The following is a 113,858-nucleotide window of genomic DNA, read 5'->3' on the forward strand; positions in this document are numbered from 1 at the left end:
GACTGCTGGTCAGCAAGCTGTGTCATAGAAATCGGTGCATAAGCTCCCTCCAAATGGCTTTCAACGCGCTGTGCAGCGCATTTCCGGCCTCTGATTGCCCCACACTACGATAGCCTCGCCATGGTGCTCCCTTAAACTCTCATTTTGTCCCTGGTAGCGCGCGCCGCTTGCCGTCTGTTCTAGGTACATCAGCGAACTGCGGTCACCGAACTCGACGATGGCCGTGGGCGGCTCGGTGCGGAAGAAGCTGGCAACCACTTCCTTGGCCGGGTTGCCGTCACACTGGTAGAACACCGGGCCGTTGGCCTCGACCAGCCGGTATCGCGCCTGCAGTTCGGCGATGCGCAGGCGATAGCTGTCGGCGATGCAAGTCGGCTGGTCCGCGCTTTTCCAGCAATCATTGCGACCCTTGATCCAGCCCCGTTGCTCGGCCTTGAGCACCGGCGGATGTTCATTGCCGGCCTTCCGCTGCGCGGCCGTATAGACCTCGGCCATTTGCCGGTCTAGTGCCGAGAGCGGCTCGCTCTGGCAGATTTGTTGTTCGATGCTGCCGGCCACGGCCTGAGTGCAGTTGAAGGCAGGTCCCGCAGCTTGGGTGTGCGACAGAGGCAGGGTGAGCAGCAGGGGAAGCCAGTGCTTCATGGGAGCCACCATTAGCGATTAAAAATACTGGGCTCAGTCTAGCTCTTCTGAATAACGCGGAGGTGGCCTAGCTTTCTTCGGCGGCTCATTACTGCTATTGGCCGATTGCGGTACTTTGTGAAGGGCCACTTCACGCCCAGGCCGTTAGCTGCTCGCCGCGAGCGGCTGCTTTCGACCCAAAGCGGATTTTCACCGCTCTATTCTTTCCGGAATGCCTTCTCAGGCAGATTCACAGTTGCCGTTTTCAAGCATCGACCTGGTGCTTACCATGACACTGCTGGACCGCATCTGACTTTTCAGCCATTGACGATACTTTTGCACATATCCTTCACGCGCATCACTGCCAAAGCTTGATCCTTGTCCAGACCGACTTTGGCAAAGCCCTCACGGCAGTCAAAAACAACAATGTGCAAATACACACCCTTGGCTCAGGCAGCGCAACCACCCGGTCGCGGACCGGCGTGCGGCGCATCATGGGTCAAGCGATCACTAGATGTCTTTGCGAGCTAAACATGCTGCAACATTGGCATGCCTGCAAGTAAATCGATTATTTGCCAGCGCCGCCTTCCAGATTTGATGTTTATTAGGTTCCCGTGCGCACTGACCAACGGGTATACCGGCTGGCGGCGTAACTGCCGTCAATCAACACGCAGTAGCTTTTTGGGCGCACTCTGTAACTGGCAAACAATAATCCTGAAAGCTCCGGAGGCGTGCCATGTCACTCATGAAGGCGGCTATATTCGTCGAAAATAACCGCATCGTGCTCGATGACAAACCTATACCTAATATAGGTCCACTGGATGCTCTGGTGAAGATCACTACCACCACAATTTGTGGCACCGATGTGCACATCCTGCGTGGCGAATACCCCGTGGCTAAGGGGCTCACCATCGGTCACGAGCCCGTAGGGGTGATCGAAAAGCTGGGCTCGCAAGTCACGGGTTTTGAGGAAGGGCAGCGTGTCATTGCCGGTGCCATCACGCCCAGCGGCCACAGCAATGCTTGTCTGTGCGGCTGTGGTTCTCAGGACGGCACAGGTACGGCCCATGGTTTCAAGGCCAGCGGGGGCTGGAAGTTCGGCAATACCATCGATGGTTGCCAAGCCGAATACGTTCGAGTGCCGGACGCCATGGCCAACCTCTCTCCCATCCCGGCCAAACTCAGCGACGAGCAGGTGCTGATGTGCCCAGATATCATGTCCACCGGCTTTTCCGGCGCGGAACGCGGTGGAGTGGCAATCGGTGACACGGTCGCCGTATTCGCCCTGGGCCCGATAGGACTTTGTGCCGTCGCCGGCGCCAGGATGCTCGGCGCCACCACCATCATTGGGGTGGACACAGTTGCTGCCCGCATCAGCATGGCGCGCAAAATGGGTGCTTCTCACTTAGTCGACTTCCGGGAAGGCAATGTGGTGAATCAGATCATGGCGCTGACCGATGGCCGGGGCGTGGATGTTTCTATCGAAGCGCTTGGCACCCAGGCCACCTTTGAATGGGCGCTGCGCGTCCTTCGCCCAGGAGGTACATTGTCTAGTCTGGGCGTCTACAGCGTTGAACTGCGCATACCGCTGGATGCCTTCGCAGCTGGATTGGGCGATTACCGCATCGTGAGTACGCTTTGCCCTGGCGGAAAAGAGCGGATGCGCCGACTGATGGAAGTCGTCGCCAGCGACCGAATTGACGTTTCCACCCTGGTCACCCACCGATTCCGCCTTGATGACATCGAGGCTGCCTACGAATTGTTCGCAAACCAGCGCAACGGCGTGATGAAAGTGGCGATTACGCCCTGAGCTTCGTCGCAATTGCAGGCCGGGACGCCATCACGCCGCTAACTCAAAAGCGGCTCTTTGCTCATGCATGCTCAGGAGATTCCGATGAACGTCTACGTAGTGAGCAACATCGAGGAGAATCGCTGGTGGGTCCACATGGATCAATGGCGTGTCAGCTTCTACACCTCCGGTGAGGCTGATCGGTTTGTCGAGCGTTTGAATTCGCGGCTCAACGCACCTCACTCACTGGACTTGATCACGGGCTGTAGCGCAGAGGAAGGTCGGTCGGCAGGCAGTACACACCAACCAGCGAAGGGTGCCTGATATGTCGGGCCTCATTGTTGCCCAGCGGCTCATTCAGCCTGCACACATGTGCGAGCTGCCGCCTACTCATTCAGAACCATTGAGATCCCTGTGCAATGAGTGCCGAGTGAACGGTTTGTGCTTACCAACAGGTTTGCCGCACGATGGTAGTTGCCTGAGTGCACTAATCTCACCGCGTATTCGCATCAGGAAAGGCGCAGCACTGTTCAACGCCAACGCGCCGTTAACTTCCCTCTATGCCTTACATTCCGGAAGTTTCAAGACCCACCTGAATAATGCCGAGGGCGAGGGTGTGGTTATCAACTTCTGGATGCCGGGTGATGTACTGGGGCTCGATGCCATTGCTACCGAACACCATGTCTGCGACGCAATCGCTTTAGAAGACAGTTTAGTCTGCCCCATTCCATACCACCCGCTGCAGACTTTGGCACGCGATTTTCCCATTCTGCAACAGAGATTGAATCGCCTGATGAGCCGGGAAATCATCCGCGAACATGAGCGCGTACTGATGATATGTAACTCCTCAGCCGATCAACGGCTGGCGAGTTTTCTGCAGGGATTGTCCGTGCGCTTCGTAAGCCGTGGCTACTCCTCCCATAGGTTTATACTACGCATGTCGCGTGAGGACATAGCGTCCTATCTGGGGCTGCGCCTGGAAACGATATGCCGCTCGGTCGCTCGCTTGCGCGCCCTGCGTATAGTCACCTTGCACGGCCGCCTGGTGGAAATCCTCGACATGCAAGCGCTAATCGCGCTCGGGCTGGGCTCCCCAGGCGGGCATTCCATCGCCCCGGTGCCGGCGTGATGTTCTACCTGCTGAGCTTGGCTCACGGCAAAGTGTCACTGGGCATCGGTATGCTGGTCGGTCTTGAATGGGAACGCAATAATTCCGCAGTGAAGCCGCCGTCGCAGCAGGGTTGAAAATTTTCTGGGTTTTTGCATCTTTTTGAATCGCCCCTTGTTTCGTAGCGATCTCAAGGCCTGCTAAGCCACTTAGCCATCTTTTTGGGTCGTTAGCTGACCCCCCCGAGAGACCACTATGGGTCGATAGCGGCCTCTGGCGAGCGGCTGCTCTGGATCGAGAGCAGTGATGCACAACTGACCGTTGTCGACTTTTAGGAGCGCTTCACCGACTACAATGGTCTCCAAACGGCGCGGTGTTCTCGTACCACTTTTTGTACCAAAACAGGGTTCTAATGGGGGAATGAGGGTAATTTATGGTCCCTGCAAGCCTTTAAAATCCCCCTTTCCAATACTCCTGCTAATCCGCACATAAGTCCTTACCGGTTTTGCCGTTGGGGAGGGTGTGCCGCGAAAGTGGGCACTTAGGTAGTGACCGGGGCAGGAAGTGAGAGTTTTAGATCAATCCGTTATATAGGGCGAGTGGTCGCCTACAGGCTTTTCGCTGGCAAGGCGGCCCCTGGCGAAAGGGGCCGCCCTGCCGGCGATGAGGCGCCAGGTGTCAGGCCAGGTTCACCGTTGCCACCGGCTTGCGTGACGCCAGGCTGACCAGCACGAAGCTCGCCAGGCCGATGGCCAGGCTGTAGTAGATCGGCGAGTTGGCGTCCAGGCCGTCCTTGAACATGAAGAACAAGGCGGTGGCGAAGCCCAGCGTCATGCTGGCGATGGCGCCGGCGGTGGTCGCGCGCTTCCAGAAGATCGCCCCCATCAGCGGGATAAGCATGCCGCCCACCAGCAGGTTGTAGGCCAGGGTCAGGGCGCTGATCACGTCATTCACCGCCAGGGCGATCCCCAGCACCACCAGGCCGGTCAACAGGGTGAACAGGCGGTTGATACCCAGGCTCGACTGCTTGCCGCCGCGCAGTTTCGGCAGCAGGTCTTCGGTCAGGGTGGTGGAGGCGGCCAGCAGGCCCGCGCTGGCGGTGGACATCATCGCGGCCAGGGCGGCGGCCATCAGCAGGCCACGGATGCCTTCGGGCAGCTGACCCTTGATCATCTCGGCGAAGGCGTTGTTCGGGTTGGCCAGGTCTGGCATCAGCACGTGGGCGGCCATGCCGATCAGCGCGCAGGCCAGGCCGTACAGCACGCAGTAGACACCGGCGGTGGTGCCGGCGCGCTGGCAGACCTTCTCGTCACGGGCGGTGAATACCCGCTGCCAGATGTCCTGGCCGATCAGGATGCCGAAGAAGTAGATCAGGAAGTAGGTGATGATGGTGTCCCAGCCGATAGTGGTCCAGCTGAAGCTGGCCGCCGGCAGCTTGGCCACCAGGGCGTCCCAGCCGCCGGCCTTGTACAGGCACACCGGCAGCAGGATGAACATCAGGCCCACGGTCTTGATCACGAACTGGACGATGTCGGTCAGGGTCAGCGACCACATGCCGCCGATGGTCGAGTACACCACCACCACACCGCCGCCGAACAGCAGGGCCATCCAGAAGGGAACGTCGAGCAGTACCTGCAGCACGGTGCCCATGGCCAGGGTCGAGGTCACCGCGATCATCAGCGCGTAGGCGAGCATGATCGCCGCGCTGGCCTGGCGGGCCATCGGGTTGTAGCGGCGCTCCAGCACCTGGGTCACGGTGAAGATCTTCAGGCGCAGCAGCGGCTTGGCCAGGAACAGGTTGAGCGCGATGATCCCCAGGCCCAGGGCGGCGCACAGCCAGAAGCCGGAGATGCCGTGCACATAGCCCAGGCGCACGGTGCCGACGGTGGAGGCGCCGCCCAGCACGGTGGTGGCCATGGTGCCCATGTACAGGGTCGGGCCGAGGTTGCGCCCGGCCACCAGGTAGTCTTCGTGGGTCTTCGCGCGCCGCATGCCGTACCAGCCAAGCGCGAGCATGCCGGCGGCATAGATCAGTACAACGATGATGTCCAAGGCCATTGGGGGTCTCCCGATTATCTTTATTATGGCGAGATCGGCCGTCCGGACGGTGCAAGGCGCCCGGCGGTTCTGTCTTGTGTTGGCGGGCCTCTATGGCCCTCCCGAATGGCTCCTGCCGGGGTGTTTCACTGCTGGTGTCGTGACGTCTTCATCGCTGCAAGCCAGTTCCCACAGGAAGCCGGCTTGCCAGCGATGGGGTATCTCAGCGGCGCACCACGCCCGGCAGCACGCAGAGCATTTCGAACAGCAGGTTGGCGCCCAGCAACGAGGTGTTGCCGGTGGTGTCATAGGGTGGGGAAACCTCGACCAGGTCGCAGCCGATCAGGTCCAGGCCGTGGCAGCCGCGGATGATCTCCATCGCCTGGATGGTGGTCAAGCCGCCGATCTCCGGGGTGCCGGTGCCGGGCGCCCAGGCCGGGTCGATGCCGTCGATGTCGAACGACAGGTACACTGGGCCGCCACCGACCTTCTCGCGCACTTCGGCCATCAGCGGCGCCAGCGACTTGTGCCAGCACTCCTCGGCCTGCACCACGCGAAAGCCCTGGCGGCGGCTCCAGTTGAAATCGTCGGCGGTGTAGCCTTGGGCGCGCAGGCCGATCTGCACCACACGCTCGCAATCGAGCAGCCCCTCTTCCACGGCGCGGCGGAAGGTGGTGCCGTGGGCGATCTTCTCGCCGAACATGTGGTCGTTGACGTCGGCGTGGGCATCGATGTGGACCAGGCCGATCTTGCCGTGCTTCTTGTGCAGGGCACGCAGGATCGGCAGGGTGATGGTGTGGTCGCCGCCCAGGGTCAGCGGGATGACATTGTGCTCGACGATCTCGTCGTAGGCCTCTTCGATGATGCGCACGGCGTCGAGCAGGTTGAAGGTGTTGATCGCCACGTCACCGATGTCGGCCACCGACAGCGAGTCGAACGGGGCGGCGCCGGTGGCCATGTTGTAGGGGCGGATCATCACCGACTCGGCGCGGATCTGCCGCGGGCCGAAGCGGGTGCCGGAGCGCAGCGAGGTGCCGATGTCCAGCGGCACGCCGATGAACGCGGCGTCCAGGCCTTCGGCGCTTTGCAGGTGGGGCAGGCGAAGCATGGTGGCGATGCCGCCGAAACGCGGCATTTCGTTGCCGCCCAGTGGTTGGTGGAGAATCTTGTCCACGGTGGGCCTCATCAGTCGGTCGATTGTTCTGTTTGTTCGAACCTGTGCCGCCGCGCGCCCGGATCATCTGGTCATGCTGGCGGGCAGGGACATTTCGCCGCAGTCTGCGCAAGGTAGTGGCCGGGAAGAATCGCTACCGACAAATACTTACTTCAGGATTCTCTGAACTATCGGCCGGCAACCGGGTTAGACTCTGGCGATTTCCACCCTGCGGAGCCTGCGCCATGGCCTCATCGCTGCCCGACCTGAAACTGCTGCGCATCTTCGCCAGCGTGGTGCGCCACCAGGGGTTCGCCAACGCCCAGCGAGACCTCAACCTGTCGACCTCGGCGATCAGTACCTACATGAGCCAGCTTGAAGGCGCCCTCGGGATCGTGCTCTGTCACCGTGGCCGGGGCGGCTTCAGCCTGACCAGCAAGGGCGAGTTGTTCCATCAGGAGACCCTGCGCCTGCTGGGCGAGCTGGACGGCTTCGAGCAGTACGCCGCCGCGCTCAAGGGCGAACTGCGCGGCACCCTGAACCTGGGGGTGATCGATTCCACCGTTGGCGACAGCGCCCTGCCGCTGGCCGAGGCCATCGGCGCCTACAGCCAGGAACACCCGGCGGTGCACCTGCACCTGTCGGTGTCCAGTCCCTATGAATTGCAGCTCGGCGTGCAGGACAATCGTCTGGACCTGGCCATCGGCGCGTTTTCCTCGCGTATGAGCGGGCTCCTCTACCAGCCGTTGTACCGCGAGCAGCACTGGCTGTATTGCAGCAGCCGCCACCCGCTGTTCGCCGAACGACGCATCCCCGAACCGGTGGTCACCCAGCAGCGCATGGTCGGGCGTGGCTACTGGAGCCAGGCCGAGCTGGCCCGGCATGGCTTCAAGCACAGCGCCGCCACCGTGGAGAGCATGGAGGCACAACTGATTCTGATTCTCTCCGGCGCCTACATCGGCTACCTGCCCGAGCACTATGCCCAGGCCTGGGTCGACAAGGGCGACCTGCGGGTCCTGTCGCCGGCCACCTTCGGTTACCAGGCGCCGTTTTCCCTGATCATTCGTCGTGGCCGCAGCCGGGAACCGTTGATCCAGACGTTCCGCGACCTGCTCAAAAGCCAGCTCAACGTGGGCTGAAGCAGGCGTTGTTCAATCCGCTCGGTCAGGTCGAGCGAATTTCCTACAAAACTTGACCGCTAGCATGCTGGCCTTCTGCTAAACATCTACTTGCTTTGATGATTTTCCCACTCATCTGGATAAGCAAGGGATCGCCAACGATGCGCATGAATTTGCCCGTCACCGAGCACGAAAGAACCTTTCCCCAAGACCAGCGGCTGATCTCCACCACCGACCTGAACAGTCGCATTACCTATTGCAACGACGCATTCGTGGCCATCAGCGGCTTCACCTACGACGAACTGGTCGGCCAGCCGCACAACCTGGTGCGTCATCCCGACATGCCGCCGGCGGTCTTCGGGCATATGTGGGACACCATCAAGCAGGGCAAGCCCTGGATGGGCGTTGTCAAGAATCGCGCCAAGAACGGCGATTTCTACTGGGTCAGCGCCTACGTCACGGCGGTGTACGAGAACGGCCGCATCAGTGGCTACGAATCGGTGCGCTCGGTGCCGAGCCGGGAGCAGATCTGCCGGGCAGAAAAGTTGTACGCCCGTCTGCGCGCGGGGCGCTCACCGGTCCCGCTGGCAGCACGCCTGGGACACGGGATCGGCCACGGCTGGCCATTGATCGGCGCGGGCCTGCTCTCGGCCGCCGCCTACCTGTGGTTGCCGCCCTACGCGGCGCTGGGGGTGCTGATGGCCAGCCTGCTGGCGGCCTGGTACGTGGTCGAGCACCGGCAGAACCAGTCGATTCGTCGCACCCTCGAAGAGCACCCAAAGGCCTTCACCAGCCCGCTGGTGGCCCTGACCTACAGTGACAACCCCGGCCTGCAGGGCCAGCTCGACCTGGCCATCATCAGCGAAGAGGCGCGCCTGCAGACCGCGTTGACCCGCCTGGTGGATGCCGGTGTCGGGGTCAAGTCACGGGCCGCGCAGTCCGCCGGGCTGTCCGATGCCCAGGCGCAGATGCTCGACCGCCAGCGCAGCGAGACCGATCAGTCGGCCACCGCCATCGCGCAGATGGCGGCGACCATCCAGCAGGTGACCCATAACGTGCAGACCACCGCCCACGCCGCCAGCGACGCCGACCAGCTGGCCCAGCAGGGCAGCGACCTGGCGCAGCAGAGCCTGCGCGCCATGGGCAGCATGAACGAGGCGGTCAGCGACATCGGCCAGGCGGTCAACGCCCTGGCCGAGCAGACCCAGTCCATTGGCAGCGTGGTGGACGTGATTACCTCGATTGCCGAGCAGACCAACCTGCTGGCGCTCAATGCCGCCATCGAGGCGGCGCGGGCCGGCGAACAGGGCCGGGGCTTCGCCGTGGTGGCCGACGAGGTGCGGTCGCTGGCGCAGCGCACCCGCGCCTCGACCGAGGAGATCCACCACATCATCTCCACCCTGCGTTCCGGTGCCGACCGCGCGGTTGCCAGCGCCAGCCGCGGGCAGCAGATCTCCAGCGACAGTGTGCACAGCGTCGAGGCCGTGCAGGAGGCGTTGTCGGGAATCGCCCAGGCCATCAGCCGCATCACCGGCATGAGCCAGCAGATGGCCACGGCGTCCGAGCAGCAGAGCCATGTGGCCGAGGACATCAACCAGCAGATCGTACGCATCGCTCATTTGTGCGACGAGAGCGCGGGACAGGCCAAGCAGGGCGCCGAAATCAGCCAGGACCTGGAGCGCATGGCGGAGTACCTGCACAGCCTGGCGGAGCGGTTCAACCGCTGAAGCTGTAGCGGGTAACAGTAGAGGCGTGGGAGCGGGCTTGCCCCGCGATTGCGGTGCCGGCTTTGTCGCGGGGCAAGCCCGCTCCCACGTATGCCTCGCAGCAACCCGGGGATGGCTGCCCTGTGGCAAACTACCCGCCCCAAGGAGTTCCCCATGCCCAGACCCCGCTGCGAGCGCTGCCAGCGCCCGCTCGCCCATTGCCTTTGCGCACTGATCCCGCACCTGGACAGCCGTACCCGCGTGGTCGTGCTGCAACACCCCAGTGAAACCGCCCACGCCCTGAACACGGCACGCCTGGCTGCCCTTGGGTTGGTCAATGCCGAGCTGCGGATCGGCGAGATTTTCGATGACCTGGAGACCTTGCTGGCGACAGCGGATTATCGCCCGGTCCTGTTGTTCCCAGGTGATGAGGCAGAGGTCTTGCATGCATACGGGCAGGGTGATGATCTGCCGTTGCTGCTGATCGTACCTGACGGTACTTGGCGCAAGGCACGCAAGATGCTCTACCTGAATCCGCAGCTGGAGGGGTTGCCACGGGTGACGCTGGGCGCGGTCCTGCCTTCGCGCTACCGGTTGCGCAAGGCACCTGAGCCAGGCGCCGTATCCACTCTCGAGGCGATCGTGCAGGCGCTTAACGTGCTGGAAGCGCCTGCTGGCTTCGATGCGTTGTTGCGCCCGTTCGAGGCCTTGATCGACGGGCAGATCGCAGCCATGGGCGCCGAAACCTTCGAGCGTAATCACGGCCAGGCGTGATCAAGTGGTTGGCTGTGCCGGCCTTATCGCGGGGCAAGCCTGCTCCCACTCATATTCAGATAGCGGTCAGCGCTCGCGCAAGGCCTCGGTCCGGGCCTTCATCACCGGCTTCAACAGATAGTCCAGCACGCTCTTCTGCCCGGTGATGATGTCCACCGTGGCGACCATCCCCGGGATGATCAGCAGCGGCTTGTTGTCGCCACCCAGGTGGTTCTTGTCGGTGCGCACCTGGATCAGGTAGAACGCATTGCCCTTGTCGTCGGTGACGGTGTCCGCGCCGATCAGTTCCAGCTTGGCCTTGAGCCCGCCGTAGATGGTGTAGTCGTAGGCGCTGAACTTGACCATCGCGGTCTGCCCCGGGTGCAGGAACGCCACATCTTGTGGCCGCACCTTGGCCTCGATCAGCAGGTTGTCCTCAATCGGCACGATCTCCACCAGGTCGCTGCCCGGCTGCACTACGCCGCCGATGGTGTTGACCTTGAGCAGCTTGACGATGCCGCGCACCGGCGACACCACGGTGGTGCGGTTGACCCGGTCGTCGATGGCGATGCTGGTGGCGGTGATCTTCGACAGTTCGGTGCGCTTGTCGTTGAGCTCCTTGGCGGCGTCGGAGCGAAAGCTTGCGTCCGATTCCTGGATCTTGCTGCGGATCTCTGCGATTGCCGCTTCGGCGCGGGGGATGGCCAGGTTGGTCGCGTTCAGCTGGCCGCGCGCCTCGACGCTGCGCTGCTTGAGGCGCAGGATCTCCACCGGGGAGATGGCGCCTTTGCTCACCAGCGGCGAGGACATGTCCAGCTCCTGCTGCAACAAGCCCACCGCCGAGCGGTACTGGTCGACCTTGGAACGGAACTCGGCCAGCTCCTGGGTCTTCTGCCGCAGCTGTTCATTGAGGGTCTGCTTCTCGCTGGTCAGGCGGCGCTGGCGTGATTCGTACAGCGCGGCCTCGTCCTCGGCCACCTGCGGGGCCTTGGCGCGGACTTCGCTCGACAGCACGAAGGGGCGGCCTTCGGATTCGGCCGACAGGCGTTCCACCTGCGCGCTGAGGGCGTAACGGTCGGCCTCGCTTTCACCCTTGTTCGACTTGAAGCGCGTGTCATCCAGGCGCAGGAGGGTGGCGCCCTTGTCGACCATCTGCCCCTCGCGCACGAAGATCTCGGTGACGATGCCGCCTTCGAGGTTCTGCACCACCTGCACCTTGCTCGACGGGATCGCCTTGCCTTCGCCGACGGTGACTTCGTCGAGCACCGCGAAGTTGGCCCAGACCAGCGCCACCAGCAGCAGGATCGCCGCCAGCCACACGGTCAGGCGCGACAGGCTGGGGGACTCCTGCAGGGTGGCGCCGGCCAACTCTGGCATATAGTCGCGTTCGGCGCGGCTGTCGCCGCCCTGGAGGTAGCTGCGCACGCTGTGGCTGATGGGCATGTTCTACCTCCGATGCAGGCCGGGGCCCGCTCCCACAGGGATTCAACAGTGTTGGTTCACAGCGCCGCGCCGATACGGCCCTTGCGCAGCGCGTCGATGACCGCATCCTTCGGCCCGTCGGCAACGATCTTGCCGTTGTCCAGCACCAGCAACCGGTCCACCAGGCTGAGCATCGAGGTGCGGTGGGTGACCAGCAGCAGGGTCTTGCCGGGCACCCAGTTCAGCAGGCGCTGGCGCAGTTGCTCCTCGCTGCTGTTGTCCATGTGGCTGGTGGGCTCGTCGAGAATCAGGATCGGCGGCTCCAGCAGCAGCGCCCGGGCCAGCAGCACGGCCTGGCGCTGGCCGCCGGAGAGCAGCTGGCCGCGCTCGCCCACCGGGCGGTCGAAGCCTTGCGGGTGCTGGCGGGCCAGCTCGCTGACGCCGGTCAGTTCGGCCACCTCGAGCATGCGCGCATCGCTGACGTGCCGTGCGCCGAGGGTAAGATTGTCGCGCAGGCTGCCGGCCAGCAGCGGCAGGTCGTGGGCCACGTAGCCGAGCTGGCTGCGCAGGTCGCTGATATCCAGTTGGCGCAGGTCGAGGTTGTCCAGCAGCACCTGGCCTTCGTCGGGGTGATGGAAGCCCATCAACAGCCGGGCAAGGGTGCTCTTGCCCGAGCCGCTGCGGCCGATGATACCGATGCGTTCGCCCGGCTTGAGAGTGGCGCTCACGTCGTTGAGGGCTGGCGCCGTTTGCCCGGCATAGCGGAAGGTGGCGTGGTTGATGGTGATGCCACCTTGCAGCGCGGTGTGTTCCAGCGCCTGGTGCTCGGCCTCGCGCTCCTGGGGCAGGCTCATCAGGGCGTCGGTGCTGCGCATGGTCAGCTGGGCCTGCTGGTAGCGGGTGATCAGCCCGGCAATCTGGCCAAGCGGGGCGAGCACCCGGCTGCCGAGCATGTAGCTGGCCACCAGCGCGCCGACACTGAGGTTGCCGGCGATGATGCTGTACACCCCGGCGACGATCGTCGCCATGCCGCAGAACTGCTGGATGAACAGCGTGCCGTTGCTGGCCAGCGACGACAGGTTGCGGGCATGGGCGTCGAGGCGGGCGATGGCGCCGTTGGTATGTTCCCACTGGTACTGGCGTTCGCTTTCGGCGCCGCAGGCTTTCAGGGTTTCCAGGCCGCCGAGGGTCTCGATCAGCAGCGCCTGGCGCACCGCGCCGAGGCTCAGGCTTTTTTGCACGGTGTCGCGCAGGCGTACCTGGATGAACAGCGCCAGGCCTACCGCCAGTGGGAAGGCGATCAGCGGGATCACCACCAGCCAGCCCCCGAGCAGGCCGATCACCAGCAGCATCAGGGCCACGAACGGCAGGTCGATGATGCTGGTCAGGGTCACTGCGGTAAGGAATTCGCGCAGCCCCTGGAAGTCATGGATGCTCTGGGCGAAGCCGCCGATGGTGGCCGGGCGCGCCTTCATGCTCATGCCGGTGATGCGTTCGAACAAGGTGGCGGAGAGAATCAGGTCGGTCTTCTTGCCGGCCTGGTCCAGCAGGTGGGCGCGAACCATGCGCAGCACCAGTTCGAAGGCGGTACCGATGAACAGGCCGGCGACCAGCACCCAAAGGGTGGACAGCGCCTGGTTGGGGACCACGCGGTCGTAGGTCTGCATGACGAACAGCGGCACCATCAGGCCCAGCAGGTTGATCAGCAGGCTGGCCAGCAGGGCATCACTGTACAGCCAGCGGGAGTGGCGCAGGGTGTCGCGGAACCAGGCGTTGACCCGCGGGATGAGCGGCGCGCGCACGTCCTCCAGGGTATGCCGTGGGCGGGCGAACAGGGCCTGGCCGCTGTAGGCCTCGGCCAGGGCTTCGCGCTCGACCCACTGCTCACCGCCTTCGGCCTCGCATGGCAGCAGCAATGCCCGGCCGTTTTCACCCCAGCGTTGCAGCACGGCGCTGCGGCCGTCATTGAGGATCAGCAGCACCGGCAGGTTGAGCGGGGAGATGGCGTCCAGGGCACGCTGCAGTACACGAGCCTGAAGCCCGGCGCGCGCGGCGGCGCGGGGCAGCAGGCCCAGCCCCAGGCGCTGCTCTGCCAATGGCAGGCCGCTGCACAGGCTGGCACGGCTGGCCATGCAGCCATGCAGCTTGCACAGGATCAGCAGGCCATCGAGCAACGGATCATCAACATCCAGGCGCGGTTGCGCGCTTTGCATACTGGTCACGATGGCCTACTCCTGCCGCGGTGGACGGGAAATGGGCGCTGGCGAAAAATCCCTTGTCTCGTCAGAACCTAACGCATGTCAGGCAATTTCGCCTCGTTGCGCACTTCGGTCTTGGCGATGGCTTCCGGCGGCAGCGAGATACGCTGCTTGCTCAGCAGCTCGCCCATGGTCGCCAGTACCCGGTACATGGAGAACTCTTCGGTATAGCGCACCTCGGTGTAGCGACGGTTGGCGTTGTACAGCTCGTTCTCGCTGTCGAGCACGTCGAGCAGGGTGCGCTGGCCCAGGCCGAACTGGTCCTGGTAGGCGGCACGCACGCGCTGGGTGGTCTCGGCGTACTCGCGGGCGCTCGGGGTCTGCTTGCGGGCATTGTTCATCGCGTTCCAGGCCAGGCTGAGGTTTTCGTTCAACTCGCGCAGGGCATTGTTGCGGATGTCCATCGCCTGGTTGATCTTGTGCGCGTCCGACTGCAGGCGGGCCTTGTCGCTGCCACCGCGGAACAGGTTGTAGCTGAGCTCGACGCCGGCCTGCCAGTCATTGTTGTCATGCCCTTTCTGGCCGCCGAGGTTGTTGTTGGCACCGGTGGCCAGCACCGCGTCCAGGCGTGGGTAGAAGGGCGACTTGGCCACTTCGTACTGCTGCTCGGCGGAGCGTACGTCAGCCTGCGCCGACTTGAGGTAGGGGTTGTTCTCCAGCATGCCCTGGCGGGCATTGAGCAGGTCGCCCGGCACTTCGCCCTTGATCGTGACGGGTGTTTCCAGTTCATCGGGCAGGCGCCCGACTACGCTGTAGAAGTTGGCCTCGGCGTCGGCCAGGTCGACCTCGGCGGTGTCCAGGTTGTTTTCGGCCAGGGCGCGACGGGCGCGGGACTGGTCGAGGTCGGCGGTGCTGCCCACGCCGCGTTCGCTGCGCAGGCCGATCTGGTCGTTGACCCGCAGGTGGGCCTGCAGGTTGTTCTTGGCCAGGGTTACCAGTTCACGGCGCTTGAGTACCTCGAGGTAGACCTCGATGGCACGCAGGGCGATGCTCTCGGCGGTGGCCTGGGTGTAGTAGGCGCGCGAGGTGGCCACCGCTTCGGTGCGGGCGACCTCGTTGGAGGTATTGAAGCCGTCGAACAGCATCTGCCGCAGACGCAACTCGGATTGGGTGTAGTTGAGCGTTTCCTTGTTGTGGTTACGTGTGCCGTCCGGGTTGAAGCCGCGGGTGTTGGTATTGTCCGAACGTTGCCGGCCGTAGCCCGCGACCAGATCGACGGTTGGGTAGTACCCCCCGCGGGCGAACTTCACATCCTCGTCGGCCGACAGCCTGCTGTTGCGGCTGGCGCTGATCTCGGGATGCTGGTCCACGGCGTTCTGGACAGCCTCGGTAATCGACATCGCCTGACTGTTGGCACACGCCATGGCCAACAAAATCGCACTGGTGATGGGGGTTAAAGCGCGCATGGGGTACATCTCCCTGGTCTCGAATAATGTCCTGCTATTCGCCAAAAAAATGACGAAAAATTAGAATCAAACCGTTTCAGGTTTGTAACAACAGAGCTAAGAACATTTGTCGGGCGAGCTAAGAAGATTTTTTCATAAGATATATGCGAAAAAAAACTTATGCGGTCTAAGGAATCCGGGACATTGTTTCATTCAGGTGGTTACGGGAATTGGCTGGGACAGGCGATTTTCGGGCCTTGGTGAAAGTTCCAGATTTTTTGCAGCTAAGGAGACAGGGGAGGAAGGCGAAAGCGGAATTTGGCGACAAAAAAATGGCACTTAATAATGGCCATTCGCCCTATCCACTATCGCGGCAGTCGTCACAGGGAGCGTGGTTTCTCACGAACGTGACAGCAGCGGTTCCAACAACCATGGCACTTGGACCGTTGCGTACTTTACCCGGCACGCCTTGATCTGCGAAAAGCCCATCGGCAGGGGAGGCGTACGCTCATGGCTAAATTAGTCGGTGTGGTCGGCAAGGTAGTCGGCCAGGTATTCGCGGTGGGCGATGACGGTCATCGCCGTCTTTTGGTGGAAGGGGATCGCCTGTTCGCCGGCGAGCAACTGGAGACCGGGAGTGAGGGCGCGGTGGCGGTGCGCTTGCAAAACGGTGCCGAACTGACCCTGGGCCGTGGCAGCAGCCTGGAGATGACCCCCGACCTGCTGGCCGATCGCGCTCCTCATGTACTGGCGCCGGACGCGCAGCCTAGCAACGCCCAGCTCAGTGACGTCGAGCAACTGCAAAAAGCCATTGCCGCAGGCGCTGACCCCACGCAGGAAGCTGAAGCGACCGCGGCGGGCGGCAACCCTGGCGGCGTGTCGGGTGCGCTCGGTGGCGGCCACAGTTTCGTGATACTGACCGAGGTGGCCGGTCGGGTGGATCCCACCATTGGTTTCCCTACGGCGGGCTTCAACGGCTTCCCTTTGCTGGCCAATCTCGAGCTTGGTGGGCTCGATGGCAATGACGCGGTGCCCCTGCCGGCCAGCGCGCCCCCCGCTGACAATCCGGTCAGCCTCACCGGCCTGGATGTCAGCCCCGCCGAGTTGATCCTGGACGAGGCGAACCTGCCCCAGGGCTCGGCCAGCAACCCTGCGGCCTTGGCCCAGTCGGGCAGCTTCACGGTGGTTGCCGCCGATGGCGTGTTCAACCTCAGTGTCGGTGGCATCAATGTGGTCACCGCAGGCGTGGTGACCGGCGTCGGCCAGTCCATCGTCACCGGGCTCGGCAATGTGCTGACCATCACCGGCTACAACCCGGCCACGGGCGTGGTGAGCTACAGCTACACCCTGACCGGCGCGGAACATCATCCGGACGGTGCCGGGACCAATACGTTGGGCGAGCAGTTCCCGGTGCTGGTCAGCGATACCGATGGCGATGTGGCCAGCGGCACGCTGGACGTTATCGTCCGTGACGACGTGCCACGCGCCGTGAACGACAGCAATGCCAGCACCGCTACCGAGCAGCATCTGGAACTCAGCGGCAATGTGCTGACCAACGATATCCAGGGCGCGGACCGCATTCCCAGCGGCCCGGTGGTGGCCGGTACCTTCGTCGGCACCTACGGCACCCTGGTGCTGGCGGCGGATGGTTCCTACACCTACACCCTCAATACCAACGATCCGGACTTCAAGAACCTGCACGGTGGCGGCAGTGGGGTGGAGAACTTTACCTACACCCTGAAAGACGCCGACGGCGACACCAGCACGGCGACCCTGACCCTCAACGTCAGCAACCTCAATGACCCGGTGACCCTCGGCGGCCTGGACGTCAATGGCGGCGAGCTGACCGTCTACGAGAAGAACCTGGCTGACGGCAGTGCACCCAATCCCGGTGCGCTGACGCAGAGCGGCACCTTCACGGTAGCGGCGCCCGATGGCCTGCAGACCTTGAGCGTCGGCGGCATCACCGTGGTCAGTGGCGGCGTGGCGGCAAGTTTCCCGCAGTCGATCACCACGGCGCTGGGCAACACCCTGACCATCACCGGTTTCAACCCGGCCACGGGTGTGATCAGCTACAGCTACACCTTGCTGGACAACGAGAACCACGCCAGCGGCGACGGCGCCAACAGCCTGTCCGAGCACTTCTCCGTCACCGCCACGGACACCGATGGCAGCACCGCCACTGGCTCGCTGGACGTGAACATCATCGACGACCTGCCCAAGGCCAATCCCGATGCGGCCAGTGTTGTCGAAGGCGGCACGGTCAGCGGCAACGTGCTCGACAACGATACGTCCGGCGCGGACGTACGGGGCGATGGTCGTTACGTGGTGGGTGTGCGAGCCGGCTCCGATACCTCGACATCGGCCAATGGCCAATTGGGCGATCCGGTCCAGGGCCAGTACGGTTACCTGACCCTCGATGCCCAAGGCAACGCCACCTACCACGCCAACCCCAACGCCGTCGCTCCGGCGGGCGCCACGGATGTCTTCGTCTATACCGTGCGTGACAGTGACGGTGACGAAAGCACTACCACCATTACCATCGACGTGCGCGATTGCTCGCTGGTCGCCGGCCCTGACAGCGAGGTCACGGTCTACGAGAAAGCACTTGATCTGAACAAGGATGGCAACGACCTGGCCGGTGGCAATGTTACCGGCAGTGAACCGGGCTCCACCGGCGAGACGGCCAGCGGTTCGTTGGCCAGTTCCGTCAGCGGTGGCGTGGGCGGGCTGACCTTCACCCTGGTCGGCAACGCCAGCGGCCAGTATGGCCAGATCCAACTGAATTCGGACGGCACCTACACCTACACCTTGACCTCCGCGCCGAACTCGCCGAATCACGTCAACGACGGCCCGAATGTGTTGACGGAATCCTTCACCTACCAGGTCAAGGATTCGCTCGGCAACACCACCACCAGCACCATCGTGATCAACATCGTCGACGACGTGCCCAAGGCTCACAGCGACTTTGCCAATGTCTACGAAGGCGGCACTGTCAGCGGCAATGTGCTGGTCAACGATGTGACCGGCGCCGATGTGCGGGCCGACGGGCAGTATGTGGTTGGCGTGCGCGCAGGCAGCGACACCTCGACCTCGGCCACCGGCCAGCTGGGCAGCAACGTGGCGGGGCAATATGGCTACCTGACGCTCGACGCCCAGGGCAATGCCACCTATCACGCCAATCCCAATTCGGTGGCGCCGGCCGGTGCCACGGACGTGTTCGTCTACACCATCCGCGATGCCGATGGCGACGAAAGCACCACCACGATCACCATCAACGTGCACGACAACTCCCTGGTCGCCTGCCCGGATGACACGGCCAAGGTCTACGAGAAAGCCCTGGACCTGACCAAGGACGGCAACGACCTGGCAGCGGGCAATGTCACCGGCAGCGATCCGCAGTCCAGTGCGGAAACCACCAGTGGTTCGCTGGCAGGCTCGGTCAGCGGCGGTATCGGTGGGTTGACCTTCACCCTGGTCGGCAATGCCACCGGCCAGTATGGCCAGATCCAGTTGAACAGTGATGGTTCCTACACCTACACCCTGACCTCGGCGGCGAACTCGCCCAATCACGTCAACGATGGCCCGAACGTGGTCACCGAGAGCTTCACCTACCAGGTCAAGGATTCGCTCGGCAACACCACCACCAGCACCATTGTGGTCAGCATCGTCGACGACGTGCCCAAGGCCCATAGCGATTTCGTCAATGTCTACGAAGGCGGCACGGTCAGCGGCAATGTGCTGGTCAACGACGTGGTTGGTGCCGATGTGCGTGCCGATGGGCAGTATGTGGTCGGCGTGCGTGCCGGAAGCGACACCTCGACCTCGGCCATTGGCCAGCTGGGCAGCAACGTGGCAGGGCAATATGGCTACCTGACGCTCGACGCCCAGGGCAATGCCACCTACCACGCCAATCCCAATGCGGTGGCGCCAGCCGGTGCCACGGACGTGTTCGTCTACACCATCCGCGATGCCGATGGCGATGAAAGCACCACCACCCTCACCATCGATGTGCACGACATTTCGCTGGTGGCCTGCCCGGACGAGACGGCCAAGGTCTACGAGAAAGCCCTGGACCTGACCAAGGATGGCAACGACCTGGCTGCGGGCAACGTCACCGGTAGCGACCCGCACGCCACCACGGAAACCACCAGCGGTTCGCTGGCAGGCTCGGTCAGCGGCGGTATCGGTGCCTTGACCTTCACCCTGGTCGGCAATGCCACCGGCCAGTATGGCCAGATCCAGCTTAACGCGGATGGTTCCTACACCTACACCCTGACCTCGGCGGCGAATTCGCCCAACCACATCAACGATGGCCCGAACGTGGTTACGGAGAGCTTCACCTACCAGGTGAGCGACTCGCTCGGCAATACCACTACCAGCACCATCGTGGTCAGTATCGTCGACGACGTGCCCAAGGCCCATTGCGACGTGGCCTCGGTCAAGGAGGGGGCCAGCGTCAGCGGCAACGTGCTGGACAATGATGTGGTCGGTGCCGATGTGCGTGCCGATGGGCAGTACGTGGTCGGTGTGCGCGCCGGCTCCGACACCTCGACCTCGGCGGTTGGCCATGTCGGCGACGCCATCGTTGGCCAGTACGGCTACCTGACCCTGGACAGCCAGGGCAACGCGACCTACCACGCCAATCCCGACAGCGTGCCGGCCGCCGGCGCGACCGACAGCTTCGTCTACACCATCCGTGACGCCGACGGCGACGAGAGCACCACGACCATTCGCATCAATGTGCAGGACAGCAAGCTGGTGGCGTGCGAGGACAACGACGTCACCGTGTATGAAAAAGCCCTGGACCTGCACAAGGACGGCAATGACTTGGCCGCCGGCACCGTCACCGGCAGCGAGCCGGGCTCCACTGGCGAGACGGCCTCTGGCAGCCTGGTCGGTTCGGTCCAGGGCGGCGTCGGCGCACTGACCTACAGCCTGGTCGGCAATGCTGTGGGCCAGTACGGGCAGATCCAGCTCAATGCCGACGGTTCCTACACCTATACCCTGACCTCGGCGCCGAAGACCCCGGGTGGTGCCAACGACGGCGCCAACACCGTCAACGAGTACTTCACCTACAAGGCTACCGACGCCTTGGGCAACAGCGTCACCAGCACCATCGCCATCAACATCGTCGACGATATGCCGACGGTCCAGTGCGCGGTACGCAGCATCACGCCCGGCCAGGTGGACTCCAACATCCTGCTGGTGGTGGATGTGTCCAGCAGCATGGCGGCAAGCTCCGGCGTGCCGGGGCTGACCCGTCTGGAACTGGCCAAGCAGGCGATCAATGCCTTGCTCGACAAGTATGACGAGATGGGCGACATCAAGGTGCAGATCGTCACCTTCGGCACCGGCGCGCAGGTGCAGACTCCGGTATGGGTCACGATCGGCGAGGCCAAGAACCTGATCGCCGGGCTCAGCCCAGGTGGCTCGACCTACTACGATTCGGCGGCGACCAAGGCCCAGGAAGCCTTCGCCACCACCGGCAAACTGGTAGGCGCGCAGAACATCAGCTACTTCTTCTCCGACGGTGAGCCCACCAATGGTCATGCCATGACCGCGCCACGGGAAGCCGCCTGGGAGTCCTTCCTCGACAGCACCGGCATCAAGTCCTACGCCATCGGCATGGGCAGTGGGGTCAACGAGGGCAATCTCAATCCGCTGGCCTACGACGGCAGCAGCCATACCGATACCAATTCGGTAGTGGTCACCGACCTCAGCCAGCTAGGCGCGGTGCTCTCCGGCACGGTGCAGGGCGCGCCGATTACCGGCAGCCTCATGAGCGGCGGCGATTTCGGGGCTGATGGCGGCTTCATCAAGGCGCTGCTGGTCGATGGCACCACCTATACCTACGATCCGAAGGCCAATGCTGGGCAGGGCGGATACGCAGCCAGTGGCGGCGCGGACAAAGCCACCTTCGACACCGTGAGCAACAGCCTGAACATCAAGACTAGCCTGGGCGGCACCCTGGTGGTGAACATGGACAGCGGCGAGTTCACCTACACGCCAGCGAAGGACAACGGCAGCGGCCAGGTGGAGAAGTTCGGCTTTACCGCCAGCGACAACGACGGCGATACCCGCAGTGCCAGCCTGACAATCAACATCAACAGCAATGGCGCGCCGGTCGCTGGTGCCGACCACATCATCACCAATATCAAGGGCGCCACCCTGACGGTGCCGGCAGAGGCGCTGCTGGCCAATGACCGCGACCCGGACCACGACACCCTGAGTGCCGCGCCGACCACCTTCAATACCAACTTCGCCGACAAGGGCGCGGGCTTCACGGCGGGCACCCAGGCACAGACCATCAAGTTCGATGCCACCGCCAACAAGGCCGAGAACCAGCTGCGCGACCTGGCCCGCAGCGAGTTCACCAGCCTCAACGGCAGCATGACCGCTGCCCTGGTGGTGGCTGGTTACCTGGGCTCGATCAGCACCGCCAATGCCAACGACGAGGACACCCTGACGGTGACCCTGCGCAAGGGAGAAACCCTCACCCTCGACCATGACCGGCCCGCGGGCAACCTGCTGATGGAGTGGAAGGATGCCGGCGGCAGCTACCAGTCCATCGTCGACGGCGGCAGCTTCACGGCCACCCATGACGGGGTGTACAGCATCCATGTGATCAATACCGAGAACGCCGCTGGCAACAGCAAGGCTGCCGAGAACTACAAGCTTAGCCTGGTGGTGGACTACAGCAATGCCAGCAACGAGGACTATCACGGCAGCTACACCGTCAGCGACAACCATGGCGGCTACGGCAGCGGAGCGGTGGATATCACTTACCAGGCCGGCAACACCCTTACCGGCACCGGCGGTGACGATGTACTGCTGGCCGGGGCCGGCGATACCACCCTCAACGGTGGCGCCGGCAACGATGTGCTGGTGGCGGGGGCGGGCAACAACAGCCTGTACGGTGGTGATGGCGACGACCTGCTGATCGGTGGTCCTGGCAACGACCTGCTCGACGGAGGAGCCGGCAATGACACTGCCAGCTACGCCAAGGCCACCGCCGGCGTGACCGTGGATCTTGGCCATGTCGGGCAGCAGAACACCGTCGGTGCCGGGCTGGACACCCTCAGCGGTATCGAGAATCTGATCGGCTCGGACTACAACGACACCCTGACCGGCAATGACGGTGACAACCTGCTCAACGGCGGCGTGGGCAACGATGTGCTCAAGGGCGGTGCGGGCAACGACATCCTGATTGGCGGGCCGGGCAACGACACGCTCACCGGCGGCAGTGGCAATGACAGCTTTGTCTGGCAGAAGGGCGAGACCGGGCACGACACCGTGACCGACTTCACCCCTGGCAGTGATCGTCTGGATCTGTCGCAACTGCTACAGGGCGAGAACGCCACCAGTGCGTCGCTGGACGACTACCTGCACTTCAAGATCAGTGGCACCGGCACCAATGTGGTGTCGACCATCGAGGTCAGCAGCGTCGCCGGCGCGGCGCCGACCCAGACCATCGACCTGGCTGGGGTGGACCTGGCGCAGCATTATGGCGTTTCGGCCGGGGCAGGGGGGCTGATCGCGGCCGGGCATGACACCGCGACCATCATCAACGGCATGCTCAATGACCACTCGTTGAAGGTGGATACGGTGTAAGCCAGCAGCGCATCGCGGGGCAAGTCCGCCCCGCGATGGCGTCACTGTGGCCGGTGCAAGGTCTTCTGCTTGAGGATCCAGGCACTGACCAGTACCGCGCTGGTCAGCATGAACGCCCGCGCCCAGAACAACGGCACCAGGTAGCAGGACAGCCCGATGCTCGCCCACATCAGGCCGATCGCATACACCTTGCCCTTGAGCGGGATCCCCTCACCGCTGAGGTAGTCGCGTATCCAAGGTCCGAGTTTCGGGTGGTTCACCAGCCAGTGGTGAAAACGCGGCGAGCTGCGGGCGAAGCAGGCCGCCGCCAGCAGCAGGAACGGGGTGGTGGGCAATACCGGCAGGAAGATCCCCGCCACCCCCAGCGCGACGCTGAGCCAGCCGACGGCCAGCAGCAGGTAGCGCACCACCTTGGTCAGTGGTGGCGTGGCTTGAGCAGGGCGGGCTTCTCTTCGGGGGCGTGCAGCAGCAGGAACAACGCGCTCAGTGCCTCGGGGATCTGCACGATCATGTCGTCCTGCAGGTTGGCGTTGCCGGCAATGTCGGCAAACTCGGGTTGTTCGTCGAACAGGCCCGAGCCGACCATGATCGGCAGCAGCATTTCGCTGACTTCTTCCTCGGCGTTCTCGAACCAGGCCTCTTCACGCAGGAATACGCCCTCCATGAAGCCGATGCACCAGCCGCGCAGGTCGGAGTCGTCCGGCTCTTCGGTCAGGTCAAGCTCACAAGGCAGGTCGAATTCCTCGTCGCTGGCCAACTGGCGGGCGATGTGCCCCTTGAGCGCGACCAGGGTGGCCTCGATCTCGGTGCGTTGGGCATCGCTGGCGTAATGGGGTTCTTCGGCGAACAGCGCATCGATCCATTCGCGTTCTGGAACTTCTTCAGAGCAGATCGACAGCGCGGTCAGGTAGCCGTGGGCGGCGACGTAGTCCAGCGCTTCTTCGTGCAGCTCATCGGCGTCGAGGAAGGCTTGCAGGCGGGTCAGTTGCTCGGCGAAGGACATTACAGGGCTACCTTGGGGAATAAACGATGCTGAATTCTAGCACCTTGCGGCGCTCGCGGGGCAAAGGGAACGTCCGTCACCGGGGCATGCCGGGGGGCGCGGCAGTCGGGTATACTCCGCGGTTTTTCGTGCCAGGTGGCGTTTTGCGGCCATCCGGCAAAAACCGCTTACGCATTCGGTGTGTGCGCGGCGGATTTATCGTCCAGCCTGAGTCCAGGATGGTACGGCGATTTTGGAGTGGCAAATGCTCGAACAGGCTCAGCGCGTCCTCAAGGATGTCTTCGGTTACGACAGTTTCCGCGGGCGCCAGGCAGCGATCATCGAATGTGTGGCGGGCGGCGGCGACGCACTGGTACTGATGCCCACCGGTGGCGGCAAGTCCCTGTGTTTCCAGGTGCCCGGCTTGCTGCGCCCCGGCTTGACGGTGGTGGTGTCGCCGCTGATCGCGCTGATGGACGACCAGGTCGCCACCCTCGACGAGCTGGGCGTGGCCGCCGCTGCGCTGAACTCCACGCTCAGCGCCGAGCAGCAGCGCGACCTGGCCGGGCGCCTGCGTCGCGGTGAGGTGAAAATGCTGTACCTGGCCCCCGAGCGCCTGGTGCAGCCGCGCATGCTGGACTTCCTGCGTGGCCTGGACATTTCCCTGTTCGCCATCGACGAGGCCCACTGCGTCTCGCAATGGGGCCACGACTTCCGCCCGGAATACCTGCAACTGGGCCAGCTTGCCGAGCTGTTCCCCCATGTGCCGCGCATCGCCCTGACCGCCACCGCCGACATGCGTACCCGCGAGGAGATCGTCCAGCGCCTGCACCTGCAGGGCGCCGAGCGTTTCCTGTCGAGCTTCGACCGACCGAACATCTTCTACCGCATCGTGCCCAAGGAGGCGCCGCGCAAGCAGTTGATGGCGTTCCTCGGCGAGCGGCGCGGCAACGCCGGTATCGTCTATTGCCTGTCGCGCAAGAAGGTCGACGAGACCGCGGCCTTCCTCTGCGAGCAGGGCTTCCCGGCGTTGCCGTACCACGCCGGCCTGGCTGCGGAGACCCGCGCCGCCAACCAGCACCGCTTCCTCAACGAGGAAGGGCTGATCATGGTCGCGACCATCGCCTTCGGCATGGGTATCGACAAGCCCAACGTGCGTTTCGTTGCCCACCTCGACCTGCCCAAGTCGCTCGAGGCCTATTACCAGGAGACCGGCCGTGCCGGCCGTGACGGCCTGCCGTCGGACGCCTGGATGGCCTACGGCCTGCAGGACATGGTGATGCTCAAGCAGATGCTGCAGAACTCCGAGGGCGACGAGCGCCACAAGCGCATCGAGCAGCACAAGCTCGACGCCATGCTGGCCCTGTGCGAGGAAACCCGTTGCCGCCGCCAGTCGTTGCTGGCCTATTTCGACGAGGTGCTGGAACAGCCCTGCGGGCACTGCGACAACTGCGTCGACAATGTGCAGACCTGGGACGCCACCGAGCCTGCGCGCCAGGCCTTGTCGGCGGTGTTCCGCACCGGCCAGCGCTATGGTGTCGGCCATCTGGTCGATGTGCTGTTGGGCAAGGACACCGAGAAAGTGCGCAGTTTCGGCCACGAGAAGCTGTCGGTGTTCGGCGTCGGCAAGGCGCTGGCCGAGGCCGAATGGCGCTCGCTGTTCCGCCAGTTGGTGGCGCGTGGCCTGGTGGACATCGACCTGGAAGGCTACGGCGGCCTGCGCCTGTCCGACAGCTGCCGACCGCTGTTGCGCGGTGAGGTGAACCTGCAACTGCGCCGCGACCTCAAGCCGCAGACCGCGGCCAAGGCGTCCGGCGGCAGTGGCGGCAGCCCGGCCAGCCAGCTGGTGCGCGCCGAGGAACGCGAATTGTGGGAGGCGTTGCGCACCTTGCGGCGCAAGCTGGCCGAAGAGCACAGCGTGCCGCCTTATGTCATCTTCCCCGACTCCACCTTGCTGGAGATGCTGCGCAGCATGCCTACCAGCCTCGGCGACATGGCCCAGGTCAGTGGTGTCGGTGCGCGCAAGCTGGAGCGCTACGGCCAGGCCTTCCTTGAGGTGCTCAATGGCGCCGGTGGCACCGATGAAGCGCCGAAGGTGGTGCTCGACCTACGCCACGAACTGGTCAGCCTGGCCCGCGCCGGCATGACACCGGCACAGATCGCCGGGCAACTCAACTGCACTGAGAAGAACGTCTACAGCTTGCTGGCCGAGGCCATCGGCCGCCAGGAGCTGAGCCTGGAGCAGGCACTGGACCTGCCCGAAGAGCTGATGATGGAAGTGCAGGACGCCTTCCTCGACGGCGAGGGCGAGCTGCCTGCGGTGTCCGCTGTGGCACCGCTGTTCGGCCAGCGGGTGCCGGAAGGTGTGCTGCACTGCGTGCGGGCGGCGCTTGCCGTGGAGTTCGGTGTGTGATTGCCGGCATTTGTGCTATTTGCTGACCTTTGTCATACCCTTACATGATTATCAGTCATTTCCGTGGCGTCGAACCTTGCCTGATCGGTCGGGCCATGGTTAGCTGGCTAATAATTAGTTCTATTCATTGAGTTACTTATGCCCCTGACCGACAACCAACACCGCTTCGGCATGCAGCTGGCCCAGATGTCCCGAGGCTGGCGCGCCGAGCTGGATCGCCGCCTGGCCGGGCTCAACCTGTCGCAAGCCCGTTGGCTGGTGCTGCTGCACTTGGCCAGGTTCGAGGAGGCGCCGACCCAGCGCGAGCTGGCCCAGAGCGTCGGCGTCGAGGGCCCGACCTTGGCGCGCCTGCTCGACAGCCTGGAAAGCCAGGGCTTGGTGCGCCGCCAGGCGGTGATGGAAGACCGTCGGGCCAAGAAGATCCTGCTGTGCCCGCCGGCCAAGCCGCTGATCGACCAGATCGAGACCATCGCCAATGCGTTGCGGCTCGAGTTGTTCACCGGGGTCGATGAGGCCGACCTGGAAGTGTGCATGCGCGTGCATGCGAAGATTCTCGATAATCTCGAAAAGTCCTGAGCTTGACGTAGATCGCGGGGCAAGCCCGCTCCCACAAGATTCTGCTTGGCTTGTGGGTGCGGCTTGCCCCGCGATCATTTCTAGAAGGTATGCCCCAGGTTCAGGTACACCGCCTTCTCATGCGCATCGTTGGCGCCATAGCTCAGGTTCAACGGCCCCAGCGGCGTTTCCAGCCCCAGGAAGATACTCGCTGCATTGATGTAGCCGCTGTCGAACTCGTTGTCGTTGTTCCACGCCCGCCCGCGCTCCAGCGACCCGCCCAGGTACAGCGGGAAGTCCAGGGGCAGGTAGGCCCGTGGCGTCAGGCGGCGGTAGTAGACCATGCGCAGCAGGCTCATGTTCTGCCCGGAGATCGAGTCCTGGCGAAAGCCCGATAGCTGGCGTGCCCCGCCGAACACGAAGCTTGAGGTGACCACCTCGGCATCGTCCAGGGTGCGCCCGTAGCGCCCGCCCAGCACCAGGGTGTTCGGCCCGCTGCTGATGGCCTTGTCCAGGTTGAACAGCCACTGCCGGTAGTTCTGGTCCGAATCCAGCGACTTGTCATACTTGCGCACGGTTAGGCCGATGTCTTCGCCGCTGTGCGGGAAGTAGACGTTGTCGAAGGTGTCGAAGGAGTACTTGAGCTCGTAGAAACCCTCGTTGAAGCTGACCTTGGGCAAGTCCTGGTCGCCAATGCGCACCTCGGCGTTGCCCCAGGCCTTGCCCACGCCCAGGCGCACCTCGCCGTAGGTGCCGATCTGCCGCCCGACATTGAGCCCGAAGCCGTAACGTTCTAGGCGGTACTCGGCCACCGGGTCGTTGTCCAGGATGGCCTCCACATTCTGCGAGCCCAGGGCCAGATAGGGGGCGATGAAGTAACGCGAGCCCACGTCCAGCGGCTGGTAGAACTCGCTGTACAGCTCCTGGTCGTCGCCGATCTGGGCCCGGGTCAGCCATTCGCCGCCGAGCCGGTTGATGCCGTTGACCCGGTAGCTGGCACCAAGGTTGAAGGCGCTGTCGCCGCGCAGGTCGTCCGACAGGTTCAGGCCCAGGCGCAGGTAATCGGTACCGCCACGCCGGCCGCGGGCGCTGATCACCAGGGTATGTTCATCGCCCTTGTGCGCGACGCGGTATTGCACCTGGTCGAAGTAGTCCAGCCCGTAGAGGGTGCCCATGTCGGTCTGCAGGCGGCCGAGGTCCAGCTGCTCGCCGATGGGTTGGCGGATGTAGTAGCGGATCACGTCGTCGCTGACCTTGGAGTCGTTCTCCACCTTGATGGCCGTGATGGTCGGCGTGCGTTGTTTCGGCGAGCGCGCCACCGCCAGGTTGCTGTCGCCCTCGGGCTGGCGCAGCGCCGCCAGGCGCGGATCGAGGGCGCGGGTGGCGCGGTAGCCGGCATCGATCATGTCCTGGGCGCGGCCGAAGTCGGTGACGCCGAACGCGGACAGCGGCGGCTGGACGAGAATGTCTTCGCGGCGCAGGCTGGCCAGTTGCTCCTCGGAGTTGCGCCGGGTCATCAGGGTGATCGACTGGTTGAGCACATCCACCACCGTGGCCAATTGCTTGCGGTTGCGCAGCGGGGTGCCGATGTCGACGACGATGGCCATGTCCACGCCCATCTCGCGCACCACGTCCAGCGGGATGTTGTCGGTCATGCCGCCGTCCACCAGCAGCCGGCCGTCCAGTTCCACCGGGGCGAACACTGCCGGGATCGACATGCTGGCGCGGATCACCTGCGGCAGGTGGCCGCGGCGGAAGATCACCTTCTCGCCACTGGTGATGTCGGTGGCCACGGCGCGAAACGGGATCGGCAGCTTGTCGAAGTCGCGCACGTCGGCGGCATGGGCCAGCTTGCTTTCCAGCAGCAGGGCGAGGTTCTGACCCTGGATTACGCCCAGCGGCAGGCCCAGGCTGCCGTCGTCGCGAAAGCTCAGCTTCTGCTTGACCAGGAAGTCACGGTCGTCCTGCTTGCGTCGGAACGGCACGTCCTTGCGCGGCGGGGCGTCGGACAATGCCTGTTGCCAGTCCAGGGTGGTGGCCAGTTTTTCCAGTTCGGCGATGCTGTAGCCCGAGGCGTACAGCCCGCCGACCACCGCGCCCATGCTGGTGCCGGCGATGGCGTCGATGCGCACGCCCTGTTCTTCCAGGGCCTTGAGTACGCCGATATGGGCCAGGCCGCGGGCGGCGCCGCCCGACAGCACCAGGCCGATTTTCGGCCGCGCCGTTTCGGCGGCATGCAAGGTGATGGAAGTGAGCATCAGCAGGAGGCAGAACAGCAGGCGGCGCATCGTGAGTCTCAAACCAGAGGGTAAAGACCGCTAGTATAAGCGGCCCTTCCTACGGAGTTCCCCGACATGGCAGACAGCAAGCCACAAATTGTCATTACCTATTGCACCCAGTGCCAGTGGCTGCTGCGCGCCGCCTGGCTGGCGCAGGAGTTGCTCAGCACCTTCGCTGACGACCTCGGCCAGGTCGCCCTGGAGCCTGGTACCGGCGGGGTGTTCCGCATCACCTGCGACGGCGTGCAGATCTGGGAGCGCAAGGCCGACGGCGGCTTCCCCGAGGCCAAGGCGCTCAAGCAGCGGGTGCGTGACCAGATCGATCCGCAGCGCGACCTGGGTCACAACGATCGCTGATCAGGCGCTTTCGGCCACGGTCTGCCGGGTGGGTTGCTCGGCGGCCAGGCGGCTGGACAGGACGATGGCGAAGATGATCAAGGCACCACCGGCGAGCATGCGCAGGGTTGGCTGTTCGGCGAACACCACCCAGGCCACGGCGATGCCATAGACCGGCTCCATGCCGAACACCACCGCGGCGGTGCGCGCCTTGATCACCGCGAGGCTAGCGACGAACAGGCTGTGGGCGACGCCGGTGCAGAAGATGCCAAGCAGGGCGATCCACAGCCAGTCCATGGGCGCCACGGCAGTCAGGCCCGGCGCGGCGAATGGCAGCAGGCACAGGCTCACCACCAGGTTCTGCCATAGCGCCGCCTGCACGGCGGGCAGGCGCCCGGAACCGGCACGGTTGGTCAGCGACAGCAGCGAGAACAGTAGGCCTGAGAGCAACGCCCAGAGCAGCCCGCCGGTGGCCTCGCTGGCCAGGTCGAAGGCGGGGGTGACCAGCACCAGGCCGATGCTCACCAGCAGTACCAGCACAGCCTCGTTGCGGCGGATGCGTTCGCGGAACAACAAGCCTTCAAGGATCACCGTGAAGGCTGGGAAGCTGGCGAAGCCGAGGGTGGCGATGGCCACGCCGCCGACCTTGACCGCGATGAAGAAGCTCACCCAATGCCCGGCCAGCAGCACACCCCCCAGCAGCAGGCGGCGCAGGTCCTGGCCGCGCAGTGGTTGCCAGGCCTGGCGCGCCAGGCCGGCGAACAGGCCCAGGGCCAGGACGGCGAACATGGCTCGGCCGAAGACGATGATCGTAGGACTGGCACTGGCGGCCAGTTTGCCGAAGACGCCGGTCAGGCCGAAGAACAGCGCGCCGATATGCAGGGCGCCGAGGGCGGTGCGGTGGTTCATGGTGGTCCTTTGAGTACGGTGAGCGTTGCGTGCTGGCTCCATCGCGGGGCAAGCCCATTCCCACAGATGATGCTGAAGGCTTGGAGCGGGCTTGACCCGCGATGAGGTCGATACAGGCAGCAGTGTATGTTCGATCCTCAGGCAGATCTGTCGCCCACCTCGCGCCCGTTGTCGCCAGACTCGCGCCGCAACGCCAGCGGCGTGCAGCCGAACGCCCGCAGCACCGCCGCGCTGAATGCGCTCTGCGAGCCATACCCCACGCGCGCGGCGATCTCGCCCACCGGCAACACCGTCTCACGCAACAGCCGGCGCGCCATCGTCAGCCGCCGTTGGCGGATGTAGTCCATCGGCGTCATGCCGCACTCGCTGGCAAACCGCGCATGCAGCCGCGCACTGGACAGCCCGGCCAGCCGCGCCAGGTCGGCGACCTGCAGCGGGTAGGCGGCGTGCTGCTCGATATGGCGGTCGAAGGCGGCATAGGGCAGGCGCCTGCTGGCCAGTACCGGGGCGCAGGCCTGTGGATTGAGGCTCGCCAATAGCAACACCGCGCCCTGGCGGGCAATCAGCGGGTCGTCCACGGGGCTGGTTGCCAGCCAGTCCACCAGTTGCTGCTGTCGGCTGTCCAGGCTCAGTGGGCCGGGGCGGTCGAGCAGGCGGCGGCTGTCGTCGGCGTGCTCGCCGAGATGATCGCCGAGCCAGTGTCCGCCCGGTACGTCCAGCACCAGGCAATCGCTGCCCTCGCGGCTCCCGCAAGTGTGGTGGGCACCGGCGGGAACCACCATCAGGTCCTGGCGAGCGACCCGGCCGCCGCGTCCATCCACCTCGAAATCCAGGCGCCCGCCGAGGCCGAACACCAACTGTGGATGGTCGTGGCTGTGGGCGATCAAGTCGTGGCGGTAATGGCGCAACGAGAGCAAGGGGCCGGCGGTCATGGTGAGTCCTCACGAGGCAGGCGAAGATTGTACACCGGCAGGCGAGGGCAGGATGGTCATGTACCTGCCACCAATCTGTCACCTGCGCCTGCCAGTCTCCAGCAAACAGCGCCGGAGCCTGCCCATGAGCCACGCCGAACCCCTTCGCCCGTCACGCAAGCAGCGTGTGCGCACCCTATGGATTTCCGATGTACACCTGGGCACCCGCGACTGCCAGGCCGAACACCTCGCGCACTTCCTCAAGGGCTACCAGGCCGAGCGCATCTACTTGGTCGGCGATATCATCGATGGCTGGAAACTGCGCAGCGGCATCTACTGGCCCCAAGCCCACACCAATGTCATCCGCCGCCTGCTGACCCTGAGCAAGCGCGGCACCGAGGTGATCTACGTTACCGGCAACCATGACGAATTCCTGCGGCGGTACTCGAAACTGATCCTGGGCAACATCCAGCTGGTGGACGAGGCCGAACACCTCACCGTCGACGGTCGGCGCCTGCTGGTGATCCACGGCGACCAGTTCGACGTGATCACCCGCTACCACCGCTGGCTGGCTTTTCTGGGCGACCGGGCCTACGAGTTCACCCTGGTGCTCAACCGTTGGCTCAACCACTGGCGCGCCCGTTACGGCTATGGCTACTGGTCGCTGTCGGCGTACCTCAAGCACAAGGTCAAGGGCGCGGTGAACTTCATCAGCGACTTCGAGGACGGCATCGCCCACGAGTGCACCCGGCGTGGCTTCCACGGTGTGGTATGCGGGCATATCCACCATGCCGAGATCCGCCAGGTGGGCGAGGTGGATTACCTCAACTGCGGCGACTGGGTGGAGTCGTGCACGGCGCTGATCGAACACTGGGACGGGCGGATCGAGCTGTATCGGTTTGCCGAGGCACAGGCGCGTGAGGCGGCGTTGCGCTTGGCGGAGCTAGGCGAGCCGGCCTAGGCTCGTCGGCGCTGCATGGCACCGGCTTCGCCTGTGATCGCGAACCGGTAGTGAGGTCAGGCGGTGGCTGGCAGGGCGGCCTTGTAGATCGACTGCCTGGGCTGGGCGAACAAGCGCTCCAGTATCGGCTCGAAGAACGCCAGCGGCAGGCTTTCATAGTCCGGATCGAACGCTGCCGCGTCATAGCGGGCGCAGAACTCGAGGGTCCGCTGGTAATGCGGGTGATCGCGGTATTGCTCGCGCAGGTGACGGTCCATGCCCAGGTGGTGGAAGAAGTAGTAGCCCTGAAAGATCCCGTGTTTCTCGATCATCCACAGGTTCTCGTCGCTGACGAACGGCTTGAGGATCGCCGCGGCGATATCCGGGTGGTTGTAGCTGCCCAGGGTGTCGCCGATGTCGTGCAGCAGTGCACAGACGACGTACTCTTCATCGCGGCCGTCGCGGTGGGCGCGGCTGGCGGTCTGAAGGGAATGGCTCAGGCGGTCGATGGGGAAGCCGCCGAAGTCGCCGTCGAGCAGGCGCAGGTGGGCGAGAATGCGTTGGGGCAACTGATGGGAGTAGGCGCGAAAGTCGTCGGCGATGATCGCCCAATCCTGGGCGGTGCCATCGCGCATGTGGCTGAAATTGGCTTGCTTGCTCATCACCGCGTGCCGCTCGTGTCGGGGAACATACCGCAGTGTTGGCCAGGATCCGGGCTTTGGCAGTGGCCCGCCGGGACGCGAACCTGGCCTTGCGGGCCGATTCAGAGGCTCAGGCGGCCCAGCAGGATGTCGCGGAACATGGCGAAGTCGCCGACCAGGCTGTACCAGGGGTGGCTGAAGGTGGCGGGGCGGTTCTTCTCGAAGAAGAAATGCCCGGCCCAGGCGAAGCCGTAGCCGGCCAGTGGCACGGCCAGCAGCAACAGCCATTTGCCGCTGCCGATGCTGTAGGCGAGCAGGGCGATCACCAGGCTGGTGCCGACGAAATGCAGGCGGCGGCAGGTGGGGTTGCTGTGCTCGCCCAGGTAATAGGGGTAGAACTCGGCAAAACTGCGGAACTGCGCTGTGCGGGTCATGGCGGGCTTCCGGATCTGCGGGTCTTGCTGACAGGATACACGGCGTGGAGCCTGAATCGAGTCTAGAGTCACTGGGTGCCGTGGCCAGTGACAATAGGCGCCAATTGAGTATCCTTTCGATTCACCGCAGGAGCGGTCAGCACAAGAGCCTGTCATGAGTGAGAGAACCACGTCAGCCAGCTGGGCATCAGGGATCGTCAAGGCACTCGAGCTGGAAGGGCTCGATTGTCCGGCCATGTTCAAGCAGCTCGGGCTCGACTTCGCCGCACTGGATGACCCCGACGCGCGCTTCACCCAGGATTCGATGACCCGCCTGTGGCAGCTGGCGGTCGAGCTGTCGGGCAACGAGGCCATTGGCCTTAACATGGCCAGGGTGGTGCGGCCGGCCTCGTTCCATGTGGTGGGTTACGCGCTGATGTCCAGCCGCACCCTGGCCGAGGGCTTCGAGCGCCTGGTGCGCTACCAGCGCATCATCGCGGAGAGTTCGGACCTGAGCTTTCGCCTCGAGCCCGACGGCTATGCCCTGGTGCTGACCGTGCACGGCGACCACCTGCCGCCGACCCGGCACAGCGCCGAAGCCTCGCTGGCCTGCGCCCTGGCGTTGTGCACCTGGCTCAGCGGGCGGCCGATCCAGCCGCGGCGGGTACTGATTCAGGGCGCACTGCCGAAAAATGTCGAGCCGTACAAGGTGGCTTTCCACGCACCGCTGCAATTTGGCGCGCCCCATGATGCGCTGGTGTTCGCCCGCGCCGACATGGAGGCGCCGTTGCCGACCGCCAACGAGGCGATGGCGGTGCTGCACGACCGTTTCGCCGGTGAGTACCTGGCGCGTTTCTCGGAAAGCCGGGTGACCCACCGCGTGCGCCAGGTACTGTGCCGCATCCTGCCCCAGGGCGAGCCCAAGCGCGAAACCGTGGCCCAGGCCCTGCACCTTTCGCAACGCACCTTGCAGCGGCGCCTGCAGGACGAGGGCACCAGCTTCCAGACCCTGCTCGACGACACCCGCCGCGAACTGGCCGAGCAGTACCTGGCGCAGCCAGGCACCACGTTGCTGGAAACCGCCTACCTGCTGGGTTTCGCTGACCCGAGCAACTTCTACCGGGCGTTCCGCCGCTGGTTCGACAGCACGCCGAGCGAGTACCGCACGCGCCTGTCGGTCAGTGACGCCAGAACGCCGGCATGCACAACACCAGCACCGTGATGATCTCCAGGCGACCGAGCAGCATGCCGCCGGCAAGGATCCATTTCGCGGCATCTGGCAGCGTCGCGTAGTTGCCGGCCGGGCCGATCACTTCGCCCAGCCCCGGGCCGACACCCGACACGGTGCCGGCGGCGCCGGTCAGCGCGGTCATCCAGTCCACGCCCAGCAGCGACAGCAGCAGGGCGATGATGCAGATGGTGATGGCGAAGAAGAACGAGAAGGTCAGGATCGAGCGCACGATCTCTTCGTCGAGGCGGTGGCCGTTGTATTTCTGCTTGATCACCGCGCGCGGATGGATCAGCTGGTTGAGGTTGGCCTTGAGCAGGATGTAGGCGACCTGGAAGCGGAAGATCTTGATACCGCCGGCCGTCGAGCCGGAGCAGCCGCCGACGAAGCCCAGGTAGAAGAACAGCATCAGCGAGAAGTTGCCCCACAGGCTGTAGTCGCCCAGGGCAAAGCCGGTGGTGGTGACCACCGAAGTAACGTTCAGCGCCACGTGGCGCAGGGCATCGAGCCAGTGCAGCTCGGTGGTGGCCCAGTACCAGGTGCCAAGCACCAGCCAGGTGGTCACCAGCATGGCCAGCAGGCCCTGCACCTGCTGGTCCTTGATCAGCGCCCGGCGGTGGCCGCGCAGGGTGGCCACGTACAGGGTGAAGGGCACGCTGCCCATGATCATGACCACCACCGCGACCCAGTGCACCGCAGGGATATCCCATTTGGCCAGGGACTGGTCGGAGGTGGAGAACCCGCCGGTGGAGATCGCCGACATGGCGTGGTTGATCGCATCGAACAGGCCCATCCCCGCCCACCAGAAGGCCAGGCTGCCGAGCACGGTGATGCCGACGTACACCGCCACGATCGACTTGGCGACCATGTGCGAGCGCGGCATGACCTTCTCCGAACGGTCGGAGGACTCGGTCTGGAACAGGCGCATGCCGCCGATGCGCAGCAACGGCAGGATCGCCACGGCCATGCCGATGAAGCCGATGCCGCCCAGCCAGTGCAGCATCGAGCGCCACATCAGGATGCCCGGCGACATGCTGTCCAGGCCGCTGAGCACGGTGGCGCCGGTGGCGGTGATGCCGGACATGCTCTCGAAGAAGGCGTCGGTGTAGCTGATGTGCTGGGTCAGCAGGAAGGGCAGGGCGGCGAACACGCAGACCACCAGCCAGCTGCTGACGGTCAGCAGGTACATGTCGCGGGGGCGCAGGTGCACGTGCTCGGGGCGGCCGGGGATGACCAGGCCCAGGCCCGCGAGGAAGGTGATCAGGCTCGACCAGAGAAACGACGGCATGTCGCCGGTGCGCTCGAAGACCACCAGGGTCGCCATGGGCACCACCATGCTCACCGCCAGGGTGATCAGGAAGATGCCGATGATGAAACCAATGATCCTTAAGGTCGGCAACGCCATGTGATCTGCTCTGACTCGCTACGGAAAGGGCGCCATTCTACCTGTGGGCCGGGTCTTGTAAACGCCGATTGGTGGCCTCCACGGAGCAGGCTTGCCCCGCGATGGCCGGATCGCGGGGCAAGCCCGCTCCCACGATCCCCCTCGATGGTGCAGAATGGCCGCACTTTCAATCTGCCAGGAGGGTAGCCCATGGAGGCTCTCGACGCATTGCTCAACCGTGTTTCCGTGCCACGCCTGACTGACCCGGCGCCCAATGCCGCCCAGCGCGAGGCGCTGTTCCAGGCCGCATTGCGTGCGCCAGATCATGGCCAACTGCGACCCTGGCGTTTCCTGACCATCGAAGGCCAGGGCCGGGAAAAGCTCGGCGAGCTGTTCGCCGAAGCCGTGCAAGCCAAGGGTGAAGCCACCCAGGCGGCGCTGGACAAGGCCCGGGCGATGCCGCTGCGCGCGCCGTTGCTGATCGTGGTGATCGCCCGGCTGCAGGACCACTTCAAGGTGCCTAAGATCGAGCAGCGCCTGGCCGCCGGCTGCGCCGCCCATGGCATCCTGATCGCCGCCCATGCCCAGGGTATCGGCGCGGTATGGCGCACCGGCGACATGGCCTTCGACGCCGATGTGCACAAGGGGCTGGGGCTTGCCGAGAACGAAGAGCTGATCGGTTACCTGTATGTCGGCACGCCAATGGCCGAGCCACGCACCGCGCCGATCCTGGAAACTGCCGAGTACGTCAGCGCCTGGGGCGAGTGATTGAGTGGGGCCGCTTTGCGGCCCCAGGATCTGTCAGCCAGCGCTGACCTCACGCGGCAGCTCCAGCGTAACCACGAACCCACCCTGCGGATGGTTCGCAAACTTCAGGCTGCCACCATGGCGCTCCGCCGCCTTGCGTGCAATCGCCAGCCCCAGCCCATGTCCCGGCGCCTCTTGCCCCGGTGCCCGGAAGAATGGCTCCCCCAACTGCTCCAGATGTTCCGCCGCCACCCCCGGGCCGTGGTCGCGCACGCTCAACACGATGCGTTCCTGTTCGCGGCTGGCGCGCAGCTCGATTGGCTGTCCGGCCGGATTGAAGCGCAGCGCATTGCGCAGCAGGTTGTCCACCGCCCGTTCGATCAGCGTCGGCCAGCCATGCAGGGTCAGGCCCGGCTGCATCTCCAGGCGTACCTCCTGATCTGGCGCTGACAGCTGGGCGTCCTTGCGCACGCCGCCCAGCAAGGCATTGAGGTCCACCGGCTCGGCATGCGCCTGCTCGGCATCGACCCGGGCCAACACGAGGATTTCGCTGATCAGATCTTCCAGACGATCGCATTCGCGGGTCAGGCGCGGCCACAAGGCCTGCCGCTGTTCGGGTTCGGCGCGCTCGGCCAGCGCCAGGGCGATGCGCAGCCGCGCCAGTGGCGAGCGCAGTTCGTGGGACACATCGCGCAGCAGCTGGCGCTGGCTGCCGATCAGGCTCTGCAGGCGGGCGCCCATCTTGTTGAAGTCGTTGGCCAGCACGCCGAACTCGTCGCGGCGCACGGCCAGTCGCGCCAGGCTGTTCTGCTGGTAGCTGGTCTGTCCCAGGTCGTGCACGGCGCCGCGCAGGCGGCTGAGCGGGCGGGTAATCGACAGGGTTACCAGCAGGCTGAACAGGGTCAGCACCACCAAGGCTATGCCCAAGGCGCTGAGCGGCCAGATCAGGCTTTCGCGGTGCCAGGCGGCCAGCTCCGGGTGGGGGATACGGTAGATCAGCAGGTAGGTCTCACCGCTGCCGGGGCTGGTGTATTCCTCGGTCAGGCGGCGCCACGGCAGACGACGTTCGTCGTTGTGCTGGCGTGCCTCGAAGGCGGCGGCGCGGCGCGGGAAGGTGCCGGGGACCACGGCATCGCCGCTGTCGTCGAGCACCTGCACGTCGATCTTGTAGCGCTGCTTGCGCCGTTCCAGGAAGCGTTGCGACGACTCCAGGCCTTCCTGTTCGTAGTGCTGGGCCCAGTGGCTGGCCAGGTTGTTCAGACCCGGGTGGCGACTGAGGATCCAGGTGTCCTGGTTGAGCATGTGCCCGAGCAGGATCGACAGCCCGGCGACCAGGGCGATGGCCAGCCAGAAGCTGGCCAGGATGCGCCAGAACAGTGAACGCAAGACAAGCACCTCCAGGAAATGGCGAAAGCCCGGCCCGCTGGGAAGCGGGCCGGGCATCGGGCTGACAGCTTACTGGGCCTTGCCGGTTTTTTCAGCCTTCCAGGCCTGGAACTCCTGCCACTCGGCCTTGCGCGCGGCGCGCTCCTTCTGCAGGTCGTCGAATTTCTTCTGCTGGTCGGGCTTGAGCAAGGCGCGGATCTGGCCTTCGGTCTTGTCGTGGCTGGCCTTGAGCTCGTCCTTCAGGGCTTTCTGCTCGGCCGCCGGCAGCTTGGCTATGTAGCGTTCGTTGATGTCGCGGCGCTGCTTCATCTGCTCGCCCATCAGCTTGCCGATCTGCTGGCGCTGGTCGCGGCTCAGGTCCAGCTGGGCGAAAGGCGCGTCACCGCGATGATGCGGGCCATCGTGGCGCGGGCCGCCTTCGGGCATGGCCATGGCCACGGTCGGCAGGGCGGCGGCGAACATCAGGGCGATAAGGGTCTTGCGCATGGTGTCTCTCCTTTCAGGGGCCGGTGGTTACCGGATGAGCCCAGTCTAGGGAGATCAAGGTCAAGGGCGGTCAGGCGAAGGTAAAGGCTGGGTAAAGATGGCAGGGCCGCGAAGCGGCCCCGGTTTTCCTACAGACTGTAGTAATAGCCGCGGCTGCGCAGGGCGACGATGCGCGGGCGGCCATCCGGGTGCGGCCCGATCTTCTTGCGCAGGTTGCTGACATGCATGTCCAGGCTGCGGTCATAAAGCGTGAGCTTGCGGCCCAGGCCGATCTGCGCCAGTTCCTGCTTGTCCAGCGGCTCGCCGGGTTGGCGCAGCAAGGCTTCGAGGATGCGGCTTTCCGACAGCGTGAGGGTCATCTCGCGCTGGTCGATGCTGACCACGCCGCGTACCGGGCTGAAGATCAGGTCGCCGATCTCCACCTGGCTGCTGGGCGCGCTGGGGTGGCTGCGGCGCAACACTGCGCGCAGGCGGGCGGTGAGCTCGCGGGGGTCGCAGGGCTTGGCCAGGTAGTCGTCGGCGCCCAGCTCCAGGCCAAGGATGCGGTCCAGCGGCTCGCCGCGGGCCGAAAGCATCAGCACCGGCAGGTCGGTGTGTTCGCTGCGCAGCTGTTTGAGCAGTTCCAGGCCGCTGCCATCGGGCAGCATGACATCCAGCACCACCGCCGCCGGGGCGTGGGTGGCCAAGGCCTGGCGCGCACTCTGGCCATCGTGGCAGGCGCGCACCGCAAACCCTTCCTGGGTCAGCCAGCTGCCGAGCAGCTCGCACAGTTCCTGGTCATCATCAATCAGTAACAGCTCGCTCATTTCTCACTCAATTCAACCATTGCCGGCGTCTTCTGTGTCCGCCGCTGGCTAAGATACCGCAGACTGCGGACAACAGTGCAACGGCCGAGCCGATCAAGAACCATTGCTGCTGGTCGGTCAGCGGGCTTTGCGGGGCGCTGGCGCCTGCCTGCAGTTCCTTGATCGTCAGCTTCAGTCGCTGGTTGTCCTGGCGCAGGCGGGCGAGCTGGGCGCTTTCACGCTCGCTGTCCTGGTTCTGCAGTTGCTGGGTCAGCGCCGTGCGCTGTTTCTCGCTCTCTTCCAGGCGCTGCTGCAAGTCGGTGATCCGCGCCCCGGCTTCCAGCGACAGCGGCTGTTCGGCCGCGGCGAAAGGGGACAGCAGCAACAGGCAAAGCAGCAGGGACATCGGACCTTGACGCATTGGAACTCCTGATTCGTATCGATTCAGGAGGTTGTCGGCCAGTCGTCGGATTTTATGAATAGTGCCGCGCGGGGTGTAGCTGGGAGCGGCTTCGTGGGCGCGGGCTTGCCCCTGCGAAGCCCGTCCCGGTTAAAGCCTGTTACGGCAGGACTTGCTTGAACGGCTTGACCACGACCTTGGCGTACACGCCCGCGGCGATGTACGGATCGGCGTCGGCCCAGGCCTGGGCGGCGGCCAGCGATTCGAACTCGGCGACGATCAGGCTGCCGCTGAAGCCGGCGGCGCCCGGGTCGTTGCTGTCGATGGCCGGGTGCGGGCCGGCGAGCACCACACGGCCTTCGGCCTTGAGCTGCTGCAGGCGTTCGATATGCGCGGGGCGGGCGGCCAGGCGGTTTTCCAGGGAGTTTTCGACGTCGCTGGCGATGATGGCGTAGAGCATGTCAGTCCTTGGGTTTGGAGGTGGAGGGATCGGCATCGTGCAGGTGGCGCGACAGGTAGACACCCTGGGCCACCAGGAACAGCACGGTCATGCCCAGGCTGCCGAATACCTTGAAGTCGACCCAGATGTCCTGGAAGGTGAAGGCGACGAACAGGTTGGCGGCGCCGCATACGAGGAAGAAGGCGATCCACGCCACGTTCAGGCGGTTCCACACTGTTTCTGGAAGTGTCAGGGCATGGCCCATGATGCGTTTGATCAGCACCCGGTCACCGATGAAGTGGCTGCCGGCGAACGCCAGGGCGAACAGCCAGTTGACCACGGGCGCCTTCCACTTTAGGAAGGTCTCGCTGTGGAAGGCCAGGGTCAGGCCACCGAACACCAGGCAGGCGACCAGGGTCAGCAACTGCCCCTTCTCCAGCTTGCCGTGGCGCAGGAACAGCGCGCCGTAGACCACCACGGAGCTGACGATCAGCATGGCGGTGGCGCTGTAGATCCCGCCGAACTCGAAGCCGTGGCCGGCGAATTCGACCGGGCGCGGGTCAAGCTTGTAGACGATGAAGAACAGCAGCAGCGGGATGAAATCGATGAATTGTTTCACAGTGGCAGCCAGAAGCGGGATGTGACGGCATAATAACAAACATCGATTCCTGCGAAAGCGCTCCTCCATGAATGTTGATCTGCACTGTCACAGCACGGCCTCCGACGGCGCCCTGTCGCCCACGGCACTGGTCGCCCGGGCCCATGAGCACGGGGTGCGCACGCTCTCGCTCACCGACCATGACACCCTTGAGGGCCTGCCGGAGGCGCGCCAGGCCTGCCTGGACAACGGCATGCAGTGGGTCAGCGGCGTGGAACTGTCGTGCACCTGGGGCGGCGCCACCATTCATGTGCTGGGTTACGACTTCCCCCTCGACGCACCGCCGTTGCTCGATGCCATCGCCAACCTGCACCGTGGTCGTTGGCTGCGCGCCGAGGAAATCGACCGCAAGCTGGCGGCCAAGGGCATGCCCGGCGCGCTGGACGGCGCGCGGGCGGTGCAGCAGGAACTGGGCGACAGCGGCAACGCCCCGGCGCGCCCGCATTTCGCTGAGTTCATGGTCCGCGCCGGTTTCGTCAAGGACCGCGGCGAGGCGTTCCGCAAGTGGCTGGGCGCCGGCAAGCTGGGTGACGTCAAGCTGCACTGGCCGACGCTTGCGGAAACTGTTGCGACGCTGCGTGAGTCGAATGCGTGGGTGAGCCTGGCCCATCCCATGCACTATGAACTGACCCGCAGCAAGCGCAGACGGCTGATTGCCGACTATATTCAGGCTGGAGGGCAGGCACTGGAAGTGGTCAACGGGATGATGCCGCCCGAGCAGGTGGGGACGATGTCGATCCTCACCCGTGAGTTCGGCCTGCTGGCAAGCGCCGGCAGCGACTTCCACGGCCCTGGCACCTGGGGCGAGATCGGTGCCTACCGGCCATTGCCTGAGGACCTGCCACCCCTGTGGCGCCGATTCCGACATGAACAGCCTATGGCGGTATGAACAGGACGACTACGTGAGCCAATTTTTCCAGATTCATCCGGAGAACCCGCAGCCGCGCCTGATCAAGCAGGCCGTCGAGATCATCCGCAAGGGTGGGGTGGTGGTCTACCCGACCGACTCGGCCTATGCGCTGGGATGCCAGATTGGCAACAAGGCCGCGATCGAGCGGGTGCGCAAGTTGCGTGGTCTGGACAAGACCCACAACTTCACCCTGATGTGCTGCGACATGTCGCAGTTGGGGCTTTACGCCAAGGTCGATACGGGTACGTTTCGCCTGCTCAAGGCCCACGTGCCCGGGCCCTATACCTTCATCCTCAATGGCACCCGCGAGGTACCGCGCCTGCTGCTGCACGAGAAACGCCGGACCATCGGCCTGCGCGTGCCCAGGCATGAAATAACCTTGGCCTTGCTCGCAGAGCTTGGCGAGCCTTTGATGAGCGTCAGCCTGATCCTGCCCGGCGACGACGAGCCGATGGTCGATCCCTACGAGATCCGCGAGCGACTGGAGCATCACGTCGACTTGGTGATAGACGGCGGTTTCGGCGACCTCAAGGCCTCTACCATCATCGACTTGTCCGGCGACGAGCCGGAGCTGATTCGCGAAGGCTGCGGGGATCCGACGCCGTTCCTGGTCAACGCGTGAGCCAGGTACAAGCACCCGAGGCGCCGGCCACGGAGGCGCAGACGCCGTTCCAGCTGCAACTGGCCCTGGTCTACGGCGAAGCCCTGACCGAGATGCCGGTCGACCTGTACATCCCGCCGGACGCCCTGGAAGTCTTCCTCGAAGCCTTCGAAGGCCCGCTGGATCTGTTGCTGTACCTGATCCGCAAGCAGAACGTGGACATTCTCGACATCCCCGTGGCGGAGATCACCCGCCAGTACATGAGTTATGTCGAGCTGATGAAGAGCGTGCGCCTGGAGCTGGCGGCCGAGTACCTGGTGATGGCCGCCATGCTCGCCGAGATCAAGTCGCGCATGCTGCTGCCGCGCTCCGGCGAAGTCGAGGAGGAGGAGGGCGATCCGCGCGCCGAACTGATTCGCCGGCTGCAGGAGTACGAGCGATTCAAGGCCGCCGCCGAAGGTATCGACGAGTTGCCCAGGGTCGGGCGCGAAATCGTCGTGCCGCGCCTGGAGGCTCCGCAGGCCAAGGTGCGCAAGTTGTTGCCGGAGGTGGCGCTGGAAGAGATCCTGTTGTCCATGGCCGAGGTCATGCGCCGCAACGACCTGTTCGAGAGCCACCAGATCACCCGCGAGGTGCTGTCGACCCGCGAACGCATGAGCGAAGTGCTCGAGCGCCTCAAGGGCGGCGCCTTCGTGCCCTTCGTCGAGCTGTTCACCCGCGAGGAGGGGAAGCTTGGCGTGGTGGTGACCTTCATGGCGATTCTCGAGCTGGTGAAGGAATCCTTGATCGAACTGGTGCAGAATGAGCCCTTCGCCCCGATCCATGTCCGTGCCCCGGCAGAATGACCTGACAACTACCGATGAACCTGAACGAACCCCGTGAACTGGCGTCGCTGATCGAGGCCTTCCTGCTTGCCTCGGGCAAGCCGCAATCCCTCGAGCGCCTGTACGAGCTGTTCGAGGAGGCCGAGCGCCCGGCCCCCGCCGTTTTCAAGAAGGCCCTGGAGGTGCTGGGCAAGTCCTGCACTGGCCGCGCCTTCGAACTCAAGGAAGTGGCCACCGGCTACCGCCTGCAGATCCGCGAGGACTACGCACCCTGGGTCGGCCGCCTCTGGGAGGAGCGTCCGCAGCGCTATTCCCGCGCGCTGCTGGAAACCATGGCGCTGATCGCTTATCGCCAGCCCATCACCCGTGGCGAGATCGAGGACGTGCGGGGCGTGGCGGTCAACAGCAACATCATCAAGACGCTCATGGAGCGCGAGTGGATCCGCATCGTCGGCTACCGCGAGGTGCCCGGGCGACCGGCGATGTTCGCCACCACCAAGGCATTCCTCGATCATTTCAATCTCAAGAGCCTCGATGAGCTGCCGGCGTTGGCCGAGCTGCGCGAGCTGGAGCTGGAGGTGGAGCCCGAGGTCGATCCGGACGAGGCGCCGGTGCCCGCTCACCTGCAAGCCCTGGCCGATGCCAGCCTGGGCGAGGAGGGCGAGGAAATCGAGCCGAAGGAGGAGACCAGCTTCCGCTCGCTGCTGGTGGAGCTGGATGCGATGGAAGAAGGGCTCAAGATCGATTTCGATGATTTGCGCGATGAGGCTTCCATCGAGCCCGAGGACGAACCAAAGGTCTGACAGCCCGACTCTGTGGACGCCAGCTTGCGCCTTTGGGCGGAATCTGCTGGGCGATCGGCAAAAACCTTCTACCCTGCAGTGCGTTCCCTTGCTGAACCGCGTATGATGCGCGCCCGCTTTCACTACTACACCGGGAGGTGCCCAGATGAGTGACAAAGACCTGCAAGACCAACAACCTACCCCGCCGTCCGGCGAAAAGCTGCAGAAAGTACTTGCGCGTATCGGCGTCGGTTCTCGCCGTGACGTCGAGGCCTGGATCGGCCAGGGCCGCATCAAGGTCAACGGCGTCGAGGCCACCCTCGGCCTGCGCGTCGACCTGCACGACGCCATCACCGTCGACGGCAAGCTGATCAAGCGCGTCGAGGCCGCCGAGGCGACCCGCCGCGTGATCATGTACAACAAGCCCGACGGCGAGATCTGCACCCGTGACGACCCGGAAGGCCGCCCGACCGTGTTCGACCGCCTGCCGCGGCCGAAAGAGGGCCGCTGGATCAACATCGGTCGCCTGGACATCAACACCACCGGCCTGCTGCTGTTCACCACCGACGGTGAGTTGGCCAACCGCCTGATGCACCCGTCCTATGAGATGGACCGCGAGTACGCAGTGCGTGTGCGCGGCGAAGTCGACGACGACATGGTCGACCGGCTCAAGGCCGGCGTGGTGCTCGAAGATGGCCCGGCCAAGTTCACCGATATCCAGAAGGCGCCAGGTGGCGAAGGCTTCAACCACTGGTACCACTGCGTGGTGATGGAAGGTCGCAACCGTGAGGTGCGTCGCCTGTGGGAATCCCAGGGCGTGGTGGTCAGCCGCCTGAAGCGCGTGCGTTTCGGCCCGGTGTTCCTCAACTCCGACCTGCCGATGGGCCGCTGGCGCGAAATGAGCCAGGGCGAGATCGACATTCTCGCCGCGGAAGTCGGCCTGCAGCCGGTGGCACTGCCGGAAATGAAACTCAAGGCCAAGGACAAGCTCGAGCGCCTGCAGCGCAAGTCGACCCGTCCGCTGGGGCGTGGCGAGCGCGTGCGTACCCTGCGCCCGGCCGCCGAAGGCCAAGCCGAGCGTCCGGCACGTGCGCCGCGTGAAGACGCAGCGCCGCGCAAGGGCAACCGCGGCAGCACGGTGGCCGAGCGTCCGAGCGAGATGCGCAAGCGTCCGTCTCGCCCTGAAGGTGACAAGCCGGCAGGCCGTGGTCGCGGCAAGCCGCGTGGCTGATTCGGTCCGGTAGCGAGAGAGCCAGCCTTCGGGCTGGCTTTTTTGTGCCTGCGGTAAATGGCCCATCGCGGGGCAAGCCCGCTCCCACGAATAGTGTGCGCATCGTGGGAGCGGGCTTGCCCCGCGATGGGGCGCAAAGCGGCCCCAAGTACCTGAACGGACAGAAGATTTCCCGACCGGTGGCAAATTTTCAAACCGCCTTGTAAAGAAAACTATACGATTCTGGGCGTTTTCCCCGGCTTACCTGTGCTTTTCTGTTCTTCGTCACAAAATCTTTCCAAAGCCTGCACGCCAGAGCCTCCCCAGCCCCCTCCACCCCCTTCCCAAACCCCCGCCCAAGCGCTGAGATAGCGCCATTGCCGTGTGCAGAGCCAGGCAGGATCGCCAGGCACTTAAAACAACAAAATGGAGGCGCCATGCACGCCGATCACTCCGCCTTTTCAGGCCTTCACCCCAGGACCGCTGCGTTTTTTCCACAGGAAACGATGCAACGCGTTGACGCCTGCGCGTTTGCAGGGGTATACAATGCGCCGCGTTTTACCTGTGACTCCCTTGCGTACCGCGCACGCTTGCTGACACCCGGTTGATCCGCCCCTGGCCAGCAAGGCCACGAGCGACTTCCCGTCACAAGTATCCAAGGTAACCACCTTGCCCATTCCGCTGCGCCACGAGTGCGGTGGGTCCGATTCCGTCACAGATAAAAACAAGCAGGTGACTTCGTTCATGAGTGGACATAACTCACAGTCCGGCGAACTCAAGCGTGGCTTGAAGAACCGCCATATCCAATTGATCGCCCTGGGCGGCGCCATCGGCACCGGGTTGTTCCTGGGCTCGGCCGGCGTGATGAAGTCCGCCGGTCCGTCGATGATCCTCGGCTATGCGATCTGCGGCTTCATCGCCTTCATGATCATGCGCCAGCTCGGCGAGATGATCGTCGAAGAGCCGGTGGCCGGCTCCTTCAGCCATTTCGCGCACAAGTACTGGGGCGGTTTCGCCGGCTTCCTGTCGGGCTGGAACTGCTGGGTGCTGTATATCCTGGTGGGCATGTCGGAACTGTCGGCGGTGGGCAAGTACGTCCACTACTGGTGGCCGGAGATTCCGACCTGGGTAACCGCGGCGGCGTTCTTCCTGCTGATCAACGCGATCAACCTGATGAACGTGAAGTTCTTCGGCGAAGCCGAGTTCTGGTTCGCCATCATCAAGGTGGTGGCCATCGTCAGCATGATCGGCCTGGGTGCCTACCTGCTGACCAGCGGCAGCGGCGGTCCTGAAGCCTCGGTGACCAACCTGTGGGCCCATGGTGGTTTCTTCCCGCACGGTGTCAGCGGGCTGGTGATGGCGCTGGCGTTCATCATGTTCTCCTTTGGTGGCCTGGAGATGCTCGGCTTCACCGCCGCCGAGGCCGACAAGCCGAAGACCGTGATCCCCAAGGCGATCAACCAGGTCATCTATCGCATCCTGATCTTCTATGTCGGCGCCCTGGTGGTGCTGCTGTCGCTGACCCCATGGGACAACCTGGTGGCGAGCATCGACGCCTCCGGCGGCAGCTATGGCAGCAGCCCGTTCGTCCAGGTGTTCTCGTTGCTGGGCAGCGACGTGGCGGCCCACCTGCTGAACTTCGTGGTCCTGACCGCGGCGCTGTCGGTGTACAACAGCGGCACCTACTGCAACGCCCGCATGCTGCTGGGCATGGCTGAGCAAGGTGATGCGCCAGCGGCGCTGGCCAAGGTTGACCGCCGTGGCGTGCCGGTACGTTCGATCCTGGTCTCGGCAGCCGTGACCCTGATTGCGGTGCTGCTCAACTACCTGATGCCGCAGAATGCCCTGGAGCTGCTGATGTCGCTGGTGGTGGCGACCTTGGTGATCAACTGGGCGATGATCAGCTACTCGCACCTGAAGTTCCGCCAGCATCTCGACCGCACCGGCCAGAAGCCGCTGTTCAAAGCGCTGTGGTACCCGTACGGCAACTACCTGGTGCTGGCGTTCGTGGTGCTGATCCTGGGCATCATGCTGCAGATTCCGGGTATCCAGGTGTCTGTGTACGCGATGCCGGTGTGGCTGGTGGTGATGTATGTGGCCTACCAGCTGAAGAGCAAGCGTGGCTCCCAGGCCAATGGCGCTGCTGGCAGCATCGCCAAGTAAGCGCTGAGGCGCACCAACAAAAAACCCGATGCCGAGTAACCGGCATCGGGTTTTTTGTTGCCTGTGCCGGCCTCAGATCTGTTCGAGCAACCAGCCACGAAACGCTCGCAGCGATGGCAGTGCCTCGTTCCTGGGCGGATAGATCAGGTAGTAGCTGCGCTGGCTGGCGAAGGGCTCACCCGGGCTGAACAGCTCGCCACTGGCCAGTTCGTCCGCCACCAGTATGCGCGGCACCAGGCCGATGCCGATCCCGGCGCGCACGGCCTGGATCAGGTGCGAGGTCAGCTCGAAGCTTGGCCCCAGGCGCATGGCGCGGTGGGGCAGGGCATGGTGGGAAAACCACTCGCCCCAGGCATGGGGGTTGTTGGCGACGTTGAGCAGTACTTCCTCGCTGATCCTTTGCGGGTTCCATTGGTCGTCCGCCATGGCTTGCGGCGGCAGGATCACCACCAGTTCCTCGGCATGCAGGCGATGGCAGATCAGCCCGGGCAAGTCATGGCTGGCAACGCCGATGGCCGCGTCGATCTCGCTGGTGTCGAAGTTGATGGCTTCGATACGTGAATGAATGTGCACCAGCATGCCGGGGTGGGCGCTGTAGAAGGCATGCAGGCGCGGCAGCAGCCATTTCGAGCCGAAGGTCGGCAGCGTCGCCAGGCGCAGGGTGCCGACGCCGGACTGATAGGCCAGTGCCTGCAGGGTGGCGCTGCGGATGCGGCCGAGGGCCTCGCTGAGTTCGCGCTGGTAGAGGCGCCCGACGTCGGTCAATTGCACCTGGCGGCCCTCGCGACGGAACAGTGTCAGCCCCAGTTGTTGCTCCAGTGCCTGCACCTGGCGGCTCACCGCGCTCTGGGTCAGCGACAGTTCGGCGGCGGCGCGGGTATAGCTTTCATGCCGCGCGGCGGCCTCGAAGGCCAGCAGGAGCGACATCGAAGGGGTGAGGTGGCGGTAATTCATTCATAAAGCTCATCGATAGCGGCAGGAATATCCGTTTGCCCCTGGCGCGAAACTACAGGAACATTGACGCATTCGAAATCCTCCCATGATCCATTCATGCCGGAGCGACAAGATTTCCGTGAATTAGCCGATATCAAAGAGGCATCCTTCGATGATCGCCCAGCTGCCGCCCCGCGCGCCCGCCGCCCAATACCCCGAATTCCTAGAAGCCCTGAGAAGCAGCGGCTTCCGTGGCCAGATCAGCGCCGACTACGGCACCCGCACCGTGCTGGCCACCGACAACTCGATCTACCAGCGCCTGCCCCAGGCGGCGGTGTTCCCGCTGGACGCCGACGACGTGGCGCGGGTCGCCACGCTGATGGCCGAGCCGCGTTTTCGTGACATCAAGCTGACCCCGCGTGGCGGTGGTACCGGCACCAACGGCCAGTCGCTGACCGACGGCATCGTCGTCGACCTGTCGCGGCATATGAACACCATTCTCGAAATCAACGTCGAGCAGCGCTGGGTGCGGGTGCAGGCGGGCGTGGTCAAGGACCAGCTCAATGCCGCGCTCAAGCCCCACGGGCTGTTCTTCGCGCCAGAGCTGTCCACCTCCAACCGCGCCACCGTCGGCGGCATGATCAACACCGACGCCAGTGGCCAGGGCAGCTGCACCTACGGCAAGACCCGCGACCACGTGCTCGAATTGCACAGCGTGCTGCTCGGCGGTGAGCGCCTGCACAGCCTGCCGATCGACGACGCTACGCTGGAACAGGCCTGCGCCGCGCCCGGCCGGGTCGGCGAGGTGTACCGCATGGCCCGCGAGATCCAGCAAACCCAGGGCGAACTGATCGAGAGCACCTTCCCCAAGCTCAATCGCTGCCTGACCGGCTACGACCTGGCGCACCTGCGCGACGATCAGGGCCGCTTCAACCTCAACAGCGTGCTGTGCGGGGCCGAGGGCTCGCTGGGCTATGTGGTCGAGGCCAAGCTCAATGTGTTGCCGATCCCCAAATACGCGGTGCTGGTCAACGTGCGCTACACCAGTTTCATGGACGCCCTGCGCGACGCCAATGCGCTGATGGCGCACAAGCCACTGTCGATCGAGACCGTCGACTCCAAGGTGCTGATGCTGGCGATGAAGGACATCGTCTGGCACAGCGTCGCCGAATACTTCCCGGCCGACCCCGAGCGCCCCACCCTGGGCATCAACCTGGTGGAGTTCTGCGGTGACGAGCCGGACGAGGTCAATGCCCGGGTCCAGGCCTTCGTCGCGCACCTGCAGGCCGACAAGGGTGTCGAGCGCCTGGGCCACACCCTGGCCGAAGGCGCCGAAGCGGTGAGCCGCGTCTATGTGATGCGCAAGCGCTCGGTGGGGCTGCTGGGCAACGTCGAGGGTGAAGTGCGTCCGCAGCCGTTCGTCGAGGACACCGCGGTTCCGCCGGAGCAACTGGCCGATTACATTGCCGACTTCCGTGCATTGCTCGATGGCTACGGCCTGGCCTACGGCATGTTCGGCCATGTCGATGCCGGTGTGCTGCACGTGCGCCCGGCGCTGGACATGAAAGACCCGGCCCAGGCCGCGTTGGTCAAGCCGATCTCCGATGCCGTGGCGGCGCTGACCAAGCGCTATGGCGGCCTGCTGTGGGGCGAGCACGGCAAGGGCCTGCGCTCAGAGTATGTGCCGGAGTACTTCGGCGAGCTGTACCCGGCCCTGCAGCGACTCAAGGGCGCGTTCGACCCGCATAACCAGCTCAACCCCGGCAAGATCTGCACCCCCCCGGACAGCGCCGAAGGCCTGACCCCGGTGGATGGCGTGACCCTTCGCGGCGACCTCGACCGCAGCATCGATGAGCGCGTGTGGCAGAGCTTCGGCAGCGCAGTGCACTGCAACGGCAACGGCGCCTGCTACAACTATGACCCCAACGACGCCATGTGCCCGTCGTGGAAAGCCACCCGCGAACGCCAGCACTCGCCCAAGGGCCGTGCCTCGCTGATCCGCGAGTGGCTGCGCCTGCAGGGCGAGGCGAACATCGATGTGCTCGCCGCCGCCCAGCGCAAGGCCTCCTGGCTCAAAGGGTTGCCGGCGCGGCTGCGCAACAGCCGTGCGCGCCGCCAGGGCCAGGAAGACTTCTCCCACGAGGTGTACGACGCCATGGCCGGCTGCCTGGCGTGCAAGTCCTGCGCGGGGCAGTGCCCGATCAAGGTCAACGTGCCGGACTTCCGCTCACGCTTCCTCGAGCTGTACCACGGCCGCTACCAGCGTCCGCTGCGCGACTACCTGATCGGCTCGCTGGAGTTCACCATCCCGTACCTGGCTCATGCGCCGGGCCTGTACAACGCGGTGATGGGCTCGAATTGGGTGAGCAGGCTGCTGGCGGACAAGGTCGGCATGGTCGATAGCCCGCTGATCAGTCGTTTCAACTTCCAGGCTACTCTGACCCGTTGCCGGGTTCAGGTCGCCAGCGTGCCCGCGCTGCGTGAGCTGACCCCGGCCCAGCGCGAGCGCAGTATCGTGCTGGTGCAGGACGCCTTTACCCGCTATTTCGAGACGCCATTGCTGGCCTCGTTCATCGAGCTGGCCCATCGCCTGGGGCACAAGGTGTTCCTCGCACCCTATAGCGCCAACGGCAAGCCGCTGCACGTGCAGGGTTTCCTCGGTGCCTTCGCCAAGGCGGCGGTCCGCAACGCCACCCAGCTCAAGGCGTTGGCCGACTGCGGCGTGCCGCTGGTGGGGTTGGACCCAGCGATGACTCTGGTCTATCGCCAGGAGTACCAGAAGGTCGATGGCGTGGAGTGCCCGTCGGTACTGCTGCCCCAGGAGTGGCTGATGAACGTGCTGCCCGAGCAGGCGCCGTTCAGGGCTGACAGCTTCCGCCTGATGGCCCACTGCACCGAGAAGACCAATGTGCCGGCCAGTACCAAGCAGTGGGAGCAGGTTTTCGCCCGCCTGGGATTGAAGCTGGTCACCGAGGCCACCGGCTGCTGCGGCATGTCCGGTACCTATGGGCACGAGGCGCGTAACCAGGAAGCCTCGAAGACCATCTTCGAGCAATCCTGGGCAACCAAGCTGGACAAGGCGGGGGAGGCACTGGCGACCGGCTATTCGTGCCGTAGCCAGGTCAAGCGCATGACCGAGAAGCAGCTGCGCCACCCGCTGGAAGTGGTGCTGCAGTACGCCCAGCGCTGACCCGTCGGACCCTCGCGGGGCAAGCGCGTGGGAGCGGGCTTGCCCCGCGAGGCTTTCAGGCCTCGCGCAATCGACGTGCCTGGCGATACAGGTACAAGCTCAACACCAGCCCGCATCCCGCTGCCGCGGCCGCGAACAGGAAAATCGAGGCAAAGCCGAAGCCTGCCGCCACGGCGCCCACCAAGGGTCCGGTGATGCCCAGCGACAGGTCGATGAACAGCGAGTAGGCCCCCACCGCCGCGCCACGGTTGGCCGCCGATACCTGGTTGACCGCCTCCACCCCCAGCGCCGGAAATACCAGCGAGAACCCGAAGCCGCTCAACGCTGCACCCGCCAGGGCCAGTCCGGGCGTCGGCGCCAGCCAGAGCATCAGCAATCCCAGGGTTTCTACCGACAGGCAGGCGATAGCCACGCGAAAGCCGCCGATGCGGTTGATCAGGTTGCCGAACAACAGCCGCGCACAGATGAAGCTGGCACCGAACAGGCTCAGGGTCAGCGCGGCGTCGGGCCAGCCGCGGCTGGCGTAGTACAAGGTGATGAAGGTGGCGATGGTGCCGAAACCGATCGAGCCCAAGGCCAGCCCCGAGCCATGCGGGAAAACCTTGCCCAGCACGCGCAGGAATGGCAGCCGCACCCCTGCCACCACCGGCGCGGCGCGCTTGGGCCAGGCCAGCAGTAGGCCAAGGATGCCGAGCAGGATGATGCTCGCGCCCATGCTCCACAGCCCCAGGTGCTTGACCATCAGTACCCCAAGCGGTGCGCCGATGGCCAATGCGCCATAGCTGGCGATGCCGTTCCAGGAGATCACCTTGGCGGTATTTTCCGAACCGACCCGGCCGATCCCCCAGCCGATCGAGCCTGAGCCCACCAGGCTCTCGGCGCTGCCCAGCACCAGGCGGCCGATGAACAGGCAGATCAGGCTGAGCCAGGGCAGGTGGGTGAGGAAGCTGCAGGCCAGCATGAACACGCCGCTCAGGCCACAGCCGAACAGGCCGTACATGACCGCCTTCTTGCTGCCGAGGTTGTCGATGATGCGGCTGGCGGTGGGGCGGCTAAGCAGGGTGGCCAGGTACTGCACGCTGATCACCAGGCCCGCGACCACGGCGCTGAAACCCAGTTCGTTGTGCACGTAGCCAGGCAGCACGGCCAGGGGGATGCCGATGTTCAGGTAGCCGATGAAGGTGAACAGGACGATGGCGATCACCTGGGCGGTGATCCTTGGTGAGGAGAGGTGAGTCTCGGGCATGTGGGTTCCAATCATGGTGAAGCTGAGGCTTCACCATGATAGCCATCTCGACCCAGGCTGGATATGAAGCTTGGATCGGGAAGGTGATGAGGCGGCCGCGGTCGTCAAGACCGAGCCACAGTTACCACCAGAGTCTGAACTGGGTCAGGTTGGATAGGTGTCCAAGTAGGTCACCCAGAAGTCGGCGCTTGCGTAGTTGAGCCTCAGTTGAGGGAGCACCACCGCCCCGCAGGATCTACAGGTATCCATTCGAGTAAACATATGGATTGAGTAGATACTGTTCGATGAGTGATTTTCTTTGAGGATGGTTGCAATCAGGCGTTCCGAATCCAGGTAGCGGTCATACGGCCTAACCGATACGCTACCTGAATGTCGCACAACTGGAAGGCTGACGATGTCTGGATCAGGTGTGCGGTTATGCATCAACGCGCCGGCATCGATATAGGTGGTATCGCCTACGCTGTGGCTGTTTGCGCCGGGCGCATAGGGTTTGAGATGTAATCCTTCCGCTCGCTTGCCGCCAGCTAATGCGTAATAGACGAATTTTTCTCCATCGTTGGTGACAATCGAAGCAAACGCCAGGTTGCTGTTGTTCATCTGTCTGGCAATCATTTCAGCAACATCACGTTGGGCAATGTTGTTGACCGTCAATGGTACCCAAAGGTGCTCCCTCCCTTGAATCGGCAGCAGCTCATTCAGCGTTTCGACGGTGCTTTTTTTTTCGGCGCTATTGCGTTGGGCGATGGACTTCCAGTCTGAAATCAGACTTCTTGTTTCGTCTATCAGACCTAGTTGAGCGCGCTCCCCCGAGAGGATGTTTTCTGCGTAGTGAAGCATTTCATTGCGTTGATTGTTGTCAATGCACCATTGCGCATACGCCCGGTAGTTTCGGTTGGAGCGGGAGGCTGCAAGCCACGCCTGCAACCCTGGCTCACGTTTCTCCACGAGGGTGCTGAACAGCAGCTTGGCAATATTGTCTCGATCGGTTGAACTACCGGGCCGCTCGGCGACGAATCGGTACTGATTGGACAGGCGCAAGTACTCATCGATTTCACTGGCGTCGGTCACCGGGGTAAATATGAGTGTTCCCGGGCCTTGACGAGTTTTATAGAATTTACCGTTGTCTACTTCCACGTAGATGTTTTTTTGCGCGTTCCACTCCATATTGAGCCCGCGTAAGCGTCGTCTATCCATGATCTGCGCTGATACTTGTTCCAGCTCTACGACTGGAACGTGGGGGTTGATTGCCTTGGCCTGCGTGCCACTGATCGCGTGTGATAGGCCGAAGTTACGCTCGCTGGACATGCGGCCGTTGATCTGGGGTAGGTAAGTCGGTGTGTTGGGCAGCCCCAGGCTGCTGCATTGCTCCGCGCTCAGTGCAAGCAGTTTCTTTTCCCTTGTGAACTGGACAGGCCGTGTTCCCTTGATGGGCGCATGGTCCCATTTGCAAAACTTTCCTTCGTGAACCAGCAGATCCAGCGAGGTGGCCGAACTCAGGTCCGTGGCCGCCATGTTTCGGCGCTCAAGATGAAACTCCCTCGCTTCGAATGCCTGGCTGATTTCCTGCCCGCGTGTCAGTGGGGGCTGATTGGGAAGCGTGCGTTCGACGGGAAGGCTGATCAACTTGGTGAATGGCGTGCAAGAGGCCTCCTCCAGATCGCGCCTGAGACGACAGGTCACCTCCGAGACGGATATGGCCTCCAGGTCGCTGACGGGTGTATTGGATAGTTGCGTCAGGCAAGGTTCGGGCAGGTTGGCATCGAGGTGGTAGTCGTGACCATCAATCTGGATGTCGTAGTGCCCTGCACCCTTGTAACGAACCCGCAGACGACATGCTTCAGCAATAGCCAGGCTTATCTTGCCGTCTTCGGACATGACGCCTGCGATACGTGTCGGATAATGCCCTGGACTAATCGAGCCCAGGCTTTTCAAGGGCGTCAATGAAGGTGCTTGTGCCGTTCCTTCGACGATAAGCCTAGGTCCGTAGGGCAGGTTGTCGTGTGGATCAAGCAGTTTGTAACTTGGTTTTTCTGGGGTGCCTAGATCCTGCACGAGGCAGTTTTCGGTATTTCCCACCTGCATCAGGTCGTTCGCTGAGTAAGGATGCGCCCTCTCACTCAAGGCGTTCAGGGCAATGCTGTATGCACCCTCTTGCGTCATGTGCACCAGTCGAGCGGTTCCTCGCAGGTCGTGCAGCCAACGTAGAGCAGGCTTTTCCCAGGACTTTACGGATAGCCAGCGTGCAAGTCGGCCCATATCTCTAAATACGAGAGCCGGGCTTTGCTGGGCCAAGTGGCTGACCAGCTCCACGATAGCGCTGCTCATTGCTTCGCAACTGGCTCGCAAGCTGAGGCGACCGGCTGTACGTATGACTGTCGCGCTCGAGGCAATGAACTTGCCTGCCGGTATCAGGACGCCTATCGAATCCGTTACGCACCCTGCGATGACACCTGCCGAGTGATCACCTTCCGCCAGATCGGAAATGCAGCCATAAAAAGGCAGGATCGCACGCGCGAGGAATTCAGCGATCTTCTTCTCCAGCGCGATCATCTCTTCCCATGGGGTGGTGTGAGTGTGATCTGCCTTGAACTGCGCCAGCGTCGATGCGTAGAGGTGCGCTGTCGCAGTAGTGGCCAGTGCCTGGAAAAAGTCGGCCTCACTGGCCTGCTGCGCATAGACCCGTCTCGATGCTGCAATCAGTTTGCCCTTGCGTGGCGTCTGGAGCTGATTCGCCAGGCGCGAGGGAGTTCCGTTGAGATAGGCGTCACTGTCCAGGGGGTGCAACGGGGTCGCGCGGGCCTGGAGTTCGCGGTCGTGGTTCCCCCAGTGCTTGTCCATCGTCTCGACAATATTGCCGCTAAAACCGGTGTTCGGCTCAACCCTGTAACTGAATTGTTGGTTGCAAGGGCGAAGTGCACCGGCACTGGGGGTGAGCTCGAAGAAATACTCTTTACTGGCGTCGTGACTATCGAAATCTTCTCGGTGGTCGCCAGGCTGGCAACGGATGAACAGGCCTTGGATTCCTGTTTGCTCCTCGCTGTCCGACGGTGTGTTGAACGCTACCCGGCTCACTTCACAGGTGGAGGTATAAAGCTGTGTGCGCAAGGCTTGCGGCAGTTCCATGAACAGGCGCTTGATCAGGCGTGCATGAGCTTGCTGCCAGTCGGCCTTGAACGATGCGAAGGCCTGCTCATACAGCGTTGGAACTGTGCTTTTCCCCGCCCGATAGAGATCGCCGGACATGACTAACTGGGTCAGGTTTTCGATGATTGGCCGCGGGCTTGGTGCGCCGACATCGTCCACGAAACCGGGAGTGGTGATGGTGTGGTGCCAGGTGTAAACGGTCGCTTTGACCAAGCCCCGGGCACTCAGGTAGTGCCATGTTCCATCGGTTTCGATCGGTTTGTCCCAATATTGCCTGTCAACACCGGCCTGGCTTAATTGTTCCTCGGCCAGCGTTTTGCGGTCCGGTGGCGTCATGGCGAGCTGGCTTGCATCGTCAGCAAAGGACTTTTGTGCGTCAGCGGTGAACTCCAGCGCACGCTGAATCTGATGTGCCGTTGCTTGCCCGATGTCCTCAACCGTCAAGTCTGCAAGCGCGCCATGGGCCTTCGCATAGCGTAATGCCGGTAGGGCCAGGGCGTTGCTCCAGTGGCGCTGTACCTGTTTATCATCAGAGGCACTCAAGTCGCTGGCCAATGTGACAACTTTGTCAAATGAGGCTCTGCAACTGGCGCCGGGCATCATCGCTTCAAGCAGCCTGGCACCGTGAATCAGCGCAACGCTTTGCAGAGAACGGCCATAGTAGAGCCAGTCGGGTGTGCCGGTAACCAGCAGTTCGGGAGCGATTTCGCGAAGCAGCAGGTATTCGAGCAGCTCCAGTGCGGCCGGGGAAATGCCAGGATTGCGCTCAGTGATAGCGTTGCTGATTTTTTTACGCAATTGCAGGTGGTTGTACTCGGATACCCAGTGGCCCTGGAATTCTTCGGCCATCGAGCGATTCGACTGCGTCCGTGGCCCCAAAAAGTGATCGATGATTGCTCGGCTTGCCAGTGCTTGTGTCGCACGCGGGGATGCGGACTCTCCAACAGAGGCACCATACCAACCTGCAAGGCCGAGTAGGGGGCGGAAAACGTCTGCAAACTGCAGTGACCGCATCATCAGTTGCCAGGCTTGCGGGGCAGGCATCAGCAAATGTCGCTTGCCTTGCTTGCGCTCGCAGAGCAGTTCAAAGCCTGCGTTCGTGAACAATTCGTCGATGGAGCAGTCGTCAGACCAGTCGTTGAAGGCGAGTGGCGTACTCATCAGGGCTCGACTGTCAGGCAAAGGTTCGAGCGGGGAGGGGGCAAGCGTTGTTGGTGTAAGGGGCAACAGCAAGGAGGCTAATCGAAGGCAGCCTGTGCGACTGAGTGATGGGTGCACCTGCTTCAGTTTGTTTGCAAAGGAAAACGCCTGCATACCCCGGGCGCGTTGAGCATTTTCAAGGGTGAGCTTCACCCAGGCTTCAGTATTTTCGTGTACTGCATGAAGTGCCACTTTCCTGAGAAGTCGGACCCCCAGATCCTGAGTATGGGCCTTGCTCCATTCAACCGGTGGGCTGTTATCGTGAGAACGATCTTCATCCACCCAGGTCGGTATCTGTGAGGCAGCAGCAAGCGCCTTGATACGAAGCTTCATCATGGGCTGGGTGAGGTGCATGTTTCGGGAAAGTATCAGTGCTTTATCTTCGTACTCTGCTGTGGTGGGCAGTAATTCCTCAAGCGTCGTGACCAGGGATGCCAAGGCTGACAGGGCCGGGCTCAATTGGTATGCCGTAAGGCCCTGCAACAGGTTTTCAGCAGGGCATTGCGCAAGCCAATCGCTGGCAAGGTCTCGGCGCTGACCCCGCTTGAACTGCAGCATCCACATCTGCAATGAACTGGGCACGCCGGCCAGCAGTTCGCCCAGTTCGAAAAATGCCTCCTTGCCTAGCCGGGCAGCCTCTGTACTCGGCATGTTTTCACCAAACAACAAGTTATCCAGCTGCTTTCTCGCGGTATCCGTTTTAATCGAGGCTTCATTAAGCCATGCGAGGCGGGCAAAAAAATGGTGGATGTGGCGGGGTGTCAGGGTTTCTGGTGCAACGCTCAATACTGCGGCAACCAATGCGTAGGTCTTCGTGTTGCCGTACAGATCCATAAGATTGGTAAAGAAGAAGCGTGGGTCTTCAGGGAACTGCGTGTTGTTGTCCAGCAGGAATCTGAGAGTGAGGTGAACTGCCCTGATAGGATCGTGCGCCTCACGTGGCGCGCTCAGGGGAATGTCCAAGTTGTCGGCGACCAGGACAGGAGTAGATGCCTGGATGTCGTTATCCATGTCTTCATCAGTCGAGTGCCAGCTTGTTACATGTGTTCGGATTCTTTCCAGCAGTTGCGATGGGGTGATCTGCGTGGCGTCGGGGCCTGGCGCTGGTTCATTGCCGGTGGTCGGTATCCGGTTCTGGGATATTGAGTGGCTGGGTGTGGCGCCAATACGCTGAGCGGTGGGAGATGCGTCACAGAGGGGGTGGAGAGTGGGTTGGGAGTCAGTTGACATGTGGCCTCCTGTAGGGAGGGCAACAGTCTGTGGATTCAACCAAGGACAGGGTGGTACAGGGTTATCGCATTCTGAGGGGAATCTGGACGGTGTGAAAACGTGATGACGGGGATAGCCCGCAGGTCAGCCGTTTTCACACAGTCGGAGGGGGATGCGCGGCTATTCCTGGTCGGCGCTGGATTGATCGTCACTGTCCTGCTCGACGACGGGCGTCGGTTCGGCGTGGGCGGCAACGGATTGCTCTTCGGGGTTCAGGCTTGGGAAGGGAAGATTCGGGATTTCATGCATCTCGTCGTTCCTCGCAAGTGTGAGTGAAAAGGCAGCGCTTGGCGCATGTGAGGCTTCGAAAAGCTGGGGCAGGATACAGCAGTCTGGATGACAGTTTGGGATTTTTCCCGGACGCTGGTCGGTTTTAGCGGGCGGCTATCGGACAGGGGGAAGCAGGAGGGGCGCGGGAGCGGTTTGTCCCGCGATAGTGCTATCGCGGAGCAAGCCGCTCCCGCGCCCCTGCGGCCAGGTTTCAGCGACAGACGTCGGCGATGGCCGCTGCCAGCTGCTCCAGGCGCTTGGCATCTGCACCGGCGATGTTCGCCCGGCCGGTACCGACCATGTACACGCTGTGCCGCTCACGCAGCAGGCGCACTTGCTCGGGGTTCAGGCCGGTGTAGGAGAACATCCCGCGTTGCGCGGCGATGTGCGCGAAGCGCTCGGCCAGGCCATGGGGCTCCAGCGCTTTCACCAGGCCGACGCGAAGCTCGGCGATGCGCTGGCGCATGGCGTTCACTTCTTCGATCCACAACGCCTTGAGTGCCGGGTCCCCGAGGATCTCGGCGACCACCGCCGCGCCATGGTCTGGCGGCGTCGACCACAGGTTGCGCGCAATGAACGCCAGTTGGCTGCGCACATCCTGCAGTTTCTCGGCGTCGTGGCTGCACACCAGCAGGGCGCCGGTGCGCTCACGGTACAGACCAAAGTTTTTCGAGCAGGAGCTGGTGATCAGCAGTTCCGGCAGTTCCGGCAGTTCGGCGGCGAACAGGCGCACTGCCCAGGCGTCCTCCTCCAGACCGTCACCGAAGCCCTGGTAGGCAAAGTCGATCAATGGCAGCAGGTTGCGCCGCTTGACGATGTCGAGCACCGCGCGCCAGTCGTCCTGGCCCAGGTCGAAGCCGGTGGGGTTGTGGCAGCAGGCGTGCAGCAACACCACGTCGCCTTGCGGTGCCCGCTCAAGTGCGGCGAGCATGGCGTCGACGTTCAGGCGGTTGTCCGCGCCCACGTAGGGGTAGTGCGACACCTTGAGCCCGGCCCCGGCGAAGATCGTCTCGTGGATCGGCCAGGTCGGGTCGCTCAGCCAGATACCGCGGCCCGGCAGGCAGTGGGCGATAAACTCCGCCGCCAGGCGCAGGGCACCTGTGCCGCCAGGGGTCTGGGTGGCGCCGGCGCGCTGGCTTTTGAGCAGCGTGGAATCACTGCCCAGCACCAGCTCGCTGACCAGGCGCGTGAACGCTGCATCACCATGGCCGCCGACATAGCTCTTGGTGGCCTGCCGCTCGACCAGGCGCTGCTCGGCCTGCTTGACCGCAGCCGGAATCGGCGTGAGCCCTTGGGCGTCCTTGAATACGCCGACCCCCAGGTCGAACTTGGCCGGGTTGCCGTCGCGGGCGTAGGCCTCCATCAGCCCCAGGATCGGGTCGCCAGGGATCCGACCGATGGCCGAGAAGTGCATCACTTGCGCCCTTCAGCAGTTTTGGCGACCTCGTCGGTGCGCGCGCACATGATGAAGTCGTTGCGGTGCAGGCCTTTGATCGAGTGGCTCCACCAGGTCACGGTGACCTTGCCCCACTCGGTCAGCAGGCCAGGGTGGTGGCCTTCGGCTTCGGCGATTTCGCCGATGGCGTTGGTGAAGGCCAGGGCGTGCTTGAAGTTCTTGAACAGGAATACGCGCTCGAGCTCCATGTGGCCGTCGCGGGTTTCGATGTTCCAGTCCGGAATCAGTCGGATCAGCTCCGCCAGTTCCTCGTCGGTGACTTTCGGCGCATCGGCGCGGCAGGCTTCGCAGTGGGCTTGGTTCAAGGCATTCATGGGTGATTTCCGGTTTGAGTTGTTATCGACAAGGGCGCTCAGGCAGCGGCCTTGGGTGGAAACTTCGGTGCGTGCAGGCCCAGCTGCATGGCCTGGTGGACCATGGCCATGATGTCTTCGTGGGCCAGGTCGAACAGACGCTTCATGTTCGGCAGGACGAAGTACAGGGGCTGCAGGATATCGATGCGATAGGGCGTGCGCATGGCTTCGATCGGGTCGAAGGCCTGGTGCTCCGGTTCGCTGGACAGACTATAGACCGTCTCTTTCGGCGAGGAGAGGATGCCGCCGCCGTAGATCTTGCGGCCTTGCGCGGTCTCCATCAGGCCGAATTCGATGGTCATCCAGTACAGGCGTGCCAGGTAGACGCGCTGTTCCTTGGTCGCCGCCAGGCCGAGCTTGCCATAGGTGTGGGTGAATTCGGCGAAGAACGGGTTGGTCAGCAGTGGGCAGTGGCCGAAGATCTCGTGGAAGATGTCGGGCTCCTGCAGGTAGTCCAGCTCTTCCGGGGTGCGGATGAAGGTGGCGACCGGGAAGCGTTTGCTGGCCAGCAGTTCGAAGAAGGTCTGGAAGGGGATCAGCGCGGGGACGCGGGCGACCTGCCAGCCGGTGGTGGCGCCAAGCACCTTGTTGACTTCGCCCAGCTGCGGGATGCGGTCATGGGGCAGCTTGAGCTGGTCGATGCCGTCCAGGTATTCCTGGCATGCCCGGCCTTCGATCACTTTCAGCTGACGGGTGATCAGGGTGTTCCACACCGCATGCTCTTGCTGCGGGTAGTCGATAAAGCCATGCGCATCGGGCTCGCGTGCCACGTATTGCGTCTGTTTCATGTGGCTCTCCTGGTGAGGGCGTTCTTGTTATATGTACAGGACATACCTTAGGAATATCCCTACAAACGACGTTTTGCACCGGGGTGAGGGCCGACCCTGCGTATCCGTTTATCTTCTGTTCGTAACGATAATTTTACAAAATCAGCGTCATCCCGGAAAATCACGGACATCGAGCTGGGCGGACTGCTATTTTTGTCAGCTTATCTTTACGACTTTTCCGTGGTGCGAGCAAAAACTCGGCCGCTTAGAGAACCTTTATGCGCATCAAAGTGCATTGCCAGAACCGCATCGGCATATTGCGGGACATCCTCAACCTGCTGGTGGAGTACGGGATCAACGTGTTGCGCGGCGAAGTGGGAGGTGACCATGGCAACGCCATCTACCTGCACTGCCCGAACCTGATCAACCTGCAGTTCCAGGCCCTGCGGCCCAAGTTCGAGTCGATCGCCGGGGTGTTCGGGGTCAAGCGCGTCGGCCTGATGCCCAGCGAGCGCCGGCACATGGAGCTCAATGCGCTGCTGGGGGCGCTGGACTTCCCGGTGCTGTCGATCGACATGGGTGGCAGCATCGTTGCCGCCAACCGCGGCGCGGCGCAGCTGCTCGGCGTACGGGTGGACGAAGTACCGGGCATTCCGCTGTCGCGCTATGTCGAGGACTTCGACCTGCCGGAGCTGATACGGGCCAACAAATCGCGAATCAACGGCCTGCGGATCAAGGTCAAGGGCGATGTGTTCCTGGCCGATATCGCACCGCTGCAGTCCGAGCATGACGACAGTGAAGCCCTGGCCGGCGCGGTAATCACCCTGCACCGCGCGGACCGTATCGGTGAGCGCATCTACAACGTGCGCAAGCAGGAGTTGCGTGGGTTCGACAGCATCTTCCAGAGCTCACGGGTAATGGCCGCCGTGGTACGCGAGGCTCGGCGCATGGCGCCGTTGGATGCACCGCTGCTGATCGAGGGCGAGACCGGTACCGGCAAGGAACTGCTGGCGCGGGCCTGTCACCTGGCCAGCCCACGTGGCCAGGCGCCGCTGATGGCGCTCAACTGCGCCGGCCTGCCCGAGTCGATGGCCGAGACCGAGCTGTTCGGCTATGGGCCGGGAGCGTTCGAGGGGGCGCGGGCCGAGGGCAAGCTGGGGCTGCTGGAGCTGACGGCCGGCGGCACCTTGTTCCTCGATGGGGTGGGGGAGATGAGCCCGCGCTTGCAGGTCAAGTTGCTGCGCTTCCTGCAGGATGGCTGTTTCCGCCGGGTCGGCAGCGACGAAGAGGTCTACCTGGATGTGCGGGTGATCTGCGCGACCCAGGTCGACCTGTCCGAACTGTGCGCACGCGGCGAGTTTCGCCAGGACCTCTACCACCGCCTCAACGTGCTGTCGCTGCACATCCCGCCGCTGCGCGAATGCATGGATGGCCTGGAAGGGCTGGTGCAGCACTTCCTCGACCAGGCCAGCCGACAGATCGGCTGCCCGCTGCCGCGCCTGGCGCCGCCTGCAATGGAAAAACTCGGCCAGTATCATTGGCCGGGCAATGTGCGCCAGTTGGAGAACGTGTTGTTCCAGGCGGTGTCGCTGTGCGAAGGCGGGGTAGTGAAGAGCGAACATATCCGCTTGCCGGATTATGGCGCGCGCCAACCGTTGGGCGAGTTTTCCCTGGATGGCGATCTTTCGCAGATTGTCGGGCGGTTTGAAAGGGCGGTATTGGAAAGTTTGATGAGTGAATTCCCAAGTAGTCGGGCGCTGGGAAAAAGATTGGGCGTTTCCCATACGACCATTGCCAACAAGTTGCGGGATTATTCGTTGAACAAGTCGGTGGAATAATCTGGAAGTTTATCGAGGCTGAAATTGATCGCAGGGCAAGCCCGCTCCCACGAATGCAAAGGTGGTGGGAGCGAGCTTGCCTCGCGCTAAGCCTATGGCCTCAGCCGTTGGAGCAACCGTTGCCCATCACGCGGTATTCGAGAATGTGCTTCTGGCCCTGGGAGTCCTCATAGGTCATGCGCGCAGGCACCACTTCGCAGACGTTCGGCACTTCGCTCATGGAGATGACGCGGGCGATGTCCAGGTGCTGCGAATAACTGTACTGTTCAACCGGAATCTGCTCGACATCTTTTGCTTCGCCGGCCAGTGCCGCGCCGCAAAAACCGCCAAGTACCAATACCAGTAAAGCTTTCATTTTCAATTTACCTGTCTAAGGTCGTGAGGGGGCGCGCGGCGCTTGTGGCGCCGCGAGTGCAACTAAGTTTCAACTATCAGGATGAGGTGCGGATTAACGTTGCCTTCGTGGGGGCTGTTTCCAAGTTAATCGCGTTGCCGTTGCTGGCGAGGTGAATTCTAGGAGGGTGGCCAGGGCTGAAACAGAGCGGGTTTTGATAAAGTCTTTTGACAGAATCTGTAACAATCCCTGGCAAAGCGCTGCCTTTTCCCGCCTGCGATGGCTGCATGCCATGCATTAGAGCGGTCGCTGCACATTCATGGATTGACGGTCCGTCGCGTTACTACCAACGTCGAATGGTCTTTGTCGCTCTGGTACAGTTACAAACGCTTCCATACAAAAACAACTATTACACCGAGGTAACACAGATGAGTGCGGCTCCACTGTATCCCGTTCGTCCCGAGGTTGCGGCCAGTACCCTGACCGACGAGGCCACCTACAAGGCCATGTACCAGCAATCGGTGATCAACCCGGACGGCTTCTGGCGTGAGCAGGCCCAGCGTCTGGACTGGATCAAGCCCTTCACCAAGGTCAAGCAGACCTCCTTCGACGACCACCATGTCGATATCAAATGGTTTGCCGACGGCACTCTCAACGTTTCCTACAACTGCCTGGACCGCCACCTCGAAGAGCGCGGCGACCAGTTGGCGATCATCTGGGAAGGCGACGACCCTTCCGAGCATCGCAACATTACCTACCGTGAGCTCCACGAGCAGGTCTGCAAGTTCGCCAACGCCCTGCGTGGCCAGGACGTGCACCGCGGTGACGTGGTCACCATTTATATGCCGATGATCCCCGAGGCCGTGGTCGCCATGCTGGCCTGCGCGCGCATTGGCGCGATCCACTCGGTGGTGTTCGGCGGTTTCTCGCCCGAGGCGCTGGCCGGCCGCATCATCGACTGCAAGTCCAAGGTGGTGATCACCGCCGACGAAGGCCTGCGTGGTGGCCGCCGTACCCCGCTCAAGGCCAACGTCGACCTGGCCTTGACCAACCCTGAAACCAGCAGCGTGCAAAAGATCATCGTGTGCAAGCGCACCGGTGGCGACATCGCCTGGCACCAGCACCGCGACATCTGGTACGAAGACCTGATGAAGGTCGCCTCCAGCCACTGTGCGCCGAAAGAAATGGGTGCCGAAGAGGCGTTGTTCATCCTCTATACCTCCGGCTCCACCGGCAAGCCCAAGGGTGTGCTGCACACCACCGGCGGCTACCTGGTGTATGCCGCGCTGACCCACGAGCGCGTGTTCGACTACCGTCCGGGCGAAGTGTACTGGTGCACCGCCGACGTGGGTTGGGTCACCGGCCACAGCTACATCGTCTATGGCCCGCTGGCCAATGGTGCGACCACGTTGCTGTTCGAAGGCGTGCCGAACTACCCGGACATCACCCGCGTGTCGAAGATCGTCGACAAGCACAAGGTCAACATCCTCTACACCGCGCCGACCGCCATCCGCGCCATGATGGCCGAGGGCGAGGCGGCGGTCGCCGGCGCCGATGGCTCCAGCCTGCGCCTGCTGGGTTCGGTGGGCGAGCCGATCAACCCTGAAGCCTGGAATTGGTACTACAAGACTGTCGGCAAGGAGCGTTGCCCGATCGTCGACACCTGGTGGCAGACCGAGACCGGCGGCATTCTCATCAGTCCGTTGCCGGGCGCCACGGGGCTCAAACCGGGTTCGGCAACCCGTCCGTTCTTCGGCGTGGTACCGGCGCTGGTGGACAATCTGGGCAACCTGATCGACGGCGCCGCCGAGGGCAACCTGGTGATCCTCGATTCCTGGCCGGGCCAGTCGCGTTCGCTGTACGGCGACCACGACCGTTTCGTCGACACCTACTTCAAGACCTTCCGCGGCATGTACTTCACCGGTGACGGCGCCCGTCGCGACGAGGATGGCTACTACTGGATCACCGGTCGCGTGGATGACGTGCTCAACGTTTCCGGGCACCGCATGGGCACCGCCGAGATCGAGAGCGCGATGGTGGCGCATCCGAAGGTCGCCGAGGCGGCGGTGGTGGGCGTGCCGCACGATATCAAGGGGCAGGGCATCTATGTCTACGTCACCCTGAACGCCGGCGAGGAGTCGAACGAGCAGTTGCGCCTCGAGCTGAAGAACTGGGTGCGCAAGGAGATCGGCCCGATCGCTTCGCCGGACGTGATCCAGTGGGCGCCTGGGCTGCCGAAGACCCGCTCGGGCAAGATCATGCGCCGCATCCTGCGCAAGATCGCCACTGGCGAGTACGACGCGCTGGGCGATATCTCCACCCTGGCCGATCCAGGGGTGGTGCAGCACCTGATCGACACCCATAAGGCGATGAGCCTGGCTTCGGCCTGAGCGTCGCGGGGCTGCCTTGCAGCCCCGGTGATCCTGAAACCATGACAAAGCCCCGCCGGCACCCGGCGGGGTTTTTGCTTTACTGATGCAAACTGTTACTCCGACATTCATCGGTAACCGTCGCTGTCACCGATTTCGCCCAAATGCGGGGCTTGTGGAAACATCTGCGTGCCAAATGAGTGCATTCTGCGGGCATTTCGTGCAGGGTCGCACGCTGCGCTTGCCGGAATACAAGGCTTTGCCAATAATGGGCCCGCTTATTGCTTTGGGTATAGGTTATTTCTCTTTTGCTCTTGCATATCTCGCAGGAGCTGTCAATATCGCCCGCCGCGGTTCCTGGCGCTTCTGTAATTAGTTGTCGCTTTGAAGAAATATCGACCACCGGGCTGTCGCTAGAATGCCACTCACTCGCTCGTGGTCTGCGACCTTGGTCGAAACCTGCGCGGCTCGCGTTGTACCCATTCGCATATCGGGCAGCCGTTACAACTGCCTTGTATTGCCCCGTACCGATGGAGTTACCTGATGAAGAAGCTCGCACTGCTTGGCGCCCTGGCGCTTTCCGTGTTTTCCCTGGTATCGCAGGCCGATGAGAAGCCGTTGAAGATCGGTATCGAGGCCGCCTACCCTCCCTTCGCCTTCAAGCAGCCCGATGGCAGCCTCGCCGGCTTCGACTACGACATCGGCAACGCCCTGTGCGAACAAATGAAAGCCAAGTGCACCTGGGTCGAGCAGGAGTTCGACGGCCTGATCCCGGCACTGAAAGTGCGCAAGATCGACGCCATCCTGTCGTCCATGTCGATCACCGACGACCGCAAGAAGTCGGTCGACTTCACCAAGCGCTACTACCTGACCCCGGCGCGCCTGGTGATGAAGGAAGGCACCGCCGTCAGCGACAGCCTGGCTGAGCTCAAGGGCAAGAAGATCGGCGTGCAGCGCGGTTCGATCCACGACCGTTTCGCCAAGGAAGTCCTGGCTCCGCAAGGCGCCACCGTGGTGCCCTACGGCACCCAGAACGAAATCTACCTGGACGTCGCCGCCGGCCGCCTGGACGGCACCGTGGCCGACGCCACCCTGCTCGAGGACGGCTTCCTGAAGACCGATGCCGGCAAGGGCTTTGCCTTCGTCGGTCCGGCCTTCACTGACACCAAGTACTTCGGTGATGGCGTCGGTATCGCCGTGCGCAAGGGCGACACCGCCAACGCCGAGCGCATCAACGCCGCCATCGACGCGATCCGCGCCAACGGCAAGTACAAAGAGATCGAGAAGAAGTACTTCAACTTCGACATCTACGGTCCAGACTCGAAGTAACCATCGAGTTTCACCTGTGCAATGGTGCAAACAGCAGAATCTCTGAGGTTTGCACCATTTTTCATTCCCAAGCCCTGAGGAATCCGAATCATGTTGAAAGGCTATGGGGCAGTCATCCTCGACGGGGCGTGGCTGACGCTGCAGCTCGCCTTGTCGTCGATGGCCCTGGCCATCGTCCTCGGCCTGATCGGCGTGGCGCTGCGTTTGTCGCCGGTGCGCTGGTTGGCCTGGCTGGGGGACCTGTACTCCACGGTGATCCGTGGCATCCCTGACCTGGTCCTGATCCTGCTGATCTTCTATGGCGGCCAGGACATCCTCAACCGGGTGGCGCCGCTGCTCGGCTATGACGACTATATTGACCTCAATCCCCTGGTCGCCGGCATCGGCACGCTGGGCTTCATCTTTGGCGCGTACCTGTCGGAAACCTTCCGCGGTGCCTTCCTCGGTATCCCCAAGGGCCAGGCAGAGGCGGGCGCCGCCTACGGCATGAGCGGTGTCCAGGTGTTCTTCCGCATCATGGTGCCGCAGATGATCCGCCTGGCGATCCCGGGCTTCACCAACAACTGGCTGGTGCTGACCAAGGCGACCGCGCTGATTTCGGTGGTCGGCCTGCAAGACATGATGTTCAAGGCCAAGCAGGCGGCGGACGCCACCCGCGAACCCTTCACCTTCTTCCTCGCGGTGGCGGCGTTGTACCTGGTACTGACCAGTGTCTCGCTGCTGGCGCTGAAGTATCTCGAGAAGCGCTACTCGGTGGGCGTCAAGGCGGCTGAACTATGATCTTCGACTACAACGTCATCTGGGAAGCCATGCCGCTGTACCTGGGCGGTCTGCTGACCACCCTCAAGCTGCTGTCGCTGTCGCTCCTGTTCGGCTTGCTGGCGGCCATCCCGCTGGGCCTGATGCGCGTCTCGAAACAGCCGCTGGTGAACATGAGCGCCTGGCTGTACACCTACGTGATCCGCGGCACGCCGATGCTGGTGCAGCTGTTCCTGATCTACTACGGCCTGGCCCAGTTCGAGGCGGTGCGCGAGAGCATCTTCTGGCCTTGGCTGTCCAGCGCGACGTTCTGCGCCTGCCTGGCCTTCGCCGTGAACACCAGCGCCTACACCGCCGAGATCATTGCCGGCAGCCTCAAGGCCACGCCCCATGGCGAGATCGAGGCGGCCAAGGCCATCGGCATGTCGCGCATGAAGATGTACCGCCGCATCCTGCTGCCGTCGGCGCTGCGCCGGGCGCTGCCGCAGTACAGCAACGAAGTGATCATGATGCTGCAGACCACCAGCCTGGCGTCGATCGTCACCCTGATCGACATCACCGGTGCCGCGCGCACGGTCAACGCCCAGTACTACCTGCCTTTCGAGGCCTACATCACGGCGGGCGTGTTCTACCTGTGCCTGACCTTCATCCTCGTGCGCCTGTTCAAGATGGCCGAACGCCGCTGGCTCGGTTACCTGGCGCCGCGCAAGCACTGACCGCTCTGTGAGATCCGACAGTATGTACAAACTCCAAATCCAAGACCTGCACAAGCGCTACGGCAGCCATGAGGTGCTCAAGGGCGTCTCCCTCGAAGCCAAGGCAGGCGACGTGATCAGCATCATCGGCTCCAGCGGTTCGGGTAAATCGACCTTCCTGCGCTGCATCAACCTGCTGGAGCAGCCGCACGCGGGCAAGATCCTGCTCAACAACGAAGAGCTCAAGCTGGTTGCCGGCAAGGACGGCGCGCTCAAGGCCGCCGATCCGAAACAGCTGCAGCGCATGCGTTCGCGCCTGTCGATGGTGTTCCAGCACTTCAACCTGTGGTCGCACATGACTGCGCTGGAAAACGTCATCGAGGCGCCGGTGCACGTGCTGGGCGTCAACAAGAAGGAAGCGCTGGAGAAGGCCGAGCACTACCTGGCCAAGGTCGGTGTGTCCCACCGCAAGGACGCTTTCCCCGGGCACATGTCCGGTGGCGAGCAGCAGCGTGTGGCCATTGCCCGCGCCCTGGCCATGGAGCCGGAGGTGATGCTGTTCGACGAGCCGACTTCGGCGCTGGATCCGGAGCTGGTGGGCGATGTGCTCAAGGTCATGCAATCGCTGGCCCAGGAAGGCCGCACCATGGTCGTGGTCACCCATGAGATGGGCTTTGCCCGTGAGGTTTCCAACCAGCTGGTGTTCCTGCACAAGGGCCTGGTGGAAGAGCGGGGCTGCCCGCGTGAAGTGCTGGTCAATCCGCAGTCGGAGCGCCTCAAGCAGTTCCTTTCCGGCAGCCTGAAGTAAAGGCTGCACTTTTGCACCATGATGGGGCATGCTGCGCAACGCACGCAGCATGCCCCGGCGCCACAAGCGCGACCCTCCTTTTCAGGTTTCGGACCACGCCCTATGACCACCCAGCGAATCGGATTTCTCATCTGGCCCAGCACCAAGCCGCTGACCCTGGCGCTGGCCGAAGAGGTGTTGCAGGTTGCCCAGCGGGTGCATCCGGACGTGGTCTACACAATGTCCTACCTGCAGGCCGAGGCCGGGCAGGAGGGCGCCTGGCGCCTGCCGGGCGAAGCGTGGGCCGGCCGCCTGGAGGGCTATCACAAGCTGTTCCTGCTGGCTGATGAACCGCCGGTGGCGATCGGTTCGGCATTGTCCGCCGCGCTCAAACAGTTGGCGCGCAGCGGTTGCATGATCGGCGGCTTGTCGGCCGGGGTTTATCCGCTGGCGGCGCTGGGCCTGCTCGACGGCTACCGCGCTGCGGTGCATTGGCGCTGGCAGGATGATTTTGCCGAGCGCTTCCCCAAGGTGATCGCCACCAGCCATCTGTTCGACTGGGATCGTGATCGCCTGACTGCCTGCGGCGGCATGGCGGTGACCGACCTGCTGCTGGCGGTGCTCGCCCGGGACCATGGGGCGGAACTGGCCGGCGCGGTGTCGGAAGAGCTGGTGGTCGAGCGCATTCGCGAAGGTGGCGAGCGCCAGCGTATTCCACTGCAGAACCGCCTGGGCTCCAGCCATCCCAAGCTCACCCAGGCGGTGCTGCTGATGGAGGCCAACATCGAAGAGCCGCTGACCACCGACGAAATCGCCCAGCACGTGTGCGTTTCCCGCCGCCAGCTGGAGCGTATCTTCAAGCAGTACCTTAATCGCGTGCCTAGCCAGTACTACCTGGAGCTGCGCCTGAACAAGGCGCGGCAGATGCTGATGCAGACCAGCAAGTCGATCATCCAGATCGGCTTGTCCTGCGGCTTCTCTTCCGGGCCACATTTCTCCAGCGCGTACCGCAATTTCTTCGGCGCCACACCGCGCGAAGACCGTAATCAGCGACGTAACAGCAGCCCGTTCGAGCTGAGTTCGGCACCGGCCGAGCGCGGCTGAAGATCTCCCTTCCAGCGAAGGCACTAGCGTGGGCAAGCCCGCTCCTGCGCAGTGTATTGCTGGTGGGAACGGGCTTGCCCCGCGATGCGGTTTGTACATGTGAACACCCGTTCACCCAATTCTCACCGAGCATCTCCCCGCCACCCTCTGCTGCCGTTACACTGCGCGATTGCGACACTGTTTGTCGCATTGCCGAAAACCGCGTGAAAACTCGGTTTGGCGCTGTAACAAGTTGTCGCCTGGCAGCAAGGACAGGCGCCGATCAGTCCTTACAATCCCTTCATCGCTCGCCACTTCCAGGCCAGCGTTCCTCTTCAGGAGACTCAGATGTCCGTTGAGCAAGCCCCGGTGCAACGTGCCGATTTCGACCAGGTCATGGTCCCCAACTACTCCCCGGCGGCCTTCATTCCTGTGCGAGGCGAGGGCTCCCGAGTATGGGACCAGTCCGGGCGCGAGCTGATCGACTTTGCTGGCGGCATCGCAGTCAACGCCCTGGGTCACTGCCATCCGGCGCTGGTCAAGGCGCTGACCGAGCAGGCCAATACCCTCTGGCATGTCTCCAACGTGTTCACCAACGAGCCGGCTCTGCGCCTGGCGCACAAGCTGGTGGACGCGACCTTTGCCGAGCGCGCGTTCTTCTGCAACTCCGGCGCCGAAGCCAACGAGGCCGCCTTCAAGCTTGCCCGCCGTGTCGCTCATGACCGCTTCGGTCCCGAGAAGCACGAAATCATCGCCACTGTGAACAGCTTCCACGGTCGCACCCTGTTCACCGTCAGCGTCGGTGGCCAGCCCAAGTACTCCGACGGCTTCGGGCCGAAGATCACCGGCATCAGCCATGTGCCGTACAACGACCTGGAAGCGTTGAAGGCGCAGATTTCCGACAAGACCTGCGCCGTGGTCATCGAGCCGATCCAGGGCGAGAGTGGTGTGGTGCCGGCCGACAAGGCCTACCTGGAAGGCGCGCGCAGGCTGTGCGACGAACACAACGCGCTGTTGATCTTTGATGAAGTGCAGACCGGCGTCGGCCGCACCGGCTCGCTGTATGCCTATCAGCACTACGGCGTCACCCCGGATATTCTGACCAGTGCCAAGAGCCTGGGCGGTGGCTTCCCGATCGGTGCCATGCTGACCACCAGCGACCTGGCCAAGCACCTGGCCGTAGGCACCCACGGCACCACCTACGGCGGCAACCCGCTGGCCTGTGCCGTCGCCTGCGCCGTGCTCGATGTGGTCAACACCCCGGAAACCCTGGCGGGTATCAAGGCCAAGCACGAACGCTTCAAGACCCGCCTGGAGAAGATCGGCCAGGAAACCGGCCTGTTCACCCTGGTGCGCGGCGTCGGCCTGCTGATCGGCTGCGTGCTCAGTGACGCCTGGAAGGGCAAGGCCAAGGACATCCTCAACGCCGCCGAGAAGGAAGGCGTGATGGTCCTGCAGGCAGGTCCCGATGTCGTGCGCTTCGCCCCGAGCCTGGTGGTCGAGGACAGCGATATCGATGAAGGCCTGGAGCGCTTCGAGCGCGCTGTGCGCAAACTGACCCAGGGCTGATCCTGCGGTGCTGCTGTCGCCGGCCTCGAGCGAGGCCGGCGATACCTGATTCCAGTGCGGGCACCTGCTTGCAGGTAGTGGCGCGTGCCCGCCGTTTTTTCGTGCCGAGGTGATCGGCCCGCTTTCCCGAAAGGAGTGACACCATGCTGGTGATGCGCCCCGCGCAAATGGCTGATCTGAACGAAGTGCAGCGCATGGCTGCCGACAGCCCCATTGGTGTCACCTCGCTGCCGGACGACGCTGGGCGTCTGGGCGACAAGATCGCCGCGTCGGAAACCTCTTTCGCCGCCGAGGTCAGCTTCAACGGTGAGGAGAGCTACTTCTTCGTGCTCGAGGACAGCGCCACCGGCAAGCTGGTCGGCTGCTCGGCCATCGTCGCCTCGGCCGGCTACTCCGAGCCGTTCTACAGCTTCCGCAACGAGACCTTCGTACACGCCTCCCGCGAGCTGAAGATCCACAACAAGATCCACGTCCTGTCGCTGTGCCACGACCTCACCGGCAACAGCCTGCTGACCAGCTTCTACGTGGTGCCGGAGCTGGTGACCAGCGCCTTCGCCGAGCTCAACTCGCGTGGCCGCCTGCTGTTCATGGCCTCGCACCCGGAGCGCTTCGCCGAGTCAGTGGTGACCGAGATCGTCGGTTACAGTGACGAACAGGGCGAGTCACCGTTCTGGGACGCCATCGGCCGCAACTTCTTCGACCTCAACTACGCCGACGCCGAGCGCCTGTGTGGCCTGAAGAGCCGCACCTTCCTCGCCGAACTGATGCCGCACTATCCGATCTACGTGCCGCTGCTGGCCGACGAGGCACAGGAGGCCATGGGCCAGGTGCACCCGCGGGCGCAGATCACCTTCGACATCCTCATGCGCGAAGGCTTCGAGACCGAGCACTACATCGACATCTTCGACGGCGGCCCGACCCTGCACGCCCGCGCCTCGGGCATCCGCTCCATCGCCCAGAGCCGGGTGGTGCCGGTCAAGCTCGACGAGTCGCCGGTCAAGGGCGGCCGTCCGTACCTGGTGTGCAACGGCCAGTTGCAGGATTACCGCGCCGTGCTGCTGGAACTGGACTGGGTTCCGGGCAAGCCGGTCAACCTCAGCGGCGAAGCCGCCGAGGCCCTGGGTGTCGGCGAGGGCGCCAGCGTGCGCCTGGTCGCGGTCTGAAACGCCGCAACAGAGAGTTTCGCGGCAGGCACAGACCGCCGCACAAGGAGATTGCATGATCGTTCGTCCTGTACGCAGCAGCGATTTACCCGCGCTGATCGAGTTGGCCCGCAGCACCGGCACCACCGGGCTGACCACGCTGCCCGCCAACGAGGAGCGCCTCGGCCAGCGCGTCGGCTGGGCCGAGAAGAGCTTTCGCGGCGAAGCCGAGCGCGGCGACACCGACTACTTGTTCGTGCTGGAGAACGACGAGGGCCTGGTGGTCGGCATCAGCGCCATCGCCGGCGCCGTCGGCCTGCGCGAGCCCTGGTACAACTACCGGGTCGGCCTGACCGTCAGTGCCTCCCAGGAATTGAACATCTACCGCGAGATCCCCACGCTGTTCCTGGCCAACGATCTGACCGGCAACTCCGAGTTGTGTTCGCTGTTCCTGCGCAGCGATTACCGCAGCGGGCTCAATGGGCGTCTGCTGTCCAAGGCGCGCATGCTGTTCATCGCCGAGTTCCCGCAGCTGTTCGGCAACAAGATCATCGCCGAGATGCGCGGCATGTCCGACGAGGCGGGTCGTTCGCCATTCTGGGAAAGCCTGGGCCGGCACTTCTTCAAGATGGAGTTCAGCCAGGCCGACTACCTCACCGGCGTGGGCAACAAGTCGTTCATCGCCGAGCTGATGCCCAAATTCCCGCTGTACACCTGCTTCCTCTCGGAAGCGGCGCGCAACGTCATCGGCCGCGTGCACGCCGATACCGAGCCGGCGTTGGCCATGCTCAAGCGCGAAGGTTTCAACTACCAGGGCTACGTCGACATCTTCGATGCGGGCCCTGCCATCGAATGCGAGACCTCGAAGATTCGCGCCGTGCGTGACAGCGAGACCCTGGTGCTGGCCGTTGGTACGCCAGGCGACGACGCCACCCCTTTCATCATCCACAACCGCAAGCGCGAAGACTGCCGCATCACGGCCGCGCCGGCGCGCCTGGCCGCAGGCACCCTGGTGGTCGATCCGCAGACCGCCAAGCGCCTGCGCCTGGGCGCCGGCGACAACGTGCGCGCCGTGCCACTGTCCGCCGGTCGGGAGGCCCAGTAAATGAATACGCATTACATTGCCGGCCAATGGCTGGCTGGCCAGGGCGAAGCCCTGCAGTCGCTCAACCCCGTCACCCAGGCGGTGATCTGGCAAGGGCAGGGCGCCGATGCTGCACAGGTAGAGAATGCCGTGCAGGCTGCCCGCCAGGCATTCCCCGGCTGGGCATCGCTGAGCCTGGATGCGCGTATTGGCGTGCTGGAGGCCTTCGCCGAGAAGCTCAAGGCCAATGCCGAGGCGCTGTCGCGCTGCATTGGCGAGGAAACCGGCAAGCCACTGTGGGAATCGGCCACCGAAGTCACCAGCATGGTCAACAAGGTCGCCATCTCGGTACAGAGCTACCGCGAGCGTACTGGCGAGAAGAGCGGTCCGCTGGCCGACGCCACTGCCGTGCTGCGCCACAAGCCCCATGGCGTGGTGGCGGTATTCGGCCCGTACAACTTCCCCGGCCACCTGCCCAACGGCCATATCGTTCCGGCGCTGCTGGCCGGCAACTGCGTGGTGTTCAAACCCAGTGAGCTGACCCCCAAGGTTGCCGAGCTGACGGTCCAGTGCTGGATCGAGGCCGGGTTGCCGGCTGGTGTGCTCAACCTGGTCCAGGGCGCCCGTGACACCGGCGTGGCGCTGGCCGCCAACCCGGGTATCGACGGCTTGTTCTTCACCGGTTCCAGCCGTACCGGCAACCTGCTGCACCAGCAGTTCGCCGGCCGCCCGGACAAGATCCTGGCCCTGGAGATGGGCGGCAACAACCCGCTGGTGGTTGACGAGGTCAAGGACCTGGATGCCGCGGTGTACACCATCATCCAGTCGGCCTTCATCTCCGCCGGACAGCGTTGCACCTGTGCCCGCCGCCTGCTGGTGCCGCAGGGCGCTTGGGGTGATGCGCTGATCCGGCGTCTGGTCGAGGTGAGTCGCAGCATCAGTGTCGGTGCATTCGACCAGCAGCCCGCGCCCTTTATGGGGTCGGTGATTTCGCTGCAGGCGGCCCGCGCTCTGCTGGCGGCCCAGGCCGAACTGCTCGGCAAGGGCGCCGTGGCGTTGCTGGAGATGACCCAGCCGCAGGCTGACGCCGCCTTGCTCACCCCCGGCATCATCGACGTCACTGCGGTGGCCGGGCGCCCGGACGAGGAGTTCTTCGGCCCATTGTTGCAGGTGATCCGCTACACCGATTTCGATGCGGCAATCGAGGAAGCCAACGATACCCAGTACGGCCTGGCCGCTGGCCTGTTATCGGATTCCAACGCCCGCTACCAGCACTTCTGGCTGCGCAGTCGCGCCGGCATCGTCAACTGGAACAAGCAACTGACCGGCGCCGCCAGCAGCGCGCCGTTCGGTGGCGTCGGTGCCAGCGGCAACCACCGCGCCAGCGCCTACTACGCGGCGGACTACTGCGCCTACCCCGTGGCTTCGCTGGAGACCGCGAATCTCGTACTGCCGGCGACCCTGACGCCGGGCGTCACCCTATAACAACAGGTCTCGGAGCCTTGCCGATGAAATCCTTTGAAGTGAATTTTGATGGCCTGGTGGGGCCGACCCACAACTACGGCGGCCTGTCCTACGGCAACGTGGCCTCGCAGAGCAACAGCCAGCAGGGTTCCAGCCCGCGTGAGGCGGCGCGCCAGGGCCTGGCGAAAATGAAGGCGCTGATGGAAATGGGCTTCAAGCAGGGCGTGCTGGCCCCGCAGGAGCGCCCGGACGTGGCCGCATTGCGTCGCCTCGGTTTCACCGGCAACGACGCCGAAGTGATCCAGCGTGCCGCCAAGGAGGCCATGCCGCTGCTGGTTGCCAGCTGTTCGGCGTCTAGCATGTGGGTGGCCAACGCCGCCACTGTCAGCCCTAGTGCCGACACTGCGGACGGTCGTGTGCACTTCACCGCCGCCAACCTGAACTGCAAGTACCATCGCAGCATCGAGCACCCGACTACCAGCCGGGTGCTCGGCGCCATGTTCAACGATGACAAGCACTTCGCTCACCACCAGGCCTTGCCGGCCGTGGCGCAGTTCGGTGACGAAGGCGCGGCGAACCATACGCGTTTCTGCCGTGCCTATGGCGAAGCAGGTGTCGAGTTCTTCGTCTACGGCCGTAGCGCCTTCGACAACCGCTACCCAGCACCGCAGAAGTACCCGGCGCGCCAGACTCTGGAGGCTTCCCAGGCTGTCGCCCGCCTGCATGGGTTGAGCGCTGACGGCGTGGTCTACGCTCAACAGAACCCGGCAGTGATCGACCAGGGCGTGTTCCACAACGACGTGATCTCGGTAGGCAACGGCGAGGTGCTGTTCTACCACGAGGACGCCTTCCTCGAGACCGATGCGGTGCTTGGCCAACTGCAGGCTAAACTGGCCAGCAAGGGTGGCCGATTCCAGGGTATCTGCGTGCCGCGCGCGGCGGTGACGGTCGAGGACGCGGTGCGTTCCTACCTGTTCAACAGCCAGTTGCTAAGCCGCGAAGACGGCTCGATGCTGCTGGTGGTGCCGGAAGAGTGCCGCAACAACGATCGCGTCTGGGCGTATCTGGGGCAACTGACCAGCCAGGGCGGCCCGGTGACGGAGGTCAAGGTGTTCGACCTCAAGCAGAGCATGCAGAACGGCGGTGGTCCGGCTTGCCTGCGGCTGCGCGTGGCGTTGAAGGAAAACGAACTGGCGGCGGTCAACCAAGGCGTTATCATGACCGCCCCGCTGTACGACACCCTGGTGCAATGGGTCGACAAGCACTACCGCGATCGCCTCGGCGAGGCGGACCTGGCCGACCCGCAGTTGCTGGTGGAATGCCGCACGGCACTGGATGAACTGACCCAGATCCTCAAGCTGGGTTCGGTCTATCCGTTCCAACGCCAACCTTGAAGAGAGAAATTGCAATGTCCGACGCCCTGCGCCTGATCCTGGAAGATGAAGACGGCACCCAGCTGGAAACCTCGTGCACCCGTTTTGCCGTGGTCTGGCAAGGCAAGGAAGTGTGGATCCAGCAGGACGGCCGCGGCCAGCTGCTGATCGGCGTCGATGTCGAGGAAGACGACACCGAGTACGCCAACCTGCTGCTGCGCCCGATGGCCACCAACCTGGTCAGCCTGCAACTGGAAATGGAACCGGCCGATGTCGCCGGTGACGACGACCACGTCCATGGCCCGGACTGCGGCCACCACCACTAAGGAAGCGCCTATGCTCGCCCTTGGCAAACTGCTTGAGCTGACCCTGACCGATCACGAACCGGCCGAGAAGACCCAAGTGACCACCCGGGGCGTGCGTTTGCGCTGGCTGGGGGAGGGTGCGCTGGAAGTGCGCCCGCCCGAAGGTGAGGATTGCGGGCTCGACCTGCTGCTGTCGGCCGGTATCCATGGCAACGAGACAGCGCCGATCGAGTTGCTCGAAAGGCTGCTGCACGGTGTAGCCAACGGCAAGATCAAGCCGCGTGCGCGGGTGCTGTTCCTGTTCGGCAACCCAGCGGCGATCCGCAAGGGTGAGCGCTTCATCGAGCAGGACATCAACCGCCTGTTCAATGGCCGCCACGAACTTTCCAGTGGCTTCGAGGCGCTGCGCGCCGCCGAACTCGAACAGTTCGCCCGGGTGTTCTTCAGCAAGTCCGAGCGCACCCGCCTGCACTACGACCTGCATACCGCCATTCGTGGGTCCAAGATCGAGCAGTTCGCGCTGTACCCCTACAAGGAGGGGCGCCTGCACTCTCGTCGAGAGCTGGCGCGTCTGGCAGCGGCCGGCATGCAGGCGGTACTGCTGCAGAGCAAGTCGTCGATCACCTTCAGCGCCTTCACCTATGAGCAGCTCGATGCCGAAGCCTTTACCCTGGAGCTCGGCAAGGCACGGCCGTTCGGGCAGAACGAGGAGGTCAATCTCGACAGGCTCGAAGCGCGTCTGATCCAGCTCATCGAAAATACCGAACCGGTAACCGAGCAGTCCCTGGATGGCCTCAAGCTGTTCAGTGTCGCCCGCGAGATCATCAAGCACAGCGACAGTTTCCGCCTGCACCTGCCGGCGGACATCGAGAACTTCTCCGAGCTGAAAAAGGGCGATCTGCTGGCTGAGGACCTGGCCGAGATGCGTTGGGTGGTGGAGGAGGAGGGCGCACGGATCATCTTCCCCAACCCCAAGGTAAAGAACGGGCTGCGCGCCGGCATTCTGATCGTCCCGGATTCGGGGCAACGCCTGGCCTGATTCCCTTAGGCGCGGGGCAAGCCCGCGCCTGCGATTTTGGATCCCTTCGGTGATGAAATTCTTTTAATTCACCAACCTGTTAATTTTCCCTGTCCCGGGACCGTAATTGGCTTGCCAGTAGCGAAACGCTGGCGATAGCATCGCGGTCATGCCGTTTTCAATTGCTTTAGCCCTGCAAGCCGTCCAATCGACGGTTTCTATCGCATAAACACACTGCACCGAGACTGCAGGACCGATATAATGCGGCCCTTTGCCGTCGTTTCGTCGATTCGACGTGTGGCCGCCGTTTCCGTGGAAGAACCTATGAAAAGCGCAGAAATCCGTGAAGCCTTCCTCCGCTTCTTCGAAGAGCAGGGACATACTCGCGTTGCCTCCAGCTCCCTGATCCCGGGCAATGACCCGACCCTGCTGTTCACCAACGCCGGCATGAACCAGTTCAAGGACTGCTTCCTCGGCCAGGAAAAGCGCGCCTACACCCGCGCCGTGAGCAGCCAGAAGTGCGTGCGCGCCGGTGGCAAGCACAACGACCTGGAAAACGTCGGCTACACCGCCCGCCACCATACGTTCTTCGAGATGCTGGGCAACTTCAGCTTCGGCGACTATTTCAAGCGCGACGCGATCACCTTCGCCTGGACCTTCCTGACCTCGGACAAGTGGCTGAACCTGCCCAAGGAAAAGCTGTGGGTCACCGTCTACGCCAGCGACGACGAAGCCTACGACATCTGGACCAAGGAAGTCGGCGTCCCCGCCGAGCGCATGGTGCGCATCGGCGACAACAAGGGCGCTCCATACGCCTCCGACAATTTCTGGACCATGGGTGATACCGGCCCGTGCGGCCCGTGTACCGAGATCTTCTACGACCACGGCGCTGATATCTGGGGCGGCCCACCCGGCTCGCCGGAAGAAGACGGCGACCGCTACATCGAGATCTGGAACAACGTCTTCATGCAGTTCAACCGCACCGCCGACGGCGTCCTGCACCCGCTGCCCGCCCCGTCGGTGGACACCGGCATGGGCCTGGAGCGCATCAGTGCGGTGATGCAGCACGTGCACTCGAACTACGAGATCGACCTGTTCCAGAGCCTGCTGGCCGCCGCCGCCGAAGCCATCGGCTGCAGCAACGATGACCAGCCATCGCTGAAAGTGGTCGCCGACCATATCCGTTCCTGCGGCTTCCTGATTGCCGACGGTGTGTTGCCTTCCAACGAAGGCCGTGGCTACGTGCTGCGCCGCATCATTCGCCGCGCCTGCCGCCACGGCAACAAGCTGGGCGCCAAGGGCAGCTTCTTCCACAAGATCGTCGCCGCCCTGGTCGCCGAGATGGGCGAAGCCTTCGCTGAGCTGAAGAGCCAGCAGGCACACATCGAGCGCGTGCTCAAGACCGAGGAAGAGCAGTTCGCCAAGACCCTCGAGCAGGGCCTGCGCATCCTCGAGCAGGACCTGGCCCAGCTGCAGGGTAAGGTCGTCCCGGGCGACGTGGTGTTCAAGCTGTACGACACCTACGGCTTCCCCATGGACCTGACCGCCGACATCGCCCGCGAGCGCGAGCTGACCATCGACGAAGCCGGCTTCGAGCGTGAAATGGAAGCCCAGCGCGAGCGTGCCCGTTCCGCCAGCGCCTTCGGCATGGACTACAACAGCCTGGTCAAGGTCGACACCGCCACCGACTTCCTCGGCTACGACACCACCGAAGGGCAGGGCAAGATCATCGCCCTGTACAAGGATGGCCAGTCGGTCGACCAGTTGGGCGAAGGCGAGGAGGGCGTGGTCGTGCTCGACCGCACGCCTTTCTATGCCGAGTCCGGCGGCCAGGTCGGCGACAGCGGCTACCTGCAGGCCGGCGCCGCGCGCTTCGACGTGCGCGATACCACCAAGACCGGTGGTGCCTTCCTGCACCACGGCGTGGTCGCCAGCGGTGCACTGGTCATCGGCTCGCCGGTCGAGGCCAAGGTCGATGCCGAGGTGCAGCACGCCACCTCGCTGAACCACTCGGCCACTCACCTGTTGCACGAAGCGTTGCGCCAGGTGCTGGGCGATCACGTGCAGCAGAAGGGCTCGCTGGTCGACAGCCAGCGCCTGCGTTTCGACTTCAGCCACTTCGAGGCGGTCAAGCCAGAGCAGATCAAGGCCCTGGAAGACATCGTCAACCGCGAAGTGCGCAGGAACACTCCGGTCGAGACCGAGCTGACCGATATCGAAACCGCCAAGGCCAAAGGGGCTATGGCGCTGTTCGGTGAGAAATATGGCGACACCGTGCGCGTGCTGAGCATGGGTGGTAATTTCTCCGTCGAGCTGTGCGGCGGCATCCATGCCAAGCGCACTGGCGACATCAGCCTGTTCAAGATCATCAGCGAAGGCGGCGTGGCCTCTGGCGTGCGCCGTATCGAAGCGGTCACCGGCGCCGCCGCGCTGGCCTACCTGAACGCTGCTGAAGAGCAGGTCAAGGAAGCCGCGCAGCTGGTCAAGGGCAACCGCGACAACCTGATCGACAAGCTGTCGGCTGTGCTCGAGCGCAACCGCCAGCTGGAAAAGCAGCTCGAGCAGCTGCAGGCCAAGGCCGCCAGCGCCGCCGGGGACGATCTCTCCAATGCGGCCGTTGAGGTCAAGGGTGCCAAGGTCCTCGCCGCCCGCCTGGATGGGCAGGATGGCAAGGCCCTGCTGGCGCTCGTCGATCAGCTGAAGAACAAGCTCGGCCATGCAGTGATCCTGCTGGGCAGCGAGCATGAGGGCAAGGTCGTGCTGGTGGCTGGCGTGACCAAGGACCTCTCCAGCCAACTCAAGGCTGGCGATCTGATGAAACAAGCCGCTGCGGCGGTCGGTGGCAAGGGCGGTGGTCGCCCTGACATGGCCCAGGGTGGTGGCGTCGACGTCGCCGCGCTGGACAAGGCCCTGGCCCTGGCAGTGCCGTTCGCCGAGCAGGGACTTTGAGATGAGGCGGCCGGCGGTCTAGTCGCCGGCCGTTTCATGTTGGATTGTTTTTTGGGGCCCTTTAGGGCTGAGGCACCTTTGAAATGGCGTTGATCGTACAGAAATTTGGCGGTACCTCTGTCGGTTCCATCGAGCGGATCGAGCAGGTTGCCGACAAGGTCAAGAAATTCCGCGAGCAAGGCACCGACCTGGTGGTCGTGCTGTCGGCGATGAGCGGGGAAACCAATCGCCTGATCGACCTGGCGAAGCAGATCACCGACAAGCCCGAACCCCGCGAGCTGGACGTGATCGTCTCGACCGGCGAGCAGGTCACCATCGCCCTGTTGTCCATGGCCCTGATGAAGCGCGGCGTGCCGGCGGTGTCCTACACCGGCAACCAGGTGCGCATCCTCACCGACAGCGCCCACAACAAGGCGCGCATCCTGCAGATCGACGACCAGAAGATCCGCGCCGACCTCAAGGCCGGCCGTGTCGTGGTGGTCGCCGGCTTCCAGGGTGTCGATGAGCACGGCAACATCACCACCCTCGGTCGTGGCGGTTCCGACACCACCGGCGTGGCCCTGGCGGCGGCCCTGAAGGCCGACGAGTGCCAGATCTACACCGATGTCGACGGCGTCTACACCACCGACCCGCGTGTCGTGCCCCAGGCCCAACGCCTGGAGAAGATCACCTTCGAGGAGATGCTGGAAATGGCCAGCCTCGGCTCCAAGGTGCTGCAGATCCGCTCGGTGGAGTTCGCCGGCAAGTACAACGTCCCGCTGCGCGTGCTGCACAGCTTCAAGGAGGGTCCGGGTACCCTCATTACCATCGATGAAGAGGAATCCATGGAACAGCCGATCATTTCCGGTATCGCCTTCAACCGTGATGAGGCCAAGCTGACCATTCGTGGCGTCCCGGACACCCCAGGCGTTGCCTTCAAGATCCTCGGCCCGATCAGCGCCGCGAACATCGAAGTCGATATGATCGTGCAGAACGTTTCGCACGATAACACCACCGACTTCACCTTCACCGTGCACCGCAACGAGTACGAGAAGGCGCTGAGCGTGCTGGAGAACACCGCCCGCGAAATTGGCGCGCGTGAAGTGATCGGCGACACCAAGATCGCCAAGGTGTCCATCGTCGGCGTCGGCATGCGCTCCCATGCGGGTGTCGCCAGCCGCATGTTCGAAGCCCTGGCCAAGGAGAGCATCAACATCCAGATGATCTCCACCTCCGAGATCAAGGTCTCGGTGGTGATCGAAGAGAAGTACCTGGAGCTGGCTGTACGCGCGCTGCATACCGCGTTCGAGCTTGATGCTCCCGCCCGACAGGGTGAGTAAGACGCTGCCTGGAGGGGCGCGGCTTGCCGCGCCCTTCGCGTTTCTGGCCGCTGCTGGTGTCCCTGTCCAGGCGCCTGTGGTGGTCGATTCGGGTCTGCGCCGTCGTCCCCGGCCAGGCCCTGCTTATCAAAGACTGTTGTCCCTGAAGATTCATGTGAGGAGAAAACTATGCTGATTCTGACTCGTCGGTGCGCCGAGAGCCTGATCATTGGTGACGGTGAGATCACCGTGACGGTCCTGGGTGTCAAAGGCAACCAGGTGCGTATCGGCGTGAGCGCGCCGAAAGAAGTGGCCGTTCACCGCGAGGAAATCTACCTGCGGATCAAGAAAGAGAAGGACGAGGAGCCAAGCCTTTAATTCTTTTGAAGTTTTTTTCAAAAAAAGGGTTGCAAACGAGGAAGGGTGTGTTTAATATTCGCCTCGTGTTGCGGTGAGGTGGCCGAGTGGCCGAAGGCGCTCCCCTGCTAAGGGAGTATACCTCATAAGGGTATCGGGGGTTCGAATCCCCCCTTCACCGCCATTATTCGCTCGGGTCGCTATAAACGAGTAAAAACGTTTGAACGACCCAGGCAGCAAGACACGGACTCATAGCTCAGCTGGATAGAGTACTCGGCTACGAACCGAGCGGTCGCAGGTTCGAATCCTGCTGAGTCCGCCACTTTTGAAGTGGCTTTGTTTGCAAGGCTGCTTTGAAATACCAGTGGTAACCTGGTCTAAAACTACCCCACGGACTCATAGCTCAGCTGGATAGAGTACTCGGCTACGAACCGAGCGGTCGCAGGTTCGAATCCTGCTGAGTCCGCCACTTTTGAAGTGGTTTTGCTTGCAAAGGCACTTCAACAAGCCAGTGGTAACCTGGCCTAAAACTACCAACCACGGACTCATAGCTCAGCTGGATAGAGTACTCGGCTACGAACCGAGCGGTCGCAGGTTCGAATCCTGCTGAGTCCGCCACTTCTGAAGTGGCCTTGCTTGCAAGGCCACCTCGAACAACCAGTGGTAATCTGGTCTAAAACTACCCCACGGACTCATAGCTCAGCTGGATAGAGTACTCGGCTACGAACCGAGCGGTCGCAGGTTCGAATCCTGCTGAGTCCGCCATACATCAAGAAGCCCGCTCATTTGAGCGGGCTTTTTGTTTTTCCGTATGCGCTGAATTGTCGCAGATGTCCATCTAAGCTACTGCTATAGGCGATCCGTGCAGGTATCTGCAGCTGTAGATCGGGTCGACACAAAACGAATGTGCTTTTAACGCCAGACCAACCGTCGCACTGATGGCTTCGAGCGTTGTCACAGCTTTGGCGCGCAAACGATTGTTCTAGCCAAAAATTTAAGCGATCCGACAGCTTGCACAGTGTATGATTGCGCCCGTCAGCCCCGCCGGGGCTTGTGGAATACCACCATGGACTTACCCAGTAGTTACTCGCTAACACGCTTCATACAGACAGATCTGACCGATTGATTCTCCCGGCGTGCTCCGCTGCTGGGAGTGGAGTTCGCCTATGACCGAAATCGAAGTAAAGAAAACCCAAGACAGCCTGCAGGATCGCCTGGCCCAGGTGATCGAACTGTTGCAGCGCCAGCGGGTGGTCGAGGACCTGACGCACCGTCAGGAAGGTCATCACCATGACCTGGTGGAAAACCTGGTCCACCGCCAGAACCTGGTTGAGCTGCAGCGCAGGCTCGACGACCTGCACCCCGCCGACATCGCCTACATCCTCGAAGCCCTGCCACTGGACGATCGCCTGACGGTCTGGCAGCTGGTGCGCTCCGACCGTGACGGCGACATCCTGCTTGAAGTCTCCGATGCCGTGCGCCAGACCCTGATCGCCGACATGGACGATCACGAGTTGCTGGCGGCCGCCAAGGAGATGGACGCCGACGAACTCGCCGACCTGGCTCCGGAATTGCCCCGCGACGTCGTTCATGAGCTCATGGAGAGCCTCGATGCCCAGCAGCGCGAGCGTGTGCGCTCGGCCCTGAGCTACGACGAGGAGCAGGTCGGTGCATTGATGGACTTCGAGATGGTCACTATCCGCGAAGATGTCAGCCTCGAAGTGGTATTGCGCTACCTGCGCCGGCTCAAAGAGCTGCCAGGGCACACCGACAAGCTGTTCGTGGTCGATTACGACGGTATTCTCAAGGGCGTGCTGCCCATCAAGCGGTTGTTGGTCAACGACCCGGATAAGAAAGTCGCGGAGGTCATGGCCAATGACCCGGTGACCTTTCACCCCGAGGAAGATGCCTACGACGCGGCTCAGGCCTTTGAGCGATACGACCTGGTATCCGCTCCGGTGGTGGACAAGAAAGAGCGCTTGATCGGCCGCCTGACCATCGATGAAATGGTCGACCTGATCCGTGAGGAAAGTGAGAGCGAAGTGCTCAACATGGCCGGTCTGCGCGAAGAGGAAGACATCTTCGCCTCGGTCTGGCGCTCGCTGCGCAACCGTTGGGCGTGGCTGGCCATCAACCTGATCACCGCGTTTGTAGCGTCTCGGGTGATCGGCCTGTTCGAAGGCTCCATCGAGAAGCTGGTGGCCCTGGCGGCATTGATGCCGATCGTGGCCGGTATCGGCGGTAACTCCGGCAACCAGACCATCACCATGATCGTTCGCGCCATGGCGCTGGACCAGGTGTCACCAGGCAACACCAGCCGCCTGATGCGCAAGGAGCTGGCGGTATCGTTGATCAATGGCCTGGTCTGGGGCGGTGTGATCGGGGTGGTGGCGTTCTGGCTGTACGGCAGCTGGTCGCTGGGGTTGGTCATGACCGCCGCGATGACCTTGAACCTGTTGCTGGCAGCGCTGATGGGGGTATTGATCCCGATGACGCTGACGCGCCTGGGTCGAGATCCGGCAATGGGGTCGAGCGTGATGATCACTGCAGTGACCGACAGTGGTGGATTCTTCATCTTCCTCGGCCTGGCAACGCTGTTCCTGATGTAGGTCGACGGAACGCCAGAAACAAGAAAGCCAGCTTACGCTGGCTTTTTTGTGTGCGCTTGGCAGGATCAGGACGCGTCGGCGGCCATTTCCACATCGTGGGCGATGAGGGCGACCAGCGCATTCTGCTGGCGGTGGGACAGCTGGCGGAAGCGTTGCAACAGTTCGCGTTCGTGAAGGCTGAGCTCTGGGCTGTCCAGGCGCATGCTCAGCTCGTCACCCAGAGCGCCTTCCTGGATAAGGCTCTGCTCCAGGCGGGCGATGATCTCGGAGTTCATGCTGCGGTGATGGTTGCGCGCTACCTCGGCAATGCGCTCACGCATCCCGTCTGGCAGGCGGACGACAAACTTGTCAGCGGTGCGGCTGGAGTAGATAGCCTGTTTCATTGGGCGCATATAAATTGACCGGTTGTTCTGGTTCAGGGGAGCGGTTCTCAAATTGGCCGCACGGTGGAAGTACGACCGCGGCGACGACAAAATGTTCAACCGTGATGTGATTTTGGTTCTTCATCTTGCCTCATGATCGCCGTTTCCTTGGCGTCAATTCTGTGACAAATAGTGATCTCGATAAAGGCTTTTTGCCAGTACCAATTATCAGAAATGAGCACTGGTTTGAAAAGTTTCACATTCATCGAATTGCATGGGTGTCAGACAAATGCCGTCAAAATCTGGTAAAAGACAGCAAAGGTTCAGGGAAAATCATTAAATGCGCTGGTTTCCCATACATTGAGCATAGTGGCTATGCAATATGACGCAAGCGGTGGGGCGGCCTCAAGGGGACGCCTGATATTCCTCATGGGACCGTCTGGTTCAGGAAAAGATTCCCTGCTTGAGGCGGCCCGTGAGCGATTGTTCGTCCAGGGGGTCGAAATCGCCCGGCGGGTCATCACGCGTTCGGCCGAAGCCAAGGGCGAAGCGGCGCATGGCGTGAGCGCCGAACGTTTCGAGGCCATGCGCGAAGCGGGGGCCTTTGCGTTGGACTGGCAGGCCAATGGCTTGCGCTACGGCATCCCTGTGCAGCTGGATGCATGGCTGGCTGCGGGGCGCTCGGTACTGGTCAACGGTTCGCGGGCGTACCTGCCAATCGCCCGGCAGTGTTATCCCGATCTGGTGGCTGTGGGGCTGGTCGTTTCGCCGCAGGTGCTGCGCCAGCGCTTGCTGGCCCGGGGAAGAGAAAGCACCGAGCAGATCGAGCAACGCCTGGCCCGCAATTCCAGGCTGCAGGCCTACGATCCCGGCGTGCATGTCGTGGACAATTCCGGGCCTTTGGACGGTGCGGTCGAGGCCTTGGTCGATCTGTTGCGCGCCGAGGGCATTATCGCCGACACGCAGGGGAAAAGACCAAGTGCATAATGCCCGATTGATACATGACAAATGCGCACATGCTGGTTAACATGCTCGCCGTCCCTGCCGCGCAGCGTCTGTTGTCGGCCTCTGTGTCTCAGTAGCTCAATTGGATAGAGCATCCCCCTCCTAAGGGGAAGGTTGCAGGTTCAAATCCTGCCTGGGACGCCATCTCTTTCCAATTCTCCTTTGTTTACCTTGCCTGGATGCCTTCCCGGGGCTGTCGAGTCGTTTGTCTGTGGCTCAGGGCGAGGTGTGCAGCCAGCCCGAAGATTAGCCCCCAGAATGCGGCGCCAAGGCCGAGCAAGCTCATCCCAGAGGCGGTGACCAGGAAGGTGATCAGCGCCGGTTCCCGTTGTTTTTCGTCACTCATGGCGCCCACCAGGCCGTTGGCGATGGCGCCGAACAGTGCCAGGCCGGCGAGGGCGGCTATCAGTTCCCTCGGCAGGGCGGAGAACACCGAGGCCAAGGTGGCGCCGAAGCTGCCCATCAGCAGATAGAAGGCACCGCAGGCCATGCCGGCCATATAGCGCTTGTCCGGGTTCTCGTGGGCTTCGCGACCGGTGCAGATGGCCGCTGTGATCGCCGCCAGGTTGACGCCGTGACAGCCGAATGGTGCCAGCAGCAGCGAACCCAGGGCGGTGACCGAGACGATCGGGCGTGCCGGTACCTGGTAGCCGGAGGTGCGCAGCACGGCGATACCGGGCACCGATTGGCCGGTGAGCGACACCAGCGCCAAGGGCAGGCCGATATTGACAATGGCCTGCCAGCTCCACTGCGGGCTGGTCCAGGTGGGGACGGTCATTTCCAGCACCAGCGCCTGGGTGTCCAACTGCCCCAGGCCGGCGGCGAGGCCGCAGCCGACGATCAGCACCGAAAGAATCGCGTAGCGCGGCGACAGGCGCTTGAACAGCAGGTAGCTCGCCAGCATCGACAGCACCAGCACGGGCTGCAGGCGGATCGAGCTGAACAGCTCGGCGCCGAAGCGGAACAGGATTCCGGCCAGCATCGCCGCGGCGATGGCCTTTGGCAGGCGATTCATCAGCTTGTCGAAGGCGCCGCTCAGGGCGATCACCGCGATCAGCAGCGAGGCGACGATATAGGCGCCCACCGCTTGAGCCAGTGACACGCTCGGCAGCATCGATACCAGCAGCGCCGCGCCGGGCGTGGACCAGGCGGTGATCACCGGTACTCGCAGTTTCCAGCTCAGCAGCAGGCCGGTCAGGCCGCTGCCGATGGAAATGGCCCAGATCCAAGATGCGGTCGCTTCATTGCCCAGGCCGGCTTGGTCGGCGGCCTGGAACACGATGATCAAGGGGCCGGCGTAGGAGATGATCACGGCGATCAGGCCGGCGACCAGGGCGGAGAGGGAAAAATCCTTTCTGAGATTATCCATGGCGAGTCCAGGTGAGTTTATTGATTCGATTGATTCGATTCAAATTGAATCTATACGGTAACGTGGCCTAAATTCAAGTGGGGCAGCTCTCACGCGGGTGCTGTTCACAACTTGAATCGCTCGGAGGATCGACTCAAGTCGGTCTGTGTGTTCAAATTTCAATCATTTAAGCCCGGTAGCCGTCTCATGTGGGTTCCACGGATCAGCGAAAGTAATCAGCCTGTCTACCTGACCATCGCCGATGCGCTGGCGCACGATATCGCCAGTGGCGTGCTGCGACGTGGCGAGCGCTTGCCGACGCTACGCGAACTGGCGCAGGCACTGGACGTTACGCCAGGCACCATCAGCCGCGCCTACACCGAGGCGTCGCGGCGCGGCCTGACCCAGGGCGAAGTGGGCCGCGGCACCTACGTTCTTGACCGGATCGCCGACACGGGCGAGGCCCCTGCCGTTACCCGCGCGACCTCCGCCGCAGCGCCCATTGCCCGCAGCGAAGTGCTCGACCTGTCGATCATCAAGCCCTACGGCGAAACCCTGCAGTACTGGTTGCGCAATGCGCTGACCGAACTGGCCAATACCACGCGGCTGGAGCAGGTGCTGGACTACGCCCCCGACGGCGGCCATCCGGCGCATCGCGAGGCGGGCGCGCAATGGTTGCGGCAGTGGTTGCCGGGTGCGCAGTGGCAGCAGGTGGTCATCACCAGCGGCGCCCAGCACGGGCTGATGGTGGCGATCAGCGCCTTGACCGCGGCGGGCGATCTGGTGCTGTGCGAGTCGCTGTGCTACCCGGGTATCATCTCCGTGGCTCACGGCCTGGGACGCCGCCTGCATGGTGTGCCGATGGACGAGCAGGGCATCCTCCCCGAGGCGTTGCGCGAGATCTGCCAGCGCGAGCGGCCAGCCATGCTGGTGTGCGTGGCAACCTGCCAGAATCCGACCACGGCAATCATGTCCAACGAGCGCCGTGCCCAGATCGCGGCGCTGGCGGAGGAGTTCGACTTCCTGTTGCTGGACGACGACATCTACGGCTTCCTCGCCACCGACCCACAGGCCCGGCCGCTGGCGACTTTTGCGCCGGAGCGTTCGATCTACCTCACCAGCCTGTCCAAGTCCGTCATGCCGGCGTTGCGCATCGGCTACCTGTACAGCCCGCCGAAACTGCTGTCGCGGCTGACTGCCATGGTACGCAGCACGGTATGGATGCCTTCGCCGTTGACCGCGCAACTGGCCAGCCATGTGATCGGCGAAGGGCTGGACAACCAACTGATCCGCATGCACCGCGCCGAGGCTGCGGCACGCCAAGCCATCGCCCGTGAAGTCTTCACCGATGCGTCGTTGCAAAGCCAGCCGCACAGCTACCACCTTTGGCTCAACTTGCCTGAGCCATGGCGCAGCGACGAGTTCGCGATGCTGGCGAGAGCCAATGGCGTGGCGGTCATGAGCGCCAGCCAGTTCCAGGTGGAGCGCACGGGCGATCCGCGTGGCGTGCGGGTCGTGCTGATGTCGCCGACCAGCCGGGAGGAGTTGCGCTTCGCCCTGACCCAGTTGGCCAGCCTGCTCGAGTCAGGGGATCCGAAACGCTTCTACTGAACCGGGGACAAAGCCCGGCTCAAAGCTGGGTGGTGTAGCGTCGCTCGGTATCATCGTCATTTGTCGAGGTCAGGACGCTTTGCGGCTGGGTGGTGGCCTGTTCTCGCTGCGCCTGCTGTTCGAGCCTGGCCTGGGTTTTGCGCTCGACCTCGTCCTGCAAGCGTTGGGCGATCAGCTGGTCGACCCTCACTTTCTGCTCGGGCGGCAGCGTGCCATACTTCTCAGGAGTCAGGCCCAGCTCCTGCAGCATCTTTTCCTTGATCTTCTCCGCCGGTGACTTGGCCATGTAATCGCGAAACTCCTGTAGGGCGCTGGAGCCTTCCTGTTTGCCCACGCTGGCCTGTTCACGCTTGGCCGCGTCAGGATTTTGCAGCATGACCATCAGCTTGGCGAAGGCCTCCTTGCGATTGTCTTCGGCGTGCTGCTGCGAGGTGCTGGCCTGATTGTTCTGTTGCGCCGAGGTTTTCGCGCTGGCTATCAGCGGCTGGAGGGTGGGCAGCTGTGCCGCAGGCTGCTCGAGAACACTGCGTTGCTGTTGCTGCACGGTCTGCCACCCCAGGCCGTTCGTTGTGATAAGCATGTTTCCTCCATGAGCGAATGTTAGAGAGGCGACAACAGGGGCAAAAGCTGTGCCAGCAATGGTGGCGCGACATAATAAGGCGAAAGGGCTATTCCGGCAGCCTCTCGCTCAGAATATGCTTGCCCGGCAGAGGAACGGAATTGCCGCTAGCGGCAAAAAATAGCAAGTGTCGGCAGCACCGGTTACGGGGCGCAGTTGCTGGGCAACAGGGAGAGCGTCCATGAATCAGGCAGCAAAGCCGATACCGGCCGGCTTCACCGAGCAGCAATTGCACACCTTGTTCGAGCTGATCAGCGACGGCATCTGGGACTGGGATGCCAACAGCGGCTACGTCTACCGCAGCCCAGGCTGGTACGCGATGCTGGGTTACCCCAGCCACTCGCTGGACAACTCTGTGCTGACCTGGGAAAGCGTGATACACCCGCAGGACTATCCGCGGGTGATGGCGCATTTCGAGGCCTACATCACCCAGCGCAACGAGCGCTACCGTATCGAGTACCGGTGCCGTTGCCTCGATGGTAGTTACCTGTGGGTCGAGGACAGCGGCCATATCATCGCCCGCAACGCGGATGGCTCGGTGGCGCGCATGCTCGGGGCTCATCGCAATATCGACGCAGGCAAGCGCCTGGTGGAGGAGCTCGAGCAGCGCAACCAATCGCTGGAGAGCCAGGTGGCCGAGCGTACCCGTGAGCTGTCATGGGTCAACCAGCAGTTGCAGCGGCAACTGGATGAGAACCGCGAACTGGCCGAGCGCGATGCGTTGACCCGTACCGCCAACCGCTATCGCCTGGAGAAGACGCTTCAGCAGGAGTGCGAGCGCGCCCGGCGCTTCCGTGAGCCACTGGCACTGATCGCCATGGACCTGGACGATTTCAAGCCGATCAACGACCTGCACGGTCATGCCCGCGGCGATGCCGCGCTGATCGAGGTCACCGAGCGCATCCGTCAGTGCCTGGGTGGCCGGGGGTTGCTGGCCCGCTGGGGAGGTGATGAGTTTGCCGTGGTGTTGCCGCGCACAACGCTGGAACACGCCTGTGAGGTGGCGTCGGCGATCCGCGCGGCGATGGCGGCGATCGAGCCCATCGGCACGTGTCAGCTGACCATGAGCTATGGCGTGGTGCAGTGGCGTGAGGGTGATGATGCCGGCGGATTGCTGGCACGGGCGGACCAGGCGCTGTATCGGGCCAAGGCGGATGGCAAGAACACCGTAGCCGAGTGATGGCTGAAAAAAGACCCGCGTCGCCTGGGGCGCAGCGGGCCAAATCGGCTAGTGCCGCTTCAGTGTCTTCAATCAGATGTGCAGTGCGTGCCCCAAGGCGCGCAGCGCCGCTTCCTGCACCGCCTCGCCCAGTGTCGGGTGGGCATGTATGGTCCCGGCGATGTCTTCCAGGCGCGCGCCCATCTCCAGGGACTGGGCGAAGGCGCTGGACAGTTCGGAAACCGCCACGCCCACCGCTTGCCAGCCGAGGATCAGATGGTTGTCACGGCGAGCCACCACGCGCACGAAGCCGCTCTTCGACTCCAGGCTCATGGCCCGGCCGTTGGCGGCGAAGGGGAACTGCGCGACGATGCAATCCACACCTTGCTGCCCGGCCTGCTCCGGGGTCTTGCCGACCACCACCACTTCCGGGTCGGTGAAGCACACCGCGGCGATTGCGGCTGGCTCGAAGCGTCGTGCCTTGCCGGCGATGATCTCGGCGACCATCTCGCCCTGGGCCATGGCCCGGTGCGCCAGCATCGGCTCGCCGGCCACGTCGCCGATGGCCCAGACGTTGCGCATGCTGGTCTGGCAGCGCTCATCAATGGCGATTGCGGCGCCGTTCATTTTCAAGTCCAGGCTTTCCAGGCCGAAGCCTTTGCTGCGTGGACGGCGGCCCACGGCCACCAGCACCTGGTCAGCTTCCAGGCGCAGTTGCCCACCCTGGCCGTCGCTGGCCAGCAGGCAGCCGTCGGCATAGCCTTCGACACTGTGGCCCAGGTACAGGGCGATGCCGAGTTTCTTGATCGAGTCGGCCACCGGCGCGGTGAGTTCCGCGTCGTAGGTCGGCAGGATGCGTTCGCGGGCTTCCACCACGCTGACCTTGGCGCCGAGCTTGCGGTAGGCGATGCCCAGCTCCAGGCCGATGTAGCCGCCGCCGACCACTACCAGGTGCTCGGGCATGGCCTTGGGCGCCAGGGCTTCGGTAGAGGAAACGATCGGCCCGCCGAGCGGCAGCATCGGCAGTTCGACACTGCTGGAGCCGGTGGCCAGCAGCAGGTGTTCGCACTGGATGCGCTGGCCGTCGACTTCGACGCTCTTGCCATCGAGGATCTTCGCCCAACCATGGATCACCTTCACACCGTGCTTTTTCAGCAGCGCGGCGACGCCGCTGGTGAGGCGGTCGACGATGCTGTCCTTCCACTCGACGCTGCGGCTGATGTCCAGGCGCGGCGAGGACACGCTGATGCCCAGCGGCGAAGGTTCGGTGTAGCGGCTGGCCTGGTGGAACTGCTCGGCCACATGAATCAGCGCCTTGGACGGAATGCAGCCGATGTTCAGGCAGGTGCCGCCCAGGGCCTGGCCTTCGACCAGCACGGTGGGGATGCCCAATTGCCCGGCGCGGATGGCGGCCACGTAGCCGCCGGGGCCGCCACCGATGATCAGCAGGGTGGTGTTGATGAGCTCTTGCATGATCACTCCACGAACAGGCAGGCGGGTTGTTCCAGCAGGCCGCGCACGGCCTGGATGAACAGGGCGGCATCCATGCCGTCGACCACGCGATGGTCGAACGAGCTGGACAGGTTCATCATCTTGCGCACGACGATCTGGCCGTCGATCACCACCGGCCGTTCGACCATGCGGTTGACGCCGACGATCGCGACTTCCGGGGTGTTGACCACCGGTGTGCTGACGATGCCGCCAAGGGCGCCGAGGCTGGTCAGGGTGATGGTCGAGCCGGACAGCTCTTCACGGCTGGCCTTGTTGTTGCGCGCCGCGTGAGCGACACGGGCGATCTCGCTGGCGTTGCTCCACAGGCTGCCGGCTTCGGCGTGGCGCAGCACGGGCACCATCAGGCCGTTGTCACCCTGGGTGGCGATGCCGACGTGCACCGCGCCGTGGCGGGTGATGACCTGGGCTTCGTCGTCGTAGGTGGCGTTGATCTGCGGGAAGTCGCGCAAGGCGACGACCATGGCGCGCACCAGGAACGGCAGCAGGGTCAGCTTGCCGCGGCTGTCGCCATGCTTGGCGTTGAGCTGCTGGCGCAGGGCCTCGAGGGCGGTGACGTCGATTTCCTCGACGTAGCTGAAGTGGGCGACACGACGCTTGGCGTCCTGCATGCGCTGGGCGATCTTGCGGCGCAGGCCGATCACCGGCACCTGCTCGCTGTCGGTGCGTTTGCCGTAGCCTCCGGGTGCCTGCCCGGCACTGCTCTGCGGCTTGCTGATGAAGGCGTCGAGGTCTTCGTGCAGGATGCGCCCGGCCGGGCCGCTACCGTGCACGTAGCGCAGCTCGATACCGGCATCCAGGGCGCGCTTGCGTACCGCCGGGGAGGCCAGCGGCTTGTCGTGGGCCTCGCGCGGCACGATGGGCGCGGTTGCGTGGGTTGCGGCAACCTGCGGCTGGGGCTCGACGCGTGGCTCGGGGCGGGCCGCGACCTGCACCGCTGCCGGTGCCGGTTCGGCCGGCTTGGCCTGGGGCGTGTCGACATGGTTGCCGCTGCCTTCGACCTCGATGCGGATCAGCTCGCTGCCGACCGCCATCACCTCACCGGGCTGGCCGCCCAGGGCCAGCACCTTGCCGCTGACCGGCGAAGGGATTTCCACGGTGGCCTTGTCGGTCATGACATCGGCCACCACTTGATCTTCGGCGATCATGTCGCCGACCTTGACGAACCATTCCACCAACTCGACTTGCGCGATGCCTTCGCCAATGTCCGGCATCTTGATGACGTGCGTGCCCATTCAGACCTCCATGACCCGTTTCAGTGCCGCGCCTACCCGCGAAGGGCCGGGGAAGTAGGCCCATTCCTGTGCGTGGGGGTAGGGGGTATCCCAGCCGGTGACGCGCTCGATCGGCGCTTCGAGGTGATGGAAGCAGTGCTCCTGGACCAGCGATACCAGTTCTGCGCCGAAGCCGCAGGTGCGGGTGGCTTCGTGCACGACCACGCAGCGGCCGGTTTTCTTCACCGACTCGACGATGGTCTCCAGGTCCAGCGGCCACAGGCTGCGCAGGTCGATGACCTCGGCGTCGACGCCGCTCTCTTCGGCGGCCACTTGCGACACATACACGGTGGTGCCGTAGGTCAGCACGGTGACGTCGTTGCCTGGACGGGTGATTACCGCCTTGTCCAGCGGCACGCTGTAGTAACCATCCGGCACAGCGCTGTGCGGGTGCTTGGACCACGGCGTCACCGGACGGTCGTGGTGGCCGTCGAACGGGCCGTTGTACAGGCGCTTGGGCTCCAGGAAAATCACCGGATCGTCGCACTCGATCGAGGCGATCAGCAGGCCCTTGGCGTCGTAGGGGTTCGATGGCATGACGGTGCGCAGGCCGCAGACCTGGGTGAACATCGCCTCGGGGCTCTGGCTGTGGGTCTGGCCGCCGTAGATGCCGCCACCGCAAGGCATGCGCAGGGTCAGCGGGGAGATGAATTCACCGGCCGAGCGATAGCGCAGGCGGGCCATCTCCGAGACGATCTGGTCGGAGGCTGGGTAGAAGTAGTCGGCGAACTGGATCTCGACCACCGGGCGCAGGCCATAGGCGCCCATGCCCACGGCGGTGCCGACGATACCGCTTTCGGAGATCGGTGCGTCGAACACGCGGGACTTGCCGTACTTGGTCTGCAGGCCCTCTGTGCAGCGGAACACGCCGCCGAAGTAGCCAACGTCCTGGCCATAGACCACCACGTTGTCATCGCGCTCAAGCATGACATCCATGGCCGAGCGCAGGGCCTGGATCATGGTCATGGTGGTGGTGGACATGGCGTTTTCCAGATGGATGCTGTTGTTGTGATCGTTCATCTCAGACCCCCAGTTCCTGGCGCTGACGGCGCAAGTGGTCGGGCATTTCCTTGTACACGTCCTCGAACATCGACGCGGCGCTGGGGATATGGCCGTTGCTCAGGGTGCCGAACTGCTCGGCGTCCTTCTGCGCCTTGATCACCTCGGCCTCGAGCTCGGCGGTGACCGCCTGGTGCTCTTCCTCGGACCAGTGGCCAAGCTTGATCAGGTGCTGCTTGAGGCGGGCGATCGGGTCGCCCAGCGGGAAGTGGCTCCAGTCGTCGGCCGGGCGGTACTTGGACGGGTCGTCCGAAGTCGAGTGCGGGCCGGCGCGGTAGGTGACCCACTCGATCAGCGTCGGGCCCAGGCCGCGGCGGGCGCGTTCGGCGGCCCAGCGCGAAGCGGCGTAGACCGCGATGAAGTCGTTGCCGTCCACTCGCAGCGAAGCGATGCCGCAACCCACGCCACGGCCGGCGAAGGTGGTCGACTCGCCCCCGGCGATGGCCTGGAAGGTCGAGATCGCCCACTGGTTGTTGACCACGTTGAGGATCACCGGGGCGCGGTAGACGTGGGCGAAGGTGAGCGCAGTGTGGAAGTCGGACTCGGCGGTGGCGCCGTCACCGATCCACGCCGAGGCGATCTTGGTATCGCCCTTGATCGCCGAGGCCATGGCCCAGCCGACCGCCTGGACGAACTGAGTGGCCAGGTTGCCGCTGATAGTGAAGAAGCCGGCCTCGCGCACCGAATACATGATCGGCAGCTGGCGGCCCTTGAGCGGGTCACGGGTGTTGGACAGCAGCTGGCAGATCATGTCGACCAGCGACACGTCGCGGGCCATCAGGATGCTCTGCTGGCGATAGGTGGGGAAGCACATGTCGGTGCGGTTCAGGGCCAGGGCCTGGCCGCTGCCGATGGCTTCCTCGCCCAGGCTCTGCATGTAGAAGGACATCTTCTTCTGACGCTGGGCAACCACCATGCGGCTGTCGAAGATGCGCGTCTTGAGCATGGCGTGCATGCCCTGGCGCAGCACCTGCGGCTCGATGCCCTCGGCCCACGGGCCAACGGCGTCGCCATGCTCGTTGAGCACGCGCACGAGGCTGTAGGAAAGGTCCGCGGTGTCGGCGGCTTCCACATCAATAGGGGGTTTACGGACTTGACCTGCGTCGTTCAGGCGCAGGTAGGAGAAATCGGTCTGGCAGCCTGGCCGGCCTGTAGGCTCGGGCACATGCAGACGCAGGGGGGCGTACTCGTTCATGCTTTTTACGCTCGCTCGAATGTTGTTTTTGTGAGCTTTGAAGCGGCCGCCGCTGACTGCCGGCTCGTGACTGGCAGGTCAGCGTCTTTTTACATCATAGGGGGACGGCAGGAGAATTTTTCTCTCAAGTTCATTGCCTTTGTCCGGCGGCGCAGATAAACATTCCGTACAAACACAAAAACCAGGTCAATTTCTCTCATGCGTAAACTGGATCGAACGGATATCGGCATCCTCAACAGCCTGCAGGAAAACGCCCGCATCACCAACGCGGAGCTGGCGCGCTCGGTCAACCTGTCGCCCACACCGTGCTTCAACCGGGTCAAGGCCATGGAGGAGCTGGGGGTGATCCGCCAGCAGGTCACGCTGCTGTCGCCCGAGGCGCTGGGGCTGGATGTGAACGTGTTCATCCACGTCAGCCTGGAAAAGCAGGTGGAGCAGTCGCTGCATCGCTTCGAGGAAGAAATTGCCGAGCGCCCAGAGGTGATGGAGTGCTACCTGATGACCGGCGACCCGGATTATCTGCTGCGGGTCCTGCTGCCAAGTATCCAGGCACTGGAGCGCTTTCTCGATTACCTGACCCGCTTGCCCGGGGTGGCGAACATTCGCTCCAGCTTTGCCTTGAAGCAGGTGCGCTACAAGACCGCGTTGCCGCTGCCGGCCAATGGCATGACGTTGCGCGAGCAATGATCCGGGCGCGGTGCCTGGGGTGCTTGATATTTTAAACACCCCCGGCCTATGTTGTGTGCGTCGCCATTCCCGGCATGCGAACACAACAAGAAGGACAGCGTCATGACGACCGAAGGCCCGCGCAACCAGGCAGTGCTCCTGGAGGGCATCGATGAAATCGAGTGCGTCACCCCCGACCTCAATGGCGTGCCCCGCGGCAAGGTGATGACCGCCGAGGGCTTCCTAGAGGGACGTCGTCTGCAGATGGCCCGTGGTGTGCTGCTGCAGTGCATCATGGGCGGTTACCCGGCGGCAAAATACTATGGCAGCGACGATGGCGACCTCGCGTTGGTGGCCGAACCCTCGCAGATCCACCGCCTGCCCTGGAGCGACGAACCTCGGGCATTGGCGATCTGCGATGCGGTGGAGCTCGATGGCACTCCTTCGGGGTTGTCCAGCCGTGGCCAGCTCAAGGCGGTGATCGCCCGGTATGCCCAGCGCGGGCTGGCACCGGTGGTGGCGACCGAGCTGGAGTTCTTCGTGTTCGCCGCCAACAGTGACCCGAACCAGCCGTTCCAGCCGCCGCTGGGTAAGGACGGACGCCGGGAAATGGGCCACTCGGCCTTCAGTGTCAGCTCCAACAACGGTCTGCGGCCGTTCTTCAACGAGGTGTACCGCTGCATGGCGGCGCTGGGCCTGCCACGCGACACCTTCATGCACGAGATGGGCGTCAGCCAGTTCGAGATCAACCTGCTGCACGGCGATCCGTTGCTGCTGGCCGACCAGACCTTCCTGTTCAAGCACCTGCTCAAGGAGGTCGCGCTCAAACATGGCCTGACCGTGGTGTGCATGGCCAAGCCACTGGCGCACACGCCCGGCAGTTCGATGCATATTCACCAGAGCCTGGTGGAGGTCGGCAGTGGGCGCAATGTGTTCAGCGACGAGCAGGGCAGGGCGACCGACACCTTCCACCATTTCATCGGTGGCCTGCAGGCCTGTCTGGCCGACTTCACCGCGCTGTTCGCGCCGAACGTCAATTCCTACCAGCGCCTGTGCCACCCCTATGCGTCACCGAACAACGCCTGCTGGTCCGAGGACAACCGTGCCGCAGGCCTGCGTATCCCGGCCAGCTCGCCTGTGGCGCGGCGGGTGGAGAACCGCCTGCCGGGCGCCGATGCCAACCCCTACCTGGCCATTGCCGCGAGCCTTGCCGCTGGCCTGCACGGTATTGAGCGGCAGATCGCGCCGACGCCGGCCATCCAGGGCGAGTTCGAGGTGCCGGAACACCTCAGCCTCCCTTGCACCCTGCATGCCGCGCTTGAGCGGCTCAAGCGCAGCGACCTGGCGCGGGAACTGTTCGGCAGGGAGTTTATCGAAGGCTACATCGCCACCAAGACCCTGGAGCTGAGCGATTTCTTCGATGAAATCACCCCCTGGGAGCGCCGCGTGCTGGCCGCGCAGGCCTGAGCGCGACACGACCGCTACCGAATGCGCCCCCACGGCTCTTTTTGCTGCCTGGGGGCCTGTGCCAAGATGGATTTGCTTTTATGCTTGCCTGCAACCCAACGCCACCTGGTCAAGGAGCTTGACGGGACGTATGCGAAATATCTGGAAGCCGTTTCAGTCGCTGTACTTCGCCGCCTTGATGATGCTGATCGGCTCGGGCCTGCTGAGTACCTACCTGGCCTTGCGCCTGGCCGCCGATCATGTCGACAGCCTGTGGATCGGTGCGCTGATGGCGGCCAACTACTTTGGCCTGGCGGTGGGGGGCAAGGTAGGGCACCGATTGATCGGCCGGGTCGGGCATATCCGTGCCTATGCCACCTGTGCCGGCATCGTCGGCGCCGCGGTGCTCGGGCATGGACTGACCAACTGGCTGCCGGCCTGGGTCGGGCTGCGCATGATCGTCGGCCTGGGCATGATGTGCCAGTACATGGTTATCGAGAGCTGGCTCAACGAACAGGCCGACGCCAAGCACCGTGGCGCGGTGTTCAGCGGCTACATGATTGCCTCCTACCTGGGGCTGGTACTCGGCCAGTTGATCCTGGTGGTGCACCCGCAACTGGGGCCGGAACTGCTGATGCTGGTGGCTATGTGCTTTGCCTTGTGCCTGGTGCCGGTGGCGATGACCCGGCGCATTCACCCCGCGCCGTTGCGCCCGGCACCGATGGAGCCGAAGTTCTTCATCAAGCGCGTGCCGCAATCGCTGTCCACGGTACTCGGTTCGGGCCTGATCGTCGGCTCTTTCTATGGCCTGGCGCCGCTGTATGCGTCCAGCCAGGGGCTGAGCACCGAGCAGATCGGCCTGTTCATGGGCTGCTGCATCTTTGCCGGGCTGCTGGTGCAGTGGCCGCTGGGCTGGCTTTCCGACCGCTATGACCGCGCCGTACTGATCCGCAGCGTGGCCATCGGCCTGGCCCTGGCTGCCGCGCCGCTGGCGATCCTGCCGGGGGTTCCGCTCGAGCTGCTGTTCGCCATGGGCTTTGTCATTTCGCTGTTGCAGTTCTGCCTGTATCCCTTGGCGGTGGCGTTCTCCAATGACCACGTGGAGAGTGAGCGGCGGGTCTCGCTGACCGCGATGCTGCTGGTCACTTATGGTGTGGGCGCCTGTATCGGACCGTTGGCGGCCGGGGTGTTGATGAAGCTGCTGGGCGCGCAGATGCTCTACGCCTTCTTCGTGTTCTTCGCGTTGGTGCTGGTGTGGCGCATTCGGCCCAAGGCAGTCACTGGGCTGCACCAGGTCCAGGATGCGCCGCTGGGGCACGTGGCGATGCCAGCGGCGGGCTCGCCCTTGTCGGCGGCCCTCGACCCGCGGGTGGATGAGCAGACGGTGCAGGATGTGATGCAGGCGCCGGTGGCGGCGGAAGATACCGAGGAGGATGCCGGTGCGCAGGCGCAAGGCGAGGTGGGCAAATCGATGTCCTAGGCGGCCTGCCCGGGCACCAACGAAAACGCCACCCGAGGGGTGGCGTTTTTCATGGGCTGGCGACGATCAATAGTCGTCCTTGTCGAACCGCCGCGCTTCACGCTGCAACTGATAGACGAAGCTCTCGATCTTGCGCTGGGCCTGGCCGTTGAGGTTGTGGAAGCGCACCCCGGCGAAGGTGGTGTTGATGCGCTCTTCGAAGTGCAGGTGGCGCAGTTCGACCAGGGTGTCGGTCAACCCCAGTGGGGTGCCGGCCTTGAAGCGCTCATAGACCTGGCCTAGTTGCAGGCGGTCCTCGACGTTGCCGTCGAAGCGCAGTTTGCAGCCGGTGGCCGAGATATCCAGCAGTTTGCCGCGCAACGCGCCATTGCCCTTGAGGTGGGTGCCGTCGAGGGTCACGTCGACCAGTTGCGACAGCTTCAGCGCGGCGCGGAAGGCATTGCGGCGTTGGTGATAGGTCACTTCCTCGGGCAGCGGGCCACGGTAGCAGCGGTGGCCGTCGATCTCGGTGATGGTCAGCGGTATGTTGCTTTCCCAGGCGATGCGCACGCCGTCGTGGAAGCCTTCGACGCGGAAGGGTTCGCCGCTCTCGATGTACTTCTCGCCGTCGCGAGGGATCATTTCATCCAGTGCCAGGACACCGCTTTCCCGGTCGACATGCACCACATAGCTCTGGAACCGCTGGCTGCGCTCATGGAAGCTGATGATCAGTGGGTCGTGGCTATCCAGCAGCTGGCGCAAGTTGGCCGCGATCTCCAAAGGGGTGGTCAGCACCTTTGGGGGCTGGGGAGCATCGGATTCATTGAACACGGGTTATCAATCTCCAGGCAAAACGGCACACGCAAGTTACGGCATTTTGCCAGTATGTTCCGTGCCTTGATATAACTAAGATAGAACTAATCACACTTGGCTGAGTGCGCGGGGCTTGGCCATTGGCGAGGTACCGCCACGGCTGTCGTAGAGCGACGGAGAATCGCCACCCTGAAGGATTCTGATCTGGTTGGCCGTGGTCTGCTGCTGTACCTGGATGATCCGGCCGTTGGTCTCGTTGACCTGCTGGCAGGCATCCATCAGCTCGCCCAGGGCATCGAGCCGGCTCATGATGGCCTCGCCATTGCTCGACTGCGCGGCCAGCGCCTGCGCACCTGCGCGATCGGCGCTCAGGCCTAGCTCCAGCAGCAGCTGGCTGCGGCGCTTGCCCTGCTGCTCGAGCAAGATGATCAACGACTGTTTACGGGCCAGGATGTGCTCCAGGGCCAGCATATCCCGGCCGTGCAGGGCTATCGCTTCGTTTTGCAGGAGTTCGAGCAGTTCCTGCGTTGGCGCGATGTCGTTTTCGATCAGTTGCAGCAGGGTGATGTCGTGCATGGCTAACTCTTGGCGGGTTGCGTCCTTGAAGTCAGCGCGCCTGAAGGTCAGCGCTGGGCTTCGAAATCAAGCAGTTTGCTGGCGACACGGTCGGCATCGACCTTGTAGCTGCCATCTGCGATCGCTTGCTTCAACTCGGCCACGCGGGCGCTGTTGACGGTTGGCTGGTCGCGCAGCTTGTCGCTGATCTTCTGCAATTGCTGGGCCTCTGGGCTCAGGTGTACGGCTTCTCCGCTGGCATTGGCCTGCTTTGGCGCTTCACTGGCCGCGCCGGCTTTATCGGCGGTGCCCGGTGCGGCATTGCCGCGAACGCCGCCCGTGACGGACGGAGAATTGTTTAGACGACTGAAGTCGATGACCATGTTCAAAACCCCTGGGAATTAGGACGCATGCCTTGCTTTCGGCCTACCCGAGCAAAACTTTAGGCGTGAATGCATCACCGCCTTTCGACACGCGTGCGCAACCCGATGTGTGACACAGTTTAGGGGGCGCGGTTCCACATCGCCAGCGTTCTGTCAGTATGCCGACGCGGGGTGTTGCTACATGGCCACCTCGACCTGGCCGGGCCCGGTAACCCGAGCCTTGACCACGCGCTTGGAGTTCAGGTTGCGCACGCGGATCTGCGTCTGTAGGCCGCCCTTGTCCAATGCCTCGCCCGGCATGCGCACGCTGAGGCTGCCGCTGCGGGCGATGATCACCACGTGGTCGCCCTTGCGCACCACTTCGGCCTGCTCCAGATGCTGTTGCGTCAACACCTGGTCGAGCACCGTCGGGCGCAGCAGCTTCATGCCCAGTGCCTGGTCCAGTTGGATCAGGTAGCCGGGCCCCAGCGTGCCCACATCGCGCTCGCGCATGGCCACATCGCCTTCGCCGACCACGCTTTCGCGCTTGAGCGGACGGGTCATGACCACCACGTCGCGCAGCAGGCGCACCTGGGCCGGGACGAACACGGTCCAGGGCGCCGCGCCATCGCAACGCACCCGTACCGTGACCCGTCCCAGGGGCGTCGAACTTTCCAGCGAGGCATCCAGTTGCTGGCTGCACAGCGGCATGCGCAGGCGCGGGTCCAGGGTGTTGACCTGGATCTCGTAGCGCCCCGGCGTCTGGGTGGTCGCCAGATAATCCTCTACGGTGAATTCAAGAAACCCTTGAGTGACACCGATAAGCTGTTCAGGCAAGGTAAAAGAGTCCGCCAGCGTACGTATGCCGGGTGCCAGCAGGCACAGGGCGGCCAGTGAGCCGGTCAACAGGCGCGTCAGTCGTCGGAAATTTGTCGTTTTCGTGTACATGGCGTTCAAAAAAGCAAAGCCCGTGCCGATTTGGTACACAGGCAATCGTTGAAGGAGTCCGGCATGGCTGGAGTGATGGATTCGGTCAACCAGCGCACGCAACTGGTGGGGCAGAACCGCCTGGAGTTGTTGTTGTTTCGCCTCAATGGCGATCAGCTCTACGGCATCAATGTGTTCAAGGTGCGCGAGGTACTGCAGTGCCCGGACCTGACCTTGCTGCCCAGGTCTCATCCGGTGGTGCGCGGCGTGGCCAACATTCGGGGGGCGACCATCCCGATCCTGGACCTGTCGATGGCCACGGGCCTTCCGCAGTTGAAGGAAGAGACGCGCAACAGTTTCGTGATCATCACCGAGTACAACACCAAGACCCAGGGTTTTCTGGTGCACTCGGTCGAACGCATCGTCAACATGAACTGGGAAGAGATCCATCCGCCACCCAAGGGCACCGGGCGAGATCATTACCTGACCGCCGTGACTCGGGTCGACAATCGTATGGTCGAGATCATCGATGTGGAGAAGGTCCTGGCCGAGGTGGCGCCATCGTCCGAGTCTGTGTCGGATGGTGTGATCGATGCCGAGGTGCAGGACAAGGCGGTGATGCTGCGAGTGCTGACCGTCGATGACTCGTCGGTGGCGCGCAAGCAGGTAAGCCGTTGCCTGCAGACCGTGGGGGTCGAGGTGGTGGCGCTCAATGATGGTCGTCAGGCCCTGGATTACCTGCGCAAGCTGGTCGACGAGGGCAAGCGGCCAGAGGACGAGTTCCTCATGATGATCTCGGATATTGAAATGCCGGAAATGGACGGCTATACCCTCACGGCGGAGATTCGCAGCGATCCGCGCATGCAAAAGTTGCACATCTGCCTGCATACTTCGTTGTCCGGGGTATTCAACCAGGCGATGGTCAAGAAGGTCGGCGCCGATGACTTCCTGGCCAAGTTCAAGCCGGATGACCTCGCCCAGCGCGTGGTCGATCGGATCAAGGCGAGCCATTGAAAACGGCCAGGGTTTGTCCCTGGCGCTAGCGATTTATAAAGAGGCGGCAGCATTGTCTACGGGTAATTTGGATTTCGAACAGTTCCGGGTCTTCCTGGAGAAAGCCTGTGGCATCCTGCTGGGCGAGAATAAGCAGTACCTGGTCTCCAGCCGTCTCAACAAGCTGATGGAGCAACAGGGCATCAAGTCGCTGGGCGAGCTGGTGCAACGCATCCAGACCCAGCCGCGCAGTGGTCTGCGCGAGCAGGTGGTCGATGCCATGACCACCAACGAGACGCTGTGGTTTCGCGATACCTACCCGTTCGAGGTGCTCAAGAGCAAGGTCATCCCGGAGTTCATCAAGAACAACCCGGGCCAGCGCCTGCGCATCTGGTCGGCGGCCTGTTCCTCCGGGCAGGAGCCGTACTCGCTGTCGATGGCCATCGACGAGTTCGAGCGGACCAACCTTGGCCAGTTGAAGATGGGCGCGCAGATCGTCGCCACCGACCTGTCCGGCGCCATGCTCACCAACTGCAAGACCGGTGAGTACGACAGCCTGGCCATCGCCCGTGGCCTGTCGCAGGAGCGCCTTCAGCGCTACTTCGACACCAAGGGGCCGGGGCGCTGGGCAATCAAGGCGCCGATCCGCAGCCGCGTCGAGTTCCGCTCCTACAACCTGCTCGACAGCTATGCGCCGCTGGGCAAGTTCGACATCGTGTTCTGCCGCAACGTGCTGATCTACTTCTCGGCCCAGGTCAAGAAGGACATCCTCATGCGTATTCACGGCACGCTCAAGCCTGGGGGGTACCTGTTCCTTGGGGCGTCCGAGGCGCTCAACGGGCTGCCCGACCATTACCAGATGGTTCAGTGCAGCCCGGGCATCATCTACCAGGCCAAGTGAGGCTCATCAAAAAGGCCGGTATCGCGAGATACCGGCCTTTTTGATGGTGCGAAAAGCGCTGCCTGCTGCGCGCGGCAAGGCGGGGTTCGACCCGTAGGCGCGGATTGACCTGCCAGCCGTAGCCGCCAATCAGGTTCAGCCTCAGCAGGTTGCTATCGTAGTCCGACTTGGCGCGGGTGCCGGCGATCTCGCGCTTCGTCGTTGAAGCCATAGGTTTGCGCGGGGTGCGAATGCTGCCGGAGTGATGGCTAATAGATACATGGCTTTGACGTCAATTTTTTGTTTTGCCGCTTTTGCCGCCTGGCAATTGCCGCTCGCTGCGCGTCAAGCGGAAGCACTTTGCCGCTTTTCTGGCATAGCCATCTGCCGGATGCCCGGCATCTCCACTGTTTCCAGGGGTTGCAGTGGTTGGCACAGCCCTTGCTAAAGCCTAAGCCAACGAAACTCTGGTCAACCTCTGAAGGTTTCCCCGATATGAGCATCAGCTTCGACAAGGCGCTCGGCATCCACGAAAAGGCACTGGGCTTCCGCGCCCAGCGCGCCGAGGTGCTGGCCAACAACATCGCCAACGCCGATACGCCCAACTACAAGGCGCGCGACATGGACTTCTCGTCCGTGCTCGCCGCCGAGTCCGACAAGCAGCAGAACGGCCGCATTGCCCTGGACCGCACCAATAATCGCCATATCGAGGCCGAAGGCCTGGCGATGATGGATGACACCCTGAAGTACCGCACCCCGATGCAGCCATCGATCGACCAGAACACCGTCGATGCGCAGATCGAGCAATCGAACTACACGGAAAACGCCGTTGGCTTCCAGGCCAGCTTCACCCTGCTCAACAGTAAATTCAAAGGGCTGGTATCGGCCCTGCGTGGAGAGTGACCATGTCCCTTGCCAGTGTCTTCAACATCGCCGGTAGCGGCATGAGTGCGCAGAACACGCGCCTGAACACCGTTGCCTCGAACATCGCCAACGCCGAGACGGTGTCTTCGAGCATCGACCAGACCTACCGTGCCCGTCATCCGGTGTTCGCCACCACCTTCCAGCAGGCCCAAGGCGGCGCCGGCCAGTCGCTGTTCGAAGACCAGGGCGAGGCGGGGCAGGGCGTGCAGGTCAAGGGCATCATCGAGGATCAGAGCAACCTCGAGGCCCGCTACGAGCCGAACCACCCGGCGGCGAACAAGGACGGCTATGTCTACTACCCGAACGTCAACGTGGTCGAGGAGATGGCTGACATGATCTCCGCCAGCCGTGCGTTCCAGACCAACGCCGAGCTGATGAACACCGCCAAGAACATGATGCAGAAAGTGCTGACCCTGGGTCAGTAAGCAGGGAGCCGAAATGACTACCACCAATACTGATACCAAGGTCGGCAGTAGCTTTCTAGAGTCGCTGCAAAGACCTGCCAACAAGAACAACGCCAATACCGGGCAGGCCGGTAGCGCGTTGGGTAAAGATGCGTTCCTGCAGTTGCTGGTGACGCAGATGAAGAACCAGAACCCGCTCGATCCTCAGGACAACGGCGAGTTCGTCGCGCAGCTGGCGCAGTTCAGCAGCCTCGAAGGCATCCAGTCGTTGAAGGAGTCGGTCGACGGCATCCTCACTGGCATCGGTTCGTCCCAGGCATTGCAGGCCACCTCGCTGGTCGGCCGTTCGGTGATCGTGGCGAGCGACAAGGCGGTGGTCGATACCACCAAGAGCTTCAATGGTCAGGTCGTGGTGCCGTCGAACATTACCGAAGGCGAGGTCACCATCAAGGACAAGGACGGCAAGGTGGTCAAAACCATCGAGCTTGGGGCGCAGAAGGCCGGCACCGCCGACTTCATCTGGGATGGCACCAATGACAAGGGTGAGAAGGTCGATCCGGGTACCTACACCTTCAGTGCCGAGACCAAGGTCGACGGCAAGGCCAAGACGCTGGCCACGCTGCTGCCAGCCAAGGTCAACAGTGTCAGCTTCCAGAACGGCAGCGAGATGATGCTCGACCTGGCTGGCATCGGCAAAGTCGGCATCTCCAAAGTCACCACCATCGGAATTTAACGCCGCAGAATCGGCACAAGGAGCGAGTACATGTCTTTCAATATCGGCCTTAGCGGTCTCTATGCGGCGAACAAGGCACTGAACGTTACCGGCAACAACATTGCCAACGTTGCCACCAGCGGTTTCAAGGCGTCGCGCGCCGAGTTCGGCGACCAGTATTCGCAGTCCATCCGCGGCACCGCCGGCGGCAAGACCCAGGTGGGCAGCGGCGTGAAGACCATGGCGGTCTCGCAGATGTTCAACCCGGGCAACATCAACGGCACCGGTCAGGCGCTGGACATGGCCATCGATGGCAACGGCTTCTTCGCCCTGAACGACAACGGTTCGCGTATCTACACCCGCTCCGGTGCCTTCTACAGCGACAAGGAAGGCTATGTGGTCAATGCCAATGGCGCCAACCTGCAAGGCTACCCGGTGGATGAGAACGGCAAGGTCATCCAGGGCTCGCTGACCAACCTGAAGATTGACACCTCGAACCTGTCGCCGAAACCGACCGGCCGCATTTCCGAAACCGTCAACCTGAACTCCAGCGACGCCGCGCCTTCGGTTACGCCATTCGACCCGACCAATGTCAAAAGCTACAACTACACCTTCAATACCCCGGTCTACGACAGCCAGGGTAACGAGCACCAGATGAACCAGTACTTCGTCAAGGATGCCGGCACCAACTCCTGGACCATGCACACCACTATCGATGGTCGCAACCCCGCCGACCCGACCCTGCCCACGCCGCTGGTCAACAAGCTGCCGTTCACCTCGGGTGGCAAGCTCGATACTGCGGCCATGACGGCCGGTGCGGTCACCGGTGGCCTAACCATCGCCGCCGACAAGACCTTCCAGCTGACCGGCTGGGTGCCGGCCGAGAAGAACGCCGCAGGTGCCTGGGTCGGCAATGGCGCCACCGCGCGTACCGGTGGTGTGACCCTGGACATGCTGGCCACCACTCAGTTCAACGCGGCCTCGGCCACCACCGCCAAGGACCAGGACGGTTATGCCACCGGTGAGCTGGCCGGCCTGACCGTGGACCAGAGCGGCAACATGTTCGCCAACTTCACCAATGGCCAGAACAAGGTCATCGGCCAGGTGGTGATCGCCAACTTCGCCAACCTGCAGGGCCTGACTCCGGTCGGCGCCACTGCCTGGAAAGAGTCCTACGCTTCGGGCGTGCCGATCATCGGCGGGCCGGACACCGGCACCCTGGGCCGTATCGCCGGCAGCTCCCTGGAAGACTCCAACGTCGACCTGACCGGTGAGCTGGTCAACCTGATCAAGGCGCAGAGCAACTACCAGGCCAACGCCAAGACCATTTCCACCGAAAGCACCATCATGCAGACCATCATCCAGATGACCTGATGATCGTGGCGTGAAAAAGCCCCTGCCCGCAGGGGCTTTTTCACATCTGGCAGTGCGGAGAGTGAAGTCATGAAGAAGTTGTCGGTGTTCGTGGTCGTGGCCGGTACGTTGCTGGTGGCGCTGTCGCTGGGGGCCGCGCCGGCGCCCTGGTATCAGTGGCAAAGCCTGGCGACCGGGCGCTACATGTGCTCGGCTAACGATCCGGGCGAGGGCTGGAGGCGTCATTCCGGTCCCTACCGTAACGGCGCCTGTCGTGACGACTGACGTGGGTTTGCCGCCTGCGGCAAGTATTCGCCGATAAACTGACGCCAACCGCCATAGGATGCCCTGAAAGCCCCGTGTTACGGGGCTTTGTAATGTTGGTTCGATAATTGCTTTGCCCTTGCCAACGACAGCGCGGCAAGGTTCGCGTAGAGGAGATGCTGTGGACAAGATGCTTTATGTGGCCATGACCGGTGCCAGCCAGAACGCGCTGGCGCAAAAGGCCCATGCCAACAACCTGGCGAACGTTTCCACCAATGGCTTCCAGCGCGACCTGGAGCAGGCCCGTTCGATGCCGGTGTTTGGCGACAGCTTTCCGGCACGTGCCTTTGCCATGACCGAGCGTCCGGCTACCGACTTCAGTGAAGGTGCGCTGGTCGAGACCGGTCGCGAACTGGACGTGGCGGTTGCCGGCAAGGGCTTCATCGCCGTGCAGGCGCCCGATGGCAGCGAAGCCTATGTGCGCACTGGTAGCCTGAACATTGACGCCCTGGGCGTGCTGCGTGCCGGCAACGGCATGCCTGTCATCGGCAATGGTGGCCCGATCGCGATTCCGCCCGAGCAGAAGGTCGAGGTCGGCGACGACGGCACCATCAGCATCCGCGCCATGGGCGAGGATCCGCGAGTGATGGCCGAGGTCGACCGGATCAAGCTGGTCAACCCGGATATCAAGGGTATGACCAAGGGGCTGGATGGCATGATCCACACCGCCAGCGGCCAGCCAGCCGACGCCGACGTCAACGTCCGCCTGGTCTCGGGCTTCCTGGAATCGAGCAACGTCAACGCCGTCGAGGAAATGACCTCGGTGCTGGCGCTGTCGCGTCAGTTCGAACTGCACATCAAGATGATGAACGCGGCCAAGGAAGGCGATGAAGCCATGGCTCGGGTTTTGCAAATCGGCTAACTACATTTGAACGGGTGCCGTAAAACAGGCGCACGAGGAGAACACTAAATGCTTCCGGCTCTTTGGGTCGCTAAAACCGGCCTGTCCGCCCAGGACACCAACCTCGCGGTCATCTCCAACAACCTGGCCAACGTCTCGACCACCGGCTTCAAGCGTGATCGCGCCGAGTTCCAGGATCTTTTGTACCAGATCAAACGCCAGCCTGGTGCGCAGTCGACCCAGGACAGCGAGCTGCCTTCGGGCCTGCAGGTCGGTACTGGTGTGCGCATCGTCGGCACCCAGAAGAGCTTCACCGCCGGCAGCCTGCAGACTACCGAGAACCCGCTGGACATGGCGGTCGACGGTCGCGGTTTCTTCCAGATCCTGCAACCTGACGGCACCGTTTCGTACACCCGTGACGGTACCTTCCACCTGAACTCCGATGGCCAGATCGTCACCGCCAACGGCTTCGCCCTGGAGCCGGCCATCGTCGTGCCGCCAGATGCGCAGACCTTCACCGTCGGCCGTGACGGCACCGTCTCGATCACCACCGCCGGCAACCCGGCCGCGCAGGTCATCGGCAACATCCAGACCGCCGACTTCATCAACCCGGCCGGCCTGCAGGCCATCGGCGGCAACCTGTTCCTGGAGACCGCCGCCAGCGGCGCGCCGCAAATCGGCACGCCGGGCCTCAACGGCTTCGGCACCACCCAGCAACAGACCCTGGAAGCCTCCAACGTCAGTACCGTCGAAGAGCTGGTGAACATGATCACCACCCAGCGCGCCTACGAGATGAACTCCAAGGTCATCTCCGCCGCCGACAAGATGCTGTCGTTCGTCACCCAGCAGCTGTAAGCCGTAGCGGCCCGCCGGGTGCGGGCCGCTGACCATCCGCTCGCTGTTGCAGCGCCTGTTTTGCCTAGAGGTAAGAGTCATGAAACGTCTGTTGTCCGTGTTCGCCCTGGGGGGGGCGGTATCGTTGGCCGGTTGCGTCGCGCCGCCGCCCAAGCCCAACGATCCGTACTACGCGCCGGTCCTGCCGCGCACCCCGTTGCCGGCGGCGGCCAACAACGGTTCGATCTACCAGGCCGGTTTCGAGCAGGGCCTGTACACCGACCGCAAGGCGTTCCGGGTTGGCGACATCATCACCATCACCCTCAACGAGCGTACCTCGGCGAGCAAGAATGCTGGCTCGCAGATCCAGAAGAACAGCAAGGCCAACCTCGGCCTGACTTCGCTGTTCGGTACCGTGCCCAACACCAACAATCCGCTGGGCAGCGGCGACCTTACCCTCGAGGCCGGTTACAGCGGTGACCGCTCCACCAAGGGTGACAGCAAGGCGACCCAGGGCAATACCCTGACCGGTTCGATCACTGTCACCGTGGCCGAAGTGCTGCCCAACGGCATCATCGCGGTGCGTGGCGAGAAGTGGATGACCCTGAATACCGGCGAGGAGCTGGTACGCATCGCCGGCCTGGTGCGGGCCGACGATATCGCCACCGACAACACCGTGCCGTCCACCCGTGTGGCCGACGCGCGCATCACCTATTCGGGCACCGGCTCGTTCGCCGATGCCAGCCAGCCTGGTTGGCTGGACCGTTTCTTCATCAGCCCGCTCTGGCCTTTCTGAGTACGGATGACCATGTTCAACGCTAGGCGGTTGATTGCCGCGACTCTGCTTCTGTCCTGTGCCTTCGGTGCCCACGCCGAGCGCCTGAAGGATATCGCCAGCATTTCCGGCGTGCGTGCCAACCAGCTGATCGGCTACGGTCTGGTGGTGGGCCTGAACGGTACCGGTGACCAGACCACCCAGACTCCGTTCACCCTGCAGACCTTCAACAACATGTTGTCGCAGTTCGGCATCAAGGTGCCACCAGGCTCGGGCAACGTGCAGTTGAAGAACGTTGCCGCGGTATCGGTGCATGCCGATCTGCCGGCCTTCGCCAAGCCCGGCCAGGTAGTCGACATCACCGTGTCGTCGATCGGCAACTCCAAGAGCCTGCGCGGCGGTAGCCTTTTGATGACGCCGCTCAAGGGTATCGACGGCAACGTCTACGCCATCGCTCAGGGCAACCTCGTGGTCGGTGGTTTCGACGCTGAAGGCCGCGATGGCTCGAAGATCACCGTCAACGTCCCGTCCGCCGGTCGCATTCCAGGCGGTGCTTCGGTCGAGCGTGCGGTGCCAAGTGGTTTCAACCAGGGCAACAGCCTCACGCTGAACCTCAACCGTCCGGACTTCACCACCGCCAAGCGCATCGTCGACAAGGTCAACGAACTGCTTGGGCCAGGCGTGGCGCAGGCGCTCGATGGTGGCTCGGTGCGGGTCACCGCGCCGATGGACCCCAGCCAGCGCGTGGATTACCTGTCCATTCTCGAGAACCTCGAGATCGACCCGGGCCAGGCCGTGGCCAAGGTGATCATCAACTCGCGTACCGGCACCATCGTCATCGGCCAGAACGTCAAGGTCTCGCCAGCGGCGGTGACCCACGGCAGCCTGACCGTGACCATCACCGAAGACCCGATCGTCAGCCAGCCGGGGCCGTTCTCCAATGGCCAGACCGCCGTGGTGCCGCGGTCGCGGGTCAATGCCGAGCAGGAGGCCAAGCCGATGTTCAAGTTCGGCCCGGGTACCACGCTGGATGAGATTGTGCGGGCGGTGAACCAGGTTGGCGCGGCGCCGGGTGACCTGATGGCGATCCTCGAAGCCCTGAAGCAGGCCGGCGCGTTGCAGGCCGACCTGATCGTGATCTGAGGACGCCACGGATGACCCCGAAAAGCCTAATTTCCGGCGCGGCCGACAGCGGTGCCTTTACTGACCTCAATCGCCTGAGTTCGCTCAAGCATGGCGATCGCGACAGTGAGGGCAACATCCGCAAGGTCGCCCAAGAGTTCGAATCGTTGTTCGTCAGTGAGATGCTCAAGGCGTCGCGCAAGGCCACTGATGTGATGGCCGACGAAGACAGCCCGATGAACAGCGACACGGTCAAGCAGTACCGTGACATGTACGACCAGCAACTGGCGGTGAGCATGTCCCGCCAGGGTGGCGGTATCGGCCTGCAGGATGTGCTGGTGCGTCAGTTGAGCAAGAACAAGGTTGGCGTCAACACCAGCCCGTTCCCACGAACCGACGTTGCTGCCCCGGCATTGTGGGGTAGCCGCATGGTCAACCCGGCGCGCGTCGAGCAGCCTGTGGCAGGGCGCAATGATGTGGCGGCGCTTAACTCGCGACGCCTGGCGTTGCCGGGCAAGCTGACCGACCGTTTGTTGGCAGGCATCGTGCCGCCCGCCGCCGTTGCCGGCGCAAACGGCAGCGATGCGGCTGTGTCCGGCCGCAATGGCCCTTCGCTCGCCGGTGTTGCCCGTGGCGACTGGCAGCCGGCGCAGAGCTTCGCCGCGCCGCGCGAGGGCATGCGCATTCTCGGCCGGGCCGTGGCCCAGCCGCCGCTGGCACCGAACAAGGCGTTCAGCAACAGCGATGCCTTTGTCGCCACCATGCTGCCGATGGCCGAGCAGGCGGCCAAGCGCATCGGCATCGATCCGCGCTACCTGGTGGCCCAGGCGGCGCTGGAGACCGGTTGGGGCAAGTCGGTCATGCGCAATCCCGACGGCAGCAGCAGCCACAACCTGTTCGGCATCAAGGCCACCGGCAACTGGCAGGGTGGCGAGGCACGGGCGATCACCAGCGAGTTCCGTGGTGGGCAATTCGTCAAGGAAACGGCGGCGTTCCGTTCCTACGACTCTTACCAGGACAGCTTCCATGACCTGGTCAGCCTGTTGCAGAACAACAACCGCTATAAAGATGCCGTCGGTGCCGCCGATAACCCGGAACAGTTTGCAAGAGAGCTGCAGAAAGCTGGCTACGCCACCGATCCGGACTATGCCCGCAAGATCATCAGCATCGCCCGGCAACTGCAGCCGACCCAGGAATACGCCATGGCTGGCACTCACACGAATCTATAAGGATTGAAGCATGTCTCTGATCTCGATCGGGCTCTCCGGCCTGAATGCCAGCCAGACGGCGTTGGCCATTACCGGCAACAACATCGCCAACGCGGCGGTCTCCGGCTATTCGCGGCAGCAGGTCATCCAGGGTACGGGCGCCTCGCACAATATCGGCGTCGGCTTCGTCGGTACCGGCACGACGTTGCAGGATGTGCGTCGCATCTACAACGCCTACCTGGACAATCAACTGCAGACCGCCACCTCGCTCAACACCGACGCGGCGGCGTTCCAGGATCAGATCACAGGTATCGATAAACTGCTGGCCGAGAGCAGCACCGGCATCAGCTCGGTGCTGACCGCCTTCTTCTCGGCGCTGCAGACCGCTTCGGCCAAGCCCAGTGACGTCGCCTCGCGCCAGCTGCTGCTGACCCAGGCGCAGACCCTGAGCAATCGCTTCAACGCCATCTCCAGCGAGATGAACAAACAGAACGACAGCATCAACAGCCAGCTCGACACGCTGTCGGGCCAGGTCAACAAGCTGACGTCGAGCATCGCCGACCTCAACAAGCAGATCACCCAG

Annotated in this window: 97 protein-coding genes, 6 tRNA genes and 1 pseudogene (1 of these 104 cut by a window edge); 64 read left to right on the forward strand and 40 right to left on the reverse strand. The window is 63.4% G+C overall.

Translation table 11 applies throughout. From position 1 onward, the window contains the following. Nucleotides 1–60: 60 nt before the first annotated feature. Nucleotides 61–642 (reverse strand): MliC family protein, encoded by a 582-nt coding sequence (locus DFS21_RS15635; RefSeq protein ID WP_111532635.1) that lies wholly within the window; start codon nt 640–642, stop codon nt 61–63. A 715-nt stretch (nt 643–1,357) separates the two neighbouring features. Here DFS21_RS15635 and DFS21_RS15640 point away from each other — a divergent pair. The 3 genes from DFS21_RS15640 to DFS21_RS15650 all read left to right on the forward strand — a co-directional run bounded on the left by DFS21_RS15640 (nt 1,358) and on the right by DFS21_RS15650 (nt 3,539). Continuing rightward, complete coding sequence (locus tag DFS21_RS15640) at nt 1,358–2,431, forward strand: NAD(P)-dependent alcohol dehydrogenase (RefSeq protein ID WP_111532636.1); 1,074 nt, start codon at nt 1,358–1,360, stop codon at nt 2,429–2,431. 84 nt (nt 2,432–2,515) lie between these two features. Beyond that, nucleotides 2,516–2,734, forward strand: a complete 219-nt coding sequence (locus DFS21_RS15645; RefSeq protein WP_111532637.1) for a hypothetical protein — start codon at nt 2,516–2,518, stop codon at nt 2,732–2,734. Nucleotides 2,735–2,780: 46 nt separating this feature from the next. Further along, nucleotides 2,781–3,539: a cyclic nucleotide-binding domain-containing protein gene (locus DFS21_RS15650; RefSeq protein ID WP_371926861.1), complete on the forward strand. Its 759-nt coding sequence runs from the start codon at nt 2,781–2,783 to the stop codon at nt 3,537–3,539. 657 nt (nt 3,540–4,196) lie between these two features. Here DFS21_RS15650 and DFS21_RS15655 read toward each other — a convergent pair. Then, nucleotides 4,197–5,576 carry a sodium:solute symporter gene (locus DFS21_RS15655; protein WP_046854592.1) on the reverse strand — a complete coding sequence of 460 codons (1,380 nt, stop codon included), beginning with the start codon at nt 5,574–5,576 and terminating at the stop codon, nt 4,197–4,199. A 202-nt stretch (nt 5,577–5,778) separates the two neighbouring features. After that, nucleotides 5,779–6,729: an agmatinase gene (gene speB / locus DFS21_RS15660; RefSeq protein ID WP_110701047.1), complete on the reverse strand. Its 951-nt coding sequence runs from the start codon at nt 6,727–6,729 to the stop codon at nt 5,779–5,781. Nucleotides 6,730–6,953: 224 nt separating this feature from the next. Between speB and DFS21_RS15665 the strand changes: the two genes are divergently transcribed. The 4 genes and pseudogenes from DFS21_RS15665 to DFS21_RS15675 all read left to right on the forward strand — a co-directional run bounded on the left by DFS21_RS15665 (nt 6,954) and on the right by DFS21_RS15675 (nt 10,306). Continuing rightward, nucleotides 6,954–7,847, forward strand: coding sequence for a LysR family transcriptional regulator (locus tag DFS21_RS15665; RefSeq protein ID WP_102684298.1), 894 nt, complete (start codon nt 6,954–6,956; stop codon nt 7,845–7,847). 146 nt (nt 7,848–7,993) lie between these two features. Then, nucleotides 7,994–8,269 (forward strand): annotated as a pseudogene (locus DFS21_RS27310) (PAS domain-containing protein); the annotation flags it as partial. A 255-nt stretch (nt 8,270–8,524) separates the two neighbouring features. Continuing rightward, complete coding sequence (locus tag DFS21_RS15670; protein WP_371041529.1) at nt 8,525–9,553, forward strand: methyl-accepting chemotaxis protein; 1,029 nt, start codon at nt 8,525–8,527, stop codon at nt 9,551–9,553. 153 nt (nt 9,554–9,706) lie between these two features. Continuing rightward, on the forward strand, nt 9,707–10,306 hold the full coding sequence (locus DFS21_RS15675) for a tRNA-uridine aminocarboxypropyltransferase (RefSeq protein WP_110701041.1): 600 nt from the start codon (nt 9,707–9,709) through the stop codon (nt 10,304–10,306). A gap of 66 nt (nt 10,307–10,372) precedes the next feature. Here the strand turns inward: DFS21_RS15675 and DFS21_RS15680 are convergent, their stop codons facing one another. The 3 genes from DFS21_RS15680 to DFS21_RS15690 form a co-directional block, all read right to left on the reverse strand. Next, entirely contained in the window at nt 10,373–11,728 is a 1,356-nt protein-coding gene (locus DFS21_RS15680; protein ID WP_046854598.1) for an HlyD family type I secretion periplasmic adaptor subunit, read from the reverse strand. A gap of 56 nt (nt 11,729–11,784) precedes the next feature. Continuing rightward, nucleotides 11,785–13,920 (reverse strand): type I secretion system permease/ATPase, encoded by a 2,136-nt coding sequence (locus tag DFS21_RS15685; RefSeq protein WP_110701039.1) that lies wholly within the window; start codon nt 13,918–13,920, stop codon nt 11,785–11,787. Nucleotides 13,921–13,997: 77 nt separating this feature from the next. Continuing rightward, on the reverse strand, nt 13,998–15,371 hold the full coding sequence (locus DFS21_RS15690) for a TolC family outer membrane protein (RefSeq protein WP_102684321.1): 1,374 nt from the start codon (nt 15,369–15,371) through the stop codon (nt 13,998–14,000). Between the two features lie 489 nt (nt 15,372–15,860). Between DFS21_RS15690 and DFS21_RS15695 the strand changes: the two genes are divergently transcribed. Then, entirely contained in the window at nt 15,861–22,964 is a 7,104-nt protein-coding gene (locus DFS21_RS15695) for a retention module-containing protein (RefSeq protein WP_111532639.1), read from the forward strand. Between the two features lie 41 nt (nt 22,965–23,005). Here DFS21_RS15695 and DFS21_RS15700 read toward each other — a convergent pair whose 3' ends face one another. Then, entirely contained in the window at nt 23,006–23,371 is a 366-nt protein-coding gene (locus DFS21_RS15700; protein WP_110701035.1) for a YbaN family protein, read from the reverse strand. Between the two features lie 8 nt (nt 23,372–23,379). Then, nucleotides 23,380–23,967 (reverse strand): YecA family protein, encoded by a 588-nt coding sequence (locus DFS21_RS15705; protein WP_023630694.1) that lies wholly within the window; start codon nt 23,965–23,967, stop codon nt 23,380–23,382. A gap of 244 nt (nt 23,968–24,211) precedes the next feature. Here DFS21_RS15705 and recQ point away from each other — a divergent pair, with 244 nt between their 5' ends. Together recQ and DFS21_RS15720 are read left to right on the forward strand one after the other, a co-directional pair. After that, nucleotides 24,212–26,359 (forward strand): DNA helicase RecQ, encoded by a 2,148-nt coding sequence (gene recQ, locus DFS21_RS15715; protein ID WP_111532640.1) that lies wholly within the window; start codon nt 24,212–24,214, stop codon nt 26,357–26,359. 138 nt (nt 26,360–26,497) lie between these two features. Next, nucleotides 26,498–26,935: a MarR family transcriptional regulator gene (locus DFS21_RS15720; protein WP_102684306.1), complete on the forward strand. Its 438-nt coding sequence runs from the start codon at nt 26,498–26,500 to the stop codon at nt 26,933–26,935. 80 nt (nt 26,936–27,015) lie between these two features. Here the strand turns inward: DFS21_RS15720 and DFS21_RS15725 are convergent, their stop codons facing one another. After that, nucleotides 27,016–29,202: a patatin-like phospholipase family protein gene (locus DFS21_RS15725; protein ID WP_111532641.1), complete on the reverse strand. Its 2,187-nt coding sequence runs from the start codon at nt 29,200–29,202 to the stop codon at nt 27,016–27,018. 66 nt (nt 29,203–29,268) lie between these two features. Between DFS21_RS15725 and DFS21_RS15730 the strand changes: the two genes are divergently transcribed. Continuing rightward, nucleotides 29,269–29,550 (forward strand): SelT/SelW/SelH family protein, encoded by a 282-nt coding sequence (locus DFS21_RS15730; RefSeq protein WP_023633166.1) that lies wholly within the window; start codon nt 29,269–29,271, stop codon nt 29,548–29,550. Here DFS21_RS15730 and DFS21_RS15735 read toward each other — a convergent pair whose 3' ends face one another. Both DFS21_RS15735 and DFS21_RS15740 read right to left on the reverse strand, forming a co-directional pair. Further along, the gene (locus tag DFS21_RS15735; RefSeq protein WP_102684308.1) at nt 29,551–30,438 is read right to left on the reverse strand and encodes a DMT family transporter; all 888 of its coding nucleotides are present in this window, start codon (nt 30,436–30,438) and stop codon (nt 29,551–29,553) included. Nucleotides 30,439–30,575: 137 nt separating this feature from the next. Beyond that, a complete protein-coding gene (locus tag DFS21_RS15740; RefSeq protein WP_110701029.1) occupies nt 30,576–31,370 on the reverse strand; it encodes an AraC family transcriptional regulator in 795 nt (264 codons plus the stop codon). Between the two features lie 124 nt (nt 31,371–31,494). On the opposite strand from DFS21_RS15740, the gene DFS21_RS15745 reads away from it, so the two are divergent. Then, nucleotides 31,495–32,310 (forward strand): UDP-2,3-diacylglucosamine diphosphatase, encoded by an 816-nt coding sequence (locus tag DFS21_RS15745; RefSeq protein WP_111532673.1) that lies wholly within the window; start codon nt 31,495–31,497, stop codon nt 32,308–32,310. Between the two features lie 56 nt (nt 32,311–32,366). Here DFS21_RS15745 and DFS21_RS15750 read toward each other — a convergent pair whose 3' ends face one another. Next, nucleotides 32,367–32,951: an HD domain-containing protein gene (locus DFS21_RS15750; RefSeq protein ID WP_111532642.1), complete on the reverse strand. Its 585-nt coding sequence runs from the start codon at nt 32,949–32,951 to the stop codon at nt 32,367–32,369. A 101-nt stretch (nt 32,952–33,052) separates the two neighbouring features. Next, nucleotides 33,053–33,364: a DUF962 domain-containing protein gene (locus DFS21_RS15755; protein WP_023631733.1), complete on the reverse strand. Its 312-nt coding sequence runs from the start codon at nt 33,362–33,364 to the stop codon at nt 33,053–33,055. Between the two features lie 154 nt (nt 33,365–33,518). Here DFS21_RS15755 and DFS21_RS15760 point away from each other — a divergent pair, with 154 nt between their 5' ends. After that, nucleotides 33,519–34,565, forward strand: coding sequence for an AraC family transcriptional regulator (locus DFS21_RS15760; RefSeq protein WP_110701025.1), 1,047 nt, complete (start codon nt 33,519–33,521; stop codon nt 34,563–34,565). Here the strand turns inward: DFS21_RS15760 and DFS21_RS15765 are convergent. After that, entirely contained in the window at nt 34,522–35,976 is a 1,455-nt protein-coding gene (locus tag DFS21_RS15765; protein WP_102684313.1) for a TrkH family potassium uptake protein, read from the reverse strand. The two genes, DFS21_RS15760 and DFS21_RS15765, sit on opposite strands and share 44 nt — an antisense overlap. Before the next feature lie 189 nt (nt 35,977–36,165). Here DFS21_RS15765 and DFS21_RS15770 point away from each other — a divergent pair, with 189 nt between their 5' ends. Continuing rightward, the gene (locus DFS21_RS15770; protein WP_111532643.1) at nt 36,166–36,723 is read left to right on the forward strand and encodes an NAD(P)H nitroreductase; all 558 of its coding nucleotides are present in this window, start codon (nt 36,166–36,168) and stop codon (nt 36,721–36,723) included. A gap of 33 nt (nt 36,724–36,756) precedes the next feature. Here DFS21_RS15770 and DFS21_RS15775 read toward each other — a convergent pair whose 3' ends face one another. From DFS21_RS15775 to DFS21_RS15800, 6 genes are all read right to left on the reverse strand, one after another. Continuing rightward, nucleotides 36,757–38,145: a HAMP domain-containing sensor histidine kinase gene (locus DFS21_RS15775; protein WP_110701023.1), complete on the reverse strand. Its 1,389-nt coding sequence runs from the start codon at nt 38,143–38,145 to the stop codon at nt 36,757–36,759. Nucleotides 38,146–38,157: 12 nt separating this feature from the next. Then, nucleotides 38,158–38,574, reverse strand: a complete 417-nt coding sequence (locus DFS21_RS15780; protein ID WP_023632412.1) for a Spy/CpxP family protein refolding chaperone — start codon at nt 38,572–38,574, stop codon at nt 38,158–38,160. A 128-nt stretch (nt 38,575–38,702) separates the two neighbouring features. Further along, nucleotides 38,703–39,380, reverse strand: coding sequence for a response regulator transcription factor (locus DFS21_RS15785; RefSeq protein WP_038706585.1), 678 nt, complete (start codon nt 39,378–39,380; stop codon nt 38,703–38,705). 7 nt (nt 39,381–39,387) lie between these two features. Further along, the gene (locus DFS21_RS15790) at nt 39,388–39,780 is read right to left on the reverse strand and encodes a translation initiation factor 2 (RefSeq protein WP_102684315.1); all 393 of its coding nucleotides are present in this window, start codon (nt 39,778–39,780) and stop codon (nt 39,388–39,390) included. 139 nt (nt 39,781–39,919) lie between these two features. Continuing rightward, entirely contained in the window at nt 39,920–40,219 is a 300-nt protein-coding gene (locus tag DFS21_RS15795) for a YciI family protein (RefSeq protein WP_110701019.1), read from the reverse strand. A 1-nt stretch (nt 40,220) separates the two neighbouring features. Next, nucleotides 40,221–40,817: a septation protein A gene (locus DFS21_RS15800; RefSeq protein WP_023631974.1), complete on the reverse strand. Its 597-nt coding sequence runs from the start codon at nt 40,815–40,817 to the stop codon at nt 40,221–40,223. A gap of 67 nt (nt 40,818–40,884) precedes the next feature. On the opposite strand from DFS21_RS15800, the gene DFS21_RS15805 reads away from it, so the two are divergent. The 6 genes from DFS21_RS15805 (at nt 40,885) to DFS21_RS15830 (ending at nt 47,346) form a co-directional block, all read left to right on the forward strand. After that, nucleotides 40,885–41,745 carry a PHP domain-containing protein gene (locus DFS21_RS15805; protein WP_110701017.1) on the forward strand — a complete coding sequence of 287 codons (861 nt, stop codon included), beginning with the start codon at nt 40,885–40,887 and terminating at the stop codon, nt 41,743–41,745. Between the two features lie 13 nt (nt 41,746–41,758). Continuing rightward, entirely contained in the window at nt 41,759–42,388 is a 630-nt protein-coding gene (locus DFS21_RS15810; protein ID WP_102684322.1) for an L-threonylcarbamoyladenylate synthase, read from the forward strand. A 125-nt stretch (nt 42,389–42,513) separates the two neighbouring features. After that, the gene (locus tag DFS21_RS15815) at nt 42,514–43,212 is read left to right on the forward strand and encodes a ScpA family protein (protein WP_178082032.1); all 699 of its coding nucleotides are present in this window, start codon (nt 42,514–42,516) and stop codon (nt 43,210–43,212) included. A gap of 14 nt (nt 43,213–43,226) precedes the next feature. Continuing rightward, on the forward strand, nt 43,227–43,994 hold the full coding sequence (scpB, locus tag DFS21_RS15820; RefSeq protein ID WP_110701013.1) for an SMC-Scp complex subunit ScpB: 768 nt from the start codon (nt 43,227–43,229) through the stop codon (nt 43,992–43,994). Between the two features lie 145 nt (nt 43,995–44,139). Continuing rightward, nucleotides 44,140–45,204: a 23S rRNA pseudouridine(2605) synthase RluB gene (gene rluB, locus DFS21_RS15825; protein WP_038706581.1), complete on the forward strand. Its 1,065-nt coding sequence runs from the start codon at nt 44,140–44,142 to the stop codon at nt 45,202–45,204. Between the two features lie 723 nt (nt 45,205–45,927). After that, nucleotides 45,928–47,346 (forward strand): amino acid permease, encoded by a 1,419-nt coding sequence (locus DFS21_RS15830; protein WP_023632492.1) that lies wholly within the window; start codon nt 45,928–45,930, stop codon nt 47,344–47,346. A 72-nt stretch (nt 47,347–47,418) separates the two neighbouring features. On the opposite strand, the gene DFS21_RS15835 is transcribed toward DFS21_RS15830, so the two are convergent. Beyond that, nucleotides 47,419–48,300 (reverse strand): LysR substrate-binding domain-containing protein, encoded by an 882-nt coding sequence (locus DFS21_RS15835; protein ID WP_102683102.1) that lies wholly within the window; start codon nt 48,298–48,300, stop codon nt 47,419–47,421. Between the two features lie 151 nt (nt 48,301–48,451). Between DFS21_RS15835 and DFS21_RS15840 the strand changes: the two genes are divergently transcribed. Then, nucleotides 48,452–51,469: an FAD-binding and (Fe-S)-binding domain-containing protein gene (locus tag DFS21_RS15840; RefSeq protein WP_111532645.1), complete on the forward strand. Its 3,018-nt coding sequence runs from the start codon at nt 48,452–48,454 to the stop codon at nt 51,467–51,469. Between the two features lie 55 nt (nt 51,470–51,524). Here the strand turns inward: DFS21_RS15840 and DFS21_RS15845 are convergent, their stop codons facing one another. The 6 genes from DFS21_RS15845 to phhA form a co-directional block, all read right to left on the reverse strand. Further along, entirely contained in the window at nt 51,525–52,715 is a 1,191-nt protein-coding gene (locus DFS21_RS15845; protein ID WP_111532646.1) for an MFS transporter, read from the reverse strand. A gap of 144 nt (nt 52,716–52,859) precedes the next feature. Continuing rightward, nucleotides 52,860–58,070, reverse strand: coding sequence for a deaminase domain-containing protein (locus DFS21_RS15850; RefSeq protein ID WP_158539552.1), 5,211 nt, complete (start codon nt 58,068–58,070; stop codon nt 52,860–52,862). A 378-nt stretch (nt 58,071–58,448) separates the two neighbouring features. Then, nucleotides 58,449–58,577: a hypothetical protein gene (locus DFS21_RS26950; protein WP_256591399.1), complete on the reverse strand. Its 129-nt coding sequence runs from the start codon at nt 58,575–58,577 to the stop codon at nt 58,449–58,451. 232 nt (nt 58,578–58,809) lie between these two features. Further along, entirely contained in the window at nt 58,810–60,012 is a 1,203-nt protein-coding gene (locus tag DFS21_RS15855) for an amino acid aminotransferase (RefSeq protein WP_111532648.1), read from the reverse strand. After that, the gene (locus DFS21_RS15860) at nt 60,012–60,368 is read right to left on the reverse strand and encodes a 4a-hydroxytetrahydrobiopterin dehydratase (RefSeq protein ID WP_023628481.1); all 357 of its coding nucleotides are present in this window, start codon (nt 60,366–60,368) and stop codon (nt 60,012–60,014) included. Before DFS21_RS15860 ends, DFS21_RS15855 begins: the two co-directional genes overlap by 1 nt. Before the next feature lie 38 nt (nt 60,369–60,406). After that, nucleotides 60,407–61,195 (reverse strand): phenylalanine 4-monooxygenase, encoded by a 789-nt coding sequence (gene phhA / locus DFS21_RS15865; protein ID WP_110702352.1) that lies wholly within the window; start codon nt 61,193–61,195, stop codon nt 60,407–60,409. Between the two features lie 257 nt (nt 61,196–61,452). On the opposite strand from phhA, the gene DFS21_RS15870 reads away from it, so the two are divergent. Further along, nucleotides 61,453–63,012 carry a sigma-54-dependent transcriptional regulator gene (locus DFS21_RS15870; RefSeq protein WP_110702354.1) on the forward strand — a complete coding sequence of 520 codons (1,560 nt, stop codon included), beginning with the start codon at nt 61,453–61,455 and terminating at the stop codon, nt 63,010–63,012. A gap of 100 nt (nt 63,013–63,112) precedes the next feature. Here DFS21_RS15870 and DFS21_RS15875 read toward each other — a convergent pair whose 3' ends face one another. After that, a complete protein-coding gene (locus DFS21_RS15875) occupies nt 63,113–63,367 on the reverse strand; it encodes a DUF2790 domain-containing protein (RefSeq protein ID WP_023630669.1) in 255 nt (84 codons plus the stop codon). A gap of 407 nt (nt 63,368–63,774) precedes the next feature. Here DFS21_RS15875 and acs point away from each other — a divergent pair, with 407 nt between their 5' ends. The 22 genes from acs (at nt 63,775) to mgtE (ending at nt 85,536) form a co-directional block, all read left to right on the forward strand. Next, a complete protein-coding gene (gene acs, locus DFS21_RS15880) occupies nt 63,775–65,736 on the forward strand; it encodes an acetate--CoA ligase (RefSeq protein ID WP_038706576.1) in 1,962 nt (653 codons plus the stop codon). Nucleotides 65,737–66,258: 522 nt separating this feature from the next. Further along, entirely contained in the window at nt 66,259–67,044 is a 786-nt protein-coding gene (locus DFS21_RS15885) for an ABC transporter substrate-binding protein (protein WP_050706738.1), read from the forward strand. A 90-nt stretch (nt 67,045–67,134) separates the two neighbouring features. Then, on the forward strand, nt 67,135–67,824 hold the full coding sequence (locus DFS21_RS15890) for an ABC transporter permease (RefSeq protein WP_023630944.1): 690 nt from the start codon (nt 67,135–67,137) through the stop codon (nt 67,822–67,824). Continuing rightward, nucleotides 67,821–68,519 carry an ABC transporter permease gene (locus DFS21_RS15895; protein ID WP_110702356.1) on the forward strand — a complete coding sequence of 233 codons (699 nt, stop codon included), beginning with the start codon at nt 67,821–67,823 and terminating at the stop codon, nt 68,517–68,519. Before DFS21_RS15890 ends, DFS21_RS15895 begins: the two co-directional genes overlap by 4 nt. A gap of 22 nt (nt 68,520–68,541) precedes the next feature. Continuing rightward, on the forward strand, nt 68,542–69,306 hold the full coding sequence (locus tag DFS21_RS15900; RefSeq protein WP_023630946.1) for an ABC transporter ATP-binding protein: 765 nt from the start codon (nt 68,542–68,544) through the stop codon (nt 69,304–69,306). Nucleotides 69,307–69,408: 102 nt separating this feature from the next. Further along, nucleotides 69,409–70,389, forward strand: a complete 981-nt coding sequence (gene argR, locus DFS21_RS15905; protein WP_110702358.1) for a transcriptional regulator ArgR — start codon at nt 69,409–69,411, stop codon at nt 70,387–70,389. A gap of 327 nt (nt 70,390–70,716) precedes the next feature. Next, complete coding sequence (locus DFS21_RS15915) at nt 70,717–71,937, forward strand: aspartate aminotransferase family protein (protein ID WP_110702360.1); 1,221 nt, start codon at nt 70,717–70,719, stop codon at nt 71,935–71,937. A 143-nt stretch (nt 71,938–72,080) separates the two neighbouring features. Then, the gene (gene aruF / locus DFS21_RS15920) at nt 72,081–73,100 is read left to right on the forward strand and encodes an arginine/ornithine succinyltransferase subunit alpha (protein ID WP_102683091.1); all 1,020 of its coding nucleotides are present in this window, start codon (nt 72,081–72,083) and stop codon (nt 73,098–73,100) included. 55 nt (nt 73,101–73,155) lie between these two features. Continuing rightward, nucleotides 73,156–74,184: an arginine N-succinyltransferase gene (astA, locus tag DFS21_RS15925; protein WP_046854623.1), complete on the forward strand. Its 1,029-nt coding sequence runs from the start codon at nt 73,156–73,158 to the stop codon at nt 74,182–74,184. Then, the gene (gene astD, locus DFS21_RS15930; protein ID WP_110702364.1) at nt 74,185–75,648 is read left to right on the forward strand and encodes a succinylglutamate-semialdehyde dehydrogenase; all 1,464 of its coding nucleotides are present in this window, start codon (nt 74,185–74,187) and stop codon (nt 75,646–75,648) included. 23 nt (nt 75,649–75,671) lie between these two features. Continuing rightward, nucleotides 75,672–77,021, forward strand: coding sequence for an N-succinylarginine dihydrolase (gene astB / locus DFS21_RS15935; RefSeq protein WP_110702366.1), 1,350 nt, complete (start codon nt 75,672–75,674; stop codon nt 77,019–77,021). Nucleotides 77,022–77,035: 14 nt separating this feature from the next. Then, the gene (locus DFS21_RS15940; protein ID WP_011534960.1) at nt 77,036–77,326 is read left to right on the forward strand and encodes a hypothetical protein; all 291 of its coding nucleotides are present in this window, start codon (nt 77,036–77,038) and stop codon (nt 77,324–77,326) included. Between the two features lie 10 nt (nt 77,327–77,336). Continuing rightward, complete coding sequence (gene astE, locus DFS21_RS15945) at nt 77,337–78,344, forward strand: succinylglutamate desuccinylase (RefSeq protein WP_111532649.1); 1,008 nt, start codon at nt 77,337–77,339, stop codon at nt 78,342–78,344. Nucleotides 78,345–78,647: 303 nt separating this feature from the next. Next, complete coding sequence (gene alaS / locus DFS21_RS15950; protein WP_146230438.1) at nt 78,648–81,272, forward strand: alanine--tRNA ligase; 2,625 nt, start codon at nt 78,648–78,650, stop codon at nt 81,270–81,272. Between the two features lie 83 nt (nt 81,273–81,355). Then, nucleotides 81,356–82,591 (forward strand): aspartate kinase, encoded by a 1,236-nt coding sequence (locus DFS21_RS15955; protein ID WP_028691060.1) that lies wholly within the window; start codon nt 81,356–81,358, stop codon nt 82,589–82,591. Nucleotides 82,592–82,759: 168 nt separating this feature from the next. Continuing rightward, nucleotides 82,760–82,948, forward strand: coding sequence for a carbon storage regulator CsrA (gene csrA / locus DFS21_RS15960; RefSeq protein WP_003254503.1), 189 nt, complete (start codon nt 82,760–82,762; stop codon nt 82,946–82,948). Nucleotides 82,949–83,020: 72 nt separating this feature from the next. Then, nucleotides 83,021–83,111: transfer RNA gene (locus DFS21_RS15965), tRNA-Ser, on the forward strand. A gap of 61 nt (nt 83,112–83,172) precedes the next feature. Continuing rightward, nucleotides 83,173–83,249 (forward strand) — tRNA-Arg (locus DFS21_RS15970). A 70-nt stretch (nt 83,250–83,319) separates the two neighbouring features. Next, a tRNA-Arg gene (locus DFS21_RS15975) sits at nt 83,320–83,396 on the forward strand. Nucleotides 83,397–83,468: 72 nt separating this feature from the next. Then, a tRNA-Arg gene (locus DFS21_RS15980) sits at nt 83,469–83,545 on the forward strand. Nucleotides 83,546–83,615: 70 nt separating this feature from the next. Continuing rightward, nucleotides 83,616–83,692: transfer RNA gene (locus tag DFS21_RS15985), tRNA-Arg, on the forward strand. A gap of 401 nt (nt 83,693–84,093) precedes the next feature. After that, the gene (mgtE, locus tag DFS21_RS15990; protein ID WP_110702369.1) at nt 84,094–85,536 is read left to right on the forward strand and encodes a magnesium transporter; all 1,443 of its coding nucleotides are present in this window, start codon (nt 84,094–84,096) and stop codon (nt 85,534–85,536) included. Nucleotides 85,537–85,601: 65 nt separating this feature from the next. On the opposite strand, the gene DFS21_RS15995 is transcribed toward mgtE, so the two are convergent. After that, the gene (locus tag DFS21_RS15995; protein WP_003254499.1) at nt 85,602–85,928 is read right to left on the reverse strand and encodes an Arc family DNA-binding protein; all 327 of its coding nucleotides are present in this window, start codon (nt 85,926–85,928) and stop codon (nt 85,602–85,604) included. Nucleotides 85,929–86,273: 345 nt separating this feature from the next. On the opposite strand from DFS21_RS15995, the gene phnN reads away from it, so the two are divergent. After that, nucleotides 86,274–86,885, forward strand: a complete 612-nt coding sequence (gene phnN, locus DFS21_RS16005) for a phosphonate metabolism protein/1,5-bisphosphokinase (PRPP-forming) PhnN (protein ID WP_110702371.1) — start codon at nt 86,274–86,276, stop codon at nt 86,883–86,885. Nucleotides 86,886–86,970: 85 nt separating this feature from the next. Then, a tRNA-Arg gene (locus tag DFS21_RS16010) sits at nt 86,971–87,047 on the forward strand. 22 nt (nt 87,048–87,069) lie between these two features. Here the strand turns inward: DFS21_RS16010 and DFS21_RS16015 are convergent. Next, complete coding sequence (locus DFS21_RS16015) at nt 87,070–88,272, reverse strand: benzoate/H(+) symporter BenE family transporter (protein ID WP_110702372.1); 1,203 nt, start codon at nt 88,270–88,272, stop codon at nt 87,070–87,072. 186 nt (nt 88,273–88,458) lie between these two features. Between DFS21_RS16015 and DFS21_RS16020 the strand changes: the two genes are divergently transcribed. Then, nucleotides 88,459–89,862, forward strand: coding sequence for a PLP-dependent aminotransferase family protein (locus DFS21_RS16020; protein ID WP_111532650.1), 1,404 nt, complete (start codon nt 88,459–88,461; stop codon nt 89,860–89,862). 19 nt (nt 89,863–89,881) lie between these two features. Here DFS21_RS16020 and DFS21_RS16025 read toward each other — a convergent pair whose 3' ends face one another. Beyond that, nucleotides 89,882–90,442, reverse strand: a complete 561-nt coding sequence (locus tag DFS21_RS16025) for a hypothetical protein (protein WP_178082028.1) — start codon at nt 90,440–90,442, stop codon at nt 89,882–89,884. Nucleotides 90,443–90,662: 220 nt separating this feature from the next. Here DFS21_RS16025 and DFS21_RS16030 point away from each other — a divergent pair, with 220 nt between their 5' ends. Further along, nucleotides 90,663–91,661, forward strand: coding sequence for a sensor domain-containing diguanylate cyclase (locus DFS21_RS16030; protein WP_110702375.1), 999 nt, complete (start codon nt 90,663–90,665; stop codon nt 91,659–91,661). 72 nt (nt 91,662–91,733) lie between these two features. Here DFS21_RS16030 and lpdA read toward each other — a convergent pair whose 3' ends face one another. Genes lpdA through DFS21_RS16050 form a run of 4 tightly spaced genes read right to left on the reverse strand, consistent with a single transcriptional unit; the run spans nt 91,734 to nt 96,677 of the window. Next, nucleotides 91,734–93,113 carry a dihydrolipoyl dehydrogenase gene (gene lpdA, locus DFS21_RS16035; protein ID WP_110702377.1) on the reverse strand — a complete coding sequence of 460 codons (1,380 nt, stop codon included), beginning with the start codon at nt 93,111–93,113 and terminating at the stop codon, nt 91,734–91,736. A 2-nt stretch (nt 93,114–93,115) separates the two neighbouring features. Then, the gene (locus DFS21_RS16040; RefSeq protein ID WP_110702379.1) at nt 93,116–94,384 is read right to left on the reverse strand and encodes a dihydrolipoamide acetyltransferase family protein; all 1,269 of its coding nucleotides are present in this window, start codon (nt 94,382–94,384) and stop codon (nt 93,116–93,118) included. Next, nucleotides 94,385–95,443 carry an alpha-ketoacid dehydrogenase subunit beta gene (locus DFS21_RS16045; protein WP_038706568.1) on the reverse strand — a complete coding sequence of 353 codons (1,059 nt, stop codon included), beginning with the start codon at nt 95,441–95,443 and terminating at the stop codon, nt 94,385–94,387. Nucleotide 95,444: 1 nt separating this feature from the next. Then, nucleotides 95,445–96,677, reverse strand: a complete 1,233-nt coding sequence (locus DFS21_RS16050; RefSeq protein ID WP_094011875.1) for a 3-methyl-2-oxobutanoate dehydrogenase (2-methylpropanoyl-transferring) subunit alpha — start codon at nt 96,675–96,677, stop codon at nt 95,445–95,447. A 198-nt stretch (nt 96,678–96,875) separates the two neighbouring features. Here DFS21_RS16050 and bkdR point away from each other — a divergent pair, with 198 nt between their 5' ends. The 3 genes from bkdR to DFS21_RS16065 all read left to right on the forward strand — a co-directional run bounded on the left by bkdR (nt 96,876) and on the right by DFS21_RS16065 (nt 100,269). Next, complete coding sequence (gene bkdR / locus DFS21_RS16055) at nt 96,876–97,364, forward strand: Bkd operon transcriptional regulator BkdR (RefSeq protein ID WP_028691050.1); 489 nt, start codon at nt 96,876–96,878, stop codon at nt 97,362–97,364. A gap of 204 nt (nt 97,365–97,568) precedes the next feature. After that, nucleotides 97,569–98,810: a glutamine synthetase family protein gene (locus DFS21_RS16060; RefSeq protein WP_178082033.1), complete on the forward strand. Its 1,242-nt coding sequence runs from the start codon at nt 97,569–97,571 to the stop codon at nt 98,808–98,810. 130 nt (nt 98,811–98,940) lie between these two features. After that, nucleotides 98,941–100,269: an MFS transporter gene (locus DFS21_RS16065; RefSeq protein ID WP_110702383.1), complete on the forward strand. Its 1,329-nt coding sequence runs from the start codon at nt 98,941–98,943 to the stop codon at nt 100,267–100,269. A gap of 66 nt (nt 100,270–100,335) precedes the next feature. Here DFS21_RS16065 and DFS21_RS16070 read toward each other — a convergent pair whose 3' ends face one another. From DFS21_RS16070 to flgA, 4 genes are all read right to left on the reverse strand, one after another. Beyond that, the gene (locus tag DFS21_RS16070; protein WP_102683074.1) at nt 100,336–101,079 is read right to left on the reverse strand and encodes a flagellar brake protein; all 744 of its coding nucleotides are present in this window, start codon (nt 101,077–101,079) and stop codon (nt 100,336–100,338) included. Between the two features lie 90 nt (nt 101,080–101,169). Continuing rightward, nucleotides 101,170–101,637 carry a flagella synthesis protein FlgN gene (locus DFS21_RS16075; protein ID WP_023629787.1) on the reverse strand — a complete coding sequence of 156 codons (468 nt, stop codon included), beginning with the start codon at nt 101,635–101,637 and terminating at the stop codon, nt 101,170–101,172. Nucleotides 101,638–101,684: 47 nt separating this feature from the next. Then, a complete protein-coding gene (flgM, locus tag DFS21_RS16080; protein ID WP_110702385.1) occupies nt 101,685–101,999 on the reverse strand; it encodes a flagellar biosynthesis anti-sigma factor FlgM in 315 nt (104 codons plus the stop codon). Between the two features lie 177 nt (nt 102,000–102,176). Continuing rightward, nucleotides 102,177–102,926 carry a flagellar basal body P-ring formation chaperone FlgA gene (gene flgA, locus DFS21_RS16085; RefSeq protein ID WP_111532674.1) on the reverse strand — a complete coding sequence of 250 codons (750 nt, stop codon included), beginning with the start codon at nt 102,924–102,926 and terminating at the stop codon, nt 102,177–102,179. Between the two features lie 63 nt (nt 102,927–102,989). Between flgA and DFS21_RS16090 the strand changes: the two genes are divergently transcribed. Together DFS21_RS16090 and cheR are read left to right on the forward strand one after the other, a co-directional pair. Next, entirely contained in the window at nt 102,990–103,919 is a 930-nt protein-coding gene (locus DFS21_RS16090) for a chemotaxis protein CheV (protein WP_110702387.1), read from the forward strand. Between the two features lie 52 nt (nt 103,920–103,971). Continuing rightward, the gene (gene cheR, locus DFS21_RS16095; RefSeq protein ID WP_110702388.1) at nt 103,972–104,799 is read left to right on the forward strand and encodes a protein-glutamate O-methyltransferase CheR; all 828 of its coding nucleotides are present in this window, start codon (nt 103,972–103,974) and stop codon (nt 104,797–104,799) included. On the opposite strand, the gene DFS21_RS26955 is transcribed toward cheR, so the two are convergent. After that, entirely contained in the window at nt 104,780–105,010 is a 231-nt protein-coding gene (locus tag DFS21_RS26955; protein ID WP_110702390.1) for a hypothetical protein, read from the reverse strand. The two genes, cheR and DFS21_RS26955, sit on opposite strands and share 20 nt — an antisense overlap. 263 nt (nt 105,011–105,273) lie before the next feature. Here DFS21_RS26955 and flgB point away from each other — a divergent pair, with 263 nt between their 5' ends. The 11 genes from flgB to flgK form a co-directional block, all read left to right on the forward strand. After that, nucleotides 105,274–105,681, forward strand: a complete 408-nt coding sequence (flgB, locus tag DFS21_RS16105) for a flagellar basal body rod protein FlgB (RefSeq protein ID WP_110702392.1) — start codon at nt 105,274–105,276, stop codon at nt 105,679–105,681. 2 nt (nt 105,682–105,683) lie between these two features. Further along, entirely contained in the window at nt 105,684–106,127 is a 444-nt protein-coding gene (gene flgC, locus DFS21_RS16110; RefSeq protein WP_023629792.1) for a flagellar basal body rod protein FlgC, read from the forward strand. 13 nt (nt 106,128–106,140) lie between these two features. Continuing rightward, the gene (gene flgD / locus DFS21_RS16115; RefSeq protein WP_111532651.1) at nt 106,141–106,839 is read left to right on the forward strand and encodes a flagellar hook assembly protein FlgD; all 699 of its coding nucleotides are present in this window, start codon (nt 106,141–106,143) and stop codon (nt 106,837–106,839) included. Between the two features lie 30 nt (nt 106,840–106,869). Beyond that, on the forward strand, nt 106,870–108,192 hold the full coding sequence (gene flgE / locus DFS21_RS16120) for a flagellar hook protein FlgE (RefSeq protein ID WP_111532652.1): 1,323 nt from the start codon (nt 106,870–106,872) through the stop codon (nt 108,190–108,192). A 69-nt stretch (nt 108,193–108,261) separates the two neighbouring features. Next, on the forward strand, nt 108,262–108,456 hold the full coding sequence (locus tag DFS21_RS16125; RefSeq protein WP_111532653.1) for a hypothetical protein: 195 nt from the start codon (nt 108,262–108,264) through the stop codon (nt 108,454–108,456). 160 nt (nt 108,457–108,616) lie between these two features. After that, complete coding sequence (locus DFS21_RS16130; protein WP_023629796.1) at nt 108,617–109,357, forward strand: flagellar basal body rod protein FlgF; 741 nt, start codon at nt 108,617–108,619, stop codon at nt 109,355–109,357. Nucleotides 109,358–109,405: 48 nt separating this feature from the next. Beyond that, nucleotides 109,406–110,191, forward strand: a complete 786-nt coding sequence (gene flgG / locus DFS21_RS16135) for a flagellar basal-body rod protein FlgG (RefSeq protein WP_038706564.1) — start codon at nt 109,406–109,408, stop codon at nt 110,189–110,191. Nucleotides 110,192–110,270: 79 nt separating this feature from the next. Further along, entirely contained in the window at nt 110,271–110,966 is a 696-nt protein-coding gene (gene flgH / locus DFS21_RS16140) for a flagellar basal body L-ring protein FlgH (RefSeq protein ID WP_110702406.1), read from the forward strand. A gap of 12 nt (nt 110,967–110,978) precedes the next feature. Further along, on the forward strand, nt 110,979–112,088 hold the full coding sequence (locus tag DFS21_RS16145; protein ID WP_110702472.1) for a flagellar basal body P-ring protein FlgI: 1,110 nt from the start codon (nt 110,979–110,981) through the stop codon (nt 112,086–112,088). 11 nt (nt 112,089–112,099) lie between these two features. Next, nucleotides 112,100–113,296 (forward strand): flagellar assembly peptidoglycan hydrolase FlgJ, encoded by a 1,197-nt coding sequence (gene flgJ / locus DFS21_RS16150; RefSeq protein ID WP_111532654.1) that lies wholly within the window; start codon nt 112,100–112,102, stop codon nt 113,294–113,296. Between the two features lie 10 nt (nt 113,297–113,306). Beyond that, nucleotides 113,307–113,858: the beginning of a flagellar hook-associated protein FlgK gene (gene flgK / locus DFS21_RS16155; RefSeq protein WP_110702410.1), read on the forward strand. Its footprint extends 1,488 nt past the window's final position; only the first 552 of its 2,040 coding nucleotides appear in the window; the start codon lies at nt 113,307–113,309; its stop codon lies off the right edge, out of view.

It is taken from the genome of Pseudomonas sp. 2848 (assembly GCF_003253945.1).
In the GTDB taxonomy this organism is placed as follows: Bacteria; Pseudomonadota; Gammaproteobacteria; order Pseudomonadales; family Pseudomonadaceae; genus Aquipseudomonas.

What these genes read in the sequence shown, in the direction of transcription:
- flgC (WP_023629792.1), top strand. Translation starts at nt 105,684, where the DNA reads ATGTCCCTTGCCAGTGTCTTCAACATCGCCGGTAGCGGCATGAGTGCG.
- DFS21_RS15685 (WP_110701039.1), bottom strand. Translation starts at nt 13,920, where the DNA reads ATGCAAAGCGCGCAACCGCGCCTGGATGTTGATGATCCGTTGCTCGAT.
- DFS21_RS16125 (WP_111532653.1), top strand. Translation starts at nt 108,262, where the DNA reads ATGAAGAAGTTGTCGGTGTTCGTGGTCGTGGCCGGTACGTTGCTGGTG.
- DFS21_RS15940 (WP_011534960.1), top strand. Translation starts at nt 77,036, where the DNA reads ATGTCCGACGCCCTGCGCCTGATCCTGGAAGATGAAGACGGCACCCAG.
- DFS21_RS15885 (WP_050706738.1), top strand. Translation starts at nt 66,259, where the DNA reads ATGAAGAAGCTCGCACTGCTTGGCGCCCTGGCGCTTTCCGTGTTTTCC.
- DFS21_RS15835 (WP_102683102.1), bottom strand. Translation starts at nt 48,300, where the DNA reads ATGAATTACCGCCACCTCACCCCTTCGATGTCGCTCCTGCTGGCCTTC.
- astD (WP_110702364.1), top strand. Translation starts at nt 74,185, where the DNA reads ATGAATACGCATTACATTGCCGGCCAATGGCTGGCTGGCCAGGGCGAA.
- DFS21_RS15780 (WP_023632412.1), bottom strand. Translation starts at nt 38,574, where the DNA reads ATGCGCAAGACCCTTATCGCCCTGATGTTCGCCGCCGCCCTGCCGACC.
- DFS21_RS15785 (WP_038706585.1), bottom strand. Translation starts at nt 39,380, where the DNA reads ATGAGCGAGCTGTTACTGATTGATGATGACCAGGAACTGTGCGAGCTG.
- DFS21_RS16015 (WP_110702372.1), bottom strand. Translation starts at nt 88,272, where the DNA reads ATGGATAATCTCAGAAAGGATTTTTCCCTCTCCGCCCTGGTCGCCGGC.
- DFS21_RS15645 (WP_111532637.1), top strand. Translation starts at nt 2,516, where the DNA reads ATGAACGTCTACGTAGTGAGCAACATCGAGGAGAATCGCTGGTGGGTC.
- flgH (WP_110702406.1), top strand. Translation starts at nt 110,271, where the DNA reads ATGAAACGTCTGTTGTCCGTGTTCGCCCTGGGGGGGGCGGTATCGTTG.
- DFS21_RS15870 (WP_110702354.1), top strand. Translation starts at nt 61,453, where the DNA reads ATGCGCATCAAAGTGCATTGCCAGAACCGCATCGGCATATTGCGGGAC.
- DFS21_RS16025 (WP_178082028.1), bottom strand. Translation starts at nt 90,442, where the DNA reads ATGCTTATCACAACGAACGGCCTGGGGTGGCAGACCGTGCAGCAACAG.
- DFS21_RS15665 (WP_102684298.1), top strand. Translation starts at nt 6,954, where the DNA reads ATGGCCTCATCGCTGCCCGACCTGAAACTGCTGCGCATCTTCGCCAGC.
- DFS21_RS15730 (WP_023633166.1), top strand. Translation starts at nt 29,269, where the DNA reads ATGGCAGACAGCAAGCCACAAATTGTCATTACCTATTGCACCCAGTGC.
- DFS21_RS15875 (WP_023630669.1), bottom strand. Translation starts at nt 63,367, where the DNA reads ATGAAAGCTTTACTGGTATTGGTACTTGGCGGTTTTTGCGGCGCGGCA.
- DFS21_RS15695 (WP_111532639.1), top strand. Translation starts at nt 15,861, where the DNA reads ATGGCTAAATTAGTCGGTGTGGTCGGCAAGGTAGTCGGCCAGGTATTC.
- DFS21_RS15755 (WP_023631733.1), bottom strand. Translation starts at nt 33,364, where the DNA reads ATGACCCGCACAGCGCAGTTCCGCAGTTTTGCCGAGTTCTACCCCTAT.
- acs (WP_038706576.1), top strand. Translation starts at nt 63,775, where the DNA reads ATGAGTGCGGCTCCACTGTATCCCGTTCGTCCCGAGGTTGCGGCCAGT.
- DFS21_RS15680 (WP_046854598.1), bottom strand. Translation starts at nt 11,728, where the DNA reads ATGCCCATCAGCCACAGCGTGCGCAGCTACCTCCAGGGCGGCGACAGC.
- DFS21_RS16050 (WP_094011875.1), bottom strand. Translation starts at nt 96,677, where the DNA reads ATGAACGAGTACGCCCCCCTGCGTCTGCATGTGCCCGAGCCTACAGGC.
- recQ (WP_111532640.1), top strand. Translation starts at nt 24,212, where the DNA reads ATGCTCGAACAGGCTCAGCGCGTCCTCAAGGATGTCTTCGGTTACGAC.
- DFS21_RS15690 (WP_102684321.1), bottom strand. Translation starts at nt 15,371, where the DNA reads ATGCGCGCTTTAACCCCCATCACCAGTGCGATTTTGTTGGCCATGGCG.
- DFS21_RS16075 (WP_023629787.1), bottom strand. Translation starts at nt 101,637, where the DNA reads ATGCACGACATCACCCTGCTGCAACTGATCGAAAACGACATCGCGCCA.
- DFS21_RS15705 (WP_023630694.1), bottom strand. Translation starts at nt 23,967, where the DNA reads ATGTCCTTCGCCGAGCAACTGACCCGCCTGCAAGCCTTCCTCGACGCC.
- DFS21_RS15795 (WP_110701019.1), bottom strand. Translation starts at nt 40,219, where the DNA reads ATGCTCTACGCCATCATCGCCAGCGACGTCGAAAACTCCCTGGAAAAC.
- DFS21_RS15750 (WP_111532642.1), bottom strand. Translation starts at nt 32,951, where the DNA reads ATGAGCAAGCAAGCCAATTTCAGCCACATGCGCGATGGCACCGCCCAG.
- DFS21_RS15720 (WP_102684306.1), top strand. Translation starts at nt 26,498, where the DNA reads ATGCCCCTGACCGACAACCAACACCGCTTCGGCATGCAGCTGGCCCAG.
- DFS21_RS16020 (WP_111532650.1), top strand. Translation starts at nt 88,459, where the DNA reads ATGTGGGTTCCACGGATCAGCGAAAGTAATCAGCCTGTCTACCTGACC.
- DFS21_RS15840 (WP_111532645.1), top strand. Translation starts at nt 48,452, where the DNA reads ATGATCGCCCAGCTGCCGCCCCGCGCGCCCGCCGCCCAATACCCCGAA.
- DFS21_RS15760 (WP_110701025.1), top strand. Translation starts at nt 33,519, where the DNA reads ATGAGTGAGAGAACCACGTCAGCCAGCTGGGCATCAGGGATCGTCAAG.
- scpB (WP_110701013.1), top strand. Translation starts at nt 43,227, where the DNA reads ATGAACCTGAACGAACCCCGTGAACTGGCGTCGCTGATCGAGGCCTTC.
- DFS21_RS15900 (WP_023630946.1), top strand. Translation starts at nt 68,542, where the DNA reads ATGTACAAACTCCAAATCCAAGACCTGCACAAGCGCTACGGCAGCCAT.
- DFS21_RS15640 (WP_111532636.1), top strand. Translation starts at nt 1,358, where the DNA reads ATGTCACTCATGAAGGCGGCTATATTCGTCGAAAATAACCGCATCGTG.
- DFS21_RS15770 (WP_111532643.1), top strand. Translation starts at nt 36,166, where the DNA reads ATGGAGGCTCTCGACGCATTGCTCAACCGTGTTTCCGTGCCACGCCTG.
- DFS21_RS15650 (WP_371926861.1), top strand. Translation starts at nt 2,781, where the DNA reads ATGTGCGAGCTGCCGCCTACTCATTCAGAACCATTGAGATCCCTGTGC.
- DFS21_RS16040 (WP_110702379.1), bottom strand. Translation starts at nt 94,384, where the DNA reads ATGGGCACGCACGTCATCAAGATGCCGGACATTGGCGAAGGCATCGCG.
- lpdA (WP_110702377.1), bottom strand. Translation starts at nt 93,113, where the DNA reads ATGCAAGAGCTCATCAACACCACCCTGCTGATCATCGGTGGCGGCCCC.
- flgM (WP_110702385.1), bottom strand. Translation starts at nt 101,999, where the DNA reads ATGGTCATCGACTTCAGTCGTCTAAACAATTCTCCGTCCGTCACGGGC.
- DFS21_RS15635 (WP_111532635.1), bottom strand. Translation starts at nt 642, where the DNA reads ATGAAGCACTGGCTTCCCCTGCTGCTCACCCTGCCTCTGTCGCACACC.
- DFS21_RS15775 (WP_110701023.1), bottom strand. Translation starts at nt 38,145, where the DNA reads ATGCCCGGCCCGCTTCCCAGCGGGCCGGGCTTTCGCCATTTCCTGGAG.
- DFS21_RS15855 (WP_111532648.1), bottom strand. Translation starts at nt 60,012, where the DNA reads ATGCACTTCTCGGCCATCGGTCGGATCCCTGGCGACCCGATCCTGGGG.
- DFS21_RS26950 (WP_256591399.1), bottom strand. Translation starts at nt 58,577, where the DNA reads ATGCATGAAATCCCGAATCTTCCCTTCCCAAGCCTGAACCCCGAAGAG.
- csrA (WP_003254503.1), top strand. Translation starts at nt 82,760, where the DNA reads ATGCTGATTCTGACTCGTCGGTGCGCCGAGAGCCTGATCATTGGTGAC.
- aruF (WP_102683091.1), top strand. Translation starts at nt 72,081, where the DNA reads ATGCTGGTGATGCGCCCCGCGCAAATGGCTGATCTGAACGAAGTGCAG.
- DFS21_RS15895 (WP_110702356.1), top strand. Translation starts at nt 67,821, where the DNA reads ATGATCTTCGACTACAACGTCATCTGGGAAGCCATGCCGCTGTACCTG.
- DFS21_RS15850 (WP_158539552.1), bottom strand. Translation starts at nt 58,070, where the DNA reads ATGGATAACGACATCCAGGCATCTACTCCTGTCCTGGTCGCCGACAAC.
- DFS21_RS16030 (WP_110702375.1), top strand. Translation starts at nt 90,663, where the DNA reads ATGAATCAGGCAGCAAAGCCGATACCGGCCGGCTTCACCGAGCAGCAA.
- DFS21_RS15765 (WP_102684313.1), bottom strand. Translation starts at nt 35,976, where the DNA reads ATGGCGTTGCCGACCTTAAGGATCATTGGTTTCATCATCGGCATCTTC.
- DFS21_RS15670 (WP_371041529.1), top strand. Translation starts at nt 8,525, where the DNA reads ATGGCCAGCCTGCTGGCGGCCTGGTACGTGGTCGAGCACCGGCAGAAC.
- DFS21_RS16090 (WP_110702387.1), top strand. Translation starts at nt 102,990, where the DNA reads ATGGCTGGAGTGATGGATTCGGTCAACCAGCGCACGCAACTGGTGGGG.
- astA (WP_046854623.1), top strand. Translation starts at nt 73,156, where the DNA reads ATGATCGTTCGTCCTGTACGCAGCAGCGATTTACCCGCGCTGATCGAG.
- rluB (WP_038706581.1), top strand. Translation starts at nt 44,140, where the DNA reads ATGAGTGACAAAGACCTGCAAGACCAACAACCTACCCCGCCGTCCGGC.
- DFS21_RS16065 (WP_110702383.1), top strand. Translation starts at nt 98,941, where the DNA reads ATGCGAAATATCTGGAAGCCGTTTCAGTCGCTGTACTTCGCCGCCTTG.
- DFS21_RS15790 (WP_102684315.1), bottom strand. Translation starts at nt 39,780, where the DNA reads ATGCGTCAAGGTCCGATGTCCCTGCTGCTTTGCCTGTTGCTGCTGTCC.
- DFS21_RS15655 (WP_046854592.1), bottom strand. Translation starts at nt 5,576, where the DNA reads ATGGCCTTGGACATCATCGTTGTACTGATCTATGCCGCCGGCATGCTC.
- flgJ (WP_111532654.1), top strand. Translation starts at nt 112,100, where the DNA reads ATGACCCCGAAAAGCCTAATTTCCGGCGCGGCCGACAGCGGTGCCTTT.
- DFS21_RS15740 (WP_110701029.1), bottom strand. Translation starts at nt 31,370, where the DNA reads ATGACCGCCGGCCCCTTGCTCTCGTTGCGCCATTACCGCCACGACTTG.
- DFS21_RS15915 (WP_110702360.1), top strand. Translation starts at nt 70,717, where the DNA reads ATGTCCGTTGAGCAAGCCCCGGTGCAACGTGCCGATTTCGACCAGGTC.
- DFS21_RS16060 (WP_178082033.1), top strand. Translation starts at nt 97,569, where the DNA reads ATGACCGCCGAGGGCTTCCTAGAGGGACGTCGTCTGCAGATGGCCCGT.
- DFS21_RS16045 (WP_038706568.1), bottom strand. Translation starts at nt 95,443, where the DNA reads ATGAACGATCACAACAACAGCATCCATCTGGAAAACGCCATGTCCACC.
- astB (WP_110702366.1), top strand. Translation starts at nt 75,672, where the DNA reads ATGAAATCCTTTGAAGTGAATTTTGATGGCCTGGTGGGGCCGACCCAC.
- DFS21_RS26955 (WP_110702390.1), bottom strand. Translation starts at nt 105,010, where the DNA reads ATGGCTTCAACGACGAAGCGCGAGATCGCCGGCACCCGCGCCAAGTCG.
- DFS21_RS15735 (WP_102684308.1), bottom strand. Translation starts at nt 30,438, where the DNA reads ATGAACCACCGCACCGCCCTCGGCGCCCTGCATATCGGCGCGCTGTTC.
- DFS21_RS15995 (WP_003254499.1), bottom strand. Translation starts at nt 85,928, where the DNA reads ATGCGCCCAATGAAACAGGCTATCTACTCCAGCCGCACCGCTGACAAG.
- DFS21_RS16145 (WP_110702472.1), top strand. Translation starts at nt 110,979, where the DNA reads ATGTTCAACGCTAGGCGGTTGATTGCCGCGACTCTGCTTCTGTCCTGT.
- alaS (WP_146230438.1), top strand. Translation starts at nt 78,648, where the DNA reads ATGAAAAGCGCAGAAATCCGTGAAGCCTTCCTCCGCTTCTTCGAAGAG.
- flgD (WP_111532651.1), top strand. Translation starts at nt 106,141, where the DNA reads ATGACTACCACCAATACTGATACCAAGGTCGGCAGTAGCTTTCTAGAG.
- flgG (WP_038706564.1), top strand. Translation starts at nt 109,406, where the DNA reads ATGCTTCCGGCTCTTTGGGTCGCTAAAACCGGCCTGTCCGCCCAGGAC.
- flgB (WP_110702392.1), top strand. Translation starts at nt 105,274, where the DNA reads ATGAGCATCAGCTTCGACAAGGCGCTCGGCATCCACGAAAAGGCACTG.
- DFS21_RS15955 (WP_028691060.1), top strand. Translation starts at nt 81,356, where the DNA reads ATGGCGTTGATCGTACAGAAATTTGGCGGTACCTCTGTCGGTTCCATC.
- DFS21_RS15675 (WP_110701041.1), top strand. Translation starts at nt 9,707, where the DNA reads ATGCCCAGACCCCGCTGCGAGCGCTGCCAGCGCCCGCTCGCCCATTGC.
- flgE (WP_111532652.1), top strand. Translation starts at nt 106,870, where the DNA reads ATGTCTTTCAATATCGGCCTTAGCGGTCTCTATGCGGCGAACAAGGCA.
- DFS21_RS15805 (WP_110701017.1), top strand. Translation starts at nt 40,885, where the DNA reads ATGAATGTTGATCTGCACTGTCACAGCACGGCCTCCGACGGCGCCCTG.
- phhA (WP_110702352.1), bottom strand. Translation starts at nt 61,195, where the DNA reads ATGAAACAGACGCAATACGTGGCACGCGAGCCCGATGCGCATGGCTTT.
- DFS21_RS15745 (WP_111532673.1), top strand. Translation starts at nt 31,495, where the DNA reads ATGAGCCACGCCGAACCCCTTCGCCCGTCACGCAAGCAGCGTGTGCGC.
- astE (WP_111532649.1), top strand. Translation starts at nt 77,337, where the DNA reads ATGCTCGCCCTTGGCAAACTGCTTGAGCTGACCCTGACCGATCACGAA.
- argR (WP_110702358.1), top strand. Translation starts at nt 69,409, where the DNA reads ATGACCACCCAGCGAATCGGATTTCTCATCTGGCCCAGCACCAAGCCG.
- mgtE (WP_110702369.1), top strand. Translation starts at nt 84,094, where the DNA reads ATGACCGAAATCGAAGTAAAGAAAACCCAAGACAGCCTGCAGGATCGC.
- phnN (WP_110702371.1), top strand. Translation starts at nt 86,274, where the DNA reads ATGCAATATGACGCAAGCGGTGGGGCGGCCTCAAGGGGACGCCTGATA.
- DFS21_RS15845 (WP_111532646.1), bottom strand. Translation starts at nt 52,715, where the DNA reads ATGCCCGAGACTCACCTCTCCTCACCAAGGATCACCGCCCAGGTGATC.
- DFS21_RS15860 (WP_023628481.1), bottom strand. Translation starts at nt 60,368, where the DNA reads ATGAATGCCTTGAACCAAGCCCACTGCGAAGCCTGCCGCGCCGATGCG.
- bkdR (WP_028691050.1), top strand. Translation starts at nt 96,876, where the DNA reads ATGCGTAAACTGGATCGAACGGATATCGGCATCCTCAACAGCCTGCAG.
- DFS21_RS15725 (WP_111532641.1), bottom strand. Translation starts at nt 29,202, where the DNA reads ATGCGCCGCCTGCTGTTCTGCCTCCTGCTGATGCTCACTTCCATCACC.
- flgA (WP_111532674.1), bottom strand. Translation starts at nt 102,926, where the DNA reads ATGTACACGAAAACGACAAATTTCCGACGACTGACGCGCCTGTTGACC.
- DFS21_RS15830 (WP_023632492.1), top strand. Translation starts at nt 45,928, where the DNA reads ATGAGTGGACATAACTCACAGTCCGGCGAACTCAAGCGTGGCTTGAAG.
- DFS21_RS15890 (WP_023630944.1), top strand. Translation starts at nt 67,135, where the DNA reads ATGTTGAAAGGCTATGGGGCAGTCATCCTCGACGGGGCGTGGCTGACG.